The sequence below is a fragment of the Pseudomonas sp. 21 genome (genome assembly GCF_000955805.1).
GTDB lineage: Bacteria > Pseudomonadota > Gammaproteobacteria > Pseudomonadales > Pseudomonadaceae > Pseudomonas.
This window is the reverse complement of the sequence record NZ_JYOA01000001.1, coordinates 699,995-812,659: the sequence shown is the minus strand read 5'-3', so window position 1 is coordinate 812,659 and position 112,665 is coordinate 699,995. Positions and strand designations below refer to the sequence as shown.

104 protein-coding genes, 1 pseudogene and 1 riboswitch (1 of these 106 running past the window's edge) are annotated in these 112,665 nt (G+C 64.5%); of the genes and pseudogenes, 65 read left to right on the top strand and 40 right to left on the bottom strand.

All coding sequences use genetic code 11. The features are described from left to right. The 24 genes from UB43_RS03530 to UB43_RS29005 form a co-directional block, all read left to right on the top strand. On the top strand, nucleotides 1–13 hold the 3' portion of the coding sequence (locus UB43_RS03530; protein ID WP_052969499.1) for a hypothetical protein. Its footprint begins 581 nt before the window's first position; only the last 13 of its 594 coding nucleotides appear in the window; its start codon lies off the left edge, out of view; it ends in the stop codon at nucleotides 11–13. A 193-nt stretch (nucleotides 14–206) separates the two neighbouring features. Continuing rightward, a complete protein-coding gene (locus UB43_RS03525) occupies nucleotides 207–575 on the top strand; it encodes a putative holin (protein ID WP_045208451.1) in 369 nt (122 codons plus the stop codon). Next, nucleotides 568–858: a phage holin family protein gene (locus tag UB43_RS03520; protein ID WP_045208449.1), complete on the top strand. Its 291-nt coding sequence runs from the start codon at nucleotides 568–570 to the stop codon at nucleotides 856–858. The genes UB43_RS03525 and UB43_RS03520 overlap by 8 nt, the downstream gene beginning before the upstream one ends. Before the next feature lie 199 nt (nucleotides 859–1,057). Continuing rightward, the gene (locus tag UB43_RS03515; protein WP_156160329.1) at nucleotides 1,058–1,546 is read left to right on the top strand and encodes a hypothetical protein; all 489 of its coding nucleotides are present in this window, start codon (nucleotides 1,058–1,060) and stop codon (nucleotides 1,544–1,546) included. Continuing rightward, the gene (locus UB43_RS03510; protein WP_052969498.1) at nucleotides 1,536–3,485 is read left to right on the top strand and encodes a terminase gpA endonuclease subunit; all 1,950 of its coding nucleotides are present in this window, start codon (nucleotides 1,536–1,538) and stop codon (nucleotides 3,483–3,485) included. The genes UB43_RS03515 and UB43_RS03510 overlap by 11 nt, the downstream gene beginning before the upstream one ends. Further along, nucleotides 3,482–3,691 carry a gpW family head-tail joining protein gene (gpW, locus tag UB43_RS03505; RefSeq protein ID WP_045208445.1) on the top strand — a complete coding sequence of 70 codons (210 nt, stop codon included), beginning with the start codon at nucleotides 3,482–3,484 and terminating at the stop codon, nucleotides 3,689–3,691. Before UB43_RS03510 ends, gpW begins: the two co-directional genes overlap by 4 nt. After that, the gene (locus UB43_RS03500) at nucleotides 3,688–5,277 is read left to right on the top strand and encodes a phage portal protein (RefSeq protein ID WP_052969497.1); all 1,590 of its coding nucleotides are present in this window, start codon (nucleotides 3,688–3,690) and stop codon (nucleotides 5,275–5,277) included. The genes gpW and UB43_RS03500 overlap by 4 nt, the downstream gene beginning before the upstream one ends. 40 nt (nucleotides 5,278–5,317) lie before the next feature. Next, nucleotides 5,318–6,634 carry a S49 family peptidase gene (locus UB43_RS03495; RefSeq protein WP_045208443.1) on the top strand — a complete coding sequence of 439 codons (1,317 nt, stop codon included), beginning with the start codon at nucleotides 5,318–5,320 and terminating at the stop codon, nucleotides 6,632–6,634. Then, nucleotides 6,631–6,981 carry a head decoration protein gene (locus UB43_RS03490; protein WP_045208441.1) on the top strand — a complete coding sequence of 117 codons (351 nt, stop codon included), beginning with the start codon at nucleotides 6,631–6,633 and terminating at the stop codon, nucleotides 6,979–6,981. Before UB43_RS03495 ends, UB43_RS03490 begins: the two co-directional genes overlap by 4 nt. A 68-nt stretch (nucleotides 6,982–7,049) precedes the next feature. Beyond that, on the top strand, nucleotides 7,050–8,075 hold the full coding sequence (locus UB43_RS03485; RefSeq protein ID WP_045208439.1) for a major capsid protein: 1,026 nt from the start codon (nucleotides 7,050–7,052) through the stop codon (nucleotides 8,073–8,075). Between the two features lie 55 nt (nucleotides 8,076–8,130). Then, nucleotides 8,131–8,379, top strand: a complete 249-nt coding sequence (locus UB43_RS03480) for a hypothetical protein (RefSeq protein ID WP_045208438.1) — start codon at nucleotides 8,131–8,133, stop codon at nucleotides 8,377–8,379. 344 nt (nucleotides 8,380–8,723) lie between these two features. Next, nucleotides 8,724–9,293, top strand: coding sequence for a phage tail protein (locus UB43_RS03470; protein WP_045208435.1), 570 nt, complete (start codon nucleotides 8,724–8,726; stop codon nucleotides 9,291–9,293). Continuing rightward, complete coding sequence (locus tag UB43_RS03465) at nucleotides 9,290–9,748, top strand: hypothetical protein (protein WP_045208433.1); 459 nt, start codon at nucleotides 9,290–9,292, stop codon at nucleotides 9,746–9,748. Before UB43_RS03470 ends, UB43_RS03465 begins: the two co-directional genes overlap by 4 nt. 4 nt (nucleotides 9,749–9,752) lie before the next feature. Then, entirely contained in the window at nucleotides 9,753–9,944 is a 192-nt protein-coding gene (locus UB43_RS03460) for a hypothetical protein (protein WP_045208431.1), read from the top strand. After that, nucleotides 9,941–10,675 (top strand): hypothetical protein, encoded by a 735-nt coding sequence (locus UB43_RS03455; protein WP_045208429.1) that lies wholly within the window; start codon nucleotides 9,941–9,943, stop codon nucleotides 10,673–10,675. Before UB43_RS03460 ends, UB43_RS03455 begins: the two co-directional genes overlap by 4 nt. Nucleotides 10,676–10,740: 65 nt before the next feature. Then, nucleotides 10,741–11,280 (top strand): SH3 domain-containing protein, encoded by a 540-nt coding sequence (locus tag UB43_RS03450; RefSeq protein ID WP_045208427.1) that lies wholly within the window; start codon nucleotides 10,741–10,743, stop codon nucleotides 11,278–11,280. A gap of 40 nt (nucleotides 11,281–11,320) precedes the next feature. Continuing rightward, nucleotides 11,321–11,647 carry a hypothetical protein gene (locus tag UB43_RS03445; protein WP_045208425.1) on the top strand — a complete coding sequence of 109 codons (327 nt, stop codon included), beginning with the start codon at nucleotides 11,321–11,323 and terminating at the stop codon, nucleotides 11,645–11,647. A gap of 246 nt (nucleotides 11,648–11,893) precedes the next feature. After that, complete coding sequence (locus tag UB43_RS03440) at nucleotides 11,894–15,496, top strand: phage tail tape measure protein (protein ID WP_177329769.1); 3,603 nt, start codon at nucleotides 11,894–11,896, stop codon at nucleotides 15,494–15,496. A 38-nt stretch (nucleotides 15,497–15,534) separates the two neighbouring features. Further along, nucleotides 15,535–16,044, top strand: coding sequence for a hypothetical protein (locus UB43_RS03435; RefSeq protein ID WP_045208422.1), 510 nt, complete (start codon nucleotides 15,535–15,537; stop codon nucleotides 16,042–16,044). Continuing rightward, nucleotides 16,045–17,781, top strand: a complete 1,737-nt coding sequence (locus UB43_RS03430; protein ID WP_052969496.1) for a hypothetical protein — start codon at nucleotides 16,045–16,047, stop codon at nucleotides 17,779–17,781. A gap of 2 nt (nucleotides 17,782–17,783) precedes the next feature. Further along, a complete protein-coding gene (locus UB43_RS03425; RefSeq protein ID WP_045208420.1) occupies nucleotides 17,784–18,176 on the top strand; it encodes a hypothetical protein in 393 nt (130 codons plus the stop codon). Beyond that, entirely contained in the window at nucleotides 18,173–19,897 is a 1,725-nt protein-coding gene (locus UB43_RS03420; protein WP_045208417.1) for a hypothetical protein, read from the top strand. Before UB43_RS03425 ends, UB43_RS03420 begins: the two co-directional genes overlap by 4 nt. A gap of 55 nt (nucleotides 19,898–19,952) precedes the next feature. Continuing rightward, nucleotides 19,953–20,657 carry a hypothetical protein gene (locus UB43_RS28775; RefSeq protein ID WP_052969495.1) on the top strand — a complete coding sequence of 235 codons (705 nt, stop codon included), beginning with the start codon at nucleotides 19,953–19,955 and terminating at the stop codon, nucleotides 20,655–20,657. A 214-nt stretch (nucleotides 20,658–20,871) separates the two neighbouring features. Continuing rightward, the gene (locus UB43_RS29005) at nucleotides 20,872–21,210 is read left to right on the top strand and encodes an HNH endonuclease (protein ID WP_082085757.1); all 339 of its coding nucleotides are present in this window, start codon (nucleotides 20,872–20,874) and stop codon (nucleotides 21,208–21,210) included. A gap of 6 nt (nucleotides 21,211–21,216) precedes the next feature. Here UB43_RS29005 and UB43_RS29765 read toward each other — a convergent pair whose 3' ends face one another. Continuing rightward, nucleotides 21,217–21,366 carry a hypothetical protein gene (locus tag UB43_RS29765; RefSeq protein WP_177329768.1) on the bottom strand — a complete coding sequence of 50 codons (150 nt, stop codon included), beginning with the start codon at nucleotides 21,364–21,366 and terminating at the stop codon, nucleotides 21,217–21,219. 92 nt (nucleotides 21,367–21,458) lie between these two features. On the opposite strand from UB43_RS29765, the gene UB43_RS03410 reads away from it, so the two are divergent. From UB43_RS03410 to UB43_RS03395, 5 genes and pseudogenes are all read left to right on the top strand, one after another. Then, nucleotides 21,459–21,872 carry a cell wall hydrolase gene (locus tag UB43_RS03410; protein WP_045208415.1) on the top strand — a complete coding sequence of 138 codons (414 nt, stop codon included), beginning with the start codon at nucleotides 21,459–21,461 and terminating at the stop codon, nucleotides 21,870–21,872. 9 nt (nucleotides 21,873–21,881) lie between these two features. Further along, on the top strand, nucleotides 21,882–22,352 hold the full coding sequence (locus UB43_RS30005; RefSeq protein WP_045208413.1) for a hypothetical protein: 471 nt from the start codon (nucleotides 21,882–21,884) through the stop codon (nucleotides 22,350–22,352). Beyond that, a pseudogene (gene lysC / locus UB43_RS30245) lies at nucleotides 22,276–22,455 on the top strand (Rz1-like lysis system protein LysC); the annotation flags it as partial. The gene UB43_RS30005 and the pseudogene lysC, both read left to right, overlap by 77 nt. A gap of 144 nt (nucleotides 22,456–22,599) precedes the next feature. After that, complete coding sequence (locus UB43_RS03400; RefSeq protein ID WP_045208411.1) at nucleotides 22,600–23,394, top strand: DNA adenine methylase; 795 nt, start codon at nucleotides 22,600–22,602, stop codon at nucleotides 23,392–23,394. A gap of 35 nt (nucleotides 23,395–23,429) precedes the next feature. Beyond that, nucleotides 23,430–23,690, top strand: coding sequence for a hypothetical protein (locus UB43_RS03395; protein WP_045208408.1), 261 nt, complete (start codon nucleotides 23,430–23,432; stop codon nucleotides 23,688–23,690). On the opposite strand, the gene UB43_RS03390 is transcribed toward UB43_RS03395, so the two are convergent. Beyond that, entirely contained in the window at nucleotides 23,687–24,358 is a 672-nt protein-coding gene (locus tag UB43_RS03390) for an SOS response-associated peptidase (RefSeq protein ID WP_045208406.1), read from the bottom strand. The two genes, UB43_RS03395 and UB43_RS03390, sit on opposite strands and share 4 nt — an antisense overlap. A gap of 88 nt (nucleotides 24,359–24,446) precedes the next feature. Between UB43_RS03390 and UB43_RS03385 the strand changes: the two genes are divergently transcribed. The 9 genes from UB43_RS03385 (at nucleotide 24,447) to UB43_RS03345 (ending at nucleotide 36,130) form a co-directional block, all read left to right on the top strand. Next, entirely contained in the window at nucleotides 24,447–24,878 is a 432-nt protein-coding gene (locus UB43_RS03385; protein WP_045208405.1) for a LexA family transcriptional regulator, read from the top strand. After that, nucleotides 24,871–26,139 (top strand): translesion error-prone DNA polymerase V subunit UmuC, encoded by a 1,269-nt coding sequence (gene umuC / locus UB43_RS03380; RefSeq protein WP_045208403.1) that lies wholly within the window; start codon nucleotides 24,871–24,873, stop codon nucleotides 26,137–26,139. The genes UB43_RS03385 and umuC overlap by 8 nt, the downstream gene beginning before the upstream one ends. A gap of 104 nt (nucleotides 26,140–26,243) precedes the next feature. Next, complete coding sequence (locus UB43_RS03375; RefSeq protein ID WP_045208401.1) at nucleotides 26,244–27,236, top strand: hypothetical protein; 993 nt, start codon at nucleotides 26,244–26,246, stop codon at nucleotides 27,234–27,236. Nucleotides 27,237–27,645: 409 nt separating this feature from the next. Continuing rightward, the gene (gene tig, locus UB43_RS03370; RefSeq protein WP_045208399.1) at nucleotides 27,646–28,956 is read left to right on the top strand and encodes a trigger factor; all 1,311 of its coding nucleotides are present in this window, start codon (nucleotides 27,646–27,648) and stop codon (nucleotides 28,954–28,956) included. 91 nt (nucleotides 28,957–29,047) lie between these two features. Further along, the gene (gene clpP / locus UB43_RS03365) at nucleotides 29,048–29,686 is read left to right on the top strand and encodes an ATP-dependent Clp endopeptidase proteolytic subunit ClpP (RefSeq protein ID WP_045208397.1); all 639 of its coding nucleotides are present in this window, start codon (nucleotides 29,048–29,050) and stop codon (nucleotides 29,684–29,686) included. A 107-nt stretch (nucleotides 29,687–29,793) separates the two neighbouring features. After that, the gene (clpX, locus tag UB43_RS03360; protein ID WP_045208395.1) at nucleotides 29,794–31,074 is read left to right on the top strand and encodes an ATP-dependent Clp protease ATP-binding subunit ClpX; all 1,281 of its coding nucleotides are present in this window, start codon (nucleotides 29,794–29,796) and stop codon (nucleotides 31,072–31,074) included. A gap of 133 nt (nucleotides 31,075–31,207) precedes the next feature. Further along, entirely contained in the window at nucleotides 31,208–33,604 is a 2,397-nt protein-coding gene (gene lon, locus UB43_RS03355; protein ID WP_045208393.1) for an endopeptidase La, read from the top strand. A gap of 136 nt (nucleotides 33,605–33,740) precedes the next feature. Beyond that, nucleotides 33,741–34,013, top strand: a complete 273-nt coding sequence (gene hupB, locus UB43_RS03350) for a nucleoid-associated protein HU-beta (RefSeq protein ID WP_003087931.1) — start codon at nucleotides 33,741–33,743, stop codon at nucleotides 34,011–34,013. Nucleotides 34,014–34,240: 227 nt separating this feature from the next. Continuing rightward, the gene (locus UB43_RS03345) at nucleotides 34,241–36,130 is read left to right on the top strand and encodes a SurA N-terminal domain-containing protein (protein WP_045208386.1); all 1,890 of its coding nucleotides are present in this window, start codon (nucleotides 34,241–34,243) and stop codon (nucleotides 36,128–36,130) included. A gap of 88 nt (nucleotides 36,131–36,218) precedes the next feature. Here the strand turns inward: UB43_RS03345 and fabI are convergent, their stop codons facing one another. The 8 genes from fabI to gloB form a co-directional block, all read right to left on the bottom strand. Continuing rightward, entirely contained in the window at nucleotides 36,219–37,016 is a 798-nt protein-coding gene (fabI, locus tag UB43_RS03340; protein ID WP_045208384.1) for an enoyl-ACP reductase FabI, read from the bottom strand. Between the two features lie 25 nt (nucleotides 37,017–37,041). Then, nucleotides 37,042–38,652 (bottom strand): ABC transporter ATP-binding protein, encoded by a 1,611-nt coding sequence (locus UB43_RS03335; protein WP_045208383.1) that lies wholly within the window; start codon nucleotides 38,650–38,652, stop codon nucleotides 37,042–37,044. Nucleotide 38,653: 1 nt separating this feature from the next. Next, the gene (locus tag UB43_RS03330; protein WP_045208382.1) at nucleotides 38,654–39,673 is read right to left on the bottom strand and encodes an ABC transporter permease; all 1,020 of its coding nucleotides are present in this window, start codon (nucleotides 39,671–39,673) and stop codon (nucleotides 38,654–38,656) included. Between the two features lie 4 nt (nucleotides 39,674–39,677). Then, nucleotides 39,678–40,760 carry a microcin C ABC transporter permease YejB gene (locus UB43_RS03325; protein ID WP_024763285.1) on the bottom strand — a complete coding sequence of 361 codons (1,083 nt, stop codon included), beginning with the start codon at nucleotides 40,758–40,760 and terminating at the stop codon, nucleotides 39,678–39,680. Beyond that, entirely contained in the window at nucleotides 40,760–42,625 is a 1,866-nt protein-coding gene (locus tag UB43_RS03320; RefSeq protein ID WP_045208379.1) for an extracellular solute-binding protein, read from the bottom strand. The genes UB43_RS03325 and UB43_RS03320 overlap by 1 nt, the downstream gene beginning before the upstream one ends. Continuing rightward, the gene (locus UB43_RS03315; RefSeq protein ID WP_045208377.1) at nucleotides 42,622–44,451 is read right to left on the bottom strand and encodes an extracellular solute-binding protein; all 1,830 of its coding nucleotides are present in this window, start codon (nucleotides 44,449–44,451) and stop codon (nucleotides 42,622–42,624) included. Before UB43_RS03315 ends, UB43_RS03320 begins: the two co-directional genes overlap by 4 nt. Nucleotides 44,452–44,567: 116 nt before the next feature. Further along, nucleotides 44,568–46,178, bottom strand: a complete 1,611-nt coding sequence (locus tag UB43_RS03310; RefSeq protein WP_045208376.1) for a LysM peptidoglycan-binding domain-containing protein — start codon at nucleotides 46,176–46,178, stop codon at nucleotides 44,568–44,570. A gap of 79 nt (nucleotides 46,179–46,257) precedes the next feature. Beyond that, on the bottom strand, nucleotides 46,258–47,052 hold the full coding sequence (gene gloB / locus UB43_RS03305; protein ID WP_045208375.1) for a hydroxyacylglutathione hydrolase: 795 nt from the start codon (nucleotides 47,050–47,052) through the stop codon (nucleotides 46,258–46,260). A gap of 89 nt (nucleotides 47,053–47,141) precedes the next feature. Here gloB and UB43_RS03300 point away from each other — a divergent pair, with 89 nt between their 5' ends. The 9 genes from UB43_RS03300 (at nucleotide 47,142) to nudC (ending at nucleotide 59,159) form a co-directional block, all read left to right on the top strand. After that, nucleotides 47,142–47,897 (top strand): class I SAM-dependent methyltransferase, encoded by a 756-nt coding sequence (locus UB43_RS03300; RefSeq protein WP_156160343.1) that lies wholly within the window; start codon nucleotides 47,142–47,144, stop codon nucleotides 47,895–47,897. 11 nt (nucleotides 47,898–47,908) lie between these two features. Further along, complete coding sequence (gene rnhA, locus UB43_RS03295; RefSeq protein ID WP_045208371.1) at nucleotides 47,909–48,352, top strand: ribonuclease HI; 444 nt, start codon at nucleotides 47,909–47,911, stop codon at nucleotides 48,350–48,352. A gap of 72 nt (nucleotides 48,353–48,424) precedes the next feature. Then, entirely contained in the window at nucleotides 48,425–49,162 is a 738-nt protein-coding gene (gene dnaQ / locus UB43_RS03290; protein WP_045208368.1) for a DNA polymerase III subunit epsilon, read from the top strand. 309 nt (nucleotides 49,163–49,471) lie between these two features. Then, entirely contained in the window at nucleotides 49,472–51,724 is a 2,253-nt protein-coding gene (locus UB43_RS03285) for an arginine/lysine/ornithine decarboxylase (RefSeq protein WP_045208366.1), read from the top strand. A gap of 106 nt (nucleotides 51,725–51,830) precedes the next feature. Further along, nucleotides 51,831–54,017 carry a bifunctional diguanylate cyclase/phosphodiesterase gene (locus UB43_RS03280; RefSeq protein WP_045208364.1) on the top strand — a complete coding sequence of 729 codons (2,187 nt, stop codon included), beginning with the start codon at nucleotides 51,831–51,833 and terminating at the stop codon, nucleotides 54,015–54,017. A 192-nt stretch (nucleotides 54,018–54,209) separates the two neighbouring features. Continuing rightward, the gene (locus UB43_RS03275) at nucleotides 54,210–55,553 is read left to right on the top strand and encodes an amino acid permease (protein WP_045208363.1); all 1,344 of its coding nucleotides are present in this window, start codon (nucleotides 54,210–54,212) and stop codon (nucleotides 55,551–55,553) included. A 238-nt stretch (nucleotides 55,554–55,791) separates the two neighbouring features. After that, nucleotides 55,792–56,604 carry a crotonase/enoyl-CoA hydratase family protein gene (locus UB43_RS03270; RefSeq protein ID WP_045208362.1) on the top strand — a complete coding sequence of 271 codons (813 nt, stop codon included), beginning with the start codon at nucleotides 55,792–55,794 and terminating at the stop codon, nucleotides 56,602–56,604. A 42-nt stretch (nucleotides 56,605–56,646) separates the two neighbouring features. Next, on the top strand, nucleotides 56,647–58,320 hold the full coding sequence (locus UB43_RS03265) for a hypothetical protein (RefSeq protein WP_045208361.1): 1,674 nt from the start codon (nucleotides 56,647–56,649) through the stop codon (nucleotides 58,318–58,320). After that, on the top strand, nucleotides 58,320–59,159 hold the full coding sequence (nudC, locus tag UB43_RS03260) for an NAD(+) diphosphatase (RefSeq protein ID WP_045208360.1): 840 nt from the start codon (nucleotides 58,320–58,322) through the stop codon (nucleotides 59,157–59,159). Before UB43_RS03265 ends, nudC begins: the two co-directional genes overlap by 1 nt. Nucleotides 59,160–59,183: 24 nt before the next feature. Here the strand turns inward: nudC and UB43_RS03255 are convergent, their stop codons facing one another. Beyond that, nucleotides 59,184–59,966: a TSUP family transporter gene (locus tag UB43_RS03255; RefSeq protein WP_045208357.1), complete on the bottom strand. Its 783-nt coding sequence runs from the start codon at nucleotides 59,964–59,966 to the stop codon at nucleotides 59,184–59,186. Between the two features lie 156 nt (nucleotides 59,967–60,122). Here UB43_RS03255 and UB43_RS03250 point away from each other — a divergent pair, with 156 nt between their 5' ends. Beyond that, nucleotides 60,123–60,767: a hypothetical protein gene (locus UB43_RS03250; protein WP_045208356.1), complete on the top strand. Its 645-nt coding sequence runs from the start codon at nucleotides 60,123–60,125 to the stop codon at nucleotides 60,765–60,767. A 144-nt stretch (nucleotides 60,768–60,911) separates the two neighbouring features. On the opposite strand, the gene UB43_RS03245 is transcribed toward UB43_RS03250, so the two are convergent. The 4 genes from UB43_RS03245 to UB43_RS03230 all read right to left on the bottom strand — a co-directional run bounded on the left by UB43_RS03245 (nucleotide 60,912) and on the right by UB43_RS03230 (nucleotide 64,174). Continuing rightward, nucleotides 60,912–61,679: an SDR family oxidoreductase gene (locus UB43_RS03245; protein ID WP_045208354.1), complete on the bottom strand. Its 768-nt coding sequence runs from the start codon at nucleotides 61,677–61,679 to the stop codon at nucleotides 60,912–60,914. A 27-nt stretch (nucleotides 61,680–61,706) separates the two neighbouring features. After that, nucleotides 61,707–62,774, bottom strand: a complete 1,068-nt coding sequence (locus tag UB43_RS03240; RefSeq protein ID WP_045208351.1) for a phosphotransferase family protein — start codon at nucleotides 62,772–62,774, stop codon at nucleotides 61,707–61,709. A 319-nt stretch (nucleotides 62,775–63,093) separates the two neighbouring features. After that, nucleotides 63,094–63,405, bottom strand: a complete 312-nt coding sequence (locus UB43_RS03235; RefSeq protein ID WP_017519529.1) for an SCP2 sterol-binding domain-containing protein — start codon at nucleotides 63,403–63,405, stop codon at nucleotides 63,094–63,096. 58 nt (nucleotides 63,406–63,463) lie between these two features. Further along, nucleotides 63,464–64,174 carry a histidine phosphatase family protein gene (locus UB43_RS03230; RefSeq protein ID WP_045208349.1) on the bottom strand — a complete coding sequence of 237 codons (711 nt, stop codon included), beginning with the start codon at nucleotides 64,172–64,174 and terminating at the stop codon, nucleotides 63,464–63,466. Nucleotides 64,175–64,385: 211 nt separating this feature from the next. Here UB43_RS03230 and sohB point away from each other — a divergent pair, with 211 nt between their 5' ends. Beyond that, the gene (sohB, locus tag UB43_RS03225) at nucleotides 64,386–65,414 is read left to right on the top strand and encodes a protease SohB (RefSeq protein ID WP_045208347.1); all 1,029 of its coding nucleotides are present in this window, start codon (nucleotides 64,386–64,388) and stop codon (nucleotides 65,412–65,414) included. A 74-nt stretch (nucleotides 65,415–65,488) separates the two neighbouring features. Further along, nucleotides 65,489–66,481: a YhdH/YhfP family quinone oxidoreductase gene (locus tag UB43_RS03220; protein ID WP_045208345.1), complete on the top strand. Its 993-nt coding sequence runs from the start codon at nucleotides 65,489–65,491 to the stop codon at nucleotides 66,479–66,481. 21 nt (nucleotides 66,482–66,502) lie between these two features. Here the strand turns inward: UB43_RS03220 and UB43_RS03215 are convergent, their stop codons facing one another. After that, nucleotides 66,503–67,357, bottom strand: coding sequence for an alpha/beta fold hydrolase (locus UB43_RS03215; RefSeq protein ID WP_045208343.1), 855 nt, complete (start codon nucleotides 67,355–67,357; stop codon nucleotides 66,503–66,505). Nucleotides 67,358–67,368: 11 nt separating this feature from the next. Then, nucleotides 67,369–67,806 (bottom strand): hotdog fold domain-containing protein, encoded by a 438-nt coding sequence (locus UB43_RS03210; protein ID WP_045208340.1) that lies wholly within the window; start codon nucleotides 67,804–67,806, stop codon nucleotides 67,369–67,371. 123 nt (nucleotides 67,807–67,929) lie between these two features. Here UB43_RS03210 and UB43_RS03205 point away from each other — a divergent pair, with 123 nt between their 5' ends. Further along, complete coding sequence (locus UB43_RS03205) at nucleotides 67,930–68,508, top strand: TetR/AcrR family transcriptional regulator (protein ID WP_045208338.1); 579 nt, start codon at nucleotides 67,930–67,932, stop codon at nucleotides 68,506–68,508. A gap of 159 nt (nucleotides 68,509–68,667) precedes the next feature. On the opposite strand, the gene UB43_RS03200 is transcribed toward UB43_RS03205, so the two are convergent. The 5 genes from UB43_RS03200 to UB43_RS03180 all read right to left on the bottom strand — a co-directional run bounded on the left by UB43_RS03200 (nucleotide 68,668) and on the right by UB43_RS03180 (nucleotide 73,516). After that, nucleotides 68,668–69,171, bottom strand: coding sequence for a DUF934 domain-containing protein (locus UB43_RS03200; RefSeq protein WP_045208336.1), 504 nt, complete (start codon nucleotides 69,169–69,171; stop codon nucleotides 68,668–68,670). Next, nucleotides 69,155–70,813, bottom strand: a complete 1,659-nt coding sequence (locus tag UB43_RS03195) for a nitrite/sulfite reductase (protein WP_045208334.1) — start codon at nucleotides 70,811–70,813, stop codon at nucleotides 69,155–69,157. The genes UB43_RS03200 and UB43_RS03195 overlap by 17 nt, the downstream gene beginning before the upstream one ends. Before the next feature lie 270 nt (nucleotides 70,814–71,083). Continuing rightward, a complete protein-coding gene (locus tag UB43_RS03190; protein ID WP_045208332.1) occupies nucleotides 71,084–71,596 on the bottom strand; it encodes a PaaI family thioesterase in 513 nt (170 codons plus the stop codon). A gap of 330 nt (nucleotides 71,597–71,926) precedes the next feature. Beyond that, a complete protein-coding gene (locus UB43_RS03185) occupies nucleotides 71,927–72,142 on the bottom strand; it encodes a DUF2970 domain-containing protein (protein WP_045208331.1) in 216 nt (71 codons plus the stop codon). A gap of 48 nt (nucleotides 72,143–72,190) precedes the next feature. Continuing rightward, nucleotides 72,191–73,516, bottom strand: a complete 1,326-nt coding sequence (locus UB43_RS03180) for an MATE family efflux transporter (protein WP_045208328.1) — start codon at nucleotides 73,514–73,516, stop codon at nucleotides 72,191–72,193. A gap of 230 nt (nucleotides 73,517–73,746) precedes the next feature. Further along, nucleotides 73,747–73,834, top strand: a riboswitch (cyclic di-GMP riboswitch). Between the two features lie 121 nt (nucleotides 73,835–73,955). Between UB43_RS03180 and UB43_RS03175 the strand changes: the two genes are divergently transcribed. From UB43_RS03175 to UB43_RS03160, 4 genes are all read left to right on the top strand, one after another. Then, the gene (locus UB43_RS03175) at nucleotides 73,956–74,555 is read left to right on the top strand and encodes a hypothetical protein (protein ID WP_045208325.1); all 600 of its coding nucleotides are present in this window, start codon (nucleotides 73,956–73,958) and stop codon (nucleotides 74,553–74,555) included. Then, on the top strand, nucleotides 74,552–75,082 hold the full coding sequence (locus tag UB43_RS03170; protein WP_045208322.1) for an ATP/GTP-binding protein: 531 nt from the start codon (nucleotides 74,552–74,554) through the stop codon (nucleotides 75,080–75,082). The genes UB43_RS03175 and UB43_RS03170 overlap by 4 nt, the downstream gene beginning before the upstream one ends. 32 nt (nucleotides 75,083–75,114) lie before the next feature. Beyond that, the gene (locus UB43_RS03165; RefSeq protein ID WP_052969494.1) at nucleotides 75,115–75,525 is read left to right on the top strand and encodes a hypothetical protein; all 411 of its coding nucleotides are present in this window, start codon (nucleotides 75,115–75,117) and stop codon (nucleotides 75,523–75,525) included. A gap of 71 nt (nucleotides 75,526–75,596) precedes the next feature. Continuing rightward, nucleotides 75,597–75,956, top strand: coding sequence for a hypothetical protein (locus tag UB43_RS03160; protein WP_017519512.1), 360 nt, complete (start codon nucleotides 75,597–75,599; stop codon nucleotides 75,954–75,956). A 78-nt stretch (nucleotides 75,957–76,034) separates the two neighbouring features. Here UB43_RS03160 and UB43_RS03155 read toward each other — a convergent pair whose 3' ends face one another. From UB43_RS03155 to metH, 4 genes are all read right to left on the bottom strand, one after another. Then, on the bottom strand, nucleotides 76,035–77,396 hold the full coding sequence (locus UB43_RS03155; RefSeq protein ID WP_045208317.1) for an FAD/NAD(P)-binding protein: 1,362 nt from the start codon (nucleotides 77,394–77,396) through the stop codon (nucleotides 76,035–76,037). Nucleotides 77,397–77,481: 85 nt separating this feature from the next. Beyond that, complete coding sequence (locus UB43_RS03150) at nucleotides 77,482–77,754, bottom strand: YceK/YidQ family lipoprotein (protein ID WP_045208314.1); 273 nt, start codon at nucleotides 77,752–77,754, stop codon at nucleotides 77,482–77,484. 109 nt (nucleotides 77,755–77,863) lie between these two features. Beyond that, on the bottom strand, nucleotides 77,864–78,214 hold the full coding sequence (locus UB43_RS03145; protein WP_045208312.1) for a 50S ribosome-binding protein YggL: 351 nt from the start codon (nucleotides 78,212–78,214) through the stop codon (nucleotides 77,864–77,866). Nucleotides 78,215–78,392: 178 nt separating this feature from the next. Beyond that, nucleotides 78,393–82,085: a methionine synthase gene (gene metH, locus UB43_RS03140; RefSeq protein WP_045208310.1), complete on the bottom strand. Its 3,693-nt coding sequence runs from the start codon at nucleotides 82,083–82,085 to the stop codon at nucleotides 78,393–78,395. Nucleotides 82,086–82,256: 171 nt separating this feature from the next. On the opposite strand from metH, the gene UB43_RS03135 reads away from it, so the two are divergent. Together UB43_RS03135 and nfuA are read left to right on the top strand one after the other, a co-directional pair. Beyond that, entirely contained in the window at nucleotides 82,257–84,545 is a 2,289-nt protein-coding gene (locus UB43_RS03135; RefSeq protein ID WP_045208307.1) for a fatty acid cis/trans isomerase, read from the top strand. A 171-nt stretch (nucleotides 84,546–84,716) separates the two neighbouring features. Beyond that, nucleotides 84,717–85,301: a Fe-S biogenesis protein NfuA gene (nfuA, locus tag UB43_RS03130; RefSeq protein WP_045208304.1), complete on the top strand. Its 585-nt coding sequence runs from the start codon at nucleotides 84,717–84,719 to the stop codon at nucleotides 85,299–85,301. 195 nt (nucleotides 85,302–85,496) lie between these two features. Here the strand turns inward: nfuA and UB43_RS03125 are convergent, their stop codons facing one another. The 10 genes from UB43_RS03125 to lpdA form a co-directional block, all read right to left on the bottom strand. Beyond that, nucleotides 85,497–86,663, bottom strand: coding sequence for an MFS transporter (locus UB43_RS03125; RefSeq protein WP_045208302.1), 1,167 nt, complete (start codon nucleotides 86,661–86,663; stop codon nucleotides 85,497–85,499). 9 nt (nucleotides 86,664–86,672) lie between these two features. Beyond that, a complete protein-coding gene (locus tag UB43_RS03120; protein WP_045208299.1) occupies nucleotides 86,673–86,915 on the bottom strand; it encodes a DUF1272 domain-containing protein in 243 nt (80 codons plus the stop codon). 27 nt (nucleotides 86,916–86,942) lie between these two features. Then, a complete protein-coding gene (locus tag UB43_RS03115; protein WP_045208297.1) occupies nucleotides 86,943–87,947 on the bottom strand; it encodes a GlxA family transcriptional regulator in 1,005 nt (334 codons plus the stop codon). Between the two features lie 96 nt (nucleotides 87,948–88,043). Beyond that, a complete protein-coding gene (locus UB43_RS03110; protein WP_045208296.1) occupies nucleotides 88,044–91,085 on the bottom strand; it encodes an efflux RND transporter permease subunit in 3,042 nt (1,013 codons plus the stop codon). Further along, nucleotides 91,085–92,167 carry an efflux RND transporter periplasmic adaptor subunit gene (locus UB43_RS03105; RefSeq protein ID WP_052969493.1) on the bottom strand — a complete coding sequence of 361 codons (1,083 nt, stop codon included), beginning with the start codon at nucleotides 92,165–92,167 and terminating at the stop codon, nucleotides 91,085–91,087. The genes UB43_RS03110 and UB43_RS03105 overlap by 1 nt, the downstream gene beginning before the upstream one ends. Before the next feature lie 150 nt (nucleotides 92,168–92,317). Beyond that, nucleotides 92,318–92,863 carry a DUF4256 domain-containing protein gene (locus UB43_RS03100; protein ID WP_045208294.1) on the bottom strand — a complete coding sequence of 182 codons (546 nt, stop codon included), beginning with the start codon at nucleotides 92,861–92,863 and terminating at the stop codon, nucleotides 92,318–92,320. Between the two features lie 63 nt (nucleotides 92,864–92,926). Next, complete coding sequence (locus UB43_RS03095) at nucleotides 92,927–93,928, bottom strand: two-component system response regulator (protein ID WP_045208292.1); 1,002 nt, start codon at nucleotides 93,926–93,928, stop codon at nucleotides 92,927–92,929. Beyond that, entirely contained in the window at nucleotides 93,925–97,596 is a 3,672-nt protein-coding gene (locus UB43_RS03090; RefSeq protein ID WP_045208289.1) for a PAS domain S-box protein, read from the bottom strand. The genes UB43_RS03095 and UB43_RS03090 overlap by 4 nt, the downstream gene beginning before the upstream one ends. Nucleotides 97,597–97,901: 305 nt before the next feature. Then, nucleotides 97,902–98,171 carry a hypothetical protein gene (locus UB43_RS03085; RefSeq protein WP_024763325.1) on the bottom strand — a complete coding sequence of 90 codons (270 nt, stop codon included), beginning with the start codon at nucleotides 98,169–98,171 and terminating at the stop codon, nucleotides 97,902–97,904. A 246-nt stretch (nucleotides 98,172–98,417) separates the two neighbouring features. Continuing rightward, complete coding sequence (lpdA, locus tag UB43_RS03080) at nucleotides 98,418–99,818, bottom strand: dihydrolipoyl dehydrogenase (protein WP_045208287.1); 1,401 nt, start codon at nucleotides 99,816–99,818, stop codon at nucleotides 98,418–98,420. Nucleotides 99,819–100,029: 211 nt separating this feature from the next. On the opposite strand from lpdA, the gene UB43_RS03075 reads away from it, so the two are divergent. From UB43_RS03075 to ppk2, 5 genes are all read left to right on the top strand, one after another. Beyond that, nucleotides 100,030–101,151 (top strand): M14-type cytosolic carboxypeptidase, encoded by a 1,122-nt coding sequence (locus UB43_RS03075; protein WP_045208285.1) that lies wholly within the window; start codon nucleotides 100,030–100,032, stop codon nucleotides 101,149–101,151. A 252-nt stretch (nucleotides 101,152–101,403) separates the two neighbouring features. After that, nucleotides 101,404–101,559, top strand: coding sequence for a hypothetical protein (locus tag UB43_RS29760; protein WP_177329767.1), 156 nt, complete (start codon nucleotides 101,404–101,406; stop codon nucleotides 101,557–101,559). Nucleotides 101,560–101,896: 337 nt separating this feature from the next. Further along, the gene (locus tag UB43_RS03070) at nucleotides 101,897–102,289 is read left to right on the top strand and encodes a hypothetical protein (RefSeq protein WP_045208283.1); all 393 of its coding nucleotides are present in this window, start codon (nucleotides 101,897–101,899) and stop codon (nucleotides 102,287–102,289) included. A gap of 146 nt (nucleotides 102,290–102,435) precedes the next feature. Beyond that, entirely contained in the window at nucleotides 102,436–102,888 is a 453-nt protein-coding gene (locus tag UB43_RS03065; RefSeq protein WP_045208280.1) for a PaaI family thioesterase, read from the top strand. A 277-nt stretch (nucleotides 102,889–103,165) separates the two neighbouring features. Then, a complete protein-coding gene (gene ppk2 / locus UB43_RS03060) occupies nucleotides 103,166–104,083 on the top strand; it encodes a polyphosphate kinase 2 (RefSeq protein WP_045208278.1) in 918 nt (305 codons plus the stop codon). 150 nt (nucleotides 104,084–104,233) lie between these two features. Here ppk2 and UB43_RS03055 read toward each other — a convergent pair whose 3' ends face one another. Beyond that, entirely contained in the window at nucleotides 104,234–105,472 is a 1,239-nt protein-coding gene (locus UB43_RS03055; RefSeq protein ID WP_045208276.1) for a tetratricopeptide repeat protein, read from the bottom strand. A gap of 278 nt (nucleotides 105,473–105,750) precedes the next feature. Here UB43_RS03055 and UB43_RS03050 point away from each other — a divergent pair, with 278 nt between their 5' ends. The 3 genes from UB43_RS03050 (at nucleotide 105,751) to UB43_RS28995 (ending at nucleotide 107,993) form a co-directional block, all read left to right on the top strand. Beyond that, nucleotides 105,751–106,308 (top strand): hypothetical protein, encoded by a 558-nt coding sequence (locus tag UB43_RS03050; RefSeq protein WP_052969492.1) that lies wholly within the window; start codon nucleotides 105,751–105,753, stop codon nucleotides 106,306–106,308. A 405-nt stretch (nucleotides 106,309–106,713) separates the two neighbouring features. Then, nucleotides 106,714–107,283 (top strand): PAAR domain-containing protein, encoded by a 570-nt coding sequence (locus UB43_RS30000; RefSeq protein ID WP_082085756.1) that lies wholly within the window; start codon nucleotides 106,714–106,716, stop codon nucleotides 107,281–107,283. Beyond that, on the top strand, nucleotides 107,280–107,993 hold the full coding sequence (locus UB43_RS28995) for a peptidoglycan recognition family protein (RefSeq protein ID WP_082085755.1): 714 nt from the start codon (nucleotides 107,280–107,282) through the stop codon (nucleotides 107,991–107,993). Before UB43_RS30000 ends, UB43_RS28995 begins: the two co-directional genes overlap by 4 nt. Before the next feature lie 397 nt (nucleotides 107,994–108,390). Here the strand turns inward: UB43_RS28995 and UB43_RS03040 are convergent, their stop codons facing one another. The 3 genes from UB43_RS03040 to UB43_RS28770 all read right to left on the bottom strand — a co-directional run bounded on the left by UB43_RS03040 (nucleotide 108,391) and on the right by UB43_RS28770 (nucleotide 112,488). After that, nucleotides 108,391–109,545, bottom strand: a complete 1,155-nt coding sequence (locus UB43_RS03040) for a catalase family protein (RefSeq protein WP_045208271.1) — start codon at nucleotides 109,543–109,545, stop codon at nucleotides 108,391–108,393. Nucleotides 109,546–109,907: 362 nt separating this feature from the next. Next, a complete protein-coding gene (locus UB43_RS03035; RefSeq protein ID WP_045208269.1) occupies nucleotides 109,908–111,818 on the bottom strand; it encodes a di-heme-cytochrome C peroxidase in 1,911 nt (636 codons plus the stop codon). A gap of 124 nt (nucleotides 111,819–111,942) precedes the next feature. Further along, a complete protein-coding gene (locus UB43_RS28770) occupies nucleotides 111,943–112,488 on the bottom strand; it encodes a hypothetical protein (RefSeq protein WP_052969491.1) in 546 nt (181 codons plus the stop codon). Between the last annotated feature and the right edge of the window lie 177 nt (nucleotides 112,489–112,665).

The following is a 112,665-nucleotide window of genomic DNA, read 5'->3' as shown; positions in this document are numbered from 1 at the left end:
CGTACAGGAATAACCGAAAACAGGGGGTTTTCGGTTTGTCACTCTGCGGGTAGAAAGTCCCCACGATGTTCGTATTCCGCCAATGCGGTGCGGGCCAACAAGATGCACGTGCTGTGCAGAACCCCCGGAGCATGACCCGTCCGGGCAATCCGAAAGCCCCTCTCCGGAGGGGCTTTCCCTTTTCAGCCTCGGCATGGAGTTGAGCGATGGGAGAGCCTGCGAGCACGACCGCTGCAGTAGTTGCCGGCGCCGCGGGCGCTGGCGTTGCCGGCTTCCTGGCTGGCTTCGACATCATGGCCGCCGTCGGCGCCCTGTTCGGCGCGTTGATCTTCTCGACCACCACCCAGGAGTTTCCGAACTGGCAGCGTGTGCTGTTCCTGATCGCGTCGTTCGTGATGGGCTACGTGATCGCCCCGGGTATCCGTGAGGTCGATGTCTACGGCTACCGCCCGTTCCAGTTCTCCGGGATTGCTGCTTTCGTCGCTGCCCTGCTGGTGGTGACGATCTCGCTCTGGTTGATCCAGCGCGGAAAGTCTGGCCCCGGTGCAATGACGCGAGGAGGTCAGGATGGGTAACCACCTGGTGCAACTGGTGCTGACGCAGATGACTTTCTGGCTCTGTGTCGTCTTGTTCCTGCGGCTCTTCACCTTCCAGCGTGGCGACGCCCGCTACCGGCGCAGCATCTCGTGGATGGCATGGGCGGTCATGGGGTGTGCTGGCTCTGCGGTGATGTTCATTCTCAAGGGCATGCTGTTGATGCCCTTGAACAGTTGGCCGCTGGTTGTCTTGCTGGGAGTGTTCACGATCGCTGTCTTCAAGGCGAAGGGGAACATGGCCAGAGTCTGGCGCAGCGCCTGATTGCCCCGCGCTTAAATATGTATGTTTTAGGCGGCTTTTTTAGCGCCAGAGGTATGGGTCCTCCCTGGAGGTTCTGCCTCGTACGGGACCGTGGACCGCGAACTTTTCACAGATAGACAGGGCTATAGGGGGTTCCGCTTCCGGTCCTGGACCGGAGGCGACTATGCCGACCCAGCGAGAGATCGCGGAGCACCTGTTCATGAGCGATCGCAACCTGCGCGAAGTGCTCCCCAAGCTCGGTATCGATCTTCAGACCTGGTCGATGGACGACGTTCGCGAGGCCTACATCCTGGACCTGCGCGAGAAGGCCGCCGGCCGTGGCGGCTCGCAGGCAGAAGCGCTCAACCGCGCACGCATCGAAGAATCCACAGTCAAGGCAGCGAATGGCCGGCTCGCCTATCACGAGAAGCTCGGCACGCTGGTTCCGGCAGATGAAGCCAGCCGCGCGCTGAAGGAATGGGCGGCGGTCGCGAACCGAGAGCTGCAGGCTGCGCTGACGCGCCTGGCTGAGATGGTCGGGGCCGCTCACAGCCTCAACGTTGACCCCTCCATGGTGGACCAAATTGCTGGAGCTACTGCCGGAAGAATTGCTGGCCATGCGGACAAACTTGGCCGTCGGCTGTGTGGGCGCAGCGACTCAGTTCAACCCACCGCGCTTGATAGCGACAGCGGAGTGGATGTCGACTGAGTATGAGTTGCCTCCCGAGTCCGGCACGCTACATGGTCTCTACGATTTCCATTACACGCCTTACTTCCTAGGCATCGCCGCGGCTATCGACGACCCGGCCGTGTCCGAGGTCGATGTGATGAAGGCAGCCCAGATCGGCTGGACCTATTTCCTCATCGGTCTTCTGCTCAAGCAGATCATGACGCGGGCCTGCCCGATCATCGCGCTGTTTGCGAAGGAGGGGGACGGGAAGAACTTCCATGACGAGAAGCTGATCCCGACTGTGGAGGCGAACACTGCTGTCAGTGAGGTGATGGACGTCACCACGGCGAAGAAGGCCGGCAACCGCTGGAACCACAAGAAGTTTGCCGGAGGCTTTCTCAAGCTCGTCGCGTCCAACAGCCCCGGTAACGTCAAGTCGACGTCCTCAGTCGGCCTTGCCATTGTCGAGGAGCCTGACGACACCTCCGACGACGTGAAAGGGCAAGGCTCGGCGATGGGCCTCTTGGAGGAGCGCCTGAAGCGCTACCCAGGCTCCAACCTCATGGTCGGCGGCACGCCCTCCCTCAAGGGAGTCTCCAAGACCGAGAAGCGGCTGGAAGAAAGTGACGCGCGGGTACTCCCCATCGTTTGCCATGGCTGTGGCAAGGCGCACGTCCTGGACCTGGAGCATATCCACTGGCTGGACGCTGATGACACCGTGCAGCCCCACGAGGTTTATGGCCGAGCTTTGCCGGAGACCGCGGTGTATGGCTGCCCGCATTGCGGGGAGCACTGGGACGACTTTCAGCGCAAAGAGAACATCCGCAACACCGTGTATGCCGCGCGCGATCGTGGCGACCCCATGCTCGGCTGGGTAGCGACCAAGCCTTTCCACGGCAAGGCTGGCTTCCTGGAGTTGAACGAGCTTTACGCTTGCTTGCCGGGAACAACGCTTGCAGACCTGGTGCGTGAGCGTTTGAAGGCTGAGCACTTCGCGGCTAGAGGAGATGTGTCCCACCTGATCACCTACACCAACCAGAAACAGGGCCGGCCGTATGAGTACAAGTCGGACCTGCCCGAGGCCGATGTCCTCCGCTCCCGTGCGGAGGACTATCAGGAGCTGGTGGTGCCAGCCGGCGGCCTGGTCCTCACGTTGACTGTCGACGTGCAGCACAACCGCTTGGCGTTGATCCTGCGGGCGTGGGGCCGTGGGGAGGAGAGCTGGCTGGTGTACTGGGGAGAGATTGCTGCGGCATCTGGTTGCGCCGACAAGAGCGACCCCGTATGGACCGAGCTGGATAGCTTTCTGTTCCGCGTCTTCGCACACGCGAAGGGCTACAGCATGCGGATCAGCGCGGCGAGCATCGACACCTCGGATGGCCAGACCAGCGATGCGGCCTATGAGTACGTTAGGACCCGGCGGAAGCGGTTCAACAAACTGCTGGCGATCAAGGGCTCCAACAACCTGGACGCCGAGATCCTCACGGCGCCCAAGAAGCTGGACCTCAGCAACACGCAGACGAAGTACGCCAAGTACGGCCTGCAGCTCTATATGGTTGGCGTGAACAAAGCCAAGGACCTGCTCGCCGAGCGCATTCGCCTGACCGGCCATGGCCCGGGGAGGATGCACAGCTACAGAGATGTACGGGCCGACTACTTCGACCAGTTGCTCGGCGAGGTGAAGGCGCCAAGCCGCCGCCACTCCGGCAAGAAGGTTTGGCAGCAGAAGGCGGGGCAGGCGATTGAGGCCAGGGACTGCGAAGGCTATGCGATTCACCTGGCGCGCTACCTGCGCTTACACCTGAAGAATCCGGCGGACTGGGACCGCATCGAAGCGGACCTGATGCAGTCGGACCTCTTCCGCGAAACAGCGGAGGTGCCAGCGGCTGCGCAATCCGAAACCACAACGGCCCCCGTGAAGAAGGGCGCCACGAGCCTGGCCGATCTGGCTCGCCAGCTCAACGGAGATGATTCATGACTCTGCAGAACGAACTGGACGAGGCCCGTGCAGCGCTCCACCGCTTGATCACCGGTACCAGCACGGTGAGCATCCAGCGGGACGGAAAACGCGTGGAGTTCAAGCCTGCCGATCGCGCGGACCTGGAGGCCTACATTGATCGGCTGGAGCAGCGCTCCGGCCATGGCCTCGGTCGTCGCCGCGGGCCGGCGGGGGTGGTGGCATGATCGACAGTCCGATCCTTCATCCGAACGGCCGGCCTGCCCGGCAGATGGTCAGCGGCTGGCAGGGCACGGGCAGCGGCTTCGGCGGGCAGCTCGCGCAATGGACGCCGTCGCTGAAGACCGTGGATGCGGCCTTGCTGCCTCGACTGGACCTGGGTAACGCCCGAGCGGAGGACGTCACTCGTAACAACGCCTTCGCCGCGAACGGAGTGCAGCTTCACATCGACAACGTGGTAGGTCACCTGTTCAGGCTCAGCTACAAGCCACGGTGGCGCCGGTTAGGGATTACCGACGAGGATGCTCGCTCGTTTGCCCAGGACGTCGAAGCCTGGTGGATGGAGATTGCCGAGGACCCGCAAGGTTGCTGGCTCGATGTGGAGCGCAAACGCACCGCGACCATGATGGTTCGAGAGGGCATCGCCACCCACACCCGCACCGGCGAAATCATTGCTCAGGCCGAGTGGCTGGAGCGTCGTGGCACCAGCATGCGCACTTGCGTTCGGATGCTCAGCCCCAAGCGGCTGTGCAATCCCAACGAGCGCCGCGATTCCGACCGGCTTCGTGCAGGTATCGAGTTCGACTCCCACGGCGCCGCCTTGGCATACCACGTGCGGAGCACCTCAGCTGGAGGTCTCGGCTTCGGTACCGGCTTTGGCAACGAGTGGGTGCGGATACTGCGAGAGACCAGCACCGGCCGACAGAACTTCATCCACATCTTCGAACCCATGGAGGATGGCCAGACACGCGGCGCTAACCAGTTCCTGAGCGTGCTGGAGCAGATGCACATGCTCCCCAAGCTGCAGCACACCAAGCTGCAGAACGCGATCGTCAACGCCATGTATGCGGCCGTGATCGAGACCGAGCTGGGCACAGAGGCCGCGATGCAGATCATCGGCGCCGATGCCGAGGACGTCGATACCGGCTTGGCCAAGTACATGATGGCGGTGAACAGCTATCACGGTGGCACCCGGCTCAAGCTCAATGGCGTGAAGGTCCCGCACCTGCTGCCCAACGAGAAGTTGATGCTGAAGACCAGCGGCAACGTCGATAACGGGTTCACCGACCTGGAGTCCTCGATTCTCCGTTGGATGGCGGCGGGGATGAATGTGCCCTATGAGCCCTTTGCCAAGGACTACCGGCAGAGCACCTACAGCAGCGCCCGCGCTTCGATGATGGAAGGTTGGCGCTACTACATGGGGCGGAGGAAGGTCATCGCCTCGCGCTTCGCATCCCAGCTGTTCACGCTGGCATTCGAGGAGGCGCTGCAGCGGCGGGAACTGACTCTGCCGCGCAAGGCCACGCGCAACTTCTACGAGGCGCGCGGCGCCTGGAGCAATTGCGACTGGATCGGCGCCGGCCGGTTGGCGATCGATGGTCTGAAGGAGGTCAAGGAGTCGGTGCTGCGCATCGAGTCGGGCCTCAGCACCTACGAGAAGGAACTGGCGCTGCTGGGTGAGGATTACCAGGAGACCTTCGCGCAACAGGTGCGCGAGATGCGTGAGCGCCGAGAGGCCGGGCTACCCCCTGCCAGTTGGATGGCCACCCAGGCGCTGGACTCCGAGCCAGCAGTTGCCGAACCCACAGAGTGAAGCCCGCCCCGTGCGGGCTTCACCGTTTCAGGGACCCTACATGAAACAGATTCCCCATATTGCCAGCCGGGTGCTGAACACGCCCCTGCTGCTTGAGCCCGGCTATGCCCGCGTCTTCTTTAGCGCACTGGCTGGCAGACTCAACATCAGTGAACTGCAGGACGTCGAAGGCCAGGTATCTACCGGGCAAAAGTTGCGGATGAATGCGGAAAGCTTCGAGCCGGCTCGCGAAAGAGTCCGGCCGTTCGAGGTGGTAAACGGCGCTGCGATCATTCCGGTGAGCGGCAGCCTGGTCCACAAGTACGGGTACTTGAAGCCATACAGTGGCATGACTGGATACGACGGCATCGTTGCCCGAGTGACCGAAGCGCTGGGTGATCCGGACGTCAACGGCATCCTGCTTGACCTCGACACGCCAGGCGGCGAGGTCGCCGGCTGCTTCGACGCGGTTGCCCGCCTCCGGCAGCTTGCCGATCAGGCTGGCAAGCCGCTCTGGTCCTTGTGCTACGACATGGCCTGCTCTGGCGGTATGGCTCTGGCCAGCGCTGGGTCGCGGCGCCTGATCACGCAGACCGGCATCAACGGCTCTGTCGGTGTGGTCATGGCCCATGCCAGCTACGAGGACTTTCTCAAGCAGGAGGGGATCAAGGTCACCCTGATCCATTCCGGTGCGCACAAGGTCGAGGGCAATCCTTACGAGGATCTCCCGGACGACGTGCTGGCCACGTTCCAAGCCAGTACCGATGCACTTCGCCTCCAGTTCGCGACGATCGTTGCGCAGAACCTAGGCCTGTCGGTCGAGCAGGTGCTCGCCACGGAAGCGGCCTGCCTGCGAGGCGAGGAGGCAATTGAAATCGGCTTTGCCGATCAGATGGTGAACGGTCATGAGGCCGTCGCCGAGTTCACCGAGTACCTGTCCGGCCAGGGCAGGGTTCTTACATCAGGAGCGAGCATGCCCCCGTCCGATACCACCACCGGCATCACTGCCGACACCCTGACCCCGGCCGCCGACACCGTGCAGCCGGCCCCTGCCGCCGGAGGCGGCCAACCCACCCCGGCTGCCTCGGAGCGCGAGCGTATCAGCGGCATTCTCCAGCACGCTGAAGCCAAGGGCCGCGAAGGCCTGGCCCAGCACCTGGCATTCAACACGTCGGTAGGCGTGGAGGAGGCTGTCGCGACGCTGAAGGCCGCTGCGCAATCCGGCGGAGATCGCCTCGACTCCAGCACCGCGCTGGATCGGCTGATGGCGAGTGAAGGCCAACCCGCCGCCGGTGCCGCCGGCGAATTCGCAGAACCGAGTGAGGCCGAGCAGATCGTTGCCGCCCACAACAAAGCCACCGGGAGCAAACGCGCATGAGCACCTTGCAGCAACCCGTCGATAACTGGAACACCGGTTCCGACCAGATTCAGACCACCCTTGGCACTGTCGCTTCCGGAGCCAATGTGCCGGACCGCACGCCGCTGGGTCAGGTGACCGCCACCGGTAAGTTCGTCGTGTGGAATCCGACTGCTACTGATGGCTCCGAAAAGGCGGTGCGTCTGACCTCCTACCAGGTCAACGCAGCTTCCGCCGATGTTGTTGCGCAGCTGGTCAAGGCCGGCACCTTCAATCCGGAGTTGGTGAACTGGCCGGTCGGTGCCACGGCAGTGCAGAAGCTGGGAGCCTTCGTCGGTACCCCCATCAGCTTCCAGCTGCCGGCCTGATCCGGCGTCGCTGACCCAACTTTCAGAGGACCGCAATGCGGTCCTTTCTTTTTTCAGGAGATACCTCGATGGCCGATGGCTTCAGCACCACGACTCTGCTGGGGGTCAAGAAAATCCAGCCCAAGTTCACCCCGCTGTTCCTGCAGATGTTCTTCCCCACGGTGGCTACTTTCCCTTCCGAAGAAGTGGCATTCGACAAGATCAAGACCGGCGTCCGCCTGGCGCCTTTCGTGGCGCCGATGGTTTCCGGCCGCGCTCGCCGCGAGCGTGGCGGCGTGCTGACCACCTTCAAGCCGGCGTACGTGAAGCCGACTGATGTGGTGCGTCCGACTCGCCTGCTCAAGCGTGCGCTGGGCGAAGCGCTCGGCGGTGAGCTCACTGCCGCCGAGCGCCGCAATGCTGTCATCGCCGACATTCTGCTCGATCAGGAACAGTCGATCGTCGCCCGCGAGGAGTGGATGGCGGTTCAGGCGGTGATTACCGGCAAGGTGGTCGTCCAGGGGGAGGACTACGAGACCCAGGAAGTGGACTACGGTCGTTCCGCGGGTAACCAGATCACCCTGATCGGCGCGGCGAAGTGGGACACCGTTGACCCGGATACCTACGACCCCGCGGAGGACATCGAGGACTGGGCGGCCAACGCCAACGGCGCGAGCGGCATCCTTCTGATGGACAAGAAGGCCTGGCGCCTGTTTGGCCGCTTCAAGGCTGTTCGCGAGATGCTGGAAACCCGCCGTGGCAGCACCTCGCAGCTGGAGCTCGGTCCGCAGCTCGACAAGGTCGTGATGCGCAAGGGCTTCTACGGGGAGTACGAGATCCTCGTCTACACCGGGCAATACGAGGACGGCACCGGCGCGAAGCTGAATTACATGCCGGATAACACCGTTCTGATCGCGCCCTCTGCCGCTGACAACGTCATGGCCTATGGCGGCATCCAGGATGCCGAGGCCAATGCGGACGGCATCGCCGAGGCGACTCGCTACCCGTCGAACTGGTTCACCAAGAACCCCAGTGTGGAGTGGGTGCAGACCCAGTCTGCGCCGGTGCCCGCGCTGTTCGACGCTGACGAGTTCGTCGTCATCAAGGTGGCCTGATAGGTCTCACGTCCAACCCAGGCCGCCATCGGCGGCCTGAATCGAGGAAAGCAACATGGCGGACAAACTCTACCTGGTGAAAGCCACCATCGAAACCAAGGACAAGAAAGGTCAGAAGATCGCTCTCCTACGCAGCGACCAGCCGCAGCCGGTACCGGGCTGGCTGGTCAAAGACCTGAAAGCCGAGGGCATCATCGACGCCGACGACGATGGCATGACAGTTGGCAAGGCTGCGGCTGGTAATGCCACGCCGGACGGCGGCGCCGGCGGCGATGCTGGCGGCGACGACAACAGCGGTGACTGACTGTGACTGCCCCATTCGATGAACTGATGGGGCGGGCGGATGACCAGTTGTTTGACGTCTTCGGTGATCGCCGGCCCGGCGGGTGTCGCCCTGTCTATCGCGAACCCGCCGGATCCGCACCTCCAAGGGAAGTGGAGGTGTGCCACGACAGGGACGTCCAGGTGGCGGGCGCCGACGGTCTCTTTCGCGCCGTCCAGCATGTGGCCGAGCTTCGGCTCTGTCAGGTCCCCAATCCTCGCCGCGGCGCGCAACTTACTTTGTCGGATGGCGAGTACACGCTCGATGAGCACCTGGACACCGACGGGTTAGTCAGTCGCTGGTCGCTCCTTCCCTTGAGGTGACGCATGGCCGGCTACAGCAGCTTCCGGATCGAGTACGACGGCTTGGCCCGGCAGGAGCAGCGCTTCGCTGTTGCGCCGGACAAGCTGCGCCGTGCGATCCAGATCGCCCTGAACACCGTAGGCCGTCGGACGCGAACTCGCAGCTGGCGGGCAATTCGCGATGAAGTCCATCTGAAGCCGAGCTACATCGAGGACGAGGTGAACTTCATTCCAGCGACCCCCGAAGAGCTGCGCGTGATCATCTACGCGCGGCGCAAGGGGGTGACGCTCAGCCAGTTCCCACACCGGCAGCTCTATCGCCGGGGTAAGGGTGGTCGGCGCGTCAAGGCGGGGGTGGAGGTTCAGGTCGGGCAGGGCTGGACTGAGCTGATCGAAGGGGCGTTCATCGCGCCCATCGGCCCGGCAGGTGGTCTGATCGCTGAGCGATCCAGTAAGCCGCGGCTACCTCTCGACGTATTGCATGGCCCCTCTCCATCCCAGGTACTCGGCTCCCTGCTGGATGAGCTGGGCGATGAAGCAGAGCGCGACCTCGAAGCGGAGGTGGAGCGCCAAATCTCGCGAGCTGATCTATGACCAACCCAATTGAGCGCGCTCACCAGGCCCTGGTCGCGCGTCTCTCACAGATCGTCCCAGCCAACGGCTACCTGAGTGACGCTGGTACCAGGATCAAGGAAGGCTGGCTTGAGGACTTGCTGAGCGCAGAGGACGTGGCGTTTCCATTCATTGCCATTCAGCCCGGCGAGTACCCGCCGCCTGAATCGGGTGCCGGTGTCGTCAAGGCACTGATTGGGCGACGGCTGGTTGCAGCGGTTCAGCCTGTCGAGGCCTATCGCGCCGAGCTGGATTCACTGTACGTCGATCTGGTGCGGGCACTGCAGGTCCCGGCAGGGCAGAAAAATCCATGGGGCCAGGACGGCCCGTATTCCGTTGTTCTCGGTACCAGCAAGCCATTCCCGCCCGGGCAGGGGCTCGCGGCGGGCACTCTCGTTTTCCCCGTGCAGCTGCACGTGATCATCCAAGGAGCGTAAGCCCATGCCAAAACCTTCACCGGCTGCTGGGCAGCCAGCAGAAGAGCCGAAGCTCGTTTCGGTCAAGCTCAACAAACCCCACACCCACAATGGCCAGGAGAAGAAGGTGGGCGACACGATCGACGTAACCGCCGACCAGGAAGCCTGGCTGAAGCGTAAAGGCGTGATCGGCGCCGAGCAGGAGGAAGGTAAATGAAAGACCACGGCGCATACCTCGGCGTAGGCAAGCAGTACCTGGAAGATCTCTCGGACCCGGCTGGTCTGCTGGAAGTCGGCAACTGCAGCGCGCTGGCCTACGAGGCGCAGACCAACGACATCGAACTGCCGGACTACACGAACCCCGGTGGCGGCCTCGACAAGGCTGTAACGCGCATCACCGGCGTCAACGTCACCTACAACGCTCGCCACTTCAAGATCGCCAACGTCGCGCGTGCCGTGTACGGCGAAGTGAACGACGTCGAGGCGGGTACCGTCACTGGCGAGGCGCACCGTGCCTTCCCGACCGGCCTGGTCCTGCTGAAGAACCCCGGCGCCTCCGACCTGGTGATTAAGGCCGGCGCCGTCGAACTGGTGGAGGGCACCGATTACGTCGTTGGTCCAGGGGGCCTCCCCACCATGAAAGCGTCCGCGAAGGTTCCGGAAGACGGTGTAGATATCACCGTCGACTACAGCTACGCCGCGCGTGGCGTTGTCCAGGCGCTGGTCGCTTCGGGCAAGCGCTATCGCAGCGTCTTCGTCGGCCTCAACGAGGCCGAGTCCGGGCGGCCGGTGATCATCGAGGTCTTTCGCATCAACCACTCGCCGGCCTCGCTGTCCGCCATCGGTGACGAGTTCGCCGGCATGGAGTTCACGGCGAAGGCCGAGAAAGACGACACCAAGTCTGGGCAGGGCGTATCGCAGTACATGACGGTCACCTTCCTGGACTGACGGCTGGCCTGCTCAACGCTGCTGGGGGTAAAGTCCCTCCCATTTCCAACTGGGAGGGAGCCCCTATGCAGTGCCGCAACTGTGAGCAGCCTGCGCTGGACAACGGATCCGGCCTTTGCGATCTCCATTTCGAGCTGCAGCGCGACGAGCTGAAGCGGAACTTGCAGGCCTCTGGCGAGCTGCCGGTGGCCAAGATTTCGTCGAAGCGAGTCGTCCTGCCGGTCGTTGTGCCGAGGCGACGTATGCCTCTGCGGGCATGGGTGCCAGTCGCAGCCCTGGCGGCGCTACTGGTCGCCGTCAATACCTATTACCGGGATGGTAGCCAGGGGCGTTCCCCAGCTGCGCGCAGCTTTCTCAGCGCGCAGGCGGGTGAAAGCTGGGTCATCCGAAGCTCAGACGTTGCCCTGATGAAAACACCGGCGATCCCGTCCAGATCCTCCGACATGGCCGAGGCGATGGTGACGGGTATCCCCTATGGCGCCACGGTCCAGGTGATCGGTGGTTCGGCTGGTCGCTGGAAGCAGGTCAGCCTGCTCAAGGGGGGCCAGTCTCTGGACGGATGGGTGTTGGCCGACACGGTGCCCACGGCATCAAAATCGAATTGAACAGACCCCGCTTCGGCGGGGTTTTTTATGGGGAATGAAAATGACGCAGGTCACCAATACCAAGGAGATCAAGCTGCAGGCGACGGGCATGCGTGTGCTCGTCCGAGAGCTGACAGTGGCTGAAGTGCGCTCTTGGCTGGAGTCGCTGGACCAGGACGGCCGCGACCTGGTCGACCGCGGGCTATTCGAGGACGCGTCGATTCCTGATCTCATCCGTATGACCTCCCTCACGCGGGAGCAGATTGACGAAATGCAGCCCAGCGCCGTGCGCGAGGTGATCGCCGCCTGCAAGGAGGCAAATCCGGATTTTTTCGGGTTTCAGGCGCGCCTGATGGCCGCGCAGCAGGCAATGCTGCCGGCCGATTAAAGCGTCTGGATGGAGTGGTGACGGCGCTGATTGGGCGAGGGCATCACGGGGCGTGGGGTTACCCCTGGCGCCTATTTCTGAACACGCTGGATGCGATCGAGCGGGCGAGCAAAAAGCGCTAGCGCGCCGCTCGCTACCGCGAGAGCGCCGCCTGCGATTACCAGCACGATCGTGGCCTGCATGAGCAGGGCCGGGGCTGCAATTGCCAGGGCCAGTGCCGCGATACAGATGAAGGGCTTCCAACGCATGGCTGACGTCAATCTCAGATTGGGGGTTGATGCGGATTCTGGTGTACGCCAGCTGGGTCGGTTTGGCAAGAGCTTTGCCGATGTGGTCAAGCAGCTACAACAGCCCGTCTCCCGCATCAACACCTTCTCCCAGCTGCAGACTGATCTGCAGGGTACCGAGAAAGCGCTGGGCTCTACCCGTACCCGTCTGCGCGACATGCAGCAGGAACTGGTCAGCCTCGACTCCGCCAACGCGCAGACCTCGTCGAACTTCAACAAGCTGGCTGCGGCCGTGCGGACGATGGAGAGCAACGCTCGCCGACTTGACCAGCTGCAATACGGTCAGCGGGCAGTTGCTGCGGCGCGCGACCGCGTGCGCGAACTGGGCAACGAACTGGCCGGCACCGCTGATCCCAGCAAGCAAATGCAAGAGCAGTACCGCGCCACCGTCGAGGAATTCCAGCGCCTGCAGCGTAGTGTTTCTCGCGAGCAACTGAAGCTGGGTGCTGTCTCGATCAACCCCGGCGAACTCACCGCCGCGAAGACGCAGCTCGCCCAGCTGAGTGGGGAGATGCAGCGCGGGCAGGCAGCATCGCGTGCTCTGCAGACGAACTATCGCCAGGTGGGGCAGGAGCTTGGCGGCCTGGAGAAAACTGCGGGCAATCAGCGAGCGGAGCTTGCTCGCCTTGGTACGCAGCTGCGTTCCGCAGGAGTCGACACCCGCAACTTGTCTGGCGAACAGGCTCGGCTCCGGCAGCAGATGGCGCAGCAGCTTCCGCAGATCGCGCTGCAGAACGGAGTGGCATCGGCCCGTGACGCTCTCGGGGTTCGCCCCTTCACGGACATCAATGCCGAGGTCGTGAGGCTCCAGCGCAACTACGCGCTATTGCGCTCGTCGGGGCAGGCTACCGGGGCGGAGCTTGCCCAGGCGTACGGCCGGCTCGTCGAGCGGACCCGCGAACTGCAGCTGCAGACCAACGGTTGGCGCGACAGCCTGGGCAAGGTGAAGAATGAGCTGATCGCAGGCGCTGCTGCCTTCGGTGGCGTTGCCCTGGTAGGTCAGCGTTCTTTTGGTCAGTACGCGGCATACGAACAGCAGATCGCGGGCATCGCCGCGATCACTGACCTGGCTGGCGATCGGCTCAGGACGATGTCCGGCGATGTGCGGCAGTTGAGCCTGGACATGGGAAAGCCTGCAGCGCAGAGCGCTGCGGCACTTCGGGACCTGCTCGGCAGTGGGGTCGACACAGACCACGCCATGACGGCCCTGGCGCTTTCCACCAAGGCCGCTGTCGCCGGTATGTCCGACACCAAGACTGCGGCCTCCGTAGGGTTGTCCATCATCAATGCCTACGGCGAAGGAGTCGACCAGCTCGGCGGGCGCTATGACCAGCTGTTCCTTGCCATCCAGGATGGTGTCGTCGAGTTCGACGAGCTTGCCGCCGGCCTGGGCCAGGTGCTTCCGAGTGCTGCCGCTGCTGGCGTGAGTTTCTCGGAAGTTGGCGCGGCGATCGCTCGCATGACCGTTCAGGGCATTAAGGCCCCGATCGCAATCACGGCTCTGCGCAGCGCGATCAATCAGCTCGCCGCGCCGGCACCGGAAGCTGCCAAGCGCATGGAAGAGCTGGGTATCCGCTGGAATGGTCTGGCCGGAACCCTGCAGCAGATCGCGCAGAAGAAGCTCGGCTTCGAGGCGATGCGAGAGATCATCCCGGACACGGAAGGTCGCACGGCGATTCTTGCACTGACCAACCAGATCGATGCGTTCGTGGACCAGGTCGAGCGCATGGACGAAGCGGCCGGCGCTACCGAGCGAGCCTATGGGATCATGAAGGACACGCCGCAGGCGCAGGTTGAGCGCTTCCAGGCGGCGCTGAACGATTTGCAGCTGTCCTTCGGCCAGGCCGTGGCCAATGGCTTGCCGTTGGTCAACCTGCTGGTGGAACTGCTGAATGCCTTCAATGGATTGCCTGAGGGCGTGCGCGTCTCGTTGGTCACCATCGTAGCGTTTGGCGTGGCAGGGAAGGCGTTGGGCGTGGTGCTGTCGGCTATTCGTGGGCCGTTCTCGCTGTTCCTGGCACACCTGTCCTCGACACCCGCCGCCGCGGCTGCCGCTGGTGCCTCTCTCCCAGGTCTGGCCGGGCGGTTTAGTCAGCTGGGGGCCGCGATAGGCAAGATCAATCTTGGCGCCGCCCTTCGGTTTGGCGGCTACGGAATCATTGCGAGCCAGCTCTATGAGCTGTACCAGATCCACCAGGAGCTCAAGTCGCTGGAGAAGGACCAGGAGGACTATGCGCGCTCGCTTGAAGAGACACTGACCAAGTTCCAGCCCTACAGGAACGAGATGGTCTTGACGTCGGCGGAGGTCGCCAAGCTTTCCGAGACGGAACGGGCCAGCTACCTGGAGCGACTCCGCGGTGCGGAGACCTACTACCAGAAGCTGTCAGAACAGATCAGCCGCGCAGACTTCGCCAAGAACGGCCCGACAGCCGCTGTGAGTCCCGAGGCGATGGATGCCTATCGGGAGTCTCGCCAGTATGCCAAGGCTCGGGAGGCCATTGAGCAGGAGTTGAAGGCTCGGGAGGTTGCCGAGTCGGCCCACCAGTTGCGGTTGGACACGATCCGGAGGACAGAGCTGTCGAAGGTGAAGGACCAGCTCGCCAAACAGCTGGAAGCCTACGATGCCGCGAACAAGCGGCTGGAGGGCGCGCGAAAAGAAAGGGAAAAGATTCTTCAGCGATTTTCCGACCTGGTGTCGAGCTTTCAGGGTGGGGCGCAACAGCAGGGAAACACCTTCGGCGACCTGATGACGGCGAAGTCGTCGGCGCGCAATGCGCTGCAGGCTGGAGATACCGGGACGGCTCTGAAGGAAGCTCAGCGCGCCGCCGGAATACTGGAAGCGCTTCGGGATGCTGGAGAGAACACCTACGGATTCGAAGGTATCGCGCGCGAGCTGCAGCAGGTCGCTGATGCGGCGTCGCAGATCAACGTCGACAGTGCGCAAGCCTCGTTCGAAGCGGAAAAGCAAAAGGCTGAGCAGCTGATCCAGTACGCCAACGCGCTGAAGCGGATCACCATCGGGTACCAGTCCGATGAAGAGTCCGAGGAGCAGACAAGGCAGCGCCTGGTTGCGCTTGCTCAAGAGTGGGCGAAGTACATGCAGATCCCGGTGACGCTGGTCACCACGGGAGATGCGAATGGCAAGCGGGCAGAGGACCTTCTTGGCGGTGATAGTGCTGGGTCTCTGCCGCAGTATGCCACCGGCGGCGTGCTGCGTGGGCCGGGTACCGGAACCAGCGATAGCATCCTGGCCAGGCTCAGCAATGGCGAGGGGATTCTGACTGCGAGGGCGGTTCGGCACTATGGGCCGGACGTAGTTCACGCGCTGAATGGCCTGCGCCTGCCTCGTTTTGCCGAGGGCGGAGTGGCAATGATCGGCGCGCTTCCGGCACTCACCGGCGCCGATAACTCTGGCTCAGGTGTTGGTGCCTCATCGCCGCCGCTGGCCCCGGTCTACCTGACTATCGACGGCCGTCAGTACGGCCTGTTGGCAGAGGAAGACGTTGCTCGACAGTTGCATCGAACCTCGCTCAAGAGTGGCCACCGCCGATCCAAAAACTAGCCCCGCACATGCGGGGCGTTTCATTTCTGGAGCACTGAATGTCGTTACCCATGGTCATGTTGGGCGGCGTGCCCATCGAGCTTCATGCAGGGGCACCGTCTCAGCAGTATTCCTCGTTGGGTGGGCAGGCCTTGATTCGCCTCAGTGCCGGCCAGGGCGTCCCGATGACGCATTGGCAGAAGACGGCGATCAGCATCAGCGGAACAGGGTGGATGCCGCCTGGTCTGGACGGGTTGGACTACAGGCAGCCCCTGGAGCTGCGCTGCACCAAGCCCATGAGCATGGCGGGTACAGAGCTGGAATTCCGCCTCAATGGCGTTCCGCGGCCTGACGTCGCTCCGTGGGCGCAAGCCCTCGTGTTGGGACAGTGGCAGACCGCAGCGGTGGAGATGAATGCTGATGTTGCTCAAGTCTCCCCCGTGCCGGGGGCCACTTTGTACCGCGTTTGCTGGATGCCGATTTTTACCGTCACAGCGACAAGCCGCCGTGGTGATCTGGATGCCTCTGCTGCCATCCATGGATGGCAGATCGACTGTGAGGAACTTTGAATGCTGATCAACGGCGCGGCGCTGAACATCGTTCCGCTGAACGGCGTATCGGTTGGAGGTTCCACGCCCGAGCCGCAGCCGGTAGCAACTCCGGATTGGGTGGTCTGGTCTTGCCGGGTTCGCCTTGGCGTCGAGGACGTCACAGGGCAGATCACAGGCTCTGTGCGAATCGAGCGGGAGGAGGGCGCAGCTGCTATCGCGGAGTTCGCTCTGTACTTGCCCAACACCGGGGTTGATGTGATCGCGTGGACCGGCCGTCCAGTGGAGATCTACTTCCAACGGATGCTCGATGGAGGCTGGCAGGAGGAGCGGCGCTTCTCTGGTTGGCTGGAGCAGCCGACTTACGACCCGGTCAATCGCATCGTGTCGTGCGAAGCAACTGACCGCCTGCAGGACTTGATTGAGGCAATGGAGATTGCCGACATCGACGCTCTGGTGGGTGGGCAGTGGTCGGCAGATGTCTTCGAGGCTGTGGATGGACGCAGCCGCTGGGACTACGCCAAGGAGCGGCTCGGCACCATACCGGCCAGCCTGGACCGCTCGGTCTCCGGCGAGCTACGTGTCACACCCTGGCTCTCCACCATGCCGGAGGTAATCTTCGGTGCCGGCTCGACCGTTGACCGGTCTCTGTCGGTGGAGCTGGCGAAGTTGTCCGGTCGCATCAACCGGGTGGAACTGTCCATCAGCTATCGCTTCTCGCGCCTGCGCGAACGGCACCAGGCATTCAGCTGGCAGCATCCTGATATCCAGGGATGGGCCGTGGACACAGGCTTCTGTATCTGGCGCCATGAGTCGACGGAGCTGCCGACGACCGACATGCTGCAGGACGCTCTGGACAGCGCTGGCTATCGGCTGCTGAACGGCGGCGAGCTGCTCACACTGCCGCTGAGCGGGGTGTACTGCGACCCGCCCCAGGCCTGGCAGAACAACTACGACAACCTGCTGCTGGCGGCCAACGTGGTGGGCGGCATGCGCTGGGCGCAGTCGATCACCGAGACGTACACCCTCACGGTGGAAGCGCCGACTAGCGTGGCGCAGGCCGGCGAGGTACTTCGTCGCGACGGCGCCGCGCTGGAGAGCGACCTGGAGCGCGCGGAAGAGTGGGAGTCGGCCGAGTTCGGCGCTCCGGACTCGGATGCCGAGCAGGACGCACTAGGCGACTGGGTGGTTGACCTGCGCGAGGCCGAGCGATTGGCCGCGAGCGTGAAGTGCCAACTGGCCACGGCCGCCGTCAGCATCTTGTCTGCGCACAGGGGCAACAAGGTGTCCTGGCAGGTGCCGACACCAATGGCCTTGGGGCTGGACCTGGTGCAGACGCTGGAGCTTGGTGACCGCTGCAGGGCGCGCGGCAAGGTCTTCTCGATCATTGACGAGTGGAGCATCGATGACCAGTCGGCGCTCACCACCTTGACTCTGTCGATCAGCCGCGGTGGCGGTACGGTGACCGACCCGCTCGAACTGCCGGTGCCGCCGGACACCCAGCCGGAAGGCAGCGTCCCTGAGCTCATCCAGCTGCCGAGCCAGATTCGCGGCCAAGGGCTGATGGAGTACGACGACGCGCTGGACGGCTTCTCGGGCAACTACGACAACCCGGCGCCGGGCTCGCCCCCGGATGAGTTTCCGCGCCGCTTCCAGCTCACCGCGCCGGAGGTGCCGGCCGAGCACCGCGACGAGTTCACCGCAGAACGTAAGGCCACCTTCCGGGTGGCAATCCCCAACGACCTTCTGGAGCTTTGACCATGGCACTTGCCGATGAGCGGCGCGCGATCGGCGGCGGTATCACGTCGGCGCGCAAGTCCCAGCAGTTGGTCAGCGACCTGCAGTCACTGGAAAGCCAGCGCCGCGAAATTGGGAAGCTGAACGAGCTGGAGCGGAAGGGTGCGAAGCCCGCGCAGACCGGGCGGTCGAGCTACACGCCGCCGGCGAATACTGGGACCGGCGGCGGCATCGCCAGCCCGCTGACCGAGGTCAGCTACAACGCCCGCACTTATTACGACGAGTACACCGTCACCAGTTCTGACGGCCTGCTGACGCTGAAGCTCAAGCCCATTAAGCAGGTGAAGTCGGTCGACGCCAACGGCGCCGAGGTGGTGCAGATCTACGCTGAGCCGACCGAGGGTGCCGGGCCATGAGTGACGCGAATCGGTTCCTCCTCGATGAGGTGGCGAGGATCGGCCACACCTGGCACGGCCTGGCCTTCGGCGGGGAGTTCGCCCCCAAGGTCTGGTCGCCTTACGGCATTTGGGACCTCCCGTTCTACGCGCCGGCCGACTACGACACGCACTTGCTCAAGGTCCCCGGCATCCCTGACCTGGACATGACGCTGGAAGAGTGGGAGGCGGAGGCAGCGGTGGGGCGCGTGTGGCAGAACTACGCCTTGCTGTCGGGCTCCACGCTGCAGCTCTTCGGCAAGCCGCTGAACGGCTGGGTGGTTATCGACGAAGCCGGCGGCCGGTGGCTGGTGCGCACCTCGCCGAGCGTGGTCAACGGGCGGATCAACAAGAACAGCCCACTGACCCTGACGCTTTCCATTGTGCCGTTTGGCTACCTGGGCACGGACGCATGGGCACCGGTCACCATCAGCACCACGCTGACCGACCTGGGCCAGGCTTCAACCGGCGAGACCGTCATGCCGGGCGACCCGGAAGTGGTGATGCGGGTTGGCAGCATCAGCAGCAACGGCCGAAAGGTGGTGATCGAGCTGCACAGCTGGGTCAACACCGGAAACACGAACATCAGCCCGCAGAACTTCATGCCGTCCGGTTTCCTGATGTTGGAGCTGTCCGGGGCAGGGCCGAGTTTCACTGCCTCGCTCGGCGTCCTGCGCACGCGCTCGACGGTGTGCGGATACACCATCAAGCCGTCGATCTCCGGTACCTGGGCACAATGGGCGGTGGAGTTCGTGAAGGTCAGCGAGGAGCCTGACCCGCTTCACCCTGGCTATGCCTACGTGACCTTCCGCGCCGGCGACATGGTGAAGACCGCCGACAACATGCCGATCAACACCCGCTATTCCCTGTTCCAGTGCTCAGGCACGGCAACGGCCGAGCGCCAGAACCGGCTGATAGCGCTGCTGTTCGATGAGGCGGACGCCCTGGTGGAGTTCAGCTGTACCCACCGATACACCCTGAGCGAGGACCACGGGCCGCCTTCAATCACGACGAGCGGGACGCTGACGTGCTTGCGAATGGACACGGGCGAATTCCTCGGCGCCGGGACTGGTGACATGGTCGTGACGCCGAAGGCCGAGGGCACCGGTTACCGCGCAGTGTCGATGAGCATCTACCGCGCCGGCGTCGAGGTGTTGAGCGCCGAGCTGAAGATCGCCCACCAGTTCACTCGCACTTATTCACAGGCGCTCGATGGCATCGGCGGAACCTGGTTCGATCAGGGGCGATACCCCTGTTTCGATCTTGAGCAAGGCGAGGAGGAAGTCCAGCAGTCCTGGACCATGAACGTCGGCGCGACGTCCTTGGCCGGCAGCTACCCAGGCCACGACTACCGGTACGGCATCGGCGAGGACTCGCCGGTATGGCCGAACCTCGCCAGCCTGCTGGGGAACAGCCTGAGGCCGGTCAGCATCAGCTTGGTCTGGGGCGAGGACAGCTACCTCCGTAACGCCAACTGGACCATCGCCAGGCCGTCGAACCAGCTGACGGCCATGAGCTGGGGCGAGGACTCAAGCGGCGTGGCCCTGTTCCGCACCGCCAAGATCATCGCCACCGGAGCCGACGTGGTGCCTTCGGATATCCCGTCGACGGACAACTTCGCCGTCAACGCCAGCTACCACCCCGTCACGAAAGAGATCGCCCGCCCGCGCTCGGAGATTACCGCTCCGTTCTGCTGGATCTGACGGCGATCTACGGCACCCCATTACCACCCCGAGCAGGGGTACAGAGGAGCGACCGATGCAGGTCTGGATCAACAACTTCGATTTCCCGCTGGTGGCGGCACTGGATGAGGAGGAGGGCGAGGCGCTGCCTTTGGAGCAGACGGCACTCGACCAGCTGACGGCTGCCATGTCGGACCCTGCTGACTGGATAGTCCTTACCCTCTCCGATGAAACCGGCAGCCCCTGCGAGATCGTTTCCTACCGGCCTGGATCGACGGTGTTCACGCCCCTCCAGCGCGAGCAAGAGGGGACTGCCGCCGCTACTTGGCCCGCCGGCACCCGCTGCCGCTGCAACCTCACCGCGCAAGCCTTGGGCAACCTCGAGGAATGCCGGGAGGTGATCATCATGGAAGATCGGGCGAATACCCTGGAGGTCAATCGGCGCCGCGGATTCTGGTACTGGGTTCCGCCGGATGCCGTCCCGCTGACGCTGAATGTCATGGGGTTCGGCGGTACCGGCGGCTCTTTCCGCCGCTATCCGCTCCCCCGCCAGGTGATCGAGGTCTGGCCGGGCGGATCGGCAGACCAGCAGTTTCTGGTTCCGATGTGGGCCAATGACATCTATTTCGATCTGCCGAGCGGCTCGACCGGGAGCCTCGACGATGGCGTGTACAGCTTGACCATCCCCGCATCGCCGACGGGAAGCTACCTCATCGAGATCGAGCACTACGACTGTCCGATCTTCCGCGTGAAGAACTACGTCGGCCTGCAGACCTTCTGACCTGGAGACCACGATGCATAGGTGGGATTGTCAGAGGGGCGAGTTCTGGATTAGATTCTAAGCGCTCATCCCGCACGGGATGATCCCTGGTGATGGGGTTTTGCCTCCACCTTGCGGCCTATGGCAGTTAGCCCGGCCACCGTTCGGTTCGTCTCTAGACGGCTGACGGACTTCCTTTAATTAGGAGGCCGTCGCCGGCCTCAAGGACACGAACGTGAGCAAGACCCTCCAGAAAATCCGCACCAAAGCCTTCCAACGCCAGTCCGGCCGCTGCACCTACTGCGGTTGCCCAATGTGGCAGTCCTCTCCCGAACAGTTCGCACAAGAGCACCACCTCACGCTAAAGCAGGCGCGCGTATTTCGCTGCACTGCCGAGCATCTGCACGCCAAGTGCGATGGTGGTACGGACGCCCCCGGCAACATCGCTGCAGCGTGCTGGTTCTGCAATTCGCAACGCCATAGGGCGGCACGCCCGCTCGCACCCAATGCGCACCGCGCGAAGGTTCAGCGGCGAATGGGGAAGGGTGCATGGCATGCGGCGCGTCCGATGTGACAGTTCCTACGCGCTGATCAGCATGCCGAGCCGATAGTGAAGGCGTTCCTTCCCGCGACGGAGGGCCAGCGGTTCGCGCGAGCTGATCCGCCAGCCCTCGCTCAGTAGTTCCTCAACGTGGGCGCGAAGCCCCGTCAGCATGCGTTGTTCCTTCATCGCGAGCCCTCCAGTTGGCGGGCTCAAGATTACCAAACCAAAACCCAACCCAGCCCGCCGATACGCGGGCTTTTTCGTTTCTGGAGGTCGCAGTGAGTAGAGAGCGCGATGTGGATGTGCTCGCCCGCACTTTGTGGGGCGAGGCGCGTGGCGAAGGGTTCGCCGGCATGGTGGCTGTGGGACACACCATCAAGAACAGGGCAGCCAAACCGAGCTGGTGGGGGCGCGACATTCAGAGTGTTTGCCTCAAGTCCTCGCAGTTCAGTTGCTGGAACAAGAACGACCCGAACTACCCGTACCTGAGCGGGCAGAAGGACATCCCGCCCGGACAGTTCCTCCAGGCGCGTGAAGCCGCGGTTGCGGTGCTCGATGGCAAACAATCCGATCCCACTGGCGGCGCCACCCATTACTACGCGACGAGCATGCCGAAGCCGCCGGCCTGGGCGCGGCTCGCCAAGCGGACGGTGAAGATCGGGCGTCACATCTTCTTCCGCGACGTCCCGTAGGAGCGAGCCATGTCCAGCCTGCTTTCGAAAGTGGGGTTGCAGATCCTGGGTGGCCTGCTGCTGGTCGCCCTTGGTGCGGGACTGGTGTGGTGGGGGCTTACTCCACGCATCGACCTGCAGGCGCAGCGTGCCGCTGCTGCGGAAGCGGCAGCCGGTGAGGCGCAGAAAATGATTGAGCTGCAGGCAGGCGTGCTGGCTGAGCAGCAGCGCCAGATCGGGGCAGTCGATGAAATCCACAAGCGGATGCGTCTGCTGGAGCAGGCCGTGTCCACCAATGCCAGGGCGCAGAGTGCGGCCTTCGAGGAGCTACGCCGAAATGACCAAGCTGTTGCTGAGTACCTGCGTGGGCCTGTGCCTGCTGGCCTTGGCCGGTTGTACGAACGCCCCGCAACCACCGACCCCGGCGCCTACCGTAGCCCGCCAGTCCTGCCCGTTGGTGGCGTGCCCGCTTCCGGCACGTCCGGCGGTGCTGGCCAATGACCAGTGGCGTGAGTCGCTCGATGTGACAGAGGCCGCGCTGCTCAGCTGTGCCAACCAGGTGCTGGACTGCATCCAGACCCAGGATGCCCAGCGCGCGAAATGAAAGGAGCGACCGGTGGGGTGCTGCAACACCTCACCGGACGCCGAACCTGCAGAACATCCCTGCAAGCCCAGCCCAGGCTCCTGCCCCGTGCACGAAGCGGGGCGAGCCTAACACCTGTTTATCCACACAGTAAAGGCTTGCAAAATGACCAACCCGATCTTCCCCTGGATGGGCGGCAAGCGCCGCCTGGCCGACCGCCTTATCCCGCTGTTCCCGCCCCATGAATGCTACGTCGAGGCCTTTGCCGGCGGCGCCGCGCTCTTCTTCCTCCGGCCAGTGCCGGCGCCGACCGAGGTGCTCAACGACCTCAACGGCGACATCGTCTGCCTTTACCGCGTCGTTAAGAATCACCTGGAAGAGTTCGTTCGCCAGTTCAAGTGGGCGATATCCAGCCGCCAGGTGTTCGAGTGGCAGAAGCTCACCCGCCCCGAAACCCTCACTGATATCCAGCGCGCTGCGCGCTTCTTCTACCTGCAGCACCACGCCTTCGGCGGCAAGGTGTCGGGCCAGAACTTCGGTACCGCGACCACCGCCCCGGCGGTCAATCTGCTGCGCATCGAGGAGAACCTGTCCGCGGCATGGCAGCGCCTGGCCGGAACCTACGTGGAGAATCTGCCCTGGCTGGAATGCGTGGAGCGCTACGACCGCGTCCACACCTTCCACTACATGGACCCGCCGTACTGGCAGACGGAAGGCTATGGCGTTGATTTCCCCTTCACTGAGTACGAGCGGATGGCTGACTTCATGCGGCGCTGCAAGGGCAAAGTGATGGTCAGCATCAACGACCACCCGGATATCCGAAGGGCCTTCGAAGGCTTTCACATGGAGCGCCTGGACATCCGCTACAGCAACACGAACCAGAGGCAGGCTATGGCCGAGGTGACCGGCGAACTGGTGATCATGAACTGGGAGCCCGGCGCGTTCGGCGGACTGTTCTGAGGCTACAATGCCGGCCGCGATCACAGGAGGTCGGCATGCTCAGAATTCGATCCAATGGTGGTACCCGCTTGAGTCTGGAGCGTCTGGTCACCAAGGCAGGGCAGTACGGCATCTGGGAGTTTCACGTCGCGGCCAACTCCGAAATGTTTCCCGGGCTCCAGGCTGGCCGTCATGCAGCGCTTTTGCCGGCCGAGCCGAAGGAAGGGCAGGAGGTGGAACTCTTCGCCATGCTGTCGCCGAACTCTCCGCAGGAAGAGTGGAAATCCATCGGGAAGGGCACGGCGCACTACCTCTAGATCGGTTCGATCAGCTGCGCGCCTTGGTTCCTGACGTTGCCCACTGCGGTACTGACCTGGAACCATTCGAAGGCCTCGGGCGGTTCGCCCTGCTGGAGGACGATCTGTTCGGCGCGCTCCTTGGTCGTCGCTGAATCCAACCATTCGGCGGCCAGGTCCGGTGGCAGCACCACAGGACGCCGATCATGGACGTCGACCATGCCGCCTTGGGCGTCGGCGGTGATGATCACGAAGCCATCGTGCTCACCTGGTTCTCGGTCGCCGGCCGGATACTGGCCGATGGCGGCGGTCAGGCAGGCGGCTCCGTCGCGTCGACGGATGAAGTAGGGTTGTTTCTTCGGGCCACCCTCGTCGACCCATTCGTACCAGCCGCTCACCGGGCATACGGCGCGGTGCGGCCATATCGCGCGGAAGAACGGTCCGCGCGCAACCTTCTCCACTCTGGCGTTGATCGGCGCCGACTTGTCCTTGGCCCAGTGCGGCCTCCATCCCCACCTAACGCGTTCGCCGATCAGCGCGCCTTCATCGTTGACCATCAGCAACGTATGGGTGGTCGGCGCCACGTTGTAACGGGGCTCAATGGGCTCCTTCAGCATCGCCGGCCCGGGCAGCCGCATGATCGCTACGAGGTCTGCCCAGCTGTCGTACTGCGCGACTCTTCCGCACATTTCGTACCCTCCGTCCGTCTGCATTCCCATTGTAGGAAACTGGGCTTGTCTATTACTGTATTTATATACAGTAAATTGGACGTTTCCCATGCTTCCTGACGTTGTTGCGCGCCTGCTGGCGGGCAGTCGCCCGCTTCCCCTGTTTGCCTTTCGCGTGCCGGCGGGCTTTCCGTCGCCTGCCCAGGATCACCTGGAGCGTGAAATATCCCTGGACGAAATCCTGCAGATTCGCGCGCCCCATACCTATCTGGTGCGCTCGGGCGGCGACAGCATGATCCGCGCGGGCATACATGATGGAGACCTGCTGGTGGTGGATCGTTCCAGCGAAGCTGTGCCAGGGGACATCATCATCGCGGCGGTCAACGGTGAGCCAACGGTAAAGCGCCTGGCGAAGGACGGCGACCAGGTGGTGCTGCGCGCGGAGAATCCGAACTACCCGCCGCGGTACATCCTCGAAGGCGACGAGCTGCTGGTGTGGGGCGTGGTGCGATACAGCATCCGGTGCCACGACCGTGGCTGACCGTTCCATTGCCCTGATCGATTGCAATTCGTTCTATGCCAGCTGCGAGAGGGTGTTCCGGCCGGACCTGCTGCGCACGCCTATCGTGGTCCTGTCCAACAACGACGGCTGCGTGATCGCCCGGAGCGCCGACGCAAAGCCCCACGTCGCCATGGGGGAGCCGTACTTCAAGATTCGCCACAAGCTGGAGCGGCTGGGCATCCTGGCGTTCTCCAGCAACTACGCCTTGTACGGCGATATGAGCGCCCGGGTCATGACGATCCTCGAGGAGATGGCTCCCGCCGTTGAGGTGTACAGCATCGACGAATGCTTCGCTGACCTGACCGGGGTGCCGGGTGACCTGGTGCGCGTCGGCCGCGAGATGCGCGCCCGGGTATTGCGGTGCACCGGGATTCCCGTCGGCGTCGGCATCGGCACCTCGAAGACTCTGGCAAAGTTGGCCAATTACGGAGCGAAAAAGTGGCAGGCACAGACTGGCGGTGTCCTTGATGTCCGAGACTCGGCTCGCCGTGACCGGCTGCTTAAGGCCTGCGACGTCAGCGACGTCTGGGGCGTTGGCCGCAAGATGACCTCGCACCTCAACGCCCAAGGCATCAAGACAGCCTGGGACCTCTCCCAGGCCGACGCCTGGACGTTACGCAAGCAGTTCAACGTAGTGATTGAGAAGACTGCCCGCGAGCTGTGCGGCGTGGCCTGCCTGGAGCTGGAGGAGGCCGCGCCGCCAAAGCAGGAGATCTGCTGTAGCCGGATGTTCGGCAAGAGGCTGTATGAGTTGTCGCCGATCCGCGAAGCGGTGGCTACCTATGCGGCCCGGGCTTGCGAGAAGTTGCGGGCGCAGGGCTCCTACTGTAAGCGTGTGCAGGTCAGCATCAGGACGGGGATGTTCAACCCGGATGAGCCCAAGTTCGCAAAGGGGGGCGGCGTTGAGCTGCCATACCCCACCGATGACACCAGGCTGATCACCAAAGCCGCCGTCGACGGCCTGGAGCTGGTGTTCCGAAAAGGGTTCGCCTTCAGCAAGGCCGAGGTGTTGCTGCTCGATCTGCGGCAGCCAGGCGAGTTCACCGGTGACCTGTTCGCGCCGGCGCAGCCTGAGCGAGCGACCAAGACCATGGCGGTGATGGATGCGATCAACGCTCGCTGGGGGAGGGGGACAGTCCGGCCGGGTGGGGTGCCTGCGGAGCCAGACTGGGGGATGCGCCGCGAGCTGATGAGCCAGAGCTTCACCACCAGGTTGAGTGAGCTATGGCGGGTGACTTGAGCTTGTGCTGGGCGGTGAGAGGGCTCAGCGAAATTCGACATGACGTCGCGATTGCGTTGGTGGTGGCGTATCGCTATATATGCGGGATGTTCTAAGGAGATGTCATGGATTTAAGGAAAGAAATTCAAAGAAATCCCGTTGCAGACGAAGTCCAAGCACTCATTGCAGTGGTGATCCCAATCCTCCAGGGAGTGCTCTTTGCGATCAAGCAGGAGGCAATTCAGGATGCGGGTGGTCTACCCAACATCAGGCTCAGGCAGCTTCCAAGGTTGTATCGGCCAGGAGATGGTGATTGTGGGATCTGCTTCGAATATGCCATCCACGATGCGATCTCCAATGGGAATCAGCTGATCCTTGACCGTATTGACTCGGCATTGAGCCAGCATTGTCGTATCCGAGGGGGTGACCCTGACTCAATTCTCTTCGGCGCAGAAAAAACTGGTGCCGTACAGCTGATTCAAACAGCACGCGACATGCTGACTGATGAATCGTCGCTGCTCTCAGGTAGCAAGGGGCGGCCAGTAAAGCTGAAAAAGCACATTGACTCTGTGGCGTCTGCTTTCCGAAAACGGGCAGATCGAGAGGCGTTACCGGCATCCATCAACGGGCTGTGGAAAGCGGATCTGTTTGTAGGCCGCACCGGTCCCGACCAGTGGGTGGGGACCACGGTTAAGATCAATCCTCGTCAGCTCGAAGGGGCAAGGGGGCTGAGGCTGGCAATTGTTCCCTCCCAACAAGGCCGTAATGATGCGATTCGAATAGATGATCAGAAAAACTTGATCGTTGCTCCGGTCCCTTATGACGCGTCGTTCATGGAGGTTTTCTACCAAGGTTGGCAGATCGTTCAACAGTTCATTCACGCTGATGCGCAGGTTCCAAGGGAGGTAGCACTGCCTCGGCCTCCAGATCGCCAGGTGTGCCGCTTCCTTGAGGAGAGGAGGGAGTTTCCAATCCTCGATGTGATCGAAGGGCTGAGGCCTTTGGCGCAGCCGCATCTGCTGGAAACCCAGGAAGAGGCCCTTGAGGTCAACCTCAGAAAAGGGGATGCCAGCGATACCGGATTGATTGTGGCTCCGGTACCTGCTCGCGATATTTGAAGGGGATGACCCTCAGCCCAGCATCTGCTGCTGGGCTTTCAAACAGCGGAAGCCCAGCCCACCTTAAATCCAAAGCTCCGGGCCGGTGACGGCGGGGCTTTGACGCTGTACCATCGCCGACCCCAATACGTGTCTAACTATGAGTGTCCTTTTGCCAGGCGCAACTATTTAGTACATGAATTAGTACATTGTGCCGGTCCTTGAATGTGGAGGTGTCCGGTTTGTGGGGCTTGGGTAGGTTTGGTTTGGGTCTCTCCGTCCGCACCATCTTCTTTCCATAAGCTCTCGCATCCGTGAATTTCCGCAGCTTCCACTCAGGGTGACTTCTGCATTTCTTGCTACTAGAATGCTTGCCCTTGATTCTGGGAGCCGGAAGGACCGGCTTACGTCTGTGCCACGAGGAATATCCATGCAAGTTTCCGTTGAAAGCACCTCCGCTCTTGAGCGCCGCATGACCGTTGGCGTGCCGGCCGAGCGTATCGAGACCGAAGTCAACAAGCGTCTGCAGCAGACCGCTCGTCGCGCCAAGGTTCCTGGCTTCCGTCCCGGCAAGGTGCCGATGAGCGTGATCCGTCAGCGCTATGAAGCCGCCGCTCGTCAGGAAGCCCTCGGTGACCTGATCCAGGAAACCTTCTACGAAGCCGTGGTCGAGCAGAAGCTGAACCCGGCGGGCGCTCCCTCCGTCGAGCCGAAAGTGTTCGAGAAAGAGAAGGGCCTCGAGTACATCGCGACTTTCGAAGTCTTCCCCGAGTTCCAGGTTGCCGGTTTCGACGGCATCAAGGTCGAGCGCCTGCAGGCCGACGTGGCTGACGCCGATCTCGACAACATGCTGGAAATCCTGCGCAAGCAGAACACCCGCTTCGAAGCTGTTGATCGCGCCGCTCAGAACGACGACCAGGTGAACATCGACTTCGTTGGCAAGATCGACGGCGAAGCCTTCGCTGGCGGTTCCGCCAAGGGCACCCTGCTGGTGCTGGGCTCCGGCCGCATGATCCCGGGCTTCGAAGAAGGCCTGGTCGGCGCCAAGGCCGGTGAAGAGCGCGTTCTGAACGTGACCTTCCCTGAGGACTACCAGAACCTGGACCTGGCCGGCAAGGCCGCCGAGTTCACCGCTACCGTCAACAGCGTCGCCGAGCCGAAGCTGCCGGAACTGAACGAAGAGTTCTTCGCTCTGTTCGGCGTCAAGGAAAGCACTCTGGAAGGCTTCCGCACCGAAGTTCGCAAGAACATGGAGCGTGAGCTGCGTCAGGCCATCAAGTCCAAGGTGAAGAACCAGGTGATGGAAGGTCTGGTCGAGGCCAACCCGATCGAAGTTCCGAAAGCCCTGATCGGCAACGAAGTCAATCGTCTGCGCGTCCAGGCTGTCCAGCAGTTCGGTGGCAACATCAAGCCCGACCAACTGCCGGCTGAACTGTTCGAAGAGCAGGCCAAGCGCCGCGTCGTGCTGGGTCTGATCGTCGCTGAGCTGGTCAAGCAGCACGAGCTGAAGGCCGACGAAGCCCGCGTTCGCGAAATGATCGAAGAGATGGCTTCCGCTTACCAGGAGCCGGAACAAGTTGTTTCCTGGTACTACAAGAACGACCAGCAACTGAACGAAGTTCGTTCGGTTGTACTGGAAGAACAAGTTGTAGATACTGTCCTGCAGAAGGCCAATGTGACCGACAAGCAGGTATCCTACGAAGACGCGGTCAAGCCTGCAGAAGCTCCGCAAGCGGCCTGATCCAGCTTCGTTCGATTGTCACAAGCCAGCCTTCGGGCTGGCTTGTGCGTCTATAGAGACATGACTTTTTATTAGGGAGTGATCGTCGGACATGCATAATCCTTATATGCCGCAAGTTCCGAACATTCAGGCCGCTGGCGGTCTGGTGCCGATGGTGGTGGAGCAGTCCGCCCGCGGTGAGCGTTCCTACGACATCTATTCGCGCCTGCTGAAGGAGCGGATCATCTTCCTGGTCGGCCAGGTCGAGGACTACATGGCCAACCTCGTGGTGGCCCAGTTGCTGTTCCTCGAAGCCGAGAACCCGGACAAGGACATCCACCTCTACATCAACTCGCCGGGTGGCTCCGTGACCGCTGGCATGTCGATCTACGACACCATGCAGTTCATCAAGCCCGACGTGTCCACCATCTGCGTGGGCCAGGCGTGCAGCATGGGTGCCCTGCTGCTGGCTGGCGGCGCCGCTGGCAAGCGTTATTGCCTGCCGCACTCGCGCATGATGATCCACCAGCCGCTGGGCGGCTTCCAGGGCCAGGCCTCGGACATCGAGATCCACGCCAAGGAAATCCTCTTCATCAAGGAGCGCCTGAACCAGGTGCTGGCGCACCACACCGGCCAGCCGCTGGATGTCATCGCCCGCGATACCGACCGTGACCGCTTCATGAGTGGTGACGATGCTGTCAAATACGGTCTGATCGATCAGGTCTTCACTCAGCGTCCCACCGCTAGCTGAGTCTCTCCGCTGTACCGCGGCCGGTAATCCGGCCGCTCGCGGGCTTGAAAATGCCTGCGAATGCCTTCATCTTGTCCTTCACGTATATCCCCGATTGGAACGATCGAATGACTGACACCCGCAACGGCGAGGACAACGGCAAGCTGCTGTATTGCTCCTTCTGCGGCAAGAGCCAGCACGAAGTGCGCAAGTTGATTGCCGGCCCCTCGGTCTTTATCTGCGACGAGTGCGTCGACCTGTGCAATGACATCATCCGTGAGGAGGTGCAGGAAGCACAGGCGGAGAGCAGTGCGCACAAGCTTCCGGCGCCGAAAGAGATCCGCACCATCCTCGATCAGTACGTGATCGGCCAGGAACGTGCCAAGAAAACCCTGGCAGTAGCGGTGTACAACCACTACAAACGCCTGAACCAGCGTGAGCGCAAGGACGACGTCGAACTGGGCAAGAGCAACATCCTGCTGATCGGGCCGACCGGTTCGGGCAAGACCTTGCTCGCCGAGACCCTGGCGCGTCTGCTCAATGTTCCCTTCACCATCGCCGATGCCACTACCCTCACCGAGGCTGGCTACGTGGGCGAGGACGTCGAGAACATCATCCAGAAGCTGCTGCAGAAGTGTGACTACGATGTCGAGAAGGCCCAGATGGGCATCGTCTACATCGACGAAATCGACAAGATCTCGCGCAAATCCGACAACCCGTCGATCACCCGCGACGTGTCCGGCGAAGGCGTTCAGCAGGCCCTGCTGAAGCTGATCGAAGGCACCGTGGCTTCCGTACCGCCCCAGGGCGGCCGCAAGCACCCGCAGCAGGAATTCCTGCAGGTCGACACCCGCAACATCCTGTTCATCTGCGGTGGCGCGTTCGCTGGCCTGGAAAAGGTCATCCAGAACCGTTCCACCAAGGGCGGCATCGGCTTCAACGCCGAGGTTCGCAGCCAGGAAGCGGGCAAGAAGGTTGGCGAAGCGCTGCGTGAGGTCGAGCCGGAAGATCTGGTCAAGTTCGGCCTGATCCCCGAGTTCGTCGGCCGCCTGCCGATCATCGCGACCCTTGACGAGCTGGACGAGCCTGCGCTGATGCAGATTCTGACCGAGCCGAAGAACGCGCTGACCAAGCAGTACGCCAAGCTCTTCGAAATGGAAGGCGTGGACCTCGAGTTCCGCCCGGACGCGCTCAAGGCCGTCGCCCGTCGCGCGCTGGAGCGCAAGACCGGCGCCCGTGGCCTGCGTTCGATCCTCGAAGGCATCCTGCTCGATACCATGTACGAGATCCCCTCGCAGAACGACGTCAGCAAGGTGGTGATCGACGAAAGCGTCATCGATGGCTCCTCCCAGCCACTGCTGATCTACGAGAACAGCGAGCAGCCGGCCAAGGCTGCACCTGACGCCTGAAACCAGAAGGGGCCCTAGGGCCCCTTTTTTCTTCCCATCTACCGCGCTTGTTTTTTCCCAGTCCTAACCCCATCTTAGGCCGAAGGGTCCAATCCCATCGTTTTGGCCAAGTGCCGCTGTAGAGCCGAATATCATGAAAACACTCGTCGAGTTGCCCCTGCTCCCCCTGCGTGACGTAGTGGTGTATCCGCACATGGTCATCCCGCTTTTCGTGGGACGAGAGAAATCCATCGAGGCCCTCGAGGCCGCCATGACCAGCGACAAGCAGATCCTGTTGCTGGCGCAGAAGAATCCGGCCGACGACGATCCGGGCGCCGACGGCCTGTACCGCATGGGCACCGTGGCCACCGTCCTGCAGCTGCTGAAACTGCCCGATGGCACCGTCAAGGTGCTGGTCGAGGGTGAGCAGCGCGGCCAGGTAGAGCGCTTTATCGACGAAGAAGCCTACTGCCGCGCGGAAGTGTCGATCATTGACGAGGCCTCCGTCGGCGAGCGCGAATCCGAAGTCTTTACCCGCAGCCTGCTCAGCCAGTTCGAGCAGTACGTGCAGTTGGGCAAGAAAGTCCCGGCCGAAGTCCTGTCCTCGCTCAACAGCATCGACGAGCCGGGTCGGCTTGTAGACACCATGGCCGCCCACATGGCGCTGAAGATCGAGCAGAAGCAGGAAATCCTCGAGATCACCGAGCTGTCCGCCCGCGTCGAGCACGTGCTGGCCATGCTGGATGCCGAGATCGACCTGCTGCAGGTTGAAAAGCGCATTCGCGGCCGCGTGAAGAAGCAGATGGAGCGCAGCCAGCGCGAGTACTACCTCAACGAGCAGATGAAGGCCATCCAGAAAGAGCTGGGTGACATCGACGAAGGCCACAACGAAGTCGAGGAGCTGAAGAAGCGCATCGACGCCGCCGGCCTGACCAAGGAAGCCCTGGCCAAGGCCACTGCCGAGCTGAACAAGCTCAAGCAGATGTCGCCGATGTCCGCCGAGGCGACCGTGGTACGTTCCTACATCGACTGGCTGGTGAATGTGCCGTGGAAGGCCGAGAGCAAGGTGCGCCACGACCTGGACAAGGCCGAGGACATCCTCGACGCGGACCACTACGGCCTGGAAGAGGTCAAGGAGCGAATCCTCGAGTATCTCGCCGTACAGAAGCGCGTGAAGAAGCTCAAGGGCCCGGTGCTCTGCCTGGTCGGCCCGCCCGGCGTGGGCAAGACCTCGCTGGCCGAGTCCATCGCCCGAGCGACCAACCGCAAGTTCGTGCGCATGGCCCTGGGCGGCGTGCGTGACGAGGCCGAGATTCGCGGTCACCGTCGCACCTATATCGGTTCCATGCCCGGTCGTCTGATTCAGAAAATGACCAAGGTGGGCGTGCGCAACCCGCTGTTCCTGCTCGACGAGATCGACAAGATGGGCAGCGACATGCGCGGTGACCCCGCGTCGGCGCTGCTGGAAGTGCTCGATCCGGAGCAGAACCACAACTTCAACGACCACTACCTCGAAGTCGACTACGACCTCTCCGACGTGATGTTCCTCTGCACGGCGAACTCCATGAACATTCCGGCAGCGTTGCTGGACCGCATGGAAGTCATCCGTCTGCCGGGTTACACCGAGGACGAGAAGATCAACATCGCTTCGAAATATCTTGTACCGAAACAGACTGCGGCCAATGGTCTCAAGAAGGGCGAGGTGGTCTTCGAGGAAGCGGCTACCCGTGACATCATCCGCTATTACACCCGCGAAGCCGGTGTGCGCAGTCTCGAACGCCAGATCGCCAAGGTCTGCCGCAAGGCGGTCAAGGACGGTGGCAAGGCCAAGCGTATCGACGCCGTGGTGACTCCGGATTCGCTGGAGAACTACCTGGGTGTGCGCAAGTTCCGCTACGGCCTGGCCGAGCAGCAGGACCAGATCGGCCAGGTGACCGGCCTCGCCTGGACCCAGGTGGGCGGTGAATTGCTGACCATCGAATCGGCCATGGTTCCCGGCAAGGGCGCACTGACCAAGACCGGCTCGCTGGGCGATGTCATGGCGGAGTCCATCACCGCCGCGCTGACCGTGGTTCGTAGTCGTTCGAAGAGCCTGGGCATCGCCTCGGACTTCCACGAGAAGCACGATATCCACATCCACGTGCCGGAAGGCGCGACGCCCAAGGACGGCCCTAGCGCGGGCATCGGCATGTGCACTGCGCTGGTTTCGGCGATCACTCAGATCCCGGTTCGTGCGGACGTTGCGATGACCGGCGAGATCACCTTGCGGGGTCAGGTGCTGGCCATTGGTGGCCTGAAGGAAAAACTTCTGGCTGCACACCGGGGTGGAATCAAGACTGTGATCATTCCCGAGGAAAACGTACGAGACCTTAGGGAAATTCCGGATAATATTAAGGCCGATCTCGTTATTAAACCGGTTAAATGGATTGACGAGGTCCTGCAAATTGCGCTGCAATACGCCCCGGAGCCCTTGCCCGATGCGGCTCCCGAGATGGTTGCAAAGGATGAGAAGCGCGAGTCTGATTCCAAGGAGCGAATCAGCACGCATTAGTTGGGGGGCTTTCTTGACACTGTTTTTGAGCCCTTGTTATAAAGCGGCACTTGCTTTGTCAGATGGCAAACCAGCACCTGCTTTTGCTTACACCTAACACATAGAAACATACTCAACAGAAATAAGGGGACTTAGAGTGAACAAGTCGGAACTGATCGATGCTATCGCCGCATCTGCTGATATCCCGAAAGCTGTTGCCGGTCGCGCTCTGGACGCGGTGATCGAGTCCGTAACTGGCGCCCTGAAGGCTGGTGACTCCGTCGTACTGGTAGGCTTCGGCACCTTCGCTGTCAAAGAGCGCGCTGCTCGCACCGGTCGCAACCCGCAAACCGGCAAGCCGATCAAGATCGCTGCTGCTAAGATCCCGGGCTTCAAGGCCGGTAAAGCCCTCAAGGACGCTGTCAACTAAGCGTCTTTTTGGACTTGACCTGGACCGGTTCCAACCTCGGTTGGACCGGTCACGGAGCGATGACCCGGCTGGCGTAGGTCGGTTGGAATCATCAGGGGTCACGGGCTCAATGCCCGCAAGCTCCACCAGTTACGAGAAGGCGCATCCTCGGATGCGCCTTTCTTATATCCGCTTTTTTCCACGCCGCGCCGCCATTGACGGTGGGACGTGGCCGCGTCGGGGGCCGCATGCTGCAAAACATCAGGGACAACTCCCAAGGCTGGATCACCAAGACCATCCTGGGCGTGATCGTTGTCCTCATGGCTTTGACCGGGTTCGATCAGATCATTCGCGCAACCCACCACGAGAACGTCGCTGCTCAGGTCAACGGTGAAGACATCGGTCTGCCGGAACTGCAGCAGGCCGCGGACATGCAGCGTCGCCAGCTGATGCAGCGTCTGGGCAAGGACTTCGATTCGTCCATGCTCGACGACAAGCTGCTCAAGGACTCCGCGCTGAAGTCGCTCATCGAGCGCAAGCTGATCCTGCAGGCCGCCCAGAACGATAAGTTCGCCTTCTCCCAGCAGGCGCTGGATCAACTGATCCTGTCGACTCCTGAATTCCAGGTGGACGGCAAGTTCAGTGCCGAGCGCTTCGACCAGGTCATCCGCCAGATGGGCTATGACCGCATGCAGTTCCGCCGCATGTTCGGCGAGGAAATGCTCATTGGTCAGCTGCGCGCCGGCATCGCCGGTACCGGCTTCGTCACCGATGACGAGCTGAATGCCTTCGCCCGTCTGGAGAAGCAGACCCGAGACTTCGCCACCCTGACCCTCAAGGCCGACCCGGCCAAGAGCAAGGTCGAGGACAGCGAGATCAAGGCGTACTACGACGCCCACAGCACCGAGTTCATGACTCCCGAGCAGGTCACCATCGACTACGTCGAGCTGAAGAAGTCCACCTTCTTCGACCAGGTCGAGGTGAAGAAGGAAGACCTCGATGCCCTCTATCAGAAGGAAATCGCCGGCCTGGCCGAGCAGCGCGACGCCGCGCACATCCTGATCGAGGTGAACGACAAGCAGAACGACCAGCAGGCCAAGGCCAAGATCGACGAGATCAAGGCACGCCTGGACAAGGGTGAAGACTTCGCCAAGCTGGCCAAGGAGCTGTCCAACGACACCGGCTCCGCCGCCAACGGTGGTGATCTCGGCTTCGCCGGTCGTGGCGTGTATGACCCGGCCTTCGAAGAGTCGCTGTATGCGCTGAAGAAGGGCGAAGTTTCCGCCCCGGTGAAGACCTCCTACGGCTGGCACCTGATCAAGCTGCTCGGCGTCGAAGCGCCGGAGGTTCCGACCTTCGACAGCCTGAAGGCCAAGCTGGAGCACGAAGCCAAGACCCAACTGGTCGAGCAACGTTTCGTCGATGCGACCAAGCAGCTGGAAAGCTCCGCCTACGAAGCCTCCGATCTGGGCCAGCCGGCACAGGACATGGGCCTGAAGGTGCAGACCAGCAAGCCGTTCGGCAAGGAAGGTGGTGAGGGTGTGACCGCCAACCGCCAGGTCATCCAGACCGCTTTCAGCCCCGAAGTGCTGGAAGAGGGCGCCAACAGCGGCGCCATCGAACTGGACCCGGATACCGTGGTCGTGCTGCGCGTGAAGGAGCACCACAAGCCTGAGCAGGAAACCCTGGAACAGGTGAGTGCCGATATCCTCAAGCGTCTGCAGGTCGAGCACGCTGCCACCGATGCCAAGGCTCGCGGCGAAGCGCTGCTGGCGGGTCTGCGCGACGGCAAGATCCCTCTGACCCAGGCCCAGGAAGGCCAGGACTGGAAGGTCGTGGAAGCGGCTGCCCGTGGTCAGGAAGGTGTCGATCCGGTTGTGCTGCAGAGCGTGTTCCGCATGGCTCGTCCGGAGGGCGCCGGCAAGCCCAGCCTGGGTGGTGTCGCGCTGCAGAACGGCGACTTCGTGCTGGTCAAGCTCAGTGGTGTGAGCGAGCCGGATGCCAAGCCGACCGAGCAGGAGAAAGCGATGTACCAGCGCTTCCTCGCCTCGCGCAGTGGCCAGGACGATTTCTCCGCGTTCCGCCGCTACCTGCAGGATCAGGCGAAGATCGAGAAGTTCGACGACGCCAAGAAGTAATGAACTGGGGCCGCGCAAGCGGCCCTCGTTTTATCCGGTACAAGAAAAAGGCCGCATCGGCGGCCTTTTTCTTTGCCTGGGAAACGGCTCAGTCGTCGCCCAGCGGGCCCATGGCGGTGGTGTTGAAGCCACCGTCGACATAGAGGATCTCACCGCTGATGCCGCTAGCGAGGTCCGAACAGAGGAAGGCACCGGCGTTGCCGACTTCCTCGATGGTCACATTGCGCCGCAGCGGGGTCTGGCGCTCGTTGGCGGCGAGCATTTTGCGGAAGCTCTTGATGCCCGAGGCGGCCAGGGTACGGATCGGGCCGGCGGAGATGGCGTTGACGCGGGTGCCTTCCGGACCGAGGCTGCCAGCCAGGTAGCGCACGCCGGCTTCCAGGCTCGCCTTGGCCATGCCCATCACGTTGTAGTTGGGCATCGTGCGCTCGGCGCCCAGGTAGGAGAGGGTGAGCAGGCTGCCGTTGCGACCCTGCATAAGTTCGCGGCCGGCCTTGGCCAGGGCGATGAAGCTGTAGGCGCTGATGTCGTGGGCGATGCGGAAACCTTCGCGGGTGGTGACTTCGGTGAAGTCACCGTCGAGCTGGTCGCCCGGTGCGAAGCCCACCGAGTGGACGATGCAGTCCAGGCCATCCCACTGCTTCCCCAGCTCGGCGAACACGGCTGCGATGTCCGCGTCGTTGGCTACGTCACAGGGGAAGCACAGCTCCGCGCTGGAACCCCAGCCAGCAGTGAACTCTTCCACGCGGCCCTTGAGCTTGTCGTTCTGGTAGGTGAAGGCGAGCTCGGCGCCTTCCCGGTGCATCGCCGCGGCGATGCCGGAGGCGATGGACAGCTTGCTGGCGACACCGACGATCAGTACGCGCTTGCCGGTGAGAAATCCCATATCCACTCCTTGATCATGTAATGGTTCAGCTCGCTGCCGGGACCATGAAGGCTGCTTCCAGCAGTTGCTGTGTGTACGCATGCTGCGGTGCGGCGAAGACATCCTCGGCCATGCCCTGTTCGACCACCTTGCCGTGGCGGATCACCATCAACTGGTGGCTGAGGGCTTTCACCACCGCCAGGTCGTGGCTGATGAACAGGTAGGTCAGGTTGTACTTGGCCTGCAGCCCGCGCAGCAGCTCGACAACCTGGCGCTGCACGGTGCGGTCCAGCGCCGAGGTCGGCTCGTCCAGCAGGATCAGCGCCGGCTTGAGCACCAGCGCGCGGGCGATGGCGATGCGCTGCCGCTGGCCACCGGAGAACTCGTGGGGATAGCGGTGGCGGGTATCCGGGTCGAGCCCGACTTCCTTGAGCGCCTCGATGATCGCCTGCTCGCGCTCCTCGGGTGTGCCCATGCCATGGATTTCCAGGCCTTCGCCAACGATCTGGCCCACCGACATGCGCGGGCTGAGGCTGCCGAACGGATCCTGGAAGACTACCTGCATCTCGCGACGCAGGGGCCTGACTTGCGCCTGGTTCATGCCTTCGATGGACTGGCCCTCGAAGCGGATGCCGCCCTGGCTGTTGATCAGGCGCAGGATGGCCAGGCCGAGGGTCGACTTGCCCGAGCCGCTCTCGCCGACGATGCCCAGGGTCTGGCCACGCGGCAGGCTGAAGTCGATGCCGTCCACGGCCTTGACGTGATCGACGGTCTTGCGGAACACGCCTTTCTTGATCGGGAACCACACGCGCAGGTCGTCGACCTCCAGCAAGGGCGCTCCTGGCTCGTTCTGTGCGGGGGTACCACTGGGCTCGGCTCCGAGCAATTCACGCGTGTAGGGGTGCTGGGGGGCCTCGAAGAGGGCTTCGCAATCGGCCTGCTCGACGATGCAGCCGCGTTTCATCACGCAGACGCGATGGGCGATGCGCCGCACCAGGTTGAGGTCGTGGGTGATCAGCAGCATGGCCATGCCCAGGCGCTGCTGCAGGTCGCGCAGCAGGTCGAGGATCTTCAGCTGCACCGTGACGTCCAGCGCCGTGGTCGGTTCGTCGGCGATCAGCAGCTCCGGCTCGCAGGCCAGGGCCATGGCGATCATCACCCGCTGGCGCTGGCCGCCGGAAAGTTCGTGGGGGTAGGCCTTGAGCCGGCTGGCGGGATTGGGGATGCCCACCAGCTCTAGCAGTTCCAGCGTGCGCGCGCGGGCCTGGGCGCCGTTCATGCCCTTGTGCAGCGCCAGTACTTCACCGATCTGCTTCTCGATGCTGTGCAGCGGGTTCAGCGAGGTCATGGGTTCCTGGAACACCATGGCGATGCGGTTGCCGCGGATACTCCGAAGTTTGCGCTCGGGCAGCTTGAGCAGGTCCTTGCCGGCGTACTGGACGCTGCCGGAAGGGTGGCTGGCGGTGGGGTAGGGCAGCAAGCGCAGGATCGAGTGCGCGGTGACCGACTTGCCGGAGCCGCTTTCGCCTACCAGCGCCAGGGTCTCGCCCTTGCGGATGTCGAAGCTGATGTGTTCGACCGCGCGCACCTGTTCGTCGCCGCAGCGGAAATCGACGGACAGGTCGCGCACTTCGATGAGGTTCTCGTTCTGGCTCATGTCACTTCCTCGGGTCGAAGGCATCGCGGGCGGCTTCGCCGATGAACACCAGCAGGCTCAGCATCACGGCCAGCACCACGAAGGCGGTGATGCCCAGCCAGGGCGCCTGCAGGTTGGACTTGCCCTGGGCGACCAGCTCGCCCAGCGACGGCGCGCCGGCGGGCAGGCCGAAGCCGAGGAAGTCCAGGGAGGTCAGGGTGCCGATCGCGCCGGTGAGGATGAAGGGCATGAAGGTCAGGGTGGAGATCATCGCGTTGGGCAGGATGTGGCGGAACATGATCGCGCCGTTGCGCATGCCCAGGGCGCGCGCCGCGCGCACGTACTCCAGGTTCCGGCCACGGAGGAACTCGGCGCGGACCACGTCCACCAGGCTCATCCAGGAGAACAGCAGCATGATTCCCAGCAGCCACCAGAAACTCGGCTGCACGAAGCTGGCGAGGATGATCAGCAGGTAGAGCACCGGCAGGCCCGACCAGATTTCCAGGAAGCGCTGGCCGAGCAGGTCGATCCAGCCGCCATAGAAGCCCTGCAGCGCGCCCACGACGACGCCGACGATGGAGCTCAGCACGGTGAGGATCAGGGCGAACAGCACCGATACGCGGAAGCCGTAGATCACCCGTGCCATCACGTCGCGGGCCTGGTCGTCGGTGCCCAGCCAGTTCTCCGCGGTGGGCGCGGAAGGCGCCGGCACGCGCAGGTCATAGTTGATGGTGTCGTAGCTGTAGGCGATCGGCGGCCAGAGGGTCCAGCCGCCCTTCTGCGCGATCTGCTCGCGCATGTACGGGCTCTTGTAGTTCGCCTCCATGGGGAACTCGCCGCCGAAGGCGGTTTCCGGGTAGCGCTTGACCACCGGGAAGTACCACTGGCCGTCGTAGTGGATCGCCAGGGGCTTGTCGTTGGCGATCAGTTCGGCGCCCAGGCTGAGGATGAACAGCGTGAGGAACAGCCAGAGCGACCACCAGCCACGCTTGTTGGCCTTGAAGCGCGCCCAGCGGCGCAGATTGATGGGAGAAAGGCGCATCGGATTACTCCCGGTTCTCGAAGTCGATGCGCGGATCGACCAGCGTGTAGAGGACGTCGCTGACTAGCTTCATGATCAGGCCGAACAGGGTGAAGATGAACAGCGTGCCGAACACCACCGGGTAGTCGCGGTTCAGCGCCGCCTCGAAGCTGAGCAGGCCCAGGCCGTCGAGGGAGAAGATCACCTCGATCAGCAGCGAGCCGGTGAAGAAGATGCCCAGCAGGGCCGAGGGCAGGCCGGCGATGATCAGCAGCATGGCGTTGCGGAACACGTGGCCGTAGAGCACGCGGCGTTCGGTCAGGCCCTTGGCGCGGGCGGTGACGACATACTGCTTGCCGATCTCGTCGAGGAAGCTGTTCTTGGTCAGCAGGGTGATGGTGGCGAAGTTGCCGATCACCAGCGCGGTGATGGGCAGCGCCAGGTGCCAGAAATAGTCGCGGACCTTGCCGGCCCAGGTCAGTTCGTCGAAGTTGTTGGAGGTCAGTCCTCGTAACGGGAACCAGTCCCAGTAGCTTCCGCCGGCGAACAGCACCACCAGCAGGATGGCGAAGAGGAAGGCGGGGATCGCGTAGCCGACGATGATCGCCGAGCTGGTCCAGACGTCGAAATGGCTGCCGTGGCGCACCGCCTTGGCGATGCCCAGCGGGATCGACACCAGGTACATGATCAGCGTGCTCCACAGCCCCAGGGAGATGGAGACGGGCAGCTTCTCGACGATCAGGTCGGTGACCTTGGCGTCGCGGAAGAAGCTCTGGCCGAAGTCCAGGTGCACGTAGTTCTTGAGCATGATCCAGAAGCGTTCGGGTGCCGGCTTGTCGAAGCCGTACATCTTCTCGATTTCCTTCACCAGCTCCGGGTCCAGGCCCTGGGCGCCGCGATAGTGCGTACCCGCCGCGGCGACTTCGCCGCCGCCGCCGGAGATACGCCCGGTGGCGCCGCCGCTGGCGGCATCGAAGCCCTCCAGCTTGGCGATCATCTGCTCCACCGGGCCGCCGGGGGCGGCCTGGATGATGATGAAGTTGATCAGCAGGATGCCAAACAGGGTGGGGATGATCAGCAGCAGGCGCCGCAGGATGTAGGCCAGCATCAGTTGGCCCCTTGGGCGACGGCGCTGTCAGCCGGCGCCTCGGCTGCAGCTTTGGCAGCGGTCTTGGTCGGTTCGGCCTTCTCGCGGGCCTGCCACCAGGTTTGCAGCGCATAGCTGTAGGGCGGCAGCTTTTCCGGGTGGGCGATGCGGTTCCAGTAGGCGATGCGCCAGTTGCCCAGGTACCAGTTGGGCACCACGTAGTGGCCCCAGAGCAGCGCGCGGTCGAGGGCGCGGGCGTGGCGCACCAGGCTTTCGCGGGAGCCGGCGTTGATCAGGCCTTCCACCAGGGCGTCGATGCCCGGATCGCGCAGGCCGATGAAGTTGCGGCTGCCCGGCTTGTCGGCGCTGCTGGAATGCCAGAACTCGCGCTGCTCGTTGCCCGGCGAGCTGGATTGCGGCCAGCTGCTGACGATCATGTCGTAGTCCCGCGAACGCAGGCGGTTGATGTACTGCGAGACGTCGACCCGGCGCAGCTGCATGTCGATGCCCAGCTCCGCGAGGTTGCGCTTGAAGGGCAGCAGCACACGCTCGAAGTCGGCCTGGGCGAGCATGAACTCGAAGCTCAGCTGCTTGCCGTCGGGGCCGACCATCTTGTCGTTCTCGATCTTGTAGCCGGCCTCCAGCAGTAGCTGGTAGGCCTTGCGCTTCTGCTCGCGGATGATGCCGCTGCCGTCGCTGGTGGGCGGCACGTAGACCTGGGTGAAGACCTCTGGCGGCAGCTTGTCGCGCAGCGGTTCGAGGATTTTCAGCTCCTCCGCATCGGGCAGCTCCTTGGCGGCCATCTCGGAGTTCTCGAAGTAGCTGCCGTCGCGCAGGTAGGAGCCGAAGAACAGCTGCTTGTTGGTCCACTCGAAGTCGAACAGGTTGGTGATCGCCTCGCGCACGCGCGGGTCCTGGAACACCGGGCGGCGGATGTTGAAGGCGTAGGCCTGCATGCCCCACGGGTTACCGTTCACCGGCTCCTCGCGGACGATGCGGCCGTCGCGCACGGCGGGCGAGTCGTAGGCAGTCGCCCAGTTCTTCGCGATGCGCTCGTCGTTGAAGTCGAACTGCCCGGCCTTGAAGGCTTCCAGGGCGACGGTCAGGTCGCGGTAGGACTCCACCACCACGGCGTCGAAGTTGTTGAAGCCGCGGTTCACCGGCAGCTTGTCGCCCCACCAGTCCTTGACCCGCTCGTAGCGGATCGAGCGGCCGGCCTCGACCTTGGCGATGCGGTACGGGCCGCTGCCCAGCGGCGGCTCCATGTTGGTCTTGTTGAAGTCGCGGCTGGCCCACCAGTGCTTGGGCAGGATCGACAGCTGGCCAAGGATCAGCGGCAGCTCGCGGTTGTCGCCGTGCTTGAAGTCGAAGCGCACGCGCAGCTTGTCCTCGGCCACCACCTTGTCGACGTCCGCGTAGTAGTTGCGGTACATCGGGTCGCCGTCCTTCATCAGCGTCTCGAAGGTGAACACCACGTCTTCGGCGGTGACCGGCGTGCCGTCCTGGAAGCGCGCCTCGGGCCGCAGGTAGTAGCGGACGAAGCGGTGCTCCGGGTCCTTCTCGATCTTCTCGGCGAGCAGGCCGTATTCGGTGAAGGGCTCGTCGAGGGAGTGGAAGGTCAGGGTGTCGTAGATCAGGTTGATCTGCGGCGCGGAGTTGCCCTTGGCAATGAAGGGGTTGAGGCTGTCGAAACCGCCGAAATCGGAGAGGCGCAGCGTGCCGCCCTTGGGGGCATCGGCATTGACGAAGTCGAAGTGCTTGAAGTTCGCCGGGTACTTCGGCGCCTCGTCATACAGGGTGATGGCGTGCTGCGGCGCGGCCTGCGCACTGCCCAGCAGTCCCAGCAACAGGCCGGCGCAGAGCGCGGCGCGGCGGGGGCTTTTCATAGGGTTTTCTCCTGGTCTTTTTGCCACCAGGCTCGCAGACCCAGCGTATAGGGCGGCGTGGTGACGAAGGCGAAGCGGTTGCGGTACGCCAGCCGGTGCTTGTTCAGGTACCAGTTGGGAATGCTGTAGTGCTGCCACAGCAGCACCCGGTCCAGGGCGCGTGCGGCAGCTTCCTGCTCATCGCGGTTGGTGGCGCCGAGGAGTTTTTCCAGCATCGCGTCCACCACGGGGTTGGCGATGCCCGCATAGTTCTTGCTGCCCTTGACCGCCACCTGGCTGGAGTGGAAGTACTGCCATTGTTCGAGGCCGGGGCTCAGTGTCTGGGGCAGGGTCATCAGAATCATGTCGTAGTCGAACTGGTCCAGACGTTGTTTGTACTGGGCGCGGTCCACGGTGCGCAAGCTCGCATCGATGCCGATGCTGGCGAGGTTCTCGCGATACGGCTGGAGAATGCGTTCCAGGCTGGGGTTGACCAGCAGGATCTCGAAACGCAGCTGCTTGCCGCTGGCGTCCAGCAAGCGGTCGCCGGAGAGCTTCCAGCCGGCTTCGCCCAATAGACCCAAAGCGTGGCGCAGGGTTTCCCGCGGGATGCCGGCGCCCTTGGTCACCGGGACGGTGAAGGGGCGCTTGAACAGCGCTTCGGGCAGTTGCGAGCGATAGGGCGAGAGCAGCAGCCATTCCTGACCCTGGGGGACGCCGGTGGCCGCAAGGGTGCTGTTGGGGTAGTAGCTGCTGGCGCGCACGTACGCATCGTTGAACAGTGCGCGGTTGGTCCATTCGAAGTCGAACATCATCCCCAGCGCCTCGCGCAGGCGGCGGTCGGCGAAGGTCGCGCGGCGGGTGTTGAGGAACAGCGCCTGGGTCTGGGTGGGTATCTGGTGGGGGATTTCCACCTTCAGCACTTCGCCCCGGCGAACGGCCGGGAAGCGGTAGTTGCTGCGCCAGTTCTTCGCCTGGTGTTCGATGTAGATATCGAACTCGCCGGCCTTGAAGGCTTCGAAGGCGATGCCGGCGTCACGGTAGAAGTCCACCTCGACACGGTCGAAGTTGTACTTGCCGCGATTGACCGGCAGGTCCTTGCCCCACCAGTCCTTGACCCGTTCGAACACCAGGCGGCGTCCCGGCACCACCTCGGTGATGCGGTAGGGGCCGCTACCCAGCGGCGGCTCGAAGGTGGTGGCCTGGAAGTCGCGGCCCTTCCAGTAATGCTGCGGCAGCACCGGCATTTCGCCCAGGCGCAGGATCAGCAGCGGGTTGTCGTGGCGCTTGAAGACGAAACGGATGCTTCGAGCGGAAAGAATGTCGACCCGCTGCACTTCCTGCAGGTTGGTGCGGTACATCGGGTGGCCGTGGTGCAGCAACGTGCGATAGGAGAACGCCACGTCGTAGGCGGTGATCGGCTTGCCGTCGTGGAAGCGGGCTTCCGGGCGCAGGTTGAACACCACCCAGCTGCGGTCCTCGGCGTACTCCACGCTGCGGGCGATCAGACCGTAGCTGGAGGCGGGCTCGTCGCCGGACGGGTCATACAGGCCGGTGCCGACCATCAGTGGCTCGTTCAGCTCACTGACGCCGTACTGCAGGAAGTCCGCAGTGCTGACCGGCGGGCTGCCCTTGAAGGTATAGGGGTTGAGCGTGTCGAAGGTGCCCAGGCCCATCAGCCGCAGCAGGCCGCCCTTGGGTGCCCTGGGGTCGACCCAGTCGAAATGGTCGAAGTTGGCCGGGTACTTGAGGTCGCCGAACTGGGCGTAGCCGTGGCTCTCGGTGATCTGGGCGGAGGCGGGGAGGCCCAGGAAGAGTCCCAGGAACAGGAGAGGCAAGCGACGCATCAGGCGTAGGATCCGATCCCGGCTGGCTGAAGGAGGTTAGCGTCGTACAGTAGCAGCTTGTCCTGGCTGCCAGAAGACATGCGGCCGGGGCTGTGCGCCCCGGCGCAAGGTGAAACTCAGCGGCTGGCGGTGTCGAGGTACAGCGTGATGGTCTGGCCCGGCTTCAGGGCCTGGCCGCTGCGCGGGTTCCAGCGCTTGATGTGCTGCATCTCGACATTGAAGCGCTTGGCGATCAGGTACATCGAATCGCCCTGCTTGACCTTGTAGTAGGTCGCCGTGTCCTGCTTGGCCTTGCTCTTGCTGCTGGAAGCCAGCTGGGTGGCGGCGGCGCTCTGCAGCTTGAGGGTCTGCCCGGGCTTGACGCCATGGCTGTCCAGGCCGTTCCAGCGCTTGAGGTCCGCGACTTCGACGCCGTTCTTCTTGGCGATGTTCCACAGGGTGTCGCCATTCTTCACGGTGTAGCTGCGAGTAGCGACGCGGGCGCTGGCGACGGTCTTCGAGCTTTCCACCTGGGCCAGTTGGCGCGGGCTCTCCGGCTCGATGGTCGGGCGGCCGGGCTGGCCGGGGATGACCAGGGTCTGGCCATTGCGCAGGCGGTTGGCGCTCAGGCGGTTGGCTGCCTTGAGCTCGGCCACGCTCAGGCGGTAGCGCTGGGCGATGCTGTGCAGGCTGTCGCCTTTGCGCACGCGGTAATGGCCGTTGTTCGACGCCACCAGGGGCTTGACCTGCACCGGCTCCAGGTTCGCGACGCCGGCCTTGAGGGAGTCGGCCTTGGCCAGGGGCACCAGCAGGTGATGCGGGCCATCCAGGGTCACGCCGCGCTTGAAGGCGGGGTTGAGCTGTTGCAGTTCGTCCTGGTCCAGGTCCCCCGCAGCGGCCACCTGGGAGAGATCCAGGCCCGGCTTGACGCGGATCGAGGTGAAGTAGGGCTGGTTGGCGATCGGGCTGAGGTTGATGCCGTAGATGGTCGGGGCATTCACCAGTTGCGACAGGGCCAGCAGCTTGGGCACGTAGTCCTGGGTCTCCTGCGGCAGCGGCAGGTTCCAGTAGTCGGTGGGCAGGCCGAGGCGCTCGTTGCGCTCGATCGCGCGGCTGACGGTACCTTCGCCGGCGTTGTAGGCGGCCAGCGCGAGCAGCCAGTCGCCGTTGAACATGTCGTGCAGGCGGTTCAGGTAGGTCAGCGCGGCGTTGGTCGACGCGGTGATGTCGCGGCGGCCGTCATAGAAGTTGGTCTGGCGCAGGTTGAAGTGAGTGCCGGTGCTCGGGATGAATTGCCACAGGCCAACGGCCTGGGCGCGCGACACGGCCATCGGGTTGTACGAGCTCTCGATCATCGGCAGCAGCGCCAGCTCCAGCGGCATGTCGCGCTCTTCCAGGCGCTCGACGACGTAGTGCATGTAAGGCGCGCCGCGCTCGCTGGCGTTCTCCAGGAACGACTGGTTGCTCATGAACCACAGCCGCTGGCGCTCAATGCGCGGGTTGGTATTGAACTGATCCTGCAGCTGGAAGCCGCCACGCATACGTTCCCAGATATCGTTCTGGGCCTGGTTCCAGGCGGGGTTGAACTGCACGTCGACTGCGCGGGAGGCGCTGCGGACCTGGTTGTTGCTGGCGGTCTGCTGGGTCGACTGGCAGCCTGCCAGGCCCGCCGCGAGGAGGACAATGGAGACTCGGATGGCTCGTGCCAATGCGTCTAGATCGGAGGTCTTTCTGGTCTTGGGCGGCATTGGCTGATGACTATGTCCGGGGCAAAAATTTCGGCGATTCTAGAAACCGGGCCTGCCCTGGTCAAGATTTCGCCAGCCTTCAGAACTGATCCTTCCAGCGGCGAATGGTCGCAAAGACCTCTTCCGGCGTGCGGATTTGCTGGCCGCTCCGCTCGTCGGCGACTTTCTTAACGGATGTTTCCGACACGCGAAGGAAAGGATTCGTCGCGCGTTCTAGGGCAATGGAAGAAGGAAGACTGATCTTCCCCTGTTCGCGCCAGCGGCTGACTTCCTCGAAGCGCGCCAGGACCTCGGGATTCTCCGGTTCGACTGCACAGGCGAAGCGCAGGTTGCTCAGGGTGTACTCGTGGGTGCAGTACACGGCGGTGTCGCCGGGCAGGGCAGCCAGCCGGCTCAGCGATGCATGCATCTGTGCTGGCGTGCCCTCGAACAGGCGGCCGCATCCGGCGGCGAACAGGGTGTCGCCGCAGAACAGCAAGGGCTGCTCTGCGTCGTCATGGCTGCCTGTCGAGTGGAAATAGGCGATATGCCCGAGAGTGTGGCCGGGGACATGGATGACTTCGAACGCGAGGCCGAGTACTTCGATACGGTCGCCGTCTTCCAGCGCCACATAGCGCCCCGGAATTTTTTCCCCGGCCGGACCCAGTACGCGGGCGCCGGTTTCCGCCTTGAGGCGGGCGACACCACCGACGTGGTCGGCATGGTGGTGGGTGATGATGATGTCGGTCAGCTTCCAGCCGGGATGAGCCTGAAGCCATTGCTCGACCGGCGCGGCGTCACCCGGATCGACCACCGCGCATTCGCGGCGGGTCACATCCTGCAACAGCCAGAGGTAGTTGTCGGAAAAGGCGGGCAGGGCATCTATCTGTATCATGGGTGGAAAGTCGCCAAGTGGTGGGCATTGGCGCATAGTAGTGCGGATACGCACTTTTGTGTCGCGCTGTCCCACAGGGGGTAGTGATGATCGAAGAACCCTTCGCCCAGGCCGATGCCGACTGGCTCGAACTGATCGACCAGGCCCGCGACTGGCTGTCCGGGCCGATCGGCGGAATGATGCTCGCCGAAGAACAGCAATTGCTGATCGACGAGCTGGAGCGCTATTTCGGCGGCTACCTGGTGCATTACGGGCCGCATGCGCAACTGCCGGCGAGCGTCGGCAATATCCAGCGTGGCGTGCGCCTCGGGCCACCGTTGCCCGGCGTGGAGATCGCCTGCGACGAGGCCGCCTGGCCGCTGGGCGAACATGCTGCCGATGTGGTGCTGCTGCACCATGGCCTGGATTTCTGCCTGTCGCCGCACCGTCTGCTGCGCGAAGCCGCGCGCAGTGTGCGCCCGGGCGGGCACTTGCTGGTGGTCGGGGTGAACCCCTGGAGCGCCTGGGGCATTCGCCACTACTTCGCCCGCGACGCCTTGCGCCGCGCTCGCTGCATCTCGCCGAACCGGGTTTGCGACTGGCTCAACCTGCTGGGCTTCGCGCTGGAGAAACGCCGCTTCGGGTGTTATCGTCCGCCGCTTGCATCGGCGAAATGGCAGGGCCGTCTGGCCCGCATGGAGACCTGGGGACCCGTCCTGCAGGGTTCCGGCGCCGGCTTCTATCTATTGGTGGCGCGCAAGCTGGTGGTCGGTCTGCGGCCCCTGCGCCAGCCCCGTCGCGAGCCGCGCGGCCAACTGGTGCCGCTGCCGGTGGCCAAGGTCAGCCGCCGCGATTCCGAGTCCTGAAAGCGAGCCAAATGAGCGAAGAGAAAGTCGAGATCTACACCGACGGCGCCTGCAAGGGCAACCCCGGCCCGGGTGGCTGGGGCGCCGTGCTGTTCTACAAGGGCGCCGAGCGCGAGCTGTGGGGCGGCGAGGCCGAAACCACCAACAACCGCATGGAACTGATGGCCGCGATCATGGCCCTGGCCGCGCTCAAGCGGCATTGCGAGGTGCGCATCGTCACTGACTCGCAGTACGTCATGCAGGGCATCACCGAGTGGATGGTCAACTGGAAGAAACGTGGCTGGAAGACCGCCGCCAAGCAGCCGGTGAAGAATGCCGACCTGTGGCAGGCGCTGGACGAGCAGGTGAACCGGCATAATGTCGAATGGCGCTGGGTGCGCGGCCACACCGGCCACCCCGGCAACGAGCGCGCGGACATGCTGGCCAACCGTGGCGTGAGCGAGCTGCCGCGCTAAGCGTCCCGTTATCAGGATCAAGGTCGCCCGGAGCCATCCGGGCGCATCAATCGCAAGAAGGTTTCACACAGAATGCGCAGCGTCGTACTCGATACTGAAACGACCGGTATGCCGGTCACCGACGGCCACCGGATCATCGAGATCGGTTGCGTCGAACTTGACGGTCGCCGCCTGACCGGCCGGCACTTCCATGTCTACCTGCAGCCCGATCGCGAGATCGACGAAGGCGCCATTGCGGTCCACGGCATCACCAATGAATACGTCAAGGACATGCCGCGCTTCCGCGAAGTGGCGGATGACTTCTTCGAGTTCATCAAGGGTGCTCAGCTGATCATCCACAACGCGGCGTTCGACGTCGGCTTCATCAACAACGAGTTCGCCCTGCTGGGGCAGACCGAGCGCGCGGACGTCGCTGACTACTGCGGCATCCTCGACACCCTGCTGATGGCCCGCGAGCGCCATCCGGGCCAGCGCAACAACCTCGATGCCCTGTGCAAGCGTTATGGCGTCGACAACTCCGGCCGTGACCTGCACGGCGCATTGCTCGATGCCGAGATTCTCGCCGACGTCTACCTGGCGATGACCGGTGGCCAGACCAGCCTGTCGCTGGCTGGCAACGGTGCCGAAGGTGATGGCAGCGGCCGCGCCACTGCTTCGGCGATCCGTCGCCTGGCGGCGGAGCGTGGGTTGACCCGGGTGATCCGCGCCACCGATGCGGAGATCGAGGCGCATGTGGCGCGCCTGGCGGTGATCGAGAAGTCTGCTGGCGGCCCGTCGCTGTGGGCGCAGATGGAAGCGCCGAAGGAGTGATTCTCCGCGCTGTCTGAAAAAGGCCGCCGTCGGGCGGCCTTTTTCATTGCGCCGCGATTACCGCTGCAGGAGCGGGCCATGCCCGCGATCCGTCGGCAGGGCCGGCGCCGTTCCCTGCTCGGATGTTGATCCTGTGCGGAAGTTTCTCTTGAAGTCCCAAAGAGCAAGAACAAAGCGCTCAGCACGGGGAGTCCTGTCAGCCACGCGACGTTTTATTACAGCGCTCAGCCGGGTGCATTCCCTTACATTCCGTGGGTCCATACTCTGAAAGGGATCGACGCCAGTCGTACGTCCATTCAGGGGTTCACAATGTACAAAGATCTGAAATTCCCCATCCTCATCGTTCACCGCGACATCAAGGCCGACACCGTGGCCGGCGACCGGGTGAGGGATATCGCGCGGGAGCTGGAGCAGGACGGCTTCAGCATCCTTTCCACCGCCAGCTCCGCCGAGGGGCGCATCGTCGCCTCGACCCACCACGGCCTCGCCTGCATCCTGGTCGCCGCCGAGGGGGCAGGGGAGAACCAGCGCCTCCTGCAGGACGTGGTGGAGCTGATTCGCATGGCGCGGGTGCGCGCGCCGCAACTGCCGATCTTCGCGCTCGGCGAGCAGATGACCATCGAGAACGCGCCGGCCGAGTCCATGGCCGACCTGCACCAACTGCGCGGCATTCTCTACCTGTTCGAAGATACCGTTCCCTTCCTCGCCCGCCAGGTCAGCCGCGCCGCGCGCAAGTATCTCGAAGGCCTGCTGCCGCCGTTCTTCCGCGCACTGGTGGAGCACACCGCGCAGTCCAACTATTCCTGGCACACGCCCGGCCATGGCGGCGGCGTGGCTTATCGCAAGAGCCCGGTAGGGCAGGCGTTCCACCAGTTCTTCGGGGAGAACACCCTGCGTTCGGACCTCTCCGTCTCGGTGCCCGAGCTGGGCTCGCTGCTCGATCACACCGGCCCGCTGGCCGAGGCGGAAGCCCGCGCGGCGCGCAATTTCGGCGCCGACCATACCTTCTTCGTGATCAACGGCACGTCCACGGCGAACAAGATCGTCTGGCACTCCATGGTCTGTCGCGACGACCTGGTGCTGGTGGATCGCAACTGCCACAAGTCGATCCTCCATTCGATCATCATGACCGGCGCCATCCCGCTGTACCTGACGCCGGAGCGCAACGAGCTGGGCATCATCGGGCCGATCCCGCTGTCCGAGTTCAGCCGCGAATCCATCGCCGCGAAGATCGAAGCCAGCCCCCTGGCGCGCGGCCGCGAGCCCAAGGTAAGGCTGGCGGTGGTGACCAACTCCACTTATGACGGTCTCTGCTACAACGCGCAGATGATCAAGCAAGCGTTGGGCGACAGTGTCGAGGTGCTGCATTTCGACGAAGCCTGGTACGCCTACGCGGCCTTCCACGAGTTCTACGCCGGGCGTTACGGCATGGGCACCAGCCGCGACGACAGCGGCCCGCTGGTGTTTACCACCCACTCCACGCACAAGATGCTCGCGGCCTTCAGCCAGGCCTCGATGATCCACGTGCAGGATGCCGGCGCGCGGCGCTTCGAGCAGGCGCGCTTCAACGAAGCCTTCATGATGCACATCTCCACTTCGCCGCAGTACGGCATCATCGCCTCGCTGGACGTGGCCTCGGCGATGATGGAAGGCCCGGCGGGGCGCTCGCTGATCCAGGAGACCTTCGACGAAGCCCTGAGCTTCCGCCGTGCCCTGGCCAACGTGCAGCAGAACCTCGCCGAGGACGACTGGTGGTTCTGCGTCTGGCAGCCACCGGGTGTGGAGGGCACCGACGAGGTGAAGACCCGTGACTGGGTGCTGGAGCCCAACGCCGACTGGCACGGCTTCGGCGATGCGGTGGAAGACTACGTGCTGCTCGACCCGATCAAGGTCACCCTGGCCACGCCGGGGCTCACCGCCGGTGGACGCCTGGACTCGCGCGGGATTCCTGCCGCGGTCGTCAGCCGCTTCCTCTGGGAGCGTGGGCTGGTGGTGGAGAAGACCGGGTTGTACTCCTTCCTCGTGCTGTTCTCCATGGGCGTGACCAAGGGCAAGTGGAGCACCCTGGTCACCGAGTTGCTGGAGTTCAAGCGCAGCTACGACGCCAACCAGCCGTTGGCGGACGCGCTGCCCAGCGTCGCCCAGGCCGGCGGCCCGCGTTATGCGGGCATGGGCCTGCGCGACCTGTGCGACGAACTGCACCGCTGCTACCGCGACCACGCCACGGCCAAGGCGATGAAGCGCATGTACACGGTGCTACCGGAAATCGCCATGCGCCCGGCGGACGCTTACGCGCAACTGGTGCGCGGGGAGGTCGAGGCGGTGCCTATCGATCGGCTGGAAGGGCGTATCGCCGCCGTGATGCTGGTGCCATATCCGCCAGGCATCCCGCTGATCATGCCGGGCGAACGGTTCACCGAATCCACCCGCTCCATACTCGATTACCTGGCCTTCGCCCAGAGTTTCGAGCGCAACTTCCCCGGCTTCGATTCCGACGTCCATGGCCTGCAGGTGCGCGAGGTAGACGGCGAGAAGCGCTACACCGTGGAGTGCTGCAAGTGACCGTCCGGCTCCTGACAGCAGTGACATACATCACTGTATGAAAAGTGGAACTATCCTTGTGCGCATCGGTAAAGGGAGAAATTGAGGAAAAAGGGAGGTTTCCCCCATGCGCTGTCCCGTGACGTTGCCGAACGAGAGCGAGCGGCTGAGCGCGCTCTCCGACTATGGATTCGACGACGAAAACCTGCTGCCGAGCCTGGACCCGGTGGTGCAGATCGCCGTACGCATGTTCGGCATGCCGGTTGCGGCGGTGAACATGATCGGCAGTGACCATGTGTTCTTCGCTGCCGCCACCGGCATCGGCGAAGTGGACATGGGCCGCGACGTATCCTTCTGCGCCCATGCCATCGCCCAGGACGGCGTGATGGTGGTAGGCGACGCCAGCCGCGACGAGCGCTTCCACGACAACCCCCTGGTGACCTCGCCCAATGGCGTGCGCTTCTATGCCGGGGTGCCGCTGCTATCGGTGGAGGGGCAGGCGCTGGGTGCACTGTGCATCATCGATAGCCAGCCCCACGACGATTTTTCCAGCGACGACTGCGAGCGCTTGAAGGAGCTGGCGCGAATGGCCTCCGACCGCCTGGAGCTCCGGCGCATCGAGGTGGCATCGGCACGTACCCGGCCATTGTTCGAAGAGTACGCCGGCACCTCGCCGACGCCAGTCGTGTGGTTCGACTGCTGGGGTGAGATCGGCGCCTGGAACGAGGCCGCCGCCAACCTGTTCGGCTATGACCTCGCCGAGGGCAGCGGGCAGGCTTTTGAGCTGCTGTTGCCCGAGCGCAGCCGCCAGTCCTTCCGCAGTCTGATCAGCGGGGCCAGCGATGCCACCTCCCTGGACGGCATGGCCGTACCGGGAGAAATCGCCGGCTTGCGCAAGGATGGCTCGGAACTGTCCCTGGGCCTGACCCTGTTCAGCTGGTCGGAGCGGGGCAAGCTCAAGTTCGAGGCTGTGCTCAAGGACCTCACCGCCCGTCACCTGGAGGAAGAAGCGCTGCGCCAGTTGGCCAGCGTCGACGTGCTCACCGGGCTGGCCAATCGCGGCCAGTTCTACCGGCGCACCGAGGAAGTGCTGGTGCAGTCGCGGCCGGCGGCGGTGCTGATGATCGACCTGGACGGCTTCAAGGACGTCAACGATTCCCTGGGCCATGCGGTGGGTGACGGCATCCTGCGGCAGGTGGCCGAACGACTGGACCGGCTGGCTACGTCGGGCGCCACGGTAGCGCGAATCGGCGGGGACGAATTCGCCATCCTCGAGCCCAACCTGCTCTCGCCGGAGCATGCCATGCGCCTGGCCCAGGCCGTGATCGCCAGCATCGCCGAGCCCATCGTCATCGATGCCCATGAGGTTCGGGTGGCCGCCAGCTGCGGGGTGGCGCTGGCTCCCTTGCACGCCCAGGAAGCGCTGGAGCTGGTGGGCGATGCCGACCTGGCCCTGTTCAAGGCGAAGATCAGCGGGCGCAGCCACGCCTTCGTGTTCGTTCCGGCACTGAAGATGGAAGCGGCGGCGCGGCACCTCTATGGCATGGAGCTGCACCGAGCTGTGGCCAACGGCGAGTTCCTGCTCTTCTACCAGCCGCAAGTGAGCCTGCGCGATGGCTCGCTGCGCGGCGCCGAGGCGCTGATCCGCTGGCAGCATCCGCAGCGCGGCCTGCTGTCGCCGGCGGCCTTCCTGCCGTCGCTGGAAGGCGGGCCGCTGGCGGCCATCGTCGGGGCCTGGATACTCGATGAGGCCTGCGCCCAGGCAGCCTACTGGCGGCGCAACGGTGCGCCGGACCTGCGCATGGGCGTCAACCTGTTCGGCGCGCAGTTCCGCATGGGCAACCTGGTCACCCAGGTGCTGGAGGCGCTGGAACGGCACGGCCTGCCGGCGGAGGCGCTGGAACTGGAAATCACCGAGAACATCGTGCTCAACCACGACGACAGCGTGCTCAGCACGCTGCAGAGCCTGCGCTCCTATGGGGTCGGCATCGCCTTCGACGATTTCGGCACCGGCTACGCCTCCCTCAGCCTGCTCAAGACCTACCCGCTGAGCCGCATCAAGATCGACCGCACCTTCGTCATCGGCATGCTGGAGACCCAGCAGGACCTCTCGGTGATCCGCGCGATCCTCGACATGGCCCGCAGTTTCGACCTGGAAACCATCGCCGAAGGCATCGAGACCACCGCGCAGCGCGACCGCCTGCGTGCCGAACGCTGCAATGAAGGGCAGGGCTACCTGTTCGCCAAGCCGATGCCTGCGCTGCAGTTCGAGCAGCTGTACGGCCTTGGCGGGCGCCAGGTCGGCCGGGCCTGAGCGACGGATTTTCTGCAGCGACATTGACCGCGCGGGGCGAAACCGTTCGAAACGGACGGTGTCGCCTCGCAAATCGGTTTCCTCCTTTGCCCGGCGCTGTCTACCCTGTAGGACAGATCGCTGCTCTGCGTCTTCGCAAGGGGCAGGGCAACAAAATGAAAAGTACAGGTCGCAGGCTTCTAAGGAGCGCAGATGGCGGAAGCGAAAAAGGGCAGCATGGGATTCTGGAGCTGCACTGCGCTGGTGGTCGGCAACATGGTCGGGTCTGGGGTATTCCTGCTGCCGTCGAGCCTGGCGGCGTTCGGTGGGCTCAGCCTGTTCGGCTGGCTGGTGTCGAGCACCGGGGCGGTGATCCTGGCTTTCACCTTCGCCCGGCTGGCGCGGCTCAACCCCGGAGCTGGCGGTCCATACGCCTATACCCGTGACGGCTTCGGCAGCTTCGCCGGCTACCTCTGTGCCTGGACCTACTGGAAAGCCGCCTGGATCGGCAACGCGGCCATTGCCGTCACGCTGGTGGGCTACCTGCGGGTGTTCATCCCGGCGCTGGCCGACCCGCTGCTGATGGTCGCCACGGCCATTGGCGCCATCTGGTTGTGCACCCTGATCAACCTGCGCGGCATCACCGCCTTCGCCGTGGTGCAGAACTGCCTGACCGCGCTCAAGCTGATCCCGCTGCTGCTGGTGGGGATTCTGGGCTGGTTCCACTTCAACCCCGACTACCTGACCATCCCGGCGCCCAGCGAACTGCCGAACATGGGCTACGCCCAGGCGATCGCCACCACGGCGGCGCTGACGCTCTGGTCCTTCATCGGATTGGAGTCGGCCACCGTGCCGGCAGACGATGTACGCGACCCGAAGAAGACCATTCCCCGCGCCACGCTGTTCGGCACCCTGGCGGCCGCTGCGGTGTACATCCTGTCGATCACTGCCGTGCAGGGCCTGATGCCGCCGGAAGTGCTGGCCAAGTCCACCTCGCCGTTCGCCGATGCCGCGCGCATCCTGCTGGGCACCTGGGGCTATTACCTGGTGGCTGGCGGCGCGGTGATCGCCTGCCTGGGCGCGCTCAACGGCTGGGTGCTGCTGCAGGGCCAGATCCCGGTGGCGCCGGCCCGTGACGGGCTGTTCCCCGAATCCCTGGGCAAGCTCAACAAGAACGGCGCGCCGGCCAACGGCCTGCTGTCCTCCGGGCTGCTGGTGACGGCATTGGTGATGGTCGATGGCCATGGCGAGCTGGTGGAGGTGTTCAACGTCATCATCCTGCTCGGCACCATGACCGGTGTCGTGCCCTACGCCTTCTGCACCGCCGCGCTGATCCAGATGCTGGCGGTGAAGCCGGAGTCCTTCTCGCCGCGTTCGCGCCCGCAGGTGCTGGCGATTGGGTGCCTGGGCTTCCTCTACTCGCTGTGGGCGCTCTACGGCACGGGCCAGCAGGCGATCTTCTGGGGCTTCCTGGTGTTCATGGCGGGTATCCCGATGTACACCTGGCGCCAGTACCGCAACCGCGCGCAGGGGCTGCCGATGGCCGCTGGCGACTGATTGCCGCGGTGGCCGCCTTCCTGCCAGATCAAGCAGTGGGTGAGCGAATTGCGAGCGGATTCACGACCGATGCCGTGGCCTGTGTCACAGACCGCGGCATCGACTTTTGGTCTTGCCTTGTTATAGTGGCGCGATGCCAAAAATCTGTATGCGACACCCATAAGAACTGTTGGCCCGGGCTCCAGCGGCAGAGCGCCGCACCCAGACGAGAAGCAGGGCATTCCCGAGGACATCTCCCGTGACCGAATACAAAGCCTTCCGCGTTGAACTGGCGGACAAGATCGCCCATGTGCAGATCAACCGTCCGGAAAAACTCAACGCGATGAACGCTGATTTCTGGAAGGAAATCATCGATATCTTCCAGTGGGCCGATGAAACGGATGAAGTCCGCGTCGTCGTCCTCAGCGGCGCCGGCAAGCACTTCTCCGCCGGCATAGACCTCGCCCTGCTGGCCCAGGCCGCCAGCCACCTGGGCAAGGACGTCGGCCGCAACGCCCGCGCCCTGCGCAAGACCATCCTGCAGCTGCAGGGCTCCTTCAGCGCCGTGGACAAGTGCAGCAAGCCGGTCCTCGCGGCGATCCAGGGCTACTGCATCGGCGGCGGCATCGACCTGATCTCCGCTTGCGACATGCGCTACTGCAGCGCGGACGCGCAGTTCTCCATCAAGGAAATCGACATGGGCATGGCGGCCGACGTCGGCACCCTGCAACGCCTGCCGCGCCTGATCGGCGATGGCATCATGCGTGAGCTGGCCTACACCGGGCGTAACGTCAACGCCGAGGAGGCGCAGCGCATTGGCCTGGTCAACAGCGTCTATGCCGACCATTCCGCACTGCAGGACGGCGTGATGGAGCTTGCCCGACAGATAGCCGCCAAGTCGCCGATCGCTATCCGCGGCACCAAGGAAATGATCGGCTACGCCCGCGACCACCGTGTCGAGGACGGCCTGGAATACATCGCCACCTGGAACGCCGCCATGCTGCAGTCCGCTGACCTGCAGGCCGCCATGATGGCGCACATGAGCAAGAAGACCCCCGAGTTCGCCGATTGATGTCCGTCCACTCTTCTTGCGCGCAGGAGGCGCACTAGGCCGATGGTTACTGGAGCCACGTCCCTCAGTCTGGTCCGCGACGAGCTGTTCGCGACGATGGAGGAGGCCGAGCAGAATCTCGAGCACTTCATCGCCGAGCGTCAGAACGGCAGCCTGCTGCAACATTCCGTCGATTGCCTGAGCCAGATTCGCGGCACGCTGAATCTCATCGAGCTGGCCGGCGCCGAGCTGCTGGCGCAGGAAGCGCTGGACCTGGCCACCGACATTCCCACCGGGGTCACTGAAGACCGCGACGGCCAACTGGCGGCGCTCGGCAACGCGCTCTATGTGCTGCGCCGCTACCTGGAAAACCTCGAAGCGCACCGTCAGGAAATCCCCGAGCTGCTGCTGCCGGCGATCAACGACGTGCGCCAGGCTGCCGGCCAGCCCGCGCTACCGGAGAGCTTCTTCTTCAGCGCGCGCCTGGACCTGCCGCGCCCGCTGCGCGCGGTCACCGCGCCGCAGGTGGAAGACCCGGCGCGCGAAGTCCGCCGCCTGCGGCAGATGTACCAGGTCGGCCTGGTGGGGCTGATCCGCGAACAGAATCTCTACCCCAGCCTCAAGCTCATGGGGCGCGCGCTGGGCAAGCTCGACTTGCTGCTGGGCAGTGCCGCGCGGACCCGCCTGTGCTGGGTCGGCGCTGGCGCGCTGGAGTCGCTGGTGGATGCGCAGATGCTGCCGCGCAAGACGCGCAAGCAGGTGTTCTCGCGCCTGGATCGCGAGCTGAAGCAACTGATCGCCAATCCGCAATACGAAGCGCCGCGCCAGCTGCTCAAGGAGCTGCTGTACCTCACTACGCTGGCTGACACCAGCGGCGTGCGCGCCACCGAGCTGCGCCAGGTGTTCGGCCTGGCGCCGCTGCCGTTCACCGATCACCTGCTCGAAGACGAGTCGCAGCGACTGTCCGGCCCCGGCCAGTCGGTGATGCGCTCGCTGTCGGTGGCGATCCGCGAGGAGCTCACGGCGGTGAAGGACCAGCTCGACCTGATCGAGCGCGGTGTATCCCAGGCCGATGCGCTGGGCATCCTGCACACCCAGTTGGGCAAGCTGGCCAAGACCCTGGGCATGGTCGGCCTGAACTCTGCCTCCACCTCGTTGCAGCACCAGCACGGCGTCGTTGCCGGCTGGGTCGCCAAGGGGGCGGTGGACGATCCGGCCGCGTTGAACTCCCTGGCCGACGCGCTGCTGTACGTCGAGAGCATGGTCGGCAACCTGGAGCGGGGCGAGCGCATGAGCGCGCGTCCGGCGCCGATGGGCGAGGACGACTCCTTCGCCGTGCACCAGCTCGCCGAAGCGCGCATCGTGGTGATCGACGAGGCCCAGGCGGGCCTGGCGCTGGCCAAGCGCGCGATCACCGCGTACCTGGAATCCAATGGCGACAAGCTGCACCTGGCCAACGTGCCGATCAGTCTGCAGGCGGTGCGTGGTGGCTTGTGGTTCCTCGGTCAGGAGCGCGCGGCATTGCTCGTGGGCGCCTGTGCCGATTACATTCAGGGGCAGATGATCGAGACGACCCAGATGCCGTCCGAGCAGATGCTGGAAACCCTGGCGGATGCGCTGACCGGCCTGGAGTATTACCTGGAGGGTGGAGCCATGATGCGGCCTGAAGGCCAACCCGACGTCCTGGACGTCGCCAGCGAGAGCGTCAAGGCCCTGGGCCTGACGGTGGCTGCCTGATGCGTACCGGGCGTTGGCAATCCTCGATGTTCGAGGTGGCTACGAATGGTGGCTGGGCGCTCGCCCATTGCCAGCAGCAGTTCCTTGCCGACAGCAACGGCGTGCTGTTCCCCCGTGACTGGCTCAAGCGCCAGGACCTTTCCGTGCTGTCCGAGCACGCCGTCGGCCAGTTCGATGGCGAGCCGGTGTACCTGCTGGAAGTCGATCGTACCGATCCGCTGGAGGGCGCCAGCTGGATCGGCCTGCGCCAGTTCATGATGCAGGCCGAGGAAGACATCTTCGCCATGCTCGGCTTCGCCAGCCAGATCGGCATCTGGTGGCGGCAGAACCGCTTCTGCGGCAGCTGCGGCCAGCCCAATCAGCGTATGCCCCGCGACCGCGCCATGCAGTGTGAAAGCTGCGGCATCCAGCGCTACCCGCTGCTGTCGCCGAGCATGATCGTGCTGGTGACCCGTGGCGATGAGGTGTTGCTGGCCCGTTCGCCGCGCTTCGTGCCGGGGATGTACAGCACCCTGGCCGGCTTCGTCGAGCCGGGCGAGTCGGTGGAGCACTGCGTCGCTCGCGAAGTGCGCGAAGAGGTGGGCGTCGAGATCGGCAATATCCGCTACATGGGCAGCCAGCCCTGGCCGTTCCCGCATTCGCTGATGTTCGGCTACCACGCCGAGTACGTCAGCGGCGAGATCGTCATGCAGCCGGACGAGATCGAGGATGCCCGCTGGTTCCATGTCGACGAGCTGCCGCGCCTGCCGGCCGAGCGCTCCATTGCCCGCTACCTGATCGAGGTCTACCTGGCGCGCCGCGCCGGCCGTCCCGATCCCGTCCTGCCCGGCGGCGCCTGAGTCCAGGCGCCGCTCCGGCCTTCCTCAGGCCGCGGCGGTGAACCAGTGCTGCCAGGCCAGGCGCACGGTCAAGGCGAGTACCACCAGGATGAATACCGGACGGATGAACTTGGCGCCGCCGCCAATCGCCGTGCGTGCGCCGAAGTAGGCGCCGATCATCAGCGAACTGCCCATGCACAGGCCCATCAGCCACACCACCTGACCCGAGGCGATGAACACCGCCAGCGCGACGACGTTGCTGACGAAGTTCATGCTGCGCGCCACGCCGCTGGCGCGAACCAGGTCGAGCGGGTACATCAGCAGGGTGCTGACGGTCCAGAAGGCTCCAGTGCCGGGGCCGGCCACGCCATCGTAGAAGCCCAGGCCGAGGCCCTGCGGCCACTGGCGACCCTGGGCGATGCGCGGGTTGGCGTCCAGCGGCGCCTCGGGCGTCTTGCCGAACAGCAGGTACAGGCCGCAACCGAATACCACCACCGGCAGCATGCGGTTCAGCCATTCCGCCGGCATCAGGTGCGCGGCCCAGGCGCCGAGCGCTGCGCCGATTGCGGTGGCGATCAGCCCTTTGCGCCACTGGCGCGGCTGGAACAGTTTGCGGCGGTAGAAGGTGTAGCTGGCCACGGCGGCGCCGAAGGTCGAGCTGAGCTTGTTGGTGCCCAGCGCCAGGTGTGGCGGGACGCCGGCAGTGAGCAAAGCGGGGATGGTCAGCAGGCCACCGCCGCCGGCGATGGCGTCGATGAAGCCGGCCAGGAAGGCAACGCCGGCGAGAATGACGAGGGTGGTCGGGTCTACGACGAGTTCGAAGGGCATGGGGTTGGCCTTGATCGGGGGCCCGTGGCGCCACTCTCTCGTAAAGAGTGGTGCGCGGGAAACGTTAACGGGCCCGAAAGCTGCGACGGTCTGGCTGGCCGCGCAGGTACGCGGTGCGCATAATGCCGGCATTTCTACGAGGAAGGAAATCATTCGATGCAGTACGACGGTCTGGCCTGGGTCGTTGCCATCCTGGCGCTGTTGGCCCTGGTGGTAGCCGCCCGCATTCTGTTCGACCGTCACTGGTTCCTCGGCTGGTTGCGGGGCACGGCGGGGATGCTGTTCGTGGCTGTTGCCGCGCTGGTGGCGCTGGTGGCCTGGGATCTGCGCAGCTACGACCCGCTGCCGGCAGAGCGCCCGCTGGCGACGCTGAGCTTCCACAAGGTCGCCGAGCAGCGGTTTGAGGTGACGCTGCTGCAGGGCGATGCGGAGCGTCGCGTGGAGCTGGCCGGTGATCTCTGGCAGCTGGATGCGCGGGTACTGGAGTGGAAAGGCCTGGCACGGCTGATCGGCATGGCGCCCGGCTATCGCTTGCAGGACCTGTCCGGCCGCTTCCTGGCGGTCGAGCAGCAGTCCCTCGGGCGCAAGGTGTCGCTGGTTTCCGACGCGCCGGGGATCGACCTGTGGCGCTGGCTGCGCGATGGCCAGCATGATCTGCTGACTTTCGTGCCGAAAGCCGGGCGGGTGAACTACCTGCCAATGGCCGACCAGGCGGTTTTCGCCGTGCGCTATGGCGCGGGCGGGCTGACCGCCGAGCCGATGAATGCGGCGGCCAATCAGGCACTCAAGGAGTGGCAGTAATCCGCTGTCTGTAGGAACGAGCTTGCTCGCGAACCCGTCTCACGCTGGCGTTTCATGGTGCGATGCGGTTCGCGAGCAAGCTCGCTCCTACAAAAGGCAAAAAAGGGAGCCGAATGGCTCCCTTTTTCATTTCCGCGATAACGCTTAGGCGAGGAAGCCACCGTCCACGTTCAGCGTCACGCCGGTGGTGTAGCTGGAGGCGTCGCTGGCGAGGTACAGCACGGCGCCGGCCATTTCGCTCGGGTCGGCCACGCGCTTGAGTGGGATGCGCTGCAGGGCAACGTTGCGGATGGCGTCGTTGCTCACCAGCGCCGAGGCGAACTTGGTGTCGGTCAGGCCCGGCAGCAGGGCGTTGCAGCGGATGTTGAACTGCGCGCATTCCTTGGCGAAGACCTTGGTCATGCTGATCACCGCGGCCTTGGTCACCGAGTAGATGCCCTGGAACTCGCCCGGGGTGACGCCGTTGACCGACGCGACGTTGATGATGCTGCCGCCGCCATTGGCCTTCATCAGCTTGCCGCCTTCGATGGACATGAAGTAGTAGCCGCGGATGTTCACGTCGACGGTCTTCTGGAAGGCCGACAGGTCGGTGTCCAGCACGTTGCAGAACTGCGGGTTGGTGGCGGCGTTGTTGACCAGGATATCCAGGCGACCGAACTGCTCGCGGATCTGCGCGAAGACGGCCTGGATCTGCTCCATTTCACCGATGTGGCAGGCAATCGCGGTGGCCTTGCCGCCGGCGGCGACGATCTCGTCGGCCACGGCCTGGCAGCCATCGATCTTGCGGCTGGAGACGATCACGTGGGCGCCCTGTTGGGCCAGCAGCTTGGCGATGGCCTCGCCGATGCCGCGGCTGGCACCGGAGACAAAGGCGATCTTGCCTTCGAGGTCGAACAGTTGGGTCTTGGACATGGAAATTCTCCTTGTTCTGGGGCGCCGTTACAGGCGGGACTTGCCGATGACCTGCAGGCTCACCTGTTCCAGCAGCTTGTTGGCATGGATGAAGGTGGCGAAGCGCTTGTCCTGGGTCTGGCCGTGGAAGAAGCGGTAGTAGATCTGCTGCATGATGCCGGCCAGGCGGAACAGGCCGTAGGTGTAGTAGTAATCGAGGTTGTCGATCTGGATGCCGGCGCGCTCGGCGTAGTAGTCGGCGAACTGCTGGCGGGTCAGCATGCCCGGCTCGTGGCTGGGCTGGCGGCGCAGCATCTGCATCGGCTGCGGGTCGCCCGCTTCGATCCAGTAGGCGAGGGTATTGCCCAGGTCCATCAGCGGGTCGCCGATGGTGGTCATCTCCCAGTCGAGCACGCCGATGATCTGCATCGGGTTGTTCGGGTCGAGGATGACGTTGTCGAAGCGGTAGTCGTTGTGGACGATGCCCGGCTTGTGGTGGTCGGCCGGCATCTTCTCGCGCAGCCACACCTTCACCTGTTCCCAGGCCGGTGCGTCGGGGGTCAGGGACTTCTCGTAGCGATCGATCCAGCCGCCGATCTGGCGCTGCACGTAGCCCTCGGGCTTGCCCAGGTCGCCCAGGCCGCAGGCGTTGTAGTCGACGTTGTGCAGGTCGACGAACTTGTCGATGAAGCTCTTGCACAGCGCGGTGGTCTGCGGCGCGTCGAGGTTCAGTTCCTTGGGCAGGTCGCTGCGCAGGATGATGCCGTTGACCCGTTCCATGACGTAGAACTCGGCGCCGATCACCGATTCGTCGGTGCAGTAGGCGTACGCCTTGGGGCAGTAGGGGAAGCCGTCCTTGAGCTGGTTCAGGATGCGGTATTCGCGGCCCATGTCGTGGGCGGACTTGGCCTTCTTGCCGAACGGCGGGCGGCGCAGGACCAGCTCCTGGTTGTCGTACTGGATCAGGTAGGTCAGGTTCGACGCGCCGCCGGGGAACTGGCTGATGCGCGGCTGGCCCTGCAGGCCGGGAATGTGATCCTTGAGGTAGCCGTCGATCACGGCGGCGTCGAGTTCTTCACCTTCGCGGGAGCGGATGGTCTGGTCGGTCAACGACATGCTGGTCCCTTCTTGTACTGGGCTTGTACGGGTCATCGCACCGCAGCGAAAGCGGCGGGCAAGGGTGGCGCGCAAGGTGGCGTCGTGCTCTGGCCTGATGGGTTGCGGCAGGATCAGGCAAAGCAATGATGGCGCCGGGTGATCATTGGCTAATCTAATGTCGACGTCTGCCGCTCACAAGCACGGCGGGACGTTATTGGCGTTCGTGTTGCACCCCGATCAAGCTGCCTGATCCGGGCCTTGCAGCGGGGCGCGGGCATAAAAAAACCGGAGCCATGGACTCCGGTTTTTCGCGTCGCGCGGGGCTGTTGCCTCGGACTCAGACCGGGAACAGTTCGCCCAGCTTCATCGCCAGCATCATGTCGCCTTCGGCGCGCAGCTTGCCAGCCATGAAGGCCTGCATGCCGTCGGTTTCGCCGCTGGTGATGCCCTTGAGGGTCTCGCTGTCCATGATCAGGGTGACGTTGGGGGACTCGGCGTCGCCCTGTACCACTTCGCAGGTACCGTCCTTGACGACCAGGTAGTGGTTGTCGCCGTCTTCGATGTTGAACTGGAACACCAGATCCAGGCCGGCGGCCGCGCTGGCGTTGAACTTGCTCTTCATGGTGGAAACGATGTCAGCAACACTCATGGTTCTATTCCTTTTCTAGGTTTTCTCGCGCGACGCTCGCGTCGCAATGGGCCGGTTCTCAACGATAGGTGATGAGTTCCGGCGCCTTCAACAGTTCCAGATGCACGTGACTGTTGAAGGAAGCCAGGGCCACTTCGCTGCCGCGGAACTTCAGGCGGTTGAGCGAGGTGTTGACGATCTGCCAGTTGAGCTCGAAGGCGTTCAGCGGCGGAATACCGGTGATCATCTGCAGGACGGCGGTGATGGTGCCGCCGGAGGTGAACACACCGATGTTGTCCTTGCCGCTGGCCGATTCCAGCAGGCGCTTGAGGCCACCGTGCACGGTGTCGAGGAATTCGGCCCAGCTGACCAGGCCGTCCTTGTCGTGGTCGCCGGAAACCCAGCGGGCGATCACGGTGGAGAACAGGCGCTGGAACTCGGCGCGGTGGTCGGCGGCGTTGCGCATGATGTGCAGGGCCTGCGGTTCGATCTCGAGCAGGTCCGGCAGGTGCGCGCGGATCACCGCGTCGGCTTCGAATTCGTTGAAGGCGGAATCGATTTCCAGGGAGGGCGTGGCGATTCCGGCCTCGTTCAGCCGGCCCATCACCGCTTCGGCGGTGTGGCGCTGGCGGCGCAGGTCGCCAGCGACGCAGCGGTCGAAGCGCAGGCCGAGGCTGGCCAGGTGCTCGCCGAGGATTTCCGCCTGGCGCACGCCGGTGGCCGAGAGCACATCGTAGTCGTCGGCACCGAACGAAGCCTGGCCATGTCGAATCAGGTAGATGCTTCCCACGCGCGCGTTCCCGGCAGGGCTGAAAGTTCCGGCGAGGTTATGAGGATCACCTGGGGCTGTCAACGAAAAAACATACGCTTGTTTGAATGGCATTCGCTGGACTGATACAGCGGTTTGCCAGCGCTGGTGGCGGGCCGGCGGCGTGGGTATGCTTGCGGGATTCACAGCGCTTGTCACGCGTGCGCGTACAGAATTGTAAAAGGGGATGTGAGTGGAGTTTCTAGCGGATTACGCAGGTTTCCTGGCCAAGACCTTCACCGTGGTGGTGGCCATCGTGATCGTCCTGGTGGTGATCGCTGCACTGCGCGGCCGCGGTCGTCGCGGCGGCAGCGGGCATCTTGAGGTTCACAAGCTCAACGACTTCTACAAGGAGCTGCGCGAGCGCCTGCAGCACAGTGTGCTGGAGAAAGCCAAGCTCAAGGCCCTGCGCAAGTCCGAGGCGAAAACGCTGAAGGACGCGAAAAAGAAGAAGGGCGGCGAGAAGAATCGCGTCTACGTGCTCGACTTCGATGGCGACATCAAGGCCTCGGCCACCGAGCAACTGCGCCATGAGGTGACCGCGCTGCTGACCCTCGCCACCCCGCGCGACGAAGTGGTGCTGCGCCTGGAGAGCGGCGGTGGCATGGTCCACGGCTATGGCCTGGCCGCTTCCCAGCTGGCACGCATCCGCCAGGCTGGCGTGCCGTTGACCGTCTGTGTTGACAAGGTTGCGGCGAGCGGCGGCTACATGATGGCCTGCATCGGCGAGCGTATCCTTTCCGCGCCTTTCGCCATCCTCGGCTCCATCGGCGTGGTGGCGCAGTTGCCCAACATCCATCGCCTGCTGAAGAAGCACGATGTCGATTTCGAAGTACTCACCGCTGGCGAGTACAAGCGCACCCTGACCGTGTTCGGCGAGAACACCGAGAAGGGCCGGGAGAAATTCCAGGAAGACCTGGAAACCACCCACGAGCTGTTCAAGCGCTTCGTCGTCCACTACCGCCCGCAGCTGGCCATCGACGAGATTGCCACTGGCGAGGTCTGGCTGGGCCAGGCGGCGCTGGGCAAGAAACTGGTGGACGAGCTCAAGACCAGTGACGAATACCTGGCCGAACGCGCCCGCGAGGCGGATGTCTACCAGCTCAGTTACGTGCAGAAGAAGTCCATCCAGGAGCGCTTCGGCGTGGGCGTCAGCGGCGTGATCGATCGCGTGCTGGTGACCTGGTGGGACCGCCTGGGCCGCAGCCGCTTCTGGCAATGATGCTTCTGGCAAAGATTGGGTGTCGGGCGCCGGGATAGCGCCCGTTCTAGCGAATTCGAAAGAGGAGGGTCGAGATGAGTGCATTCAAGGCGTTGTGGGTCACGGAGAGCGCGCATGGCGTGCATGACCTGCAGGTGGCCGAGCGGCAGATTGCCGATCTGCCGGCGGGTGAAGTGCTGGTGCGGGTGAAGTATTCCTCGCTCAACTACAAGGATGCGCTGTCCGCCAGCGGCAACCGTGGCGTCACCCGCAAGTACCCGCACACTCCCGGCATCGACGCCGCCGGCGTGGTGGAAGAGTCCTCGGTGGGCGAATTCGCCGCCGGCGATGAAGTCATCGTCACCGGCTACGACCTGGGCATGAACACGCCGGGCGGCTTCGGCCAGTACATCCGCGTGCCCGCGGCCTGGCTGATCAAGCGCCCGCAGGGCCTGTCGTTGCGTGAATCGATGATCCTCGGCACCGCCGGCCTGACTGCCGCACTGTGCGTCGACAAGCTCGAGCGCGCCGGCCTGACGCCGTCCGCCGGGCCGATCCTGGTCACCGGCGCCACCGGTGGCGTGGGCAGTATCGCGGTGATGCTGCTGGCGCAGCTGGGCTACACCGTGGCCGCCGCTACCGGCAAGCTGGAACAGGCTGAGCTGCTGAACCGCCTCGGCGCACGGCAGATACTCGACCGCGCCACCGTTTCCGACGGCGTCGACAAGCCGCTGCTGCGCGAGCAGTGGGCCGGCGCCGTGGACACCGTGGGCGGCGACATCCTGTTCAACGTGGTCAAGTCGCTGCAGTACGGCGGCAGCGTCGCCTGCTGCGGCCTGACCGCCGGCGCCGCCTTCAAGGCCACCGTGCTGCCGTTCATCCTGCGCGGCGTGAACCTGCTGGGCGTGGACTCGGTGGAGCTGCCGCTGGTGGTCAAGGCATCCATGTGGGACAAGCTGTCCCTGCAATGGAAGCTCGACAACCTGGAGGCGGCGGTGCGCGAGGTCAAGCTCGATGACCTGCCGGCCGCCATCCACCAGATCCTGGCCGGCAAGCTGGTGGGTCGGGTGCTGGTCAACCTGGATTGACGCCCGCGCCGGGCCTGGGTGTCATCCCAGGTCCGGCAGCAGGTAATCCGCCCACAGCGAATCGGCGAACTGGCTTCTGAAGAAGCCGAAGTGGCCGATGCGCTTCACGCCGATATCCTCCGGCGCGATTCTCTTCAGCGTCTTCGGCGAGCCACGATAGAAGCCGTGCAACGACTCGGTGTTGCGCCCGGACATCATCTCGTCGTCGGTGAAGGAGATGGAGGTGATGGGTGTGCTCACCGAGGAGTACGCCTCGCGCACTGCGCCACCTTCCGCGCCCACCGAGTACTCGGGGTCCAGGCACCAGCGTCGCCATTGCTCGATCACCCCGCGCGGCAGGTCCCCGACCACGCCCAGGCGCTTGCCGGGGAAGTAGCCCAGCAGCGGCGTGATGGTTGGCGCCAGCAGGTACCAGAGCAGCCAGGCCTTGTGCCGCAATCCCTTGGTGTTCTCGCGCCAGTAGCCGCTGCCGGTGGCGATGGTGAAGGCGCGGTGGATGCGCTCGTTGCCGCGCACGAAGGGCAGGATCTGCCCGCCCAGGCTGTGGCCGATCCAGTACACCGGCAACTCGCCGGCCGCTTCGACCACGGCATCGAGCATGGCGCTGCAGTCATGGTTGCCCCAGGCGAGGATGTCGACGTCCAGGTCACGCAGGTGCCCGGCGCGGGACTTGCCCATGCCGACGTAGTCGAAGGTCACGGTCAGGTAGCCGCGCTCGGCCAGCCAGTTGGCGAAGGCCGTGTAGAAGCGCTGCTCGACGCCCATGGCGGGGACGATCAGCACCGCTCCGCGGGCTTCGCCGGGCGGGTAGTACCAGTGGCTGGAGAGGCTTTGGCCATTGCCGTTGTCCAGCGGGCGGGGAAGCGGTGTGATCATGGCGCGGTCCCTCAGGCCTGGCTGATGTACATGGTGATGTCGGCGCGGAAGACCTTCTTGTCGCCGACATAGGCGAGCACCGGGACGATGACGTCGCCTTCCTGGTTCCAGTCCACCGCGCGGCCATCGGCCACGGCGCGTACATCACCGTCGGCCTTGGCCAGGTATTCCACGGTCATGCCGCGGGGAATCCAGCGGCGGCCCTGGGGGATCGACACGTCGGTCATGGTCCCGGCGGCCAGTTCGGCAGCGTTGCACAGGGCGATGGCGTGCACGGTGCCGATGTGGTTGAGCACTTCGCGGCGCTTGGGGAAGGTCACTTCCGCGTAGCCTGGGCGCAGCTCGACGAACTGCGGGGCGATGCTGGCGAAGTAGGGGGCGACCTGGCCGATCATGGCGCTGAACTGCGCGGGGCCGGCCTGCTGGTACATTTGCATCATCTGACTCATGGCAACTCCGGGGCAAAGCGGATTGAAGATGGATGCGCGCCCAGGCAGTATACGAAGACTAGAAATTAATTCTAGAAAAATATTCTAGAATTGTGTTCCAGCGGTTTTTCCAACAGGAACCCCATGGCCCGACCTTCCCGCAAAGACGACATTCTCCAGGCCGCGCTGGCCTGCTTCAGCGAATCCGGCGTGGACGCCACCACCATCGAGATGATCCGCGACCGCTCCGGCGCCAGCATCGGCAGCCTGTACCACCATTACGGCAACAAGGAACGCATCATCGGCGCGCTGTACCTCACGGGCGTTGGCCAGTACGCGGCGCTGCTCGATGCCGGAATCGAGGACGGAATGAGTGCGGAGGCCTGCGTGAAGCTGTTCGTCACCTGCTACGTCGACTGGGTGGCGGCCAATCCGGAGTGGGCGCGTTTCATCCTGCACAGCAGGGGGCGCGTCGAGGCCGGTGAGGTGGGCGAGGCGTTGCGCGAGGCCAACCGCGAACAGGGGCGGCGCATTGCCGGGCTGCTTTCCGAGCACCGCAAGGCTGGCGCCTTCAAGGAGCTGGCGCCGGAATTGTTCAATTCGGTGGTGATTGGTCCGAGCCAGGACTACGCGCGCAACTGGCTGGCCGGGCGGACGAAGGTAGACCTGATCGATTGCCGCGATCAGTTGGCGCAGATTGCCTGGGAAAGCGTGCGCGCCTGAGTGTCTGCCGGTCTAGACGGGGCGCCCTCTGTAGGAGCGAGCTTGCTCGCGAACGGTGTTCCCGGCAGTGGCGGCGCTGGGTCGGTTCGCGAGCAAGCTCGCTCCTACGAGGAGCAAAAGAAAAAGCCCCGCGATGCGGGGCTTTTTCATGTCGCTGGATCAGGCCAGCTGGCGGCGACGGAACAGCGGTTGCGGCTGGGTCACCGAGGTCTGGTAGACCTCGCTGAAGTCGTCCAGGCCCGCCAGCGCCGCTTGCGGATCGCGGTCGGCGCGGATGGCGTAGGCGTCGAAGCCGCAGCTCTGCATGAAGAACAGCTGGTCACGCAGGACATCGCCGATGGCGCGCACTTCGCCCTTGTAGCCGAAGCGCTCGCGCAGCAGGCGCGCGGTGCTGAAGCCGCGGCCGTCGGTGAAGGCCGGGAAGTTCACGGCGATCACCTTGAAGTGGTCCAGGTCGCCGGCGATGGCTTCGGGCTCTTCGTCCGCATCCAGCCAGACGCCCAGGCCGCCGTCGCGGCCGCGCAGGGCCGGGCCGTGCTCCAGCCACAGGTTCAGCGGGATGATCACGTCGTCGCAGTTGGGCACGGTCTCGAGGGTCGCGTCCTTGGGCAGCAGGTGCCAGCGGTCGTCGACGACCTCGCGGTGCTTAATGATTCGCTGCATATACGCGCTCCTTGAAGGGGTCGATGCCGATGCGACGGTAGGTATCGAGGAAACGTTCCTCTTCGGTGCGCTGTTCCACGTAGACCTTGATGATCTTCTCGATCACGTCGGCCATCTGCTCCTGGGCGAAGGACGGGCCGAGGATCTGTGCCAGGCTGGCGTCGCGGCTGGCGCTGCCGCCGAGGGAGACCTGGTAGAACTCCTCGCCCTTCTTGTCCACGCCGAGGATGCCGATATGGCCGACGTGGTGGTGGCCGCAGGCGTTCATGCAACCGGAGATGTTCAGGTCGATGGCGCCGATGTCGAACAGGTAGTCCAGGTCGTCGAAGCGACGCTGGATGGCTTCGGCCACCGGGATCGACTTGGCGTTGGCCAGGGAGCAGAAGTCACCGCCCGGGCAGCAGATGAGGTCGGTCAGCAGGCCCACGTTCGGGGTGGCGAAACCGTTCTCGCGCAGTTCGCCCCAGAGGGTGAACAGCTGCGCCTGCTCGACGTCGGCGAGGATGATGTTCTGGTTATGGCTGTTGCGCACTTCGCCGAAGCTGTAGCGGTCGGCCAGGTCGGCGACCACGTCCAGCTGCTTGTCGGTGATGTCGCCGGGCGCAACGCCCGTGGGCTTGAGCGACAGGGTTACGGCGACGTAGCCGGGCTTCTTGTGGGCGAAGGTGTTGCGGCTGCGCCAGCGGGCGAAGCCGGGGTTCTCGGCGTCGAGCTGGGCGAGGGCGGCGTCCTGGTTTTCCAGGGCCTGGTAGGCCGGGTCGACGAAGTGCGCGGCCACGCGCTGCAGCTCGGCGTCGGTCAGGGTGCTCGGGCCGTCCTTCAGGTTCGCCCATTCGGCGTCGACCTTCTGGGCGAAGACTTCCGGCGTCAGCGCTTTCACCAGGATCTTGATGCGCGCCTTGTACTTGTTGTCCCGACGGCCATAGCGGTTGTACACGCGCAGGATGGCGTCCAGGTAGGACAGCAGGTGCTTCCACGGCAGGAATTCATTGATGAAGTTGCCGACGATCGGGGTACGGCCCAGGCCGCCGCCGACGGACACGCGGAAGCCCAGCTCGCCGGCTTCGTTCTGCACTGCTTCCAGGCCGATGTCGTGCACCTCGATGGCGGCACGGTCGCTCACGGCGCCGTTGACGGCGATCTTGAACTTGCGCGGCAGGTGGGCGAATTCGGGGTGGAAGGTCGACCACTGGCGGATGATCTCGCACCAGGGGCGCGGATCGACCAGCTCGTCATGGGCGACGCCGGCGAACTGGTCGGTGGTGGTGTTGCGGATGCAGTTGCCGCTGGTCTGGATCGCGTGCATCTGCACGGTGGCCAGCTCGGCGAGGATTTCCGGCACGTCCTCCAGTTCCGGCCAGTTGTACTGGACGTTCTGGCGGGTGCTGATGTGCGCGTAGCCCTTGTCGTAGTCGCGGGCGATCTGCGCCAGCTTGCGAACCTGCTGGGAGTTCAGCAGGCCGTAAGGCACGGCCACGCGCAGCATGGGCGCATAGCGCTGGATGTACAGGCCATTCTGCAGACGCAGCGGGCGGAATTCCTCGCCGGTCAGTTCGCCCGCCAGGTAACGGTGGGTCTGATCGCGGAACTGCTTGACGCGATCCTCTACGATCCTTTGATCGTATTCGTCATATACGTACATGAATCATCCTGCTGTCAGGCTATAGCGCTCAGGGCGTACTGCGTTTCCCAGCGCGCACGGCAACGCGCTCCACGCGGAGTGGGGCGCACGATACCAGTTCGGGAATATGCGCAAAAGTGATGTTTGAGTATATGGCGAGAACTTTCGGATCTAAGCCGCGCCAGGCCTGAGGCTCAGGCGGGGCGGGGGCTTGCGCCGGTGCCTGGGCTCGCCGTTGCGGCGCTGCCCTTTATACCCATTTCAAACGGCAGCGACGCAATGGGCAGTCGATCAGGCTTCGCGGCCGTGGGCGGCATCTCGCAGTTGCGAGGTGTCGACGCGGACGAAGATCGAATCGCCGATGCAGGTCAGCACGTCGCCGGCGTAGACCTCGCAGATGATCCGGCTCTTGCGGCCGACTTCGCCCTCGACATGCGCCTTGAGGGTCAGCGGCACGCCCATGGGCGTGGGCTTGATGTACTTGATGCCCAGGTTGCCGGTGACGCAGTCGATGCGCGGCAGGCTGCCCGGCTCGCGGCCTTCGGCACGGTAGTGGTAGGCCATGGCGGTCCAGTTCGAGTGGCAGTCCACCAGCATGGCGATCAGGCCGCCGTAGACCAGTTCCGGCCAGCCGCAGTACTTGGCTTCGGGCAGGTGCTCGGCGACGACGTGGACGCCGTCTTCGTGCCAGCGGCTCTTGATGTGCAGCCCGTGCGGGTTGCTGCCGCCGCAGCCATAGCAGACGCCTTCCGGCGCGACCCGGTCTTGCAGCGAATCGAGAGGTTGCAGTGAATCGACTTGCATGGCCCTTCCTTGTTCTTGTCTTCTGTTCGTGTCGAGGACGCAGCCTAACGGCATTCGCCTGGGCGCGAAAAGGGCGGGCCTGCTTGAGGGGAGGGCGGGGCTGGTCTTAACTCTTGCCTGTGGTCCTTCAGCCAATAACGAGAAGATGGGGGAAACATGAGCGAAGAAACGTCGAACAAGACCAGCGACAGCGTCGTCGATGCCCGCGCCGCGTTCATCCTGATCCTGCTGGTGGTTGCCACCGCCGTATTCTGGGTCAGCCATCAGTGACAGCGGTGCCGGCGGGTCGTCCTGCGGCCCGCCCGGTACCTCATCCCGCCGCCGGCTCTACTAGAGCCCGGCAAAATGCAGCACCAATTGCACCAGCCCGTAGAGCAGCAGCACGAAGACCAGCGTGAAGAGAATGCCCATGGCGATGAAGTGACTGGGCTTGCCGTGGGTGAAGTCGCGCGCCCGGTTGCGCCCGCTCTGCACGCCGAAGGCCGCGGCCAGCACGCTGTGCAGCATCTGCCAGAAGCTCGGCGGCTTGTTCTGTTGCTCGTCCATCGTTGGTCCTCCTTTTGCCTGCAAGCCTAGCTCCTGAAAGCGCAAGCGCTAGAGCTCGATCTGCGTCCACTGGCGCTTCTGCCACATCACCGCGAAGATCGCCGAGGCCAGCCCGCGCTGGAGAATCTGCATGCTCCAGATCGCCAGCAGCCCGCCTCCCAGCACCGGGCCGACCAGGTAGGCCAGCGGCAGGAAGAACAGCCACTGGTTGCCCAGGCTGACCGCCATCACCGTGCGCACGGCGCCCGCTCCGAGAAGCGCCTGGGTCAGCACCAGCGCCGTCGCGTCGATCACCATGCCCATGCCTGTGAGCATCAGCGGCACCCGGCCCAACTCGATCAGCGCGGGATCGCTGACGAACAGCCGCAGGATGGCCTCGGGGAAAATCCAGAACGGCGCGCCCAGCAGCGCCAGGCCGCAGGCTGCCACCTTCACCACGTCCCAGCCCCAGCGGTGCGCGCTGTCGAAATCGCGCTCGCCCATGCTCTGGCTGACCAGCGTGGTCGCCGCCATGCCCAGGCCGACGCCGGGCAGGATCAGGAACAGCGCCAGGTTGATCAGCACGTGGGCCACCGCCAGTTCGCGGGTTCCGACCTGGGCGATGATCCAGAACAGCAGGGTGATTCCGGCGGCGAAGAAGAACTGCTGCAACGAGTTGGGCAGTGACAGGCGCAGCAGGGTGCGGATGTCTCGTTCGCCCGGCAGGCGCGCGTGGGAGCCCTGGGCGCGGGCGTCGCGCCAGGTGATCCAGGCGTAGATCAGCGAGCCGATGTACAGCGCCAGGGTCGTGCCCAGGCCGCTGCCCACCGCCCCCATCCGGGGCAGGCCGAACAGGCCGTGGATCAGGCTGTAGCTGATCCCCGCGTTAGCCAGGTGCATCACCACCAGGGTGCGCATGTACATGCCCGAGCGCCGGGTGCCATTCCAGTAGCCGCGGAAGGAGAAATTGAGGCCGACGGCAAGCACCGACAAGGCTCGCCATTCGAAGTAGGGGATACCGACCGCGAGCACCTCGGGGTCGCTGGACAGCGCGCGGACGATAGGCTCGGCGAACATCAGGCAGATCAGCGTGATCGGCAGCGACAGGCCCAGCGCCACCAGCAGTCCGCAATTCAGCGGAGCGGCCAGTTCGTCGCTGCGGCCTTCGCCCCGTCGGCGTGCCACCAGTGCCTGCACACCGGCGCCCAGACCCATCACAAGGGAAATGGCGACGAAGTTTGCGTAACTGCCGATACCGACCCCGGCCAGGGATTTTTCCCCGAGGTGGCCGACCATGGCCGCATCCACCAGGTTGAGCAGGCTCTGACTGAGCATTCCGCCGATGATCGGCAAGCCCAGGCTGAGAATGTTCTGGAACCGCTGGCGCTCTAGCATGGCGTCTCTGGGCAGTGAGCTTCGGCCTGTTTTGGACATCCGGCGGGCCCGTGCCGGTGGGGCTTCGCTGTAGGAAATCCTAGCCGAAGGGGGCGTTTCCCGCCCCCTTTCAGAACGGAATATGCCTACGAATATTGCGAAGTTGTTCCGGCGATATTTCCGATATTTGTGTGAGGTGCGTCACGTTTTTTGGCCTTGGCGTACGAGATCGGCGTACTACGCTGAGACTCAATTGACCAGGGCAAACCTGTGCGAAAGCCAGGGACGCAAAGCCACCGATCTACAGCCCGGAAGGGCCATGACCGCGGGGTTGCCAAGCAGGCCGGACGTTCGTCCGCGCCTTCTGCGAGCTTGCGCTCGGCATCTTCCAACGTCCCGGTGAGCCTCCTGATCAACCCGTGCAGGTTGATGGTGTTTGTTGGCCAAAGGGAGCGCGCCGATGAATCAGCCGTATCAGGTTCAATACACCTACGGGTTCGCCCGGATGGCGTTGCGGGATCAGGTGGTATTCAAATCCATCGTCGGCCTGCTCAGCGGGCGCACGCTGGCCAGCTGGGCGTATGTCGACGGCCCGGCCGACCTGCTGGTCGAGGGCGAGGAGGGTGAGCCGCGCGTGCAATTGCGTACCGCCGAAGGCGAACCCTTCTGGGTGCACTGGCCGCTGCGTGCCAGCGAGGTCTTCGACTGTCTGGAGCGTGCCGCCCGCGCCATTGGCCATCGGCCAGTGGCGTCTCCCGGCGGAGCGCTGCGCCTGAAGCATTGGCCGGCAGCCTCCTTGCTCAAGGGGGAGCATCGCTACGTGCGTCTGGCCACGCTGCTCTGCGCGCGCGCAATGAGCCTGGATGAGCTGTGCGAGCGCTCCGGAGTGCCGCGCCCGGTGGCGGAAAGCTTCGTCCGCCTGATGGCTGCCCAGGACATGCTCCAACACACCGAGGCCCTGCCTGCTGCGCCCGCGCAGCAAACCGCGGCGCCCATCGGCCTGCTGGCGCGTATCCGCCGCCATCTCCGCCTGGGCGGTACTGCGGAGACCCGCCAATGAGGGAATACAAGATCCTCTTCACCGGCACCATGGGCGCTGGCAAGACCACTGCCATCGCGGCGATCAGCGATATCGCCCCGGTCAGCACCGATGTGCAGAACAACGACCCCAGCCTGGACAAGGCGCGTACCACGGTCGGCCTGGACTACGGCGAAGTGGTGCTCGGCCCGGACGAGCGCCTGCGCCTGTACGGCACCCCCGGGCAGGCACGCTTTGCCTTCATGTGGGGAATCCTTGCCCGCGGTGCGCTCGGGTTGGTGATCCTGATCGACAATTCGCGGCCCGACCCGCTGGGCGACCTGCGCGTCTACCTCGACGGTTTTGCCGACTGCATCGGCCACGCCCCCTGTGTGATCGGTGTCGGTCGCCTGCCGGGAAATCCCCATCCCGGCCTGGATGACTACGCCGCCGCCCTGGCGACGGCCGGATACAGCTTCCCGGTGATCGAGGTGGACGTACGCGAGGCGGAGGAAGTCCGGCTGCTGCTCGACCTGCTCCTGCTGCAACTGGAATGCACGGCGGCCTGAGGCCTGACGTTCGCCACCGACTGGAGTCGACCATGGAACATGCCCTGATGAGCCTGCCGGAAAGACTGCGCCACGACGCCGAGCAGGCGCTGGACGAACTGGGCGCCAGCCTGGGCCGGCTGAGCGCTGCGGTGATCGCCACCACCGACGGTTTCGAAGTGGCTTCCCGCGCCGGCAAGGGGCTTGAGGTTTCCAAGCTGGCGGCGATGGCCTGCTCGATCTCCGCACTCGGCGCGATGGTCGGCCAGGAGAGCGAAGTCGGCCCGCATCAGAACGTGATAGTCGAGGCCAGCGAAGGCTACATCGTCATCGTCGACATCCCGCACCCGAGCCACCCGATGATCCTCAACCTGGTCGCCGACCGCGAGGAGATGCTCGGCCAGGTGCTCTACCAGGCCAAGCGTACGGCAACCCGGCTGGCGGATCTGTCGCTGGCCGGCTGAGACAAAAGGCTTCGCGGCGCGCGCGGCTGCGGAGCCCCTACAACAGGACGCGCACTCGAGGAGTTATCGCTATGGCAGCACTGCAACAATCGCTGGACGAACTGCTGAACCTGGATGGTGCCCTGGCGTCGGCCGTGGTGGATGCCAAGAGCGGCATGCTGCTCGGGCAGGCAGGCGGTGGCGTGGACCTGGAGCTGGCGGCGGCCGGCAACACCGAAGTGGTCCGCGCCAAGCTCAAGACCATGAAGTCGCTGGCGCTCAACGATGTGATCGAGGACATCCTCATCACCCTCGGCCGCCAGTACCACATCATCCGGCCGATGGCGAAGCACGAAGGAGTGTTCATGTACTACGTGCTGGACAAGGTGAAAGCCAACCTGGCGCTGGCTCGGCGAAAACTGCAGGAGGTGGAGGCGCAGGTGGCGATCTGACGCCCCGCAAACCGGAGCGGGCGGGGAGGCCCGCCCTCGTCGATGACACTTGGCTGGCCCTTGCGGGCCAGCTTCGTTTCAGGCCAGCAGCAGCTCGGCCAGGCGTGCGGCGTGGTTGCGCAATTCCGGAACGGCGGTGGCCTCCCAGTGGCTGGCGCGCAGCATCGGGCTGAGCAGGTAGAGGTTCGGGTTGGCCTCGCCGCTCGCATCCAGCAGACGGAAGCCGTCGTCGGTGTCCAGCCCCAGGCCTTGCCTGTCCTGGCGGATCACGCCGTGATCCAGTAAACCGCTGAGCAGTGGTTCATTCACGGTGCGCAGGTCAGTGCAGGGGCCGGTGCAGTTGATCAGGTAGTCGAAGTGTTGCCGCTGGGGTTGTGCGGCACCGCGATGGCGAATCTCCAGCTCGATGCCGCTTTCCGAAGCGTTGGCCGCCAGCACCCGGCCGGCCTGCACGCGTAACTGGCCGCTGTTGCGCAGGTCGCTGACGCGCTGGGCTACCGGTGGCGCGGCGCGGTGGCGGTGCACATCCCAGTAGGGTTGCAGGTGGCGCAGGAAGCGGGCGCGCTCCCTGTCGTCCAGGGCTTGCCACAGCTGCGGGGTGACCGGGCGCAGCGCGGCGATGACATCGCGCCAGTCGTGACCATCCGCGGCTGCCTGGCGGATCAATTGGCGCAGGTTGCGTAACCGCTGGCTCAGCCCCATGTCACGAAGGAAGGCTCCCGGCAGTTCCGGTAGCCGCGGATGGCTGGCGTTGTCGCGGTGCGCCTGGGGCAACAATGCGCGGCGGGACAGCGCCAGCAGCGAGCCGCGATGCCCCTGGTCCTGTAGGGCAAGCGCCATGTCGTACATGGTCAGGCCGGCGCCCAGCAGCAATACCTCGGCGTCGGCGGGAATGCCTTCCAGGGCGCCGGGTGTCCAGGGGTCGCGCAGATAGCGCGAATTGCCTTCCAGGCTCCTGAGCGGGCCCGGGGTGGCCGGGGTGAAGTTCCCCGTGGCGATGATCACCTTGCGGCTTTCCAGAGGCTGTCCGTCGTCGAGCAGCAGGCGCAGGTGATCCCCCTGATCCGCCAGTTCAAGCACTTGCTGGCAATGGCTGCTGAAGCGTACGCCGGGAGCGGCTTCGGCGATGGCGTGGCCGAGCCGGTCCTGCAGGTAGTCGCCGTAGAAGCGTCGTGGCAGGAAGTCACCGGGCTTCGCGTCGGGCATCCGCAGCCGGGCGAAGTCGAGGAAGTCCGATGGTTGATCGGGGAACAGGCTCATGCGCTCGGCGGGCACGTTGAGGATGTGACTGGCGGAGCGGGTTCCGTAGGCGAGGCCGCGTGCCAGGCGCCCGGAGCGGTTGATCAGGCTGAGCCGTAGCGGCCCTTGTGCTGTGCGCAGCAACTGGATGGCCAGTGCCGTGCCGCAGAATCCGCTGCCGATAATGGCGATGTGTTCCATGCAACCTGCTCCTTGTTTTAACCGGGGCAGGGTCGCAGAGGTAAGCCTTGCTGGCAATCGTGGCGAACGGGCGCAGCGGTGTCCGCTAGCGATGGTCGAAGGGCAGTGCCACGGTATCGATGACGGCGTCCACCGGCATGAAAATGATCGTGGCCACCGGGCAGGCGATGCTTATCCAGCAGAGCGCCTCAATCGGGGCGTAGCCCGTATCGAGGTGCCCGGTGAGCAGCTTGGCATCGGCTTGCACGCCCTTGTAGTAGGTGTCGTTGGTCCAGTGGTTATTGTCGATACGGGCGATCACGGTACCGCAGCCGGACAGGGTGCCGGCAAGGAGCAGGCCGAGAAGAAGGCGGCACATGGGTATTTCCGACGATGATGGAAGTCGTCGAACCATGCTGCCGAAGCAACGGAGGATGAAATAAGAGAATTCGGAAAGGGCGGCCGGAGTAGCCGCCCTTGCGTATCGATTATTCGAACAGGCCGTGCCAGCAGTCGCTCAGCTCGCCCAGTTCGAAGGACTTGGCCCAGGATTGCTTTTCCAGCCACAGGCGGGTGGTCTCGCGGTCGGCTTCGGTCAGGCTGCCAACGGCGTTCAGGCACAGGTAGCCGGTGAACTCGCCGTCTTCGGTAGCGCCGCCGACAAAGACCCAGCCCTCGGACTCGACGAAGGCGATCCACTGATCCAGCACGTCATCCAGGTCGCCGGTGTAGTTCACTTCCAGGCTGAAGCCGAACTCCTGGAACTCGGCCAGGCGCAGTTTCTTCAGCAGGCGGCGCTTGCGCGGTTTGGCCATCTGTTCGGGGGTGAGGTATTTCATTTGTGTTTCTCTCGTCAGCGGAAGCCTGGCGGGTGGCCGGCTTCGATCCGTTGTGCCCCGGGGGTGCCCAGGATGGCGGCATTATCCCGTATCCGCGCAGGAAGTGCAGCGAAGGTTTCCGGATGGCACTGATGAACCGCCGCGCCGGATTGGCCCGGACGCGGCGGAGGGCGTCAGATCAGTTGTCGTACCCCAGGTTCGGCGACAGCCACCGTTCGCTGGTGCCGATCTCCTGGTCCTTGCGCGCGCTGTAGCGCTCGATCTGGTCCTTGTCGACCTTGCCGACGGCGAAGTACTGCGCCTGGGGATGGGCGAAGTACCAGCCGCTGACGGCCGCGGCGGGGAACATGGCGTAGTGCTCGGTCAGGGTCACGCCGGACAGGCCTTTCGGGTCGAGCAGCTTGAACAGCGTGCCTTTCTCGGTGTGGTCCGGGCAGGCCGGGTAGCCAGGCGCCGGGCGGATGCCGACGTACTGCTCCTTGATCAGCGCGTCGTTGTCCAGGTGCTCCTCGGGCTGATAGCCCCAGTATTCCTTGCGCACGCGCTGGTGCAGCCATTCGGCGCAGGCTTCGGCGAGGCGGTCGGCCAGCGCCTTGACCATGATCGCGCTGTAGTCGTCGCCCTTGGCCTCGTAGGCCTTGGCCACTTCCTCGGCGCCGATGCCGGCGGTGGTGATGAAGCCGCCGACGTAGTCCTTCACGCCGCTGTCCTTGGGCGCGACGAAGTCGGCCAGGCTGAAGTTCGGCTTGCCGTCGGGCTTGATGGTCTGCTGGCGCAGGTGGTGCAGGGTGGCCAGCTTGTGGCCGTCGTCGCCGTAGACTTCCAGGTCGTCGTGGTGCACCTGGTTGGCCGGCCAGAAGCCGAAGACTGCCTTGGCGCGAATGAGCTTCTCGCCGATCAGCTTCTTCAGCATCGCCTGGGCGTCATTGAACAGGCTGGTGGCCGCTTCGCCCACGACTTCGTCGGTGAGGATGCGCGGGTACTTGCCGGCCAGGTCCCAGGAGATGAAGAAGGGCGTCCAGTCGATGTACTCGGCCAGTACGTTGAGGTCGATGTCGTCGAGCACCTTGACGCCGGTGAAGCTCGGCACCGGCGGCTGGTAGCCGGCCCAGTCGAACTGCGGCTTGGCGGCGATGGCCTGTTCGTAGGTGAGGCGCTCGGTGCGCGCGCTGCGGTTGGCGGTGCGCTCACGCACCTCCGCGTATTCCTCGCGCAACTTGCGGGCGTACTCGGGCTTCATTTCCTTGGACAGCAGGGTGGTCGCCACGCCCACCGCGCGGGAGGCGTCGGTGACGTAGACCACCGCATCGTTGCTGTACTGCGGGTCGATCTTTACCGCGGTGTGCGCCTTGGAGGTGGTGGCGCCGCCGATCAGCAGGGGCAGGCTGAAGTTCTGCCGCTGCATTTCCTTGGCGACGTGGACCATCTCGTCCAGCGACGGGGTGATCAGGCCGGACAGGCCGATGATGTCGCACTTCTGCTCGCGGGCGGTCTGCAGGATCTTCTCGGCCGGGACCATCACGCCCAGGTCGACGATGTCGTAGCCGTTGCAGCCCAGCACCACGCCGACGATGTTCTTGCCGATGTCGTGCACGTCGCCCTTCACCGTGGCCATGAGGATCTTGCCCTTGGCTTCGGGCTTGTCGCCTTTTTCCGCTTCGATGAAGGGGATCAGGTGCGCCACGGCCTGTTTCATCACGCGGGCGGATTTCACCACCTGCGGGAGGAACATCTTGCCGGCACCGAACAGGTCGCCGACCACGTTCATGCCGTTCATCAGCGGGCCTTCGATGACTTCGATGGGGCGCGCGCACTTCTGGCGGCATTCCTCGGTGTCTTCGACGATGAAGGTGGTGATGCCCTTGACCAGAGCGTGCTCCAGGCGCTTCTCGACGCTGTGGCTGCGCCACTCTTCGTCTTCCACTTCCTTGACCGCGCCGCCGCCCTTGTAGTTGTCGGCGATGGCCAGCAACGCCTCGGTGGCATCCGGGCTGCGGTTGAGCACCACGTCCTCGACCTTGTCGCGCAGCTCCTGCGGGATCTCGTCGTAGATCTCCAGCTGGCCGGCGTTGACGATGCCCATGGTCAGGCCGTTCTGGATCGCGTAGTAGAGGAACACCGAGTGGATCGCCTCGCGCACCGGGTCGTTGCCACGGAACGAGAACGACACGTTGGACACCCCGCCCGAGGTCAGGGCGTAGGGCAGGTTGTCGCGGATGTAGGCGCAGGCCTCGATGAAGTCGACCGCGTAGTTGTTATGTTCCTCGATGCCGGTGGCGACCGCGAAGATGTTCGGGTCGAAGATGATGTCTTCCGGCGGGAAGCCCACTTCGTTGACCAGGATGTCGTAGGAGCGCTGGCAGATTTCTTCCTTGCGCGCCTGGGTATCGGCCTGGCCGGCTTCGTCGAACGCCATCACCACCACGGCGGCGCCATAGCGCTTGCACAGGCGGGCGTGGTGCTTGAACTGCTCGACGCCTTCCTTCATGGAAATCGAGTTGACGATGCCCTTGCCCTGGATGCACTTCAGGCCGGCTTCGATCACTTCCCACTTGGAGGAGTCGATCATGATCGGCACGCGGGAAATGTCCGGCTCGGAGGCGATCAGGTTGAGGAACTTCACCATGGCCGCCTTGGAGTCGAGCATGCCCTCGTCCATGTTGATGTCGATCACCTGGGCGCCGGCTTCCACCTGCTGCTGCGCCACTTCCAGCGCTTCGGCGTAGTTCTCCTCGCGGATCAGCCGCGCGAACTTGGCCGAGCCGGTGATGTTGGTGCGCTCGCCGACGTTCACGAACAGCGAGTTGCGGTCGATGGTGAAGGGTTCCAGGCCGGACAGGCGGCAGGCTTTCGGGATATCCGGGATGGCGCGCGGCGCGTACTTGGCCACGGCCTTGGCGATGGCCTCGATGTGGCCCGGCGTGGTGCCGCAGCAGCCGCCGATGATGTTGAGGAAGCCGAAGGAGGCGAACTCTTCCACGACCACCGCCATTTCCGCCGGGGTCTCGTCGTACTCGCCGAAGGCGTTCGGCAGGCCTGCGTTGGGGTGCGCGGAGACGTGGGTGCCGGCCTTGGTCGCCAGCTCTTCCAGGTACGGGCGCAGCTCTTTGGCGCCGAGGGAGCAATTGAGGCCGACGGAGATCGGGTTGGCGTGGCGCACCGAGTTCCAGAAGGCCTCGGTGGTCTGGCCGGACAGGGTGCGGCCGGAGGCGTCGGTGATGGTGCCGGAGATCATGATCGGCAGCTCGACGCCCAGTTCTTCATAGACGCCCTGCACGGCGAAGATCGCGGCCTTGGCGTTGAGGGTGTCGAAGATGGTCTCGATCAGGATCAGGTCGGCGCCGCCCTCGATCAGGCCGCGGGTGGATTCGCTGTAGTTCTCCACCAGCTCGTCGAAGGTGACGTTGCGGAAGCCGGGGTCGTTGACGTCCGGGGAGATCGAGCAGGTGCGGCTGGTCGGGCCGAGGACGCCAGCGACGAAGCGCGGGCGGTCCGGGGTCTCGGCGGTCTTGGCGTCGGCCACTTCACGGGCCAGGCGCGCGCCCTCGACGTTCATCTCGTAGGCCAGTTCCTGCATGTCGTAGTCGGCCTGGGACACGCGGGTGGCGTTGAAGGTGTTGGTCTCGAGGATATCCGCGCCGGCGTCGAGGTAAGCCTTCTCGATGGCCTGGATGACGTCCGGGCGGCTGAGCAGCAGCAGGTCGTTGTTGCCCTTCACGTCGCTCGGCCAGTCGGCGAAGCGCGCGCCACGGTAGTCCTCTTCCTGCAGCTTGTAGCTCTGGATCATGGTGCCCATGCCGCCGTCGAGGATCAGGATGCGCTCCTTGAGGGCTTGCTGGAGGGCTTGCAGGCGTGCGGCACGGTCGATCATTGGAGTTCTCGGGAAAAGGCGTGACGAAAGGTCGCTGATGATAACAAAGCTGCAGGAAATTTGATCGGGCGCGGTTTTACATGAGGATTCTTCATGTTCCGCCTTTGGTTGGAGCGCATTGCGCCGGCACTCCCGCTAGAATCCGCTCCATCCTGATGTTTGGAGCCCTTCATGTCCCTGCGAGTCCGCTTCACGTTGCTTATCGCTGGCCTGGCGTTTTCGGCGTTGGCCCAGGCGGGCGGATTGTCCTACACCAAGGACATCCAGCCGATCTTCACCGAGAAATGCGTGGCCTGCCACGCCTGCTACGACTCGCCTTGCCAGCTCAACCTGACGGCCGCCGAAGGCGCGCAGCGCGGAGCGAACAAGCTGCCGGTGTATGACGGCGCGCGTACCAAGGCGCAGGACCCGACCCGCCTGTTCCTCGATGCCCAGGGCGCGGATGCCTGGCGGCGCAAGGACTTCTGGTCGGTGCTCGACGGTCGCGGCAGCCAGGCGGCGCTGATGGCTCGGATGATCGACCTCGGACATGACCACCCGCTGGTGCCCAACGCGAAGATTCCCGATGGGCTGGACCTGTCGATCAACCGCACCAACCAGTGCCCGACGCCCGAGACCATCGACGACTTCGTGGCGAAGAACCCGCGCAGCGGCATGCCCTTCGCCGTCACCGGCCTGAGCGACAAGCAGCTGAAAACCATCAGGACCTGGCTGGCCCAGGGCGCGCCGGTGGACGAACAGGCCTGGCAGCCGGGCGCCGGCGAGGCTGCGCAGATCGCCGACTGGGAAGCCTTCCTCAACCAGCCCGGCGCACGCCAGAGTCTGGTCCAGCGCTGGATCTACGAGCATCTTTTCCTCGCTCACCTGTACTTCACCGAGCGCGGTGAACCGGGGCATTTCTTCCAGCTGGTGCGTTCGCGCACGCCCAGCGGCCAGCCCATCGACCCTATCGCCACGCGCCGGCCCAACGATGATCCGGGCAATACCTTCTACTACCGCCTGTGGCCCATCCAGGGCGTGATCGTGCACAAGACGCACATTACCTATCCGCTCAACGAGGCTCACCTCAAGCGCAACCAGGAGCTGTTCTACGGCAGCGACTGGAACACCGACAAGGTGCCGGGCTATGGCCTGCAGCACCGCGCCAATCCCTTCGTGACCTTCGAGGCGATCCCGGCGCGGGCGCGCTACCAGTTCATGCTGGACAACGCCGAGTACTTCGTCCGCACCTTCATCCGCGGGCCGGTGTGCCGCGGGCAGATTGCCACCGACGTGATCCGCGATAATTTCTGGGCGCTGTTCCAGGACCCGGACCACGATCTCTACGTCACCGACCCGAAATTCCAGCACCAGGCCTCGCCGCTGCTGGCGCTGCCGGGGCAGATCGACGACATGGGCGCCATGCTGTCCCAGTGGCGCTCCTACCGCGACAAGCGCAACAAGTACGAAGAGCTGCGCCAGGACATCTATGACGATGCGCCGGCGCCGACCTGGGCGGACATCTGGGCCGGCAACGACAATGCGGTGCTGAGCATCTTCCGCCAGTACGACAGCGCCTCGGTGCGCAAGGGCCTGATCGGCGGCGTGCCGCAGACCATCTGGTGGCTCGACTATCCGCTGCTGGAGCGCACCTACTACGGGCTGGTGGTGAACTTCGACGTGTTCGGCAACGTCGCCCACCAGGCGCAGACGCGGCTGTACTTCGACCTGATCCGCAATGGCGCCGAGCAGAACTTCCTGCGCCTGATGCCCGTCGGCGCGCGCAAGCAGTTGCTCGACGACTGGTACCAGAACAGCGGCAAGCTGAAGATGTGGGCCGACTACTACAACAACGACAGTGATGCGCCGACCGGGCTGTTCCTGCCGGAGAAGGGGGCCAAGCCGGCTTTCGCCAGGCAGTTGCTGAAGAACTACGTGGCGCTCAATGCGCGGCCGGACCCGATCAACCTGTGCGAGAACGGCGCCTGCTATCGCAACACCGTCGCCGCGCCGCTGCAGGACGCCGAGCAGGCCTTCAGCCGGCTGGTCAGCCGCCCGGCCGCCGGGCTGCCGGTGATCGACCAGTTCCCGGAGGCGACCATCCTGCGCGTGGAGCTGCCGGACGGCCAGCGCGAGATCTACACCGTGCTGCGCAACCGTGCGCACAGCAACGTGGCCTTCATGACGGGCGAGTCGCTGCGCTACCAGCCGGGGCTGGACACACTGACTATCTATCCGGGCGTGCTGTCGAGCTACCCGAACTTCATGTTCAACCTGAAGGCGGCCGAGGTGCGGGATTTCGTCGGCGCCCTGGAACAGGTCAAGACGCCACAGGATTTCGAGCGCGTCGCCGATCGCTGGGGAGTGCGTCGCAGCAATCCGCAGTTCTGGTTCTACTTCCACGACCTGGATGCCTACCTGCGCGAAACCGAGCCGGTGGAGGCGGGCGTGCTGGACATGAACCGCTACGAGAACCTCTGATCGGTACGCTCTTTGTAGGAACGGGCCATGCCCGTGATCGCGGGCATGGCCCGCTCCTACAGGGAGTTACCTGCCGTGCATCCAGCTGCGAATTATTCCTACTAAATCAGTAGGGCTTTATCCCTTACCCCCGAATGGCGTAAACTGGCGCCACGTTTGCGAGGAGTTGCCATGAGCGCTATCACCATCACCGAAGCCGCACAGGATTACCTGGCCGAGCTGCTGTCCAAGCAGGACACTCCCGGCATCGGCATTCGCATCTTCATTACCCAGCCGGGCACCCAGTACGCCGAAACCTGCATCGCCTACTGCAAGCCGGGCGAGCAGAAGCCGGAAGACACCCCGGTCGGCCTTAAAGCCTTCACCGCCTACATCGACGCCATCAGCGAGCCGTTCCTGGACGACGCCGTGGTCGATTACGCCACTGACCGCATGGGCGGCCAGCTGACCATCAAGGCGCCCAACGCCAAGGTGCCGATGGTCAATGAAGACAGCCCGATCACCGAGCGCATCAACTACTACCTGCAGACCGAGATCAACCCCGGCCTGGCCAGCCACGGCGGCCAGGTGAGCCTGGTGGACGTGGTCGAGGACAACATTGCCGTGCTGCGTTTCGGCGGCGGTTGCCAGGGCTGCGGCGCGGTGGAGATGACCCTGAAGGATGGCGTCGAGAAGACCCTGATCGAGCGCATCCCGGAGCTGAAGGGCGTGCGTGACGTCACTGACCACAGCAACCGCGAGAACGCCTACTACTGAAGGCAGGCGATCGAGCAGCGAAAAGGCGACCTTCGGGTCGCCTTTTTCGTTTGGGCTGCATCGGGCCTGACGCAGGGAGCGACGTCCGTTGCGGATGCGGGGTGGTTCGCGAGCAAGCTCGCTCCTACAGGTTGGCCTCGGCGCTCTTTGTAGGAGCGAGCTTGCTCGCGAACCGCATTGGCAACCCAAAAAACCTCAGGCCCGCGCCACTTCCCGCCGTCCCGACCAGAGCATCACCAGCGCCACCAGCAGCACCGGCCAGACCAGCAGGTTCACCGCGCTCCAGCCGACGCTGGTGATCAGCGCGCCGGAGCTGAACGACATCAGCGCCGCCAGGCTGCCATTACCAAGCTCCATCAGCCCCTGCGCGTGCCCGCGCTCCTGCGGCGCATGGCCGAAGGCGAGCAGCGTGGTGCCGGCCACCAGCATCAGATTCCAGCCCATGCCCAGCAGCAGTGAGCTGATGAGGAACTGCGCCACCGACTGACCGCTCAACGCCACCGCCGCACTCACTGCCAGCAGCGCCATGCCGACCCAGGCCACCCGGCGCCCGCCGAGGCGATCCACCAGCGGGCCGGCGACGAAGGCAGGGAGAAACATGCCCAGCACGTGCCACTGGATCACGCTCACCGAGCGCTCCAGCGGCAGCCCGCAGAAGCTCATGGCCAGCGGCGTGGCGTTCATGATCAGGATCATCAGCCCGTGGCCGGCGGCAGTGCAGGCCATGGCCGCGCGGATCGCCGGGCGCGACAGCAGCTCGCGCATCACCTTCCAGCCGCCGGTGGATGGTGCGGGCGCTGCACCTTCCGGCAGGCGGCTGAGCACGGCGAGGGCGACCAGCGCCAGCGCGGCAATCGCCAGATAGGAACCCACGAAGGGCGCCGGCAGGGCGTTGCGCGACCACAGCGCCAGGCTCGGCGCGAGCAGTGCCGCCAATACTCCGCCGCCGATCACGTAGGCCGTGGCGCGGCCCTTGTGTGACTCATCCACTGCCTCCAGCGCGGCAAAGCGGTAGTACATCGCCGATGCCTGGTAAGCCCCGATGGGCAGCGCGCCGAGGCAGAACAGCAGGAAATCCGCCAGCCACACGCCCAGCGCGCAGAGCAGCCCGCCCAGCACGCCGCAGGCCGCGCCCAGCAAAAGCCCGCGTCGGCGACCATGGCGCTGCATGAACAGCGACAACGGCTGTACCGCCAGCAGGTTGCCCAGCACCAGGATTGCCAGGGGCAGTGTGGCCAGGCTGTTGATCGGCGTGAGCTGCGCGCCTACCAGCGAGGTGAGGGTGATGCCGATCAGCGAGCAGGACCAGTACAGCGCCTGGCTGGTGAACAGCAGGCGGATCGCCGGAGTGCGCAGCAGCATGCTCCGCCCTCAGCCCTGGCAGCCGGCAGGCTTGCGCACGCGCTGGGTCGAGGCCGGGTTGGCCGCCAGCTTCTCCAGTGGCCGGCGCGGGCGCGGTACCAGTTCGCCGCCGCAGTTCGGGCAATGGCCGTGCAGCACCTGTTCGGCGCAGTCGGTGCAGAAGGTGCATTCGAAGCTGCAGATGCGAGCGTCGGCGCTGTCGCCGGGCAGGTCGCGGTCGCAGCATTCGCAGCCGGGGCGGAGTTCGAGCATGGCAAAGTCCTTTGCTGTGGAGTGAAGTCAGTGCAACTGGCCGAAGCGCTCGGCGTATTCCTGCGGGCTGATCGCCAGGTGCTTGTGGAAGGTACGGCGCAGGTTCTCCGGGTGGCCGAAGCCACACAGCCGCGACACCGTGCTGATCGACGCCTGGGCGTCCTGCAGCAGCGCGCGGGCCGCTTCCAGGCGCACCCGCTCGACGTAGCGGCCGGGCCCCATGCCCAGTTCGCTGATGAACACCCGCGACAGCGTGCGCGGGCTCATGCACGCCTGTTCGGCCAGAACCTCCAGCGACAGATCGCAGCCCAGGTTGGCCGGGATCCATTCCAGCAATGCCGCCAGGCGCGGCGTGCGGCTCGGCTCCGGGGTCAGCCAGTGGCTGAACTGCGCCTGCCCGCCGGGGCGCTTGAGGAACATCACCAGCCGCCGTGCCACGGCCAGGGCGAGTGCGCGGCCGAGGTCGGCTTCCACTAGCGCCAGGGCGAGGTCGATGCCGGCGGTGACGCCGGCCGAGGTGAATACATGATCGTCGCCGTCCCGGCGCTGCGGATCGTAGGTATGCAGGCGGTCGCCCTGGACCAGCACCTCGGGGTAGTCGCTGCACAGCTCATCGACATCCGCCCAGTGCGTGGTGGCCGGGCGGCCGTTGAGCACACCGGCCGCGGCGAGAATCAGCGCGCCGGAGCACACCGAGCCGAGCCGGCGCACCTGGGGTTCGGCGGCAGCCAGCCAGTGCAGCAGGTCGGTGTTTTCGCATTGCGCCGGAACGCCCAGCCCACCCGGTACCAGCAGGGTATCCAGGGTGGCGGGCTCGACTTCCCGCCACGCCCTGTCGGCGCAGATGCGAATGCCGGCCGAGGTTGCCACCGGCCTGGCTTGTTCGCCCAGTACCAGCAGTTCATAGATTGGCGCCAGGCCCTGGCGTTGGCGCTCGACGTTGGCCGAGGCGAACACCTGCAAAGGGCCGGTGATGTCCAGGCTCATGACCTCGGGGTAGAGCAGGCAGGCGATCCGGCGCAGCGATTCCATGGCGACACTCGTTCATTGGATGTCACGAGTGTGGCGGTGGCCGACGCTGGCGGCAACGTCAGTCATCCCACGAATCTTGCCAATCCTCAGGCCAGCCTACCTGGCCGCCTCCAGCCGATACGCGCTGGCATACAGCACCGGCAGCACGATCAGCGTCAGCAGCGTGGCGAAACCCAGGCCGAACATGATCACCACCGACATGCTCTGGAAGAACGCGTCCAGCAGCAGGGGAGCCAGGCCGAGGATGGTGGTCAGCGCAGTCAGGCAGATCGGCCGCAGGCGTGCGCAGGATGCGTTCACCAGCGCCTCGCGCGGTGGCTGGCCGCCGGCGGCGAGGTTGTCGACTTCCTCCAGCAGCACGATGCCATTGCGCACCAGCATGCCGGACAGGCTCAAGAGCCCGAGCAGCGCCATGAAGCCGAAGGGAATGCCGGTGAGCAGGAAGCCGACGGTCACGCCGATCATCGCCAGCGGCACGGTCAGCCAGATCAGCAGCGCCTTGCGCGGCGAGGAGAACATCAGCACGGTGATGATGAACATCGCCAGGAAGGCCATGGGCAGGCTGCCGAGCACGCCATTGCGGGCATCACCGGAGCTTTCCAGGTCGCCGCCCCAGGCCAGTTCGTAGCCCGGTGGCAGTTGCAGCGCCTCGATCTGCGGGCGCACGCGGGCGAGTAATTGCGAGGAGGTCTCGCCGCTCTGCGGGGCGATGTCGGCCATCACCGTCAGCGTGCGCTTGCGGTCCTGGCGCAGGATCAGCGGGTCTTCCCAGACGCTGTCGAAGCCGCCGACCACCTGCTCGATGGGCAGGTAGCGCTGGCTCACCGGGCTCCACAGCATCAGGTCGTTGATCTGCCCGGCGTCCAGGTCGCGTTCGCGCACGACGATGGGCAATTGCTGCGTGCCGTCGCGGTAGAGGCCGACGGAGAGGCCGCTGAAACTCATGCGCAGCAGGCTGTCCAGGTCGCCCTTGTCGATGCCCAGTTCGCGGCCGCGGGCTTCGTTGAACTGTGGGCGGACCAGCAGCGCACGGGCCTGCCAGTCATGGCCGACGCCGGTGGCGACCGGGTCGGCGGCGAGGATGTCGCCCACCCGCGCGCCGAGGCGGCGCAGTTCCTGCGGGTTCGGGCCGGTCAGGCGCACTTCGATGGCGCTGCCGTTGGACGGGCCGAACATCAGGCGCTTGAGGCCGGTCTGCACCTGCGGGTAGTGCTCGTCGAGGTAATGCTGCAGGTCGGCGATCAGCCCTGGAATCTGCGCGCGGTTCTCGGTGCGCACCAGCACTTGCGCGTAGTTGCCGTGCTGGCGCTCGGCACCGTAGGTGAGGATAAAGCGCGGTGCGCCCTGGCCGATGCTGGTGACGGTGCGCTCGACGCCCGGCAGGGCGGTGATGTGCCGGTCGATCTCGGCGGCCAGGTCGCGGGTGTGCTCGATGGCCGTGCCCTGCGGCAGCCACAGGTCGACGAAGAACATCGGCGTGTTGGCCGGCGGGAAGAAGTTCTGCCGCACCTGGGCGAAGCCCAGCAGCGAGGCGGCCAGCGCCAGGGCGAGCACGCCCAGGGTCAGCGCGCGCTGGCGCAGGCAGGCTTCCAGCAGGCCGCGGTAGGCGCGGTACAGCCATCCAGCGTGAGGCTCCGCGCTGTCGGCCTTCAGCGGCATTTTCTCGAAGGCCCAGCGGGCGAACAGCGGCGCCAGGGTCATGGCGGTGATCCAGCTGAGCAGCAGCGACACCAGCAGCACGTCGAACAGCGAGCGGCAGTATTCGCCGGTGGAGTCGGAAGACAGGCCGATGGGCGCGAAGGCCAGCACCGCGATCACCGTGGCGCCCAGCAGGGGCAGGGCGGTGAGGCGGACGATATGGCGGATCGCGGCGTCGATGCCCTGGCCGCGAAGGCGACCGACCAGTACGCCTTCGACCACGACGATGGCGTTGTCCACCAGCATGCACAGGGAAATGATCAGCGCGCCGAGGCTGATGCGCTGCAGCTCGATGCCCAGCAGGTACATCAGCAGCAGGCTGCCGAGCACGTTGAGCGCCAGCACTCCGGCGATCACCAGGCCGCTGCGCAGGCCCATGAAGACCAGCAGTGTGCCGACCACGATGGCCAGCGCCAGGACGAAGCTGAGCAGGAAACCGTTCACCGCGCCGTGCACTTCCACGGCCTGGTCATAGAACGGCGTCAGTTGCATGCCGGCGGGGCGTTCGCTTTCCAGCTGGTCGAGGCGCAGGTGCACGGCGTCGCCGACCTTCACCACGTTCACCTGCGGGGCGAAGGCGATGCCCAGCGCCAGGGCCGCTTCGCCATCGGCGCGCCAGAGGTGGCTGGGGGTGTCGGTGAAGCCGCGTTTCACCGTGGCGATGTCGCCCAGGCGGATCAGCTGGGCGCTGCCCGGTGCGCTGACCAGCAGTTGCTCAAGCTCCGAGACGTCGGTGAATTCGCCAGTGGGGTGCAGACGAATGCTCTCGCTGCCGACGCGCAGGCTGCCGGCGTCGGACACCAGGTTCTGACGGTTCAGCAGGTTCACCAGGCGAGTCAGCGGCACACCCATGGCGGTCATCTTTTCCCGCGAGACATCCACCTGCACCTGTTCGGCCTGCAACCCCGAAACCACCACCTTGCTCACGCCCGGCACCAGCACCAGCTCGCGGCGCAGGTAGTCGGCGTAGTCGCGCAGCTCCTGGTAGCTGTAGCCCTGGCCGGAGAGCGACAGGAGGATGCCGTACACGTCGCCGAAATCGTCGTTCACCTGCGGCGGCGAAACGCCCGGCGGCAGGTGCGGGGCGAGATCGTTGACCTTGCGCCGCAGTTCGTCCCAGATCTGCGGCAAGTCGCCTGCGCGGTACTGCGGCTTCACGTTGACGGTGATCTGCGAGAGGCCGGCGCTGGAGATCGAGGTCAGCTTGTCGACGTAGGCCAGTTGCTGGATGGCGTTTTCCAGCGGGTAGGTGACCTCCTCTTCCACCTGCTGCGGCGAGGCGCCGGCGTAGCGGGTGGCGACCACCGCGGTCTTCACCGTGAAGGCCGGGTCTTCCAGCCGGCCGATTTCCAGGATGGCGTAGAGGCCGCCGAGGGCCAGCAGGAGGATGACGATCCAGCTGCCGACCTTGTTTTTCAGGAAATAGCCGGTGAAGTCCATCACAGCCCCCGCTCGCGTTGCCACGGACGCACTGCCTGGCCTTCACGCAGTTCGGTGGTGCCGGCGGCGACGATGCGCTCGCCCGGCTCCAGCCCCGACAGAATCCGGATGCCTTCGGCACCGGGCTGGCCAAGTTGCACCGTGCGGCGTTCAACGCGCAGCGCATCGCCGTCGCCTTTCACTACCCACACCTGGCTCTGCCCCGGCGCGCCGTCGTCGGCGCTGAAGACCGCTTCCACCGGCACCCGCAGGACTGCCGGCGCATCGCGGCCGAGCCGGGCGAAATCGACCTCGACGGTGGCGCTCATGCCCGGCAGCAGGGTGACGTCCTTCGGCCGCTCCAGAGTCAGGGTGACGGTGTAGCTCAGGGTCGCGGGATCGGGGCGGGTGCTGTGCTCCTTGTAGTGCGCGGGGAAGTCCCGGCCAGGCACGCGCGCCAGGCGCACGATGGGTTGGTAGTCGCTGCGCAGGCTGGCGCCGTCGACGCGCTCCAGCAGGCTTTCCGGCAACTGGAACTGCACGTCATAGGTGTCGGCGGATTGCAGGATCGCCACCGTCTGCTTGGGTTGCAGCATCTGGTGGTTCTGCACCGGCAGTTGGGCGATGACGCCGTCGAACGGCGCGGTCAGGCGCGCGTAGCCGAGTTCCTGACGGGCCAGCTTCAGCGCGGCCTCGGCGGAATCCAGCTGGGCCTTGCGCTGGTCGAGCTCGGCGCGGGCCACCAGTTGCCGCTCGTTGAGCGTGGCGACGCGCTGGTACTGGGCGCGGGCGAGGTTGTAGCTGGCTTCGCGATCACGTACTCGCAGGCGCAGGTCGGCGTCGTCGAGTTCGGCGATCAGCTGGCCACGCTCCACGCGTTGGCCCTGTTTCACTGTCAGGGTCTTGAGATGGCCGGCGAGGCGGAAGGACAGGTCGACTTCGTCCGAGGCCACCAGTTGGCCGGGAAACTGACGCACGCCTTCGGCAGTGGCGGCGGGTACGCTGTAGAGCTTCACCGGGCGCACGATCTCGACCGGCGCCGACGGCGTCGGGCCACAGCCGGCCAGCAGGCCGGCGAGCAGAAGGCAGGCGGGCGTTTTCACGCGGGATTCCTCTTGATCTGAGCGGGTGTGGCAAGGCTGCGCGCCGCTCGGAGGAATCCGTCTGACATGAATCAAGGGCTGCCGGCCGGCCCTGGGAAAGTTCGGTAGCGGTACAGGAATCGTTCAGAAAAGGCCTACAGATGAGCGCCTCTAAACCATCAGCACACCGCGAAAACCGCGCGCGGCGTAGTAGGACTGCACGCCGTTGTGGTAGGTGAACACCCGCTCGTAGCGGCGGTCGCCGAACAGCGCGCCGTCCAGCTTGCGCATGGAGCCGGGGGTGCGCAGCCAGCTGGAGGTCTTCTGGTCGAAGCTGCCCAGCTCCTGCAACTGGCGGTACTGCGCCTCGTCCAGCAGCTCGATACCGATCTGCGCGGCCAGCTCGGTGGCGCAGCCGGCGGGCTTGTCCTTCTTGCGTGCGTCCAGCGCCTCGCGGTCATAGCAGAGGCTGCGCCGGCCAGCCGGGGTCTCGGCGGAGCAATCGAAGAACAGCAAGGCGCCGCTGGCGCTTTCGCGGCCGACCACGTCGGGTTCGCCGCCGGTTTCTTCCATCTGCTCCAGCGCTTTCAGCTTGGCCGGGGCGGCCTCCAGGCGCGCCTGGACTTCCGTCCAGTCGATGCCCTTGTGGCGCTCGGGGTGCTGCTTGAACCGCGCCTGCAGGGTGGCCAGCAGGGCGTCGCGTTGCTTCGCATTCATCTTGCATACTCTCGGCAGGGGTTGCAGGTCAGAGAGTAAAGCAGGATTTGCGCAGCCTGCGGCTCAGCCGGCGTCGGCCCAGCGCTCGCGCACGGCGAGGATGTCGGGCAGGCAACCGAGGAACAGCTCTACCAGCTCCGGGTCGAACTGGCGGCCTTTTTCCCGGCGCAGCAGTTCGATGGCTTCGTCGATGCTCCAGGCCGGCTTGTACGGGCGCACGCTGGTCAGCGCATCGAACACGTCGGCGATGGCGACGATGCGGCCCTCCAGGGGGATTTCCTCGCCGCGCAGGGCATTGGGGTAGCCCGTCCCGTCCCAGCGTTCGTGGTGGGTGAGGGCGATGCTGCGTGCCAGGGTGAGCAGGGTGGAGTCGTGCTCGCCGATGATCCGCGCGCCGATCTCCGGGTGCTGGCGCATCACCGCCCATTCCTGCTCGTCGAGGCGGCCGGGTTTCTGCAGGATGGCATCGGGAATGCCGATCTTGCCCACGTCGTGCATGGGCGCCGCGTTGAGCAGGTCGTCGGCGGCCTTCTCCGAGTAGCCGGCGGCGCGGGCCAGGATGTGCGCGTAGTGGCTCATGCGGATGACGTGCAGGCCGGTCTCGTTGTCCTTGTACTCCGAGGCCTTGCCCAGGCGCTGGACGATCTGCAGGCGCGTCTCGCGCAGCTCCTCCACGCGCACCAGCGACAGGTGCGTGCGCACGCGGGCCTTGACGATGGGCGGGCTGACCGGCTTGGTGATGTAGTCCACCGCGCCCACCTCGAAGCCCCGCGCTTCGTCGGGTACATCAGCCAGCGCGGTGACGAAGATCACCGGGATGGTGCAGGTGGCCTGCTCGGCCTTGAGCCGCTGGCAGGCCTCGAAGCCGGTCATGCCGGGCATCATCACGTCCAGCAGGACCAGGTCCGGGCGCTCGCGGTTGGCCAGTTCCAGCGCCTTGTCGCCGTCCTTGGCGAACAGCAGGCGGTAGTCGTCCTGCAGGATGTGGCGCAGCACCTGGAGGTTGGTGGCTTCGTCGTCCACCAGCAGCAGGCAGGGCCGATGATCTTGGGCGGTCAGGGTCATGCTTGCTCCAGGCGGGTGCCGAGGGTCCGGACCCATTCCAGGGCCTGGTCGAAGTCGAAATCGTCGATGGCGTAGCGCAGGGCTTCGAAGGCCTCGCGGTGTTCGCCCTGGGCGGTGCCCAGGCGCAGGCGCTCCAGCGCCTGGTCGTCGAGGCCGCCGCGGGAAAGGGCCAGTTGCAGGGCCTGCAGCGCATCGCGCAGGTCCTGCGAGGCGGCCTCGCCAACCGCTTCGGCGACGGCGTCGGGCACCAGCGGCACCGATTCGCGGACCGTGGCGAACTCCACGCGGACACGCTCCAGGGCAGCCGCCAGTTGTTCAGCCTTGCCGTGCTCTGCGGCGCCTTCCAGCGCGCCGATGGCGCCGGCCAGACGCGGCAGGGCAAGGTTGGCGGCGGCACCGCGCAGGCGATGGGCGAGGGCGGTGATGCTGGCACGGTCACCGTCGTTCACTGCACTTTCCAAGGTGCCCAGGCTGGCTGCTTGCTCATCGAGGAAGCGCACGATGGCCCGCGCCATGGGCAGCGGGCCGCCCCACAGGCGGGCGCCGGCGGCCCAGTCCAGGGTCGCCAGAGGTGTGCTTCCGCTGGCCTGCGCGCTGCGCACCAGCGGAGCGGCACCGAGCAGACGGGCCATTTCATCCAGCAGGCCGGCGAGGTCCAGCGGCTTGCTGGCGAAACCATTCATGCCGGCGTCCAGGGCGTTCTGCCGGTCGCGGTCGAGCACGCTGGCGGTGAGGGCGATGATGGGGACGGCTTCCACGCCACGCTGCTGCTCGAGGGTGCGGATGCGCCGGGTGGCTTCCAGGCCGTCCATGCCGGGCATCTGCACGTCCATCAGGACCAGGTCGAAGTCCTGCGCGCTGTAGGCGTCAACGGCAGCTTGCCCGTCGCCGACGCTGTGCGGGCGGTGGCCCAGGCGGCGCAGATTCAGCTCCAGCAGCTCGACGTTCTGCGGCACATCATCGGCGACCAGAATGCGCAGCGGCGGCAGGCTCGGCGCATGGCTGCGGGCTGCCGGCTGCACGCTGCGGCCGGCCGGCAGCGGCAGGTCGACGGTGAACACGCTGCCCCGGCCCACTTCGCTTTCCACGCTGATGCGGCCACCCATCAGTTCCACCAGCTGACGCGAAATGGTGGTGCCCAGGCCCGTGCCGCCGAAACGCCGGCTCATGGAGGCGTCGGCCTGGGCGAAGGGATCGAAGATACGTTCCAGGCGGTCGGCGGCGATGCCGATGCCGGTGTCGCGAATGGCCAGGCGCAGCGCGCCGGGTTCGCCGCTGATCACCAGCCGCACTTCGCCGCGCTCGGTGAACTTCACCGCGTTGCCCAGCAGGTTGGTCAGCACCTGCTGCAGGCGCAGCGGGTCGCCCTGGAAGTACTCGCCGGCGCGCTGGCCGTAGTCGATCTGCAGGCTCAGCCCCTTGCGCTCGGCGGACAGTCGCAGCGCCGCGCAGACCTGCTCGCACAGCTCCGGCAGCGAGAAGTCGAGGGCTTCCAGTTCGATGGCGCCACGGTCGAGCTTGGCGGTGTCGAGGATGTCGTTGAGCAGGCCGAGCAGCGAGCGCGAGGCGTTCTGCACGGTGGTCAGGTAGCGCCGCTGGTTCTCTTCCAGCGGCGAATCCAGCAGCAGTTCGGTGAAGCCCATGATGGCGTTCATCGGCGTGCGGATTTCGTGGCTCATGTTGGCCAGGAAGCTGCTGCGTGCGGCGGCAGCCTGTTCGGCGCGGTCGCGGGCGCTGCGCAGTTCCTGCTCCATGACGCGGCGCGGGGTGAGGTCGGTGGCCAGTTTCACCACCTTCACCGGCTTGCCGTCGAAGTCGAGGATCGGGTTGTAGGTGGCGTGGATCCACACCTCGCGCCCGTCCTTGGCCAGGCGGCGGTATTCGCCGGCGCTGTACTCGCCGTCGCGCAACCCTTGCCAGAACGCCTGGTAGCGGGCGCTGGCGGCGACGTCCGGCGGGCAGAACAGGCTGTGGTGCTGGCCCAGCACCTCGGCTTCGGTGTAGCCGAAGAGTTCGAGGATGTTCTCGTTGGCGGCGAGCACGCGGCCGTCGAGGTCGAACTCGATCAGCGCCATGGCGCGGCCGATGGCGGTGACCTTGCCCTCGTATTCGTTGCTCAACAGCTTGGTTTCGGTCTGGTCGAGCAGCACGCCGTCGATCCACTGCGGCTTGCCGGTTTCGTCGTAGCAGGCGCTGCCGCCTTCCCAGATCCAGTGTTCGGCGCCGCTGCGGTCGAACAGTCGATATTCGACGACGTAGCTGCGGCGTTCGGCGATGGCGCGGCGGACTTCCTCGTTCACCGCCTCCTGGTCATCGGGATGGTAGAGCTGGCCGAAGGTGATGCGCTGGTCGCTGAAGTCCTGCGCCGACCAGCCGGTGACGGCCTCGACCGCATCGCTGACGAACAGGGTGCTCCAGGCGTCGTCCGGGAGGACGCGGAAGGCGATGCCGGGCATGTTGCGGATCAGCGAGCGGTACTGCTCCTCGCGGGTGCGCAGGGCCTGCTCCATCTGGCGGCGCTCGCTGATGTCGGCGACGAATACGACGAACCAGGGTTTGCCGTCGTGATCGGTGACGCCAAGACTGACCCGCGCGGGGAATTCACGCCCGTCGCGGGTCAGGCCTTCCAGCTCCAGTTCGGAGTTGTGGAACTGGCGTTCGCCGCTGCGCTTGTAGTTCTCCAGAGCGATGCGGAACTGGTGCCCGTAGGCCTCGTTCATCAGCACCTGCATCGGCTGGCCGACCAGTTCGTGGGGATGCCAGCCGAACAGGCGCAGGACGGCGTGGTTGACTGAGCGGATCACACCGCTGTGGTCGATGGTGAGGATGGCCTCGACGGCGGCGTCGAGCAGCGAATCCAGGTGCTTGCGCCGGCGCTGCAGTTCCTGGAACAGCTGACGGTAGCGCAGCAGGCCGTTCACCGCGGCGACGCAGATGCTCAGGCTGATGGTGGCCATGGACACCGCCATCGCCAGGTAGAAGCTGCCCTGCACGCCCTGCGGTACGCCGAACTCTTCACGGCCGACGAAGCGTGCGGCGGCCATCCCGGTGTAGTGCATGCCGGCAATCGCCAGGCCCATCACCACGCCGCTGACCAGGATCGTCAGGTTCGGCCGCATCCGCCCGCGCAGGCCGAAGCGCACCCACAGCGCGATCACGGCCAGCACCACGGCAACCAGGATCGACAGGGCAAACATCCAGGGGTTGTAGCGCAGCAACGGGGCCATCTGCATCGCCGCCATGCCGCTGTAGTGCATGGCACCGATACCCGCGCCGACCAGCACACCACCACCGATCAGTTGCAGGCGGCTGACGTTGCGCCGAGCCAGCAGGCTCAGGGCGGTCCATGAGGCGAACAGGCTCGGCAGGCCGGAGAGCAGCGTGATCAGCGGGTCGTAGCGCACCGCCGCGCAGAGCTGGAAGGACAGCATGCCGATGAAGTGCATCGCCCACACGCCACCGCCCAGGGCCACCGCGCCGGTGCCGATGGCCAACTGGCGGTAGAACGGGCTGCGCGCGAGCCGCGCCACGCCCGACAGCTGCAGGGCCATGGCCGAGGTGAAGATGGCGATGAGGATGGAGAGCAGCACCAATGCCGTGTTGTGCTCGCCGAAAACCAGCAGCGAAGGGGTGTCGCCGCTATAGAAATATCGCTGCAGATCGAGCATTGAACGAAGACCGTACTGCGTGCCGAAGGCCCGGTGGAAGACGAGACGGGGTGAGCAAAACACAGGATGACTGCAAATTGCCATCATTGTCGGTCGCTGCTCCCGCTGAACCGGCGGTGGAATGCGGGTTTCGGACGAGCGGAAAGCCACTGTTCGGAATCGAAGCTGAAACGATGCAGCCCGGACGGCGACCGACACTTCGTTGTCGGCAAGCGAAGCGGCAAATTGAGCGGTTGCCGACGGCTGGCGGCAGAAATGAAAAAGCCCGGCCTGGGGCCGGGCTTCTTCGGGTACCTGTCTGCGGATCAGGCGGGCATGTGCCATTCCTGCAGGCGGTAGCCTTCGCGGTTCAGCTCGTCGCGGGCCTGGTTCAGCAGGCCTTCGAGCTGCTCCGGGTCGGAGTAGGCGGAGCTGGGAATGCGGGTGAGGCCCAGCAGACGGGTACCGGTGCGATCAAGGACGGACAGGTCGAGGCTGCCGTCGCCCCCTTGGTCAACCCAGGTCACACAATTGAAGGGTTGGAAGGCTCGTCCAGTGATCAGCAGAGCCTCGTTGAAACGAAGAGTCGCATGCATGGTTGTGATCTCTCTGCGTGGTAATCCATTGCGAAGGTGGCGAAAGCGGTTCATCCACTTTCGTGTTCGTTCACGCAATTGATGGATTCAGAGTCGAAGAAAGTCACAACCCATGTCGCGGTTGTACACAAAATAGTCGCAAATAAAACTGTTTCAGTCGCTGCAGGCCCCGTCATCCGTGGCCTGTAGCGATTTTCTGGGTGCGCCATCGCGCCGCACGTGCCATTGGTCGTTGGCGACGAGCGGTCAGGCCTGCATGGCCCAGCCATCCACGTTCATCGCCGCCTGGCGCAACGCCTCGGAGCGGGTCGGGTGCGGATGGCAGGTGCGCGCGATGTCCTCGGCGGCGCCGCGGAACTCCATGGCCACGCAGTACTCCGCGATCATGTCGCCGACGTTCGGGCCGATCATGTGCACGCCGAGGATTTCGTCACTGCGCTCGTCCGCCAGCACCTTCACGAAGCCTTCGGTCTCGTGGTTGATTTTCGCCCGGCTGTTGGCGGTGAAGGGGAACTTGCCCACTTTGTAGGCGCGGCCCTCGGCCTTGAGCTGTTCCTCGGTCTTGCCCACGGTGGCCACTTCCGGATGGGTGTAGATCACGCTGGGGATGACGTCGTAGTTCACTTCCCCGGCCTTGCCGGCAATCAGCTCGACGCAGGCGATGGCCTCGTCCTCGGCCTTGTGCGCGAGCATCGGGCCGGAGGTCACGTCGCCGATCACCCAGATGCCGGGCACGCTGCTGCGGTGTTCGTGGTTTTCCAGCATGCCGCGCTTGTCGGTGGCCAGGCCCACGCTTTCCAGCCCCAGCCCTTGCGTATAAGGGCGGCGGCCGATGGCGAGCAGCACGTAATCCGCCTCGATCGATTCCGCCGCGCCGCCGGCGGCCGGCTCCACGCTCAGGGTCACCTGCTTGCCGCTGACCTTGGCCTGGGTGATCTTGGAGCCCAGCTTGAAGCTCATGCCCTGCTTGGTCAGCGCGCGCTGGAAGGTCTTGGCGGTTTCCAGGTCCATGCCGGGGCAGATGCGGTCCAGGTACTCGATCACCGTGACTTCGGCGCCCAGGCGGCGCCAGACCGAGCCCAGTTCCAGGCCGATCACGCCGGCGCCGATCACCACCAGGTGTTTGGGCACTTCGGGAATCGACAGCGCGCCGGTGGAGTCGAGGATGCGCTTGTTGTCGACTTCCACGCCCGGCAGCGGGGAGGGCTCCGAGCCGGTGGCGATGATGATGTCCCTGGCGGTGAGGCTGCTCTTGCTGCCGTCGGCGGCGGTCACTTCCACCTTGCCCGGCCCGTCGATGCGGCCCCAGCCCTTCACCCAGTCCACCTTGTTCTTGCGGAAGAGGAATTCCACGCCCTTGGTCAGCGCGGTCACGCTCTCGGCCTTCTGCTTCATCATCTGCGCCAGGTCCAGCTTGGGCTTGACCTGGATGCCGAGGTTGGCGAACTCGCCGCCGGCCGCCGCTTCGTACAGTTCCGACGCGTGCAGCAGCGCCTTGGACGGCATGCAGCCGACGTTCAGGCAGGTACCGCCGAGGGTTTCGCGGCCCTCCACGCAGGCGACCTTCAGGCCCAGCTGGCCGGCGCGAATGGCGGCGTTGTAGCCGCCGGGGCCGCCGCCGATGACGATCACATCGTATGCGCTCATGCAGTGTTCTCCGCAGTAGGAAAAAGGGGTCAATCGAGGTTAGTCCGTGCCCGCCGGATCACCAGCGCAGGGCCGGGGATAAGCGTTACTCGATTTATATTACGAGCATAATATGCGTTGCCGTGCAAGTCACGCAGACATGACAGACGCGGCGGGGAGGGCGAAAATGCAGGGCTTTGGCGCCTCAGGTTCGTGCGCCTACGGAGAATTCATGAAGATCGACTGCGATTTCGACAGCGGCAACATCCAGGTCATCGACGACAGCGACCCGCGCCACGTGCGCCTGGCGTTGCGTCCGGACACCAAAAGCCCGCACTTCCAGTGGTTCCACTTCAAGGCCGAGGGGCTTCAGCCCGGCCAGCAATACCAGTTCAGCCTGACCAATGCCCCTGGGTCCAGCTACACCGGCGGTTGGCCGGGCTACAACGCCGTGGCTTCGCATGACCAGCGCGACTGGTTCCGCGTGCCCAGCACCTACGACGCCAATGGCCTGCACTTCACGCTCGATGCCGAGCAGCCCCAGGCCTGGTTCGCCTACTTCGAGCCCTACAGCCGCGCGCGCCACGCCGAACGGGTGAAGCGCGCCCAGGCCAATGGCGCCGAGCTGCTCGCCACCGGCCACAGCATCGAAGGCCGCGAGTTGCCCCTGCTGCGCATCGGCAAGGGCGCGGCGGGTGCGCGGAAGATCTGGCTGATCGCCCAGCAGCACCCCGGCGAGCACATGGCCGAGTGGTTCATGGAAGGCCTGATCGATCGCCTGCAATCTGGCGATGCCGACATCCAGCGCCTGCTGGAGCGCGCCGATTTCTACCTGGTGCCGAACATGAACCCGGACGGCGCCTTCCACGGCCATCTGCGCACCAACGCCGCCGGCAAGGACCTGAACCGCGCCTGGGCCGCGCCCAGCGCCGAGGAAAGCCCGGAAGTGCTGTTCGTCCAGCAGCAGATGGCCCAGTACGGCGTGGACCTGTTCCTTGACGTGCACGGCGACGAGGAAATCCCCTTCGTGTTCGCCGCCGGTTGCGAAGGCAACCCGGAGTTCACGCCGCGCCTGGATCGCCTGGAAAGCCTGTTCCGCGAACGCCTGGAAGCCAACGGCGAATTCCAGAGCGTGCACGGCTATCCGAAGGACGCGCCGGGCCAGGCCAACCTGACCCTGGCCTGCAACCATGTCGGCCGCACCTACGACTGCCTGTCGCTGACCCTGGAAATGCCGTTCAAGGATCACAACCTGTCGCCCAATGCGCGCACCGGTTGGAGCGGAGCACGGTCGAAGGCGTTGGCGGAGGCGGTGCTGGTGACAGTCGCCAGCCTGGTCGATGAGTTGCGCTGATTTTCGGATTCGCCGCCGCACCTGCTCTTCGTAGGACCGAGGGGGACGCCCAGTCCTTGCTCGCGAACCCGCCCAGCCGCAGAGCCGCCGGGTGTTCGCGAGCAAGCTCGCTCCTACGGAAAGGCGTCTTTCCCGGCGACGTCTTACATCCTTGGCGGCTGACCGTTGGGTTAATCCGTCGCAGGCAGCCTTTGAATCTTCCGGCTTGCGTGCTAATCCAAAGAATGAGGCATACGAATTCAGGAGGTAGGTATGACTCGACATCGCAAGCTGTTGACTCCCCAAGTCATCGAAGACTTGCAGGAACGCATGGACGCCCTGGAAGAACTGGATTTCAGAGAGCGCCGGGAAGTGCGCAAGAACCGCTCGGGCGAACACAGGCCACGCGCCCATTTCAGCATGGCCTGAGCAAGTGGGCCGCACGGCCTGATCCCGCTGGCGCCTGCGCCAGCCCAGAGACACGGCAAGGGCGATTCGGCATCGCGCCGGATCGCCCTTGCGTGACGCTGAACCCCGCCAATTCGTTTCGTCGGACAGTATCCGGTATTCCGGAGCGACCGCTTCGCTTCCTTCAGCTCATTCAGGCCGTAGACCGGCATTCCAGAGCGGCTCGCTTCTGTAACGTCACGCGTACCTGATCGCGGTTGTCTTACAAAATTCAGACTGAAAACTTGAACCGCTTCACATAAAATCGAGTCTTCCGTTCGCGCATTTCGCTCAACCCGCAGCAGTCAGAAGTATCCCCATGGAAAACCACAGCACCCCCCTGGGTCCGGTTCCTGCTCATCTGGTCCGCGAGGCCGTGGCCAAGAAGACAGGCCTGGGTTGGGTCGTCGAGTTCAACATCGCCACCTGGCTCAACCTGGCCGTGCGTGACGACACCGGCATCGCCCTCAAGGTCAGCTATCTGGATGGCGACAAGCCCCGTGAAGTGCTGGTCGACAAGGGCAGCATCTTTGGCGCCCAGCGCATCCTGCTGTGCGGCATCGCCCGCCTGGGGGTGAACCAGAAGCTGGAATCCATGAGCCTGTCCCTGGAAACCCGCACGCCGATCCAGTCGCTGCTGGTCGAGGAGCTCTTCGTCCAGGCCGTCGAGCGCCAGAGCGAAAAGAAGAACGGCACCCGCCGGTCGCGCTGACCACCCGGGGCGAGGGGCGCCGATCGTTCCCCTGAGCGCTGCAATCGGTGGGCATTCCCGCCGTGCATGAAGCTACGCCGGGCTTGCGATCCGCCAGCCGGAGCGGGGAACATCGCCGGGCCCCACTCGACGTTTCAGGAAGCTCCATGCCCCTCGATATCGAACAGCTCAAGCTCTACACCGCCCACCGTGGCATCGCCATTCCCATGCTCGATTTCCTGCAGTTCCGCCACGCCCCGGCGGAAGACGGAAACGGGCCGGGTCGTCTGGTCGTGCGCGTCGAACCGCAGCATGTGAATGGCTGGGCCAACGCCCACGGTGGCCTGATCATGACCCTGCTCGACGTCGCCATGGCGCTGAGTGCCAGCGAAGTGGACGAAGCTCTTCGCGGCGTGGTGACCGTGGAGATGAAGACCAGCTTCCTGCGCCCCGGCGGCGAAGTGGGCGAAGTGCTCGAAGCCCATGGCAAGGTCCAGCACCACACTCGTTCCATCGCTTTCTGCGAGAGTGAGTTGCGCAACAGCCAGGGCGTGGTCGTTGCAACCGCTTCCGGCACCTTCAAGTACGTCAACAAGCCGCGCCCGCTGGCTGACGCCTGAGCATTTCCCCCCTCACGCTGGCGGCCGCAGACGGAACTTCGCGGCCGTTTCCCGCCCTTGATCTTGCCGCGACATCAGCTCCGTTCAGCGGCTCGCCCGCCTCATCAAGACCTTCCTGATTCATCGGTTGTCCTATCGAGGAGTGCTCTAGCACAGGCTTTGTAAGAAATATCTTTCGCTGGCTGTAATGAATTCGTCATAAAGCGTGACTACATTTTTCTGTCATGAAAGTGTCACTCGATGTGACTGAGCCAGTGACGGCACAAGGCAATCCACCATGCTGCTCGATGACAAGAACTTCCCACGACGCGTCCAGCGCGACTTGCTGGATGACCGCGACGAAGAGCTCGAACTCGAACTGTTCGACGAACTCTACGACTTCGAAGGGCTGCGCGAAGGCAGCCTGCAGACCCACGAGGAACGCCTGGCACGCCAGCGTTACTTCCACACCCTGTTCAGCCTGCAGGCCGAGCTGGTCAAGCTGCAGAACTGGGTGGTGAAGACCGGCCACAAGGTCGTCATCCTCTTCGAAGGCCGCGATGCCGCCGGCAAGGGCGGGGTGATCAAGCGCATCACCCAGCGCCTGAATCCGCGCGTGTGCCGGGTCGCCGCGCTGCCCGCGCCGAACGATCGCGAACGCACCCAATGGTACTTCCAGCGCTACGTCTCGCACCTGCCGGCGGCGGGGGAGATCGTCCTGTTCGACCGTAGCTGGTACAACCGTGCCGGCGTCGAGCGAGTGATGGGCTTCTGCACCGACGCCCAGTACGAAGAGTTCTTCCGCAGCGTGCCCGAGTTCGAGCGGATGCTCGTGCGCTCCGGCGTACAGGTGCTCAAGTACTGGTTCTCCATCTCCGATGAGGAACAGCACTACCGCTTCCTCAGCCGCATCCACGACCCGCTCAAGCAGTGGAAGCTCAGCCCGATGGACCTGGAGTCGCGGCGCCGCTGGGAGTCCTACACCAAGGCCAAGGAAGTGATGCTCGAACGCACCCACATCCCCGAAGCGCCGTGGTGGATCGTCCAGGCCGACGACAAGAAGCGCGCGCGGTTGAACTGCATCAGTCACCTGTTGAGCCAGATTCCCTATCAGGAAGTGCAACAGCCTGCCGTCGACCTGCCCGAGCGGCAGCGCCACGTAGGCTATCGCCGGCATCCCACGCCGCAGGAACTGCAGGTGCCGGAAGTCTACTGACCGCTACCGCGCCGCTGCCGCAGGATGGCGGGGAGCGCAGCGATACTCATCGATCCGGTGCACGGACAGCATCCGTATCGCCAAGGCACCCTCATCCTGCGTTTGCCTCGGCCGCGTTGCGGGAGCGAGCCAGCGTCTATAGCGATCACGTCACTTGGCCAGGCTACGCACCGTGCAGCTGCCATCCGCGATGGCCTCGCAGAGGAAGTACGGCATCCATTCCTCCCAATGCCCCTTGGTCACCGGCGATTCGTAACGGCACAACAGGGCGCCTTCGGCATCGAACAACCCCCAGGGCTGCAACTCGCCGTCCTTCAGCTTGCTCTGCACCTTGATGCCCTGGTAACTGGCATTGCAGCCCACATGGAAGGACTCCGTCCGCCAGCGCACCGGCTCGTGCGGCGGGAAGGGCTGCGCCCCGAGGAAGCCGAACAGATCGTCATGGCTCAACAGGCTCTGGCGGATGGTCGGCCACAGGCTGCGGCGCAGGAAGTACTGGTCGGCGAAGCGCTCGTGCGCTTCTTCCTCTTCCAGGTACTGGGCGATCAGCTCGCGGATGCCCGGCAGGTTCGGGTTGTGGCAGCCGGCCCACATGCCGGCCAGCAGCAATTCGGTGTGGCTGAAGTAATCACGCATGTGGTGATACCAGCTATCGCTCTGCAGCCAGACCTGCACCGCCGCGCGGTCGCGCTCGGAGAGCAGCGAGTCGGCGTCGCGCACCTGGAAGCGCGAGACCTCGTGGTCCTCCATCACCAGGAAGCGCCACATGGTTGCGGGGATGGCACTGCGAGTCGCTTCGTCAACCAGCACCACCTGTGCGCCAGCGTCCTTCAATCGGGTGAGCACCGCCTGCGGCACCGAGTCGTCCACGTAGAAGCGGCAACGCCATTGCGGGAATAGCTCGTGCGCGGCCTCCACGTTCTTCAATGCGCTCTCGCAATAGCGCGGGCGAGCGCCGAACAGCGAAAAAACGATCAGGTTGCGCTCGGGGTTGTTCCCGTCGAACGCCGGTGGCGGCGCGTCGGGCAGTGGGTGGGCGGGGAACTGGCTGTACTTGCGGTCCGCCACGCTGAGCGACAGGTTGCCGTAGCGGCGCACCAGGTCTTCCCGCTTCAGCCAGCCGCAGGCCTCAGTCAGCCCGTCCAGCGCCGTGCCCGGCATCTTGTCTTCGCCCAGCTTGTTCAGCAGCTTCAGGTACGTCTTGTAGGCCTGTTCGTACTCCTTGGTCCGTATCAGACACAGGGCATAATCCGCCAGCAGCGTGGGATGGTTCGGCGCGATAGTCAGCGCCTCGCGCGCCGTATCGCGGCCCAGTCGGTAATTGTCCTTGGCCAGCGCTGCGCGGAAGGTGGCGGCCAGCTTGTTCAACTTCTTTTCGGCGGCAGACATGCAGGATTCTCCAGGGCAGGACGGCGGCGGAAAGTTCTGCACGGGATGAGCAGTTCGCGCGCGTCGATGACATGGAGCGAAAGGCTAGGGAGCGGGGGAGGTGAGCTCTATCGGAAAATTCCCGCGCGTAGCTGCGATAATTACGAAGTCTCCCGCGGCCAACTTCGACGGCTGAGACATGGCTGGTGCGCTCCAGCCAAGACCTGCCGCACCGGCCCGCGTTCTGGTATGGACGGCCTGGCCGCCGTATCGCAACGGAACATCCAAGGGTTGGCGACATGAAGTCCGATGTCTCGATGCTCCTGTGGAGCTCACCGCTGCTGATGCTGCTCGGCGGCTACCTGCTGATCCGCTGCATCGGCGGACTGCGCCGGGTGATCTCGCCCGACGTCCGCCAGCGCTGGGCCGACGCCGCCCGCGCGGAAGTGGTGGCGTTGCCGCAACCGGGGCGCTATGTGGTCAACATCGTCTTCCCGCCGTTCACCGTCGTCACCGGTACCGCGCACTTCAACGCCGAATTCACCGTCACTGCCTGCGCCACCGGCAAGCCCGTGCCCTACGAGGCGTACAGCCGCTTCAACTTCTTCACCGTGCGCCGCAGCGACATGGGCGGCAACACCAGCAATCCACTGGGAGAATTCCACTGCAGCGCTCCCGGCGATTACCGGATCACCTGCCTGACCCCGTATCACATCCGCCCCGGCTTCCTGCTGGAAGTGACGCCCTACGTCTCGCCGGGCGTCGTCGTCCCGCTGATCCTCGGCACGCTGCTCGCGTCCTTCATGACCATCGGCGGGCTGATACTGACCCTCCTCAAGTTGGGCGGGCAGCTCTGACGGGGCCGCGCCGGGTCATGGCTCTACGAACGGCGACAACCTGCAGGGCGTACAACCGTTCGGGGTTGCGCGCCGCGATGCCTCGCGCCCTTGTCGCGTTCGGAGTGTCCGGCCAAACGGCGGATATCGCGCACCGCGTTATGCGCTCTACGTCTAGGGTTTCGGCCTGCTAATCCCGGCTCAGTCGGTTTCAGGAAACAGTTTGATGGCTGGGAGTTTGAGTTGCGGCGGTCAAGAGTTTGCGATGGACCAATAAGGTGCGCCGTGTGATGCGTGAGTTCCTTCATGCGTATTTGGGAGCTGATTTGGACAGCCTTCTTCACATGATTTCGGAGCAGTCCTACATTTTTCCAGCAGCCCTCTTCGCTACGGTCACCGCTCGATTCCTGAAAACAAGGAAAGGATATGGCTATCGGGCACTACATACGTCGAGGTGACAAGACGACCTGCGGCGGGGTTGTCTTAGAGGGGCACCCAAGCTTTTCCATGCACGGTGTTCCTGTGGCGCGTGCGGGAGACGCAGTAACGTGCGGCAAAGACGGTCAGCACTACGTGATCGCTGGAGGCTTTCAGCACTTCATGATTGGTGGAAGCGTCGCCGGCACTTTGGATAGTTTCAGTACTTGTCCCTGTAGGGCACGCCTAATTCACTCGTTGGCAAGTGCGACCTATCAGTCTGACCGAGACGCCGCCCAAGCAGCGAGCGCCGCCGCTAGTGCAACCCCTCTCTCTCATCCAATAAGTGCTGCTCGTGTATTTGAAAAATCCTTTGCCATCACCGATAGCGAAACGGGGCGGCCCTTGGTCAGCCGGAAATACATCGCGCTGATTGATGGGCGACGGGTGGAAGGACTGACAGATATCAACGGTATTGCCACCGTCAAAGCACCTATGGAAGGCGCAGTGATTGAGCTTCACGTAGTGTTCCAGGCTCCTGCTCGCGAACTGACGGAGTTTTCGGAGGCGGTCATATGAACGGTGAAGCCTTCACGACGAAAGTGAGTGTGCAGGAAGTCACTGCAGGCCAACCATCTACTGTTGTCCCTATTACAGTGAATGACCGTGCAGCGACTCGCGAGGCACTTATCAGGAAAGTCCATCAGCTTGGTTGTCAGTTTGTCGAGCGGTCCGAATGGGGAGCGGTAAAAGGCAATGCGATGGCGTCTGACTGGGACTACTCGATGATTGCTCTTCATCATGCTGGGCGGAGCTATTCGTGCGGCACCGGGGCAGAGCAAATGCGAGAGACCCAAAAAGAGCAGATTGATAAGTTCGAGGACTTTTCCTACCACTTTGGCATCAGTTGTGATGGGGTGATTTATGAAGGACGGGACATTCGTCTGAAGGGGGCGCATGTAAGGCAGTACAATACAGGAGTCATTGGTATTGTGTTGCTGAATAACCTCAGTACCGCTGATGAGGGTGGGGATATCGTTGCTTTGGGACGACAAGGGTTGGAGTTTCTTGGTGTGAGCACAACGAACTCCATTCCGGGCGCGCAAATTGATTCGGTAATAACCCTGATTTCTGCGTTGAGGAGTGTATTCTTTATCAAGCACTTTGGTGGCCATCGGGAGTACCCTAACCAATTGTCCGAAGGAAAGATTTGCCCGGGAAACGTTGGAATGGAACTTGTGAAAAATATTCGCAAGAATATGGATTTGCTACCGCCGCCAACATCATGAAAAAACTAATCGCCATTCTTCTGGTGCTATGTGTGGCCCATCTGTATGTGGGTTTCTATAGGACTCGCTGGGCTGAGGATAACAAGAGGGTATTCTTCATAAAGAAATATCCTTCGTTACAAGTTGAGTTCGTAAATCTCTTTGCCAGCGACGCAGACGACAAGTCTCTTGATCAGTTGACTCCACTGGAACGGACCGCAGTGCGTGATTACTGCAAGTACCGTTTAGGGATCGAAACTGAGCTGAAGACGCAGACAGAATTGGATGCTTGCAAGGCTCGCTGAACTAAGTGGATATGATTCAACAAGCCCGCACGTTAGTAGGCTTGTTGTTTCATTCCTCATGCTGCTCTGATGCTCCCAGCGGCTTTACTGCACCTGTTATCTCTCCGTGCAGACTATTCCCCGCCCACTCCATTGCGCTGATGCCGATAAACACTCACCGCCTCATAAACCGCCTTCCTCAACCGGTTGATCCCGCCAATCGGCTGGTGCTCCGGCAGGGCGTGCCACGGGTTGTAGGAGATGTTGTCGCAGGCGAGGTTCTGCTCGCGGCTGTCGAAGTCCTGGGGCGGGATGCTGACGGTGGCGACGGTCTGGAAGGGGGCGTCGGATTCGCTCCATTCGACGCTGGTGTCTTCGATGGGCATGTATTTGCTCGGGTCCTGTTTCTGCACTTGCAGGGCGAAGCAGGCGGGGACGCGGTCGACTGAGAGTTGCTGGTACATGGCGGTACGCAGGAAGTTGGGCAGCTTTTCGTTGAGCTTGGGCAACTGGTAGGCCGGGCAGCCTTCGGCTTGGGGGATGACGCGGAACTTGATGTTGTTGGCCTCGCCCAGCTTGTACGGCGCGATGCCGTTGTAGCCGGTTTCGAAGGGGCTGTCGGGCGCGGGGGCGAGGGTCTGCAGGGCGATGACCAGGTGGCGGATTTCCCAGGTGCTGGGTTTCCAGCTGGGGAAGAAGGCGGCGACCTTCTGGCCGCTGGCCTGGGCGGCGAAGTTCTGCCGGTATTCGGCGACGTCGCGGACGAAGAACACCGGGTGGTTGAACATGACGAAGTCCTGTTCGGTGTCGTGGCCTTTGCCGGGCATGAGCTTGGCGCCGGGCACGTCGAGCAGTTTGATGGCCATGCCGCGGGCGTCGCGGGCGCTGTCGAACTGCGGGTAGGCGTTGCCGTTGGAGAAGCGGACCATGGCGTCCCACTTGTGGCCCGGTTCGGCGAACACGCCCTGGCGCAGGCCGGGGGCGATATCGCTGGCGACCGTGACTTCGGCCTTCACGCAGCCGTGGGCCTTGGCGTGGGCGTCACGCAGCACGCGGGTGTTGTCGCGGTGCTGTTCGACGATGCGCACGGCGTCTTCGATGATGGCCTGGGTGAGCTGGGCTTCGCCCGGCGGGATTTCCTCCTGGGCGGAGACGGGGCCGGAGAATTTCCAGGCGTAGTAGAGGCTGCCGATGCCCCAGCCGAGCAGGCCGATGGCGGCGATGGCGAGCAGCAGACGGCCGAGCCACTTGCCGAGGAAGAGCCAGATTCGGGTGAACAGGGAGCGCATGGCACAGGGTCCTTTGGTGTCTTCTTTTCTGGAGGGGGTTCCGTTCCCTGGCCCGTGCGGGGGTAGCGGGGTGGGCCTGGTGTCGGGCGATTCCCTCTCCCTAGCCCTCTCCCTGAAGGGAGAGGGGATGGGTTATGTGCTTGGTCGTTCGTTCGGAGTGGGGCTGGCCCTCACCCCAGCCCTCTCCCGGGGGGAGAGGGGGCTGTCCGGTGTTTCGGTTGTGCTCAGGAGCTTTACCTGTAGGAGCGAGCTTGCTCGCGAACCCGCTTCACTCTGGAGCGGTGGGGAGTCTGTTCGCGAGCAAGGACTAGGCGTCCCCCTCGGTCCTACAAAAAAACAAAAGACAGTTCAGCGCTGGCCGGTCATTCGCACTTCGGCCCGGGCGTCCACGGTGGGGTGGGGACATTCGGCTCGAGTTTGTTCTCGTAGTCGGCGTTGCCCAGCACCTTCAGGTATTCCACCAGCGCCCAGCGTTCTTCCGGCGACAGGGCGCGGCCGATGACGCCGTCCTGGCGGCAGCCGTCGCGGAATTCGTGGCCGCGGTTGCTGTTGCCGGTGACGCTGGTCTTGTAGAGGAAGCCGCCGGGGAAACGCTCGGTGCGGTAGCCGGCGAACTTGGGGTCGTACTCGAAGCTGCCGACCCAGAATTGCGCGTCGCGCTCGGCCACCGGGGAGAGCATCTGGAACAGGTTGGGCACCGAGCCGTTGTGCAGGAAGGGCGGGGTGGCCCAGATGCCGTCCAGCGGGCGGGCCTTGTAGGCGCGCAGTTCGCGCACGCCGATGGGCAGGCCGTAGCCGTTCATTTCCTGTTGCTGCTCCGGGCCGATATGCGCGTCGCGGTAGGCGCGCTGCTCGACGAAGGCGGTGACGTAGGCCAGGCCCTTGGCGGCGGAGATCTTCGACAGGTCCAGCGGCGCGTCGGGTTTGGGGATCAGCACGACGTTCATGTTCTGCAGCTCTTCCACCTTGAGCTTCAGCGGGCGTACGTCGAAGGTGTGGTCGGCGATGTTGTCGGCGGTGGTCGGGTCGGTGCCGATCTCGCGGGTGGGGACCATCTTCATCGCCCATTCGGGGACGCGTTTCTCGGCGATGGTGTCGGCGGCGCCCAGCGCCTTGATGTGCGGGCCGTGGCAGTAGACGCAGTTGGCCTGGAACAGGGCGCGGCCCTGGGAGGCTTTCTTCAGGTCGATCTCGCCGAAGACCTCTTTCGGCCAGGTCGGCGGTTTCAGCTGCTTGAGGGTTTCCTCGAGGGTGTAGAGGTCGCGCAGGCGCACGCTGGAGGCGTAGCGCTCGTCGCCCATCACCGGCTTGCCGTCGCTTTCGAACATGCGCAGGGTGGCGCCGACGCCGAGGGCTTCGCCGATGTTGCGTGCCATGGGCTGCATGGCCGAGCCGTTCCACTGCACCCAGTCGAATTTCCAGATGTCCCAGACCTGCGGGTAGTTCACCGGGGCGTTGGCGACGCGGTAGTTGGAGGCGTCGATGCCGTCGCCGAACACGCTGTTGGCGATTCGGCCGAAGGCGTCGGCGCGGCCGGGGCCTTCCAGGGTCGGGTAGAGGCCGCGGTGGGTGTCGTTCCACGCGGTGGAAACGAGGGTGCCTAGCACGTTGCGCACGTCGCGCTTGAGCGCGGCCTTGCCCTTGGGATAGCGGTCGCCGAGCACGCCCTTGGCGAAGCGGTCGAACTTCCACGGCACGTAGTAGGTGGAGGCGAGGCTGGCGCCCAGCGCCTGGCCGAACGCGCCGCCGCGCAGGGTGGGCACGGTGGAGGCGATGGAGTGCATGGCCGCGCCGCCGTCGATGCGGATGGCGGTGCCTTTGTAGCGCAGCTCGCCGGTGTGGCAGGCGGAGCAGGTGATGTCGAGGTACCAGGCGCCGGTCTCGCCGTCCTGGTGGCGGGCGAAGCCTACGGGCAGGTTGCCGGGGTTCTTTGTGGTGGCGGCCAGGGTGTCATCGGCGGCGCGGCCGATCTGCTCGGGCTCGATGAGGAAGCCGAAGCGTGCGAGGTTTTCCGGGGAGGCGAACTTGTCCTTGCTGAAAGGCTGCTCGAGGTGGGTGAACCAGTCGTAGCGCAGGCCTTTCACCTGGGTGCCCTGGGGCGTGTAGTAGTAGGTTTCGCGGTCCTGTTTGGACCACTGCTCCTCGAGGTGGATCATCTTCTGCGGCGGGGTGTATTCCGGCAGATTGGGATGCGCGGTGTACCAGGCGATGACGCCACCGACGAGCAGGATCAGCAGCAAAATCGCCAGTAGGACGCGTCCGAGAATGCGCATCGAAACTTCCTTGTTGTATGTGCGAAAAAGAATCGGACGTTTATGCCAAGTACGCGGCGGCTTGGCAAGGTGATGCCGTACGGAATTCAGGGTTTTTATGGGCCGACTGAAAGAATCGGTTGGGCTAGGGGCGCGGACGTAGTTCCAGCAACAGGCTCAGGCAGATTGCCGCGCCGATCAGCACGCCGACCACGCTGGCGATGATCAGCGGCCAGCGCAGGCCGGGGCTGTCCTCTTCGTCATCGGGCAGGCGCGCATGGATGGCGGGCCAGAGTTCGTCCGGGGGCGGCAGTTCCGGCCAGGGCTCGTCGCTGGGCGGCGGGGAAGGGTGGCCGGCGAGCTGGTAGAGCAGGGCGATCATCCAGTCCAGCGCGGCGATGCGCGTGGGGTGATAGCGGTCTGCGTCGGTCCAGACGTGGAGGAAGGTGTCGACCAGCAGGGCGTCGGCTGCTGTCTGATCGGTCTTCAGCTTCAGCGCCAGTGGATAGAGCCGCGGGGCGGTGCAGTGGTACAGCGTGGCGAAGGCGCGCGCGTCCCCGTCGCCGCTTTCGGCGAGCAGGTAGCTGAGGAAGTTGGCTTCGTCCGGGTCGATGGCGGCCTCCGGCGGTGTCGCGGCGAGCGGCGTGGCTGGAGGGTAAGAATAGTCATGGGCGTTTGTAGGAGCGAGCAAGCACGCTCCTACAGCTTTTGGACTGCCGACGGAGCTCCCTGTAGGAGCGGGCCACGCCCGCGATCGCGGGCATGGCCCGCTCCTACAATTTGTTTCTGGCGCAGTGGCTGGGCGTTCGCGGAGATGCTCCGCTTCTACAGGGTTGGGCGTGTGGCGGAGCCTCCCTGTAGGAGCGGG

Excerpts from the sequence above, each read along its gene's own strand:
- clpX (WP_045208395.1), top strand. The coding sequence starts at position 29,794 with ATGACTGACACCCGCAACGGCGAGGACAACGGCAAGCTGCTGTATTGC.
- UB43_RS03525 (WP_045208451.1), top strand. The coding sequence starts at position 207 with ATGGGAGAGCCTGCGAGCACGACCGCTGCAGTAGTTGCCGGCGCCGCG.
- UB43_RS03125 (WP_045208302.1), bottom strand. The coding sequence starts at position 86,663 with ATGCTGCTGCGCACTCCGGCGATCCGCCTGCTGTTCACCAGCCAGGCG.
- UB43_RS03090 (WP_045208289.1), bottom strand. The coding sequence starts at position 97,596 with ATGCTCGATCTGCAGCGATATTTCTATAGCGGCGACACCCCTTCGCTG.
- UB43_RS03440 (WP_177329769.1), top strand. The coding sequence starts at position 11,894 with ATGGCTGACGTCAATCTCAGATTGGGGGTTGATGCGGATTCTGGTGTA.
- UB43_RS03255 (WP_045208357.1), bottom strand. The coding sequence starts at position 59,966 with ATGCCCTTCGAACTCGTCGTAGACCCGACCACCCTCGTCATTCTCGCC.
- UB43_RS03085 (WP_024763325.1), bottom strand. The coding sequence starts at position 98,171 with ATGCATGCGACTCTTCGTTTCAACGAGGCTCTGCTGATCACTGGACGA.
- UB43_RS03430 (WP_052969496.1), top strand. The coding sequence starts at position 16,045 with ATGCTGATCAACGGCGCGGCGCTGAACATCGTTCCGCTGAACGGCGTA.
- UB43_RS03220 (WP_045208345.1), top strand. The coding sequence starts at position 65,489 with ATGAGTGCATTCAAGGCGTTGTGGGTCACGGAGAGCGCGCATGGCGTG.
- UB43_RS03420 (WP_045208417.1), top strand. The coding sequence starts at position 18,173 with ATGAGTGACGCGAATCGGTTCCTCCTCGATGAGGTGGCGAGGATCGGC.
- UB43_RS03165 (WP_052969494.1), top strand. The coding sequence starts at position 75,115 with ATGGAACATGCCCTGATGAGCCTGCCGGAAAGACTGCGCCACGACGCC.
- UB43_RS03490 (WP_045208441.1), top strand. The coding sequence starts at position 6,631 with ATGAGCACCTTGCAGCAACCCGTCGATAACTGGAACACCGGTTCCGAC.
- UB43_RS03460 (WP_045208431.1), top strand. The coding sequence starts at position 9,753 with ATGCCAAAACCTTCACCGGCTGCTGGGCAGCCAGCAGAAGAGCCGAAG.
- lpdA (WP_045208287.1), bottom strand. The coding sequence starts at position 99,818 with ATGAGCGCATACGATGTGATCGTCATCGGCGGCGGCCCCGGCGGCTAC.
- UB43_RS30000 (WP_082085756.1), top strand. The coding sequence starts at position 106,714 with ATGGCTATCGGGCACTACATACGTCGAGGTGACAAGACGACCTGCGGC.
- UB43_RS03075 (WP_045208285.1), top strand. The coding sequence starts at position 100,030 with ATGAAGATCGACTGCGATTTCGACAGCGGCAACATCCAGGTCATCGAC.
- UB43_RS03265 (WP_045208361.1), top strand. The coding sequence starts at position 56,647 with ATGGTTACTGGAGCCACGTCCCTCAGTCTGGTCCGCGACGAGCTGTTC.
- UB43_RS03195 (WP_045208334.1), bottom strand. The coding sequence starts at position 70,813 with ATGTACGTATATGACGAATACGATCAAAGGATCGTAGAGGATCGCGTC.
- UB43_RS03035 (WP_045208269.1), bottom strand. The coding sequence starts at position 111,818 with ATGCGCATTCTCGGACGCGTCCTACTGGCGATTTTGCTGCTGATCCTG.
- gpW (WP_045208445.1), top strand. The coding sequence starts at position 3,482 with ATGACTCTGCAGAACGAACTGGACGAGGCCCGTGCAGCGCTCCACCGC.
- UB43_RS03240 (WP_045208351.1), bottom strand. The coding sequence starts at position 62,774 with ATGTCGTTGACCGACCAGACCATCCGCTCCCGCGAAGGTGAAGAACTC.
- UB43_RS03210 (WP_045208340.1), bottom strand. The coding sequence starts at position 67,806 with ATGAGTCAGATGATGCAAATGTACCAGCAGGCCGGCCCCGCGCAGTTC.
- UB43_RS03425 (WP_045208420.1), top strand. The coding sequence starts at position 17,784 with ATGGCACTTGCCGATGAGCGGCGCGCGATCGGCGGCGGTATCACGTCG.
- nfuA (WP_045208304.1), top strand. The coding sequence starts at position 84,717 with ATGAGCGCTATCACCATCACCGAAGCCGCACAGGATTACCTGGCCGAG.
- UB43_RS03450 (WP_045208427.1), top strand. The coding sequence starts at position 10,741 with ATGCAGTGCCGCAACTGTGAGCAGCCTGCGCTGGACAACGGATCCGGC.
- UB43_RS28775 (WP_052969495.1), top strand. The coding sequence starts at position 19,953 with ATGCAGGTCTGGATCAACAACTTCGATTTCCCGCTGGTGGCGGCACTG.
- UB43_RS03190 (WP_045208332.1), bottom strand. The coding sequence starts at position 71,596 with ATGCAAGTCGATTCACTGCAACCTCTCGATTCGCTGCAAGACCGGGTC.
- UB43_RS03200 (WP_045208336.1), bottom strand. The coding sequence starts at position 69,171 with ATGCAGCGAATCATTAAGCACCGCGAGGTCGTCGACGACCGCTGGCAC.
- dnaQ (WP_045208368.1), top strand. The coding sequence starts at position 48,425 with ATGCGCAGCGTCGTACTCGATACTGAAACGACCGGTATGCCGGTCACC.
- rnhA (WP_045208371.1), top strand. The coding sequence starts at position 47,909 with ATGAGCGAAGAGAAAGTCGAGATCTACACCGACGGCGCCTGCAAGGGC.
- UB43_RS03150 (WP_045208314.1), bottom strand. The coding sequence starts at position 77,754 with ATGTGCCGCCTTCTTCTCGGCCTGCTCCTTGCCGGCACCCTGTCCGGC.
- UB43_RS03275 (WP_045208363.1), top strand. The coding sequence starts at position 54,210 with ATGGCGGAAGCGAAAAAGGGCAGCATGGGATTCTGGAGCTGCACTGCG.
- UB43_RS03185 (WP_045208331.1), bottom strand. The coding sequence starts at position 72,142 with ATGGACGAGCAACAGAACAAGCCGCCGAGCTTCTGGCAGATGCTGCAC.
- UB43_RS03285 (WP_045208366.1), top strand. The coding sequence starts at position 49,472 with ATGTACAAAGATCTGAAATTCCCCATCCTCATCGTTCACCGCGACATC.
- UB43_RS03515 (WP_156160329.1), top strand. The coding sequence starts at position 1,058 with ATGAGCGATCGCAACCTGCGCGAAGTGCTCCCCAAGCTCGGTATCGAT.
- UB43_RS03495 (WP_045208443.1), top strand. The coding sequence starts at position 5,318 with ATGAAACAGATTCCCCATATTGCCAGCCGGGTGCTGAACACGCCCCTG.
- UB43_RS03510 (WP_052969498.1), top strand. The coding sequence starts at position 1,536 with ATGTCGACTGAGTATGAGTTGCCTCCCGAGTCCGGCACGCTACATGGT.
- UB43_RS03375 (WP_045208401.1), top strand. The coding sequence starts at position 26,244 with ATGGATTTAAGGAAAGAAATTCAAAGAAATCCCGTTGCAGACGAAGTC.
- UB43_RS03330 (WP_045208382.1), bottom strand. The coding sequence starts at position 39,673 with ATGCGCCTTTCTCCCATCAATCTGCGCCGCTGGGCGCGCTTCAAGGCC.
- fabI (WP_045208384.1), bottom strand. The coding sequence starts at position 37,016 with ATGGGATTTCTCACCGGCAAGCGCGTACTGATCGTCGGTGTCGCCAGC.
- UB43_RS03395 (WP_045208408.1), top strand. The coding sequence starts at position 23,430 with ATGCTCAGAATTCGATCCAATGGTGGTACCCGCTTGAGTCTGGAGCGT.
- UB43_RS03180 (WP_045208328.1), bottom strand. The coding sequence starts at position 73,516 with ATGCTAGAGCGCCAGCGGTTCCAGAACATTCTCAGCCTGGGCTTGCCG.
- UB43_RS03155 (WP_045208317.1), bottom strand. The coding sequence starts at position 77,396 with ATGGAACACATCGCCATTATCGGCAGCGGATTCTGCGGCACGGCACTG.
- tig (WP_045208399.1), top strand. The coding sequence starts at position 27,646 with ATGCAAGTTTCCGTTGAAAGCACCTCCGCTCTTGAGCGCCGCATGACC.
- UB43_RS03320 (WP_045208379.1), bottom strand. The coding sequence starts at position 42,625 with ATGAAAAGCCCCCGCCGCGCCGCGCTCTGCGCCGGCCTGTTGCTGGGA.
- UB43_RS03250 (WP_045208356.1), top strand. The coding sequence starts at position 60,123 with ATGCAGTACGACGGTCTGGCCTGGGTCGTTGCCATCCTGGCGCTGTTG.
- UB43_RS03100 (WP_045208294.1), bottom strand. The coding sequence starts at position 92,863 with ATGAATGCGAAGCAACGCGACGCCCTGCTGGCCACCCTGCAGGCGCGG.
- UB43_RS03445 (WP_045208425.1), top strand. The coding sequence starts at position 11,321 with ATGACGCAGGTCACCAATACCAAGGAGATCAAGCTGCAGGCGACGGGC.
- UB43_RS03345 (WP_045208386.1), top strand. The coding sequence starts at position 34,241 with ATGCTGCAAAACATCAGGGACAACTCCCAAGGCTGGATCACCAAGACC.
- UB43_RS30005 (WP_045208413.1), top strand. The coding sequence starts at position 21,882 with ATGTCCAGCCTGCTTTCGAAAGTGGGGTTGCAGATCCTGGGTGGCCTG.
- clpP (WP_045208397.1), top strand. The coding sequence starts at position 29,048 with ATGCATAATCCTTATATGCCGCAAGTTCCGAACATTCAGGCCGCTGGC.
- UB43_RS03040 (WP_045208271.1), bottom strand. The coding sequence starts at position 109,545 with ATGCGCTCCCTGTTCACCCGAATCTGGCTCTTCCTCGGCAAGTGGCTC.
- UB43_RS03315 (WP_045208377.1), bottom strand. The coding sequence starts at position 44,451 with ATGCGTCGCTTGCCTCTCCTGTTCCTGGGACTCTTCCTGGGCCTCCCC.
- UB43_RS03175 (WP_045208325.1), top strand. The coding sequence starts at position 73,956 with ATGAATCAGCCGTATCAGGTTCAATACACCTACGGGTTCGCCCGGATG.
- UB43_RS03050 (WP_052969492.1), top strand. The coding sequence starts at position 105,751 with ATGAAGTCCGATGTCTCGATGCTCCTGTGGAGCTCACCGCTGCTGATG.
- metH (WP_045208310.1), bottom strand. The coding sequence starts at position 82,085 with ATGATCGACCGTGCCGCACGCCTGCAAGCCCTCCAGCAAGCCCTCAAG.
- UB43_RS03325 (WP_024763285.1), bottom strand. The coding sequence starts at position 40,760 with ATGCTGGCCTACATCCTGCGGCGCCTGCTGCTGATCATCCCCACCCTG.
- UB43_RS03135 (WP_045208307.1), top strand. The coding sequence starts at position 82,257 with ATGTCCCTGCGAGTCCGCTTCACGTTGCTTATCGCTGGCCTGGCGTTT.
- lon (WP_045208393.1), top strand. The coding sequence starts at position 31,208 with ATGAAAACACTCGTCGAGTTGCCCCTGCTCCCCCTGCGTGACGTAGTG.
- UB43_RS03095 (WP_045208292.1), bottom strand. The coding sequence starts at position 93,928 with ATGACCCTGACCGCCCAAGATCATCGGCCCTGCCTGCTGCTGGTGGAC.
- UB43_RS03385 (WP_045208405.1), top strand. The coding sequence starts at position 24,447 with ATGCTTCCTGACGTTGTTGCGCGCCTGCTGGCGGGCAGTCGCCCGCTT.
- UB43_RS03145 (WP_045208312.1), bottom strand. The coding sequence starts at position 78,214 with ATGAAATACCTCACCCCCGAACAGATGGCCAAACCGCGCAAGCGCCGC.
- UB43_RS03520 (WP_045208449.1), top strand. The coding sequence starts at position 568 with ATGGGTAACCACCTGGTGCAACTGGTGCTGACGCAGATGACTTTCTGG.
- UB43_RS03235 (WP_017519529.1), bottom strand. The coding sequence starts at position 63,405 with ATGAGTGTTGCTGACATCGTTTCCACCATGAAGAGCAAGTTCAACGCC.
- UB43_RS03160 (WP_017519512.1), top strand. The coding sequence starts at position 75,597 with ATGGCAGCACTGCAACAATCGCTGGACGAACTGCTGAACCTGGATGGT.
- UB43_RS03065 (WP_045208280.1), top strand. The coding sequence starts at position 102,436 with ATGCCCCTCGATATCGAACAGCTCAAGCTCTACACCGCCCACCGTGGC.
- UB43_RS03205 (WP_045208338.1), top strand. The coding sequence starts at position 67,930 with ATGGCCCGACCTTCCCGCAAAGACGACATTCTCCAGGCCGCGCTGGCC.
- UB43_RS03120 (WP_045208299.1), bottom strand. The coding sequence starts at position 86,915 with ATGCTCGAACTCCGCCCCGGCTGCGAATGCTGCGACCGCGACCTGCCC.
- ppk2 (WP_045208278.1), top strand. The coding sequence starts at position 103,166 with ATGCTGCTCGATGACAAGAACTTCCCACGACGCGTCCAGCGCGACTTG.
- UB43_RS03455 (WP_045208429.1), top strand. The coding sequence starts at position 9,941 with ATGAAAGACCACGGCGCATACCTCGGCGTAGGCAAGCAGTACCTGGAA.
- UB43_RS03115 (WP_045208297.1), bottom strand. The coding sequence starts at position 87,947 with ATGGAATCGCTGCGCCGGATCGCCTGCCTGCTCTACCCCGAGGTCATG.
- UB43_RS03280 (WP_045208364.1), top strand. The coding sequence starts at position 51,831 with ATGCGCTGTCCCGTGACGTTGCCGAACGAGAGCGAGCGGCTGAGCGCG.
- UB43_RS28995 (WP_082085755.1), top strand. The coding sequence starts at position 107,280 with ATGAACGGTGAAGCCTTCACGACGAAAGTGAGTGTGCAGGAAGTCACT.
- UB43_RS03245 (WP_045208354.1), bottom strand. The coding sequence starts at position 61,679 with ATGTCCAAGACCCAACTGTTCGACCTCGAAGGCAAGATCGCCTTTGTC.
- gloB (WP_045208375.1), bottom strand. The coding sequence starts at position 47,052 with ATGATACAGATAGATGCCCTGCCCGCCTTTTCCGACAACTACCTCTGG.
- UB43_RS03480 (WP_045208438.1), top strand. The coding sequence starts at position 8,131 with ATGGCGGACAAACTCTACCTGGTGAAAGCCACCATCGAAACCAAGGAC.
- UB43_RS03390 (WP_045208406.1), bottom strand. The coding sequence starts at position 24,358 with ATGTGCGGAAGAGTCGCGCAGTACGACAGCTGGGCAGACCTCGTAGCG.
- UB43_RS03435 (WP_045208422.1), top strand. The coding sequence starts at position 15,535 with ATGTCGTTACCCATGGTCATGTTGGGCGGCGTGCCCATCGAGCTTCAT.
- UB43_RS03400 (WP_045208411.1), top strand. The coding sequence starts at position 22,600 with ATGACCAACCCGATCTTCCCCTGGATGGGCGGCAAGCGCCGCCTGGCC.
- UB43_RS03070 (WP_045208283.1), top strand. The coding sequence starts at position 101,897 with ATGGAAAACCACAGCACCCCCCTGGGTCCGGTTCCTGCTCATCTGGTC.
- UB43_RS03485 (WP_045208439.1), top strand. The coding sequence starts at position 7,050 with ATGGCCGATGGCTTCAGCACCACGACTCTGCTGGGGGTCAAGAAAATC.
- UB43_RS03500 (WP_052969497.1), top strand. The coding sequence starts at position 3,688 with ATGATCGACAGTCCGATCCTTCATCCGAACGGCCGGCCTGCCCGGCAG.
- UB43_RS03470 (WP_045208435.1), top strand. The coding sequence starts at position 8,724 with ATGGCCGGCTACAGCAGCTTCCGGATCGAGTACGACGGCTTGGCCCGG.
- UB43_RS03335 (WP_045208383.1), bottom strand. The coding sequence starts at position 38,652 with ATGAGCCAGAACGAGAACCTCATCGAAGTGCGCGACCTGTCCGTCGAT.
- UB43_RS03215 (WP_045208343.1), bottom strand. The coding sequence starts at position 67,357 with ATGATCACACCGCTTCCCCGCCCGCTGGACAACGGCAATGGCCAAAGC.
- UB43_RS03310 (WP_045208376.1), bottom strand. The coding sequence starts at position 46,178 with ATGCCGCCCAAGACCAGAAAGACCTCCGATCTAGACGCATTGGCACGA.
- UB43_RS03055 (WP_045208276.1), bottom strand. The coding sequence starts at position 105,472 with ATGTCTGCCGCCGAAAAGAAGTTGAACAAGCTGGCCGCCACCTTCCGC.
- UB43_RS03110 (WP_045208296.1), bottom strand. The coding sequence starts at position 91,085 with ATGGACTTCACCGGCTATTTCCTGAAAAACAAGGTCGGCAGCTGGATC.
- UB43_RS29765 (WP_177329768.1), bottom strand. The coding sequence starts at position 21,366 with ATGAAGGAACAACGCATGCTGACGGGGCTTCGCGCCCACGTTGAGGAA.
- UB43_RS03465 (WP_045208433.1), top strand. The coding sequence starts at position 9,290 with ATGACCAACCCAATTGAGCGCGCTCACCAGGCCCTGGTCGCGCGTCTC.
- UB43_RS29760 (WP_177329767.1), top strand. The coding sequence starts at position 101,404 with ATGACTCGACATCGCAAGCTGTTGACTCCCCAAGTCATCGAAGACTTG.
- nudC (WP_045208360.1), top strand. The coding sequence starts at position 58,320 with ATGCGTACCGGGCGTTGGCAATCCTCGATGTTCGAGGTGGCTACGAAT.
- UB43_RS03170 (WP_045208322.1), top strand. The coding sequence starts at position 74,552 with ATGAGGGAATACAAGATCCTCTTCACCGGCACCATGGGCGCTGGCAAG.